At 70.9% G+C, this 115,343-nt stretch carries 87 protein-coding genes (1 of these 87 running past the window's edge); 37 read left to right on the top strand and 50 right to left on the bottom strand.

All coding sequences use genetic code 11. The features are described 5' to 3' along the window. Both pgsB and LV79_RS13935 read right to left on the bottom strand, forming a co-directional pair. On the bottom strand, positions 1-265 hold the 5' portion of the coding sequence (pgsB, locus tag LV79_RS13940) for a poly-gamma-glutamate synthase PgsB (protein ID WP_253836313.1). Its footprint begins 1,934 nt before the window's first position; the window shows 265 of its 2,199 coding nt (coding positions 1-265); the start codon lies at positions 263-265; the stop codon falls past the left edge of the window. Further along, complete coding sequence (locus LV79_RS13935; RefSeq protein ID WP_253836311.1) at positions 262-2,475, bottom strand: HAMP domain-containing protein; 2,214 nt, start codon at positions 2,473-2,475, stop codon at positions 262-264. Before LV79_RS13935 ends, pgsB begins: the two co-directional genes overlap by 4 nt. 249 nt (positions 2,476-2,724) lie before the next feature. Between LV79_RS13935 and LV79_RS13930 the strand changes: the two genes are divergently transcribed. Both LV79_RS13930 and LV79_RS13925 read left to right on the top strand, forming a co-directional pair. Continuing rightward, positions 2,725-3,666, top strand: coding sequence for a hypothetical protein (locus tag LV79_RS13930; protein WP_253836309.1), 942 nt, complete (start codon positions 2,725-2,727; stop codon positions 3,664-3,666). A 110-nt stretch (positions 3,667-3,776) separates the two neighbouring features. Further along, the gene (locus tag LV79_RS13925; protein WP_253836307.1) at positions 3,777-6,260 is read left to right on the top strand and encodes a CapA family protein; all 2,484 of its coding nucleotides are present in this window, start codon (positions 3,777-3,779) and stop codon (positions 6,258-6,260) included. Here LV79_RS13925 and LV79_RS33860 read toward each other — a convergent pair. From LV79_RS33860 to LV79_RS13910, 3 genes are all read right to left on the bottom strand, one after another. After that, on the bottom strand, positions 6,257-6,778 hold the full coding sequence (locus tag LV79_RS33860; protein ID WP_285470203.1) for a HEAT repeat domain-containing protein: 522 nt from the start codon (positions 6,776-6,778) through the stop codon (positions 6,257-6,259). The two genes, LV79_RS13925 and LV79_RS33860, sit on opposite strands and share 4 nt — an antisense overlap. Further along, positions 6,775-7,011 carry a hypothetical protein gene (locus LV79_RS13915; RefSeq protein ID WP_253838583.1) on the bottom strand — a complete coding sequence of 79 codons (237 nt, stop codon included), beginning with the start codon at positions 7,009-7,011 and terminating at the stop codon, positions 6,775-6,777. Before LV79_RS13915 ends, LV79_RS33860 begins: the two co-directional genes overlap by 4 nt. 139 nt (positions 7,012-7,150) lie before the next feature. Then, a complete protein-coding gene (locus LV79_RS13910; RefSeq protein WP_253836299.1) occupies positions 7,151-8,698 on the bottom strand; it encodes a cation:proton antiporter in 1,548 nt (515 codons plus the stop codon). A gap of 165 nt (positions 8,699-8,863) precedes the next feature. Between LV79_RS13910 and LV79_RS13905 the strand changes: the two genes are divergently transcribed. Further along, complete coding sequence (locus LV79_RS13905; protein WP_253836297.1) at positions 8,864-9,391, top strand: hypothetical protein; 528 nt, start codon at positions 8,864-8,866, stop codon at positions 9,389-9,391. A gap of 78 nt (positions 9,392-9,469) precedes the next feature. On the opposite strand, the gene LV79_RS13900 is transcribed toward LV79_RS13905, so the two are convergent. Next, on the bottom strand, positions 9,470-9,940 hold the full coding sequence (locus LV79_RS13900; RefSeq protein ID WP_253836295.1) for an ATP-binding protein: 471 nt from the start codon (positions 9,938-9,940) through the stop codon (positions 9,470-9,472). 96 nt (positions 9,941-10,036) lie between these two features. Further along, positions 10,037-10,507, bottom strand: a complete 471-nt coding sequence (locus LV79_RS13895; protein ID WP_253836293.1) for a response regulator — start codon at positions 10,505-10,507, stop codon at positions 10,037-10,039. 263 nt (positions 10,508-10,770) lie between these two features. On the opposite strand from LV79_RS13895, the gene LV79_RS13890 reads away from it, so the two are divergent. Continuing rightward, the gene (locus LV79_RS13890) at positions 10,771-12,162 is read left to right on the top strand and encodes a PepSY-associated TM helix domain-containing protein (protein WP_253836291.1); all 1,392 of its coding nucleotides are present in this window, start codon (positions 10,771-10,773) and stop codon (positions 12,160-12,162) included. 189 nt (positions 12,163-12,351) lie between these two features. Here LV79_RS13890 and LV79_RS13885 read toward each other — a convergent pair whose 3' ends face one another. Continuing rightward, positions 12,352-13,023 carry a hypothetical protein gene (locus LV79_RS13885; protein WP_253836289.1) on the bottom strand — a complete coding sequence of 224 codons (672 nt, stop codon included), beginning with the start codon at positions 13,021-13,023 and terminating at the stop codon, positions 12,352-12,354. Positions 13,024-13,330: 307 nt separating this feature from the next. Here LV79_RS13885 and LV79_RS13880 point away from each other — a divergent pair, with 307 nt between their 5' ends. After that, positions 13,331-13,915 (top strand): HD domain-containing protein, encoded by a 585-nt coding sequence (locus LV79_RS13880; RefSeq protein ID WP_253836287.1) that lies wholly within the window; start codon positions 13,331-13,333, stop codon positions 13,913-13,915. A gap of 244 nt (positions 13,916-14,159) precedes the next feature. Further along, positions 14,160-15,326 (top strand): S8 family peptidase, encoded by a 1,167-nt coding sequence (locus LV79_RS13875; protein WP_253836284.1) that lies wholly within the window; start codon positions 14,160-14,162, stop codon positions 15,324-15,326. Here LV79_RS13875 and LV79_RS13870 read toward each other — a convergent pair. Then, on the bottom strand, positions 15,311-16,735 hold the full coding sequence (locus LV79_RS13870) for an MFS transporter (protein ID WP_253836283.1): 1,425 nt from the start codon (positions 16,733-16,735) through the stop codon (positions 15,311-15,313). The two genes, LV79_RS13875 and LV79_RS13870, sit on opposite strands and share 16 nt — an antisense overlap. A gap of 81 nt (positions 16,736-16,816) precedes the next feature. Beyond that, positions 16,817-17,011 carry a hypothetical protein gene (locus LV79_RS13865; RefSeq protein WP_253836281.1) on the bottom strand — a complete coding sequence of 65 codons (195 nt, stop codon included), beginning with the start codon at positions 17,009-17,011 and terminating at the stop codon, positions 16,817-16,819. Positions 17,012-17,283: 272 nt separating this feature from the next. Between LV79_RS13865 and LV79_RS13860 the strand changes: the two genes are divergently transcribed. Further along, positions 17,284-17,775, top strand: a complete 492-nt coding sequence (locus tag LV79_RS13860; RefSeq protein WP_253836279.1) for a flavin reductase family protein — start codon at positions 17,284-17,286, stop codon at positions 17,773-17,775. 380 nt (positions 17,776-18,155) lie between these two features. Here LV79_RS13860 and LV79_RS13855 read toward each other — a convergent pair whose 3' ends face one another. Together LV79_RS13855 and LV79_RS13850 are read right to left on the bottom strand one after the other, a co-directional pair. Next, complete coding sequence (locus LV79_RS13855; RefSeq protein ID WP_253836277.1) at positions 18,156-19,079, bottom strand: NADP-dependent oxidoreductase; 924 nt, start codon at positions 19,077-19,079, stop codon at positions 18,156-18,158. A 101-nt stretch (positions 19,080-19,180) separates the two neighbouring features. Further along, positions 19,181-19,747: a TetR/AcrR family transcriptional regulator gene (locus LV79_RS13850; RefSeq protein ID WP_253836275.1), complete on the bottom strand. Its 567-nt coding sequence runs from the start codon at positions 19,745-19,747 to the stop codon at positions 19,181-19,183. Between the two features lie 73 nt (positions 19,748-19,820). Here LV79_RS13850 and LV79_RS13845 point away from each other — a divergent pair, with 73 nt between their 5' ends. Together LV79_RS13845 and LV79_RS13840 are read left to right on the top strand one after the other, a co-directional pair. Then, on the top strand, positions 19,821-20,684 hold the full coding sequence (locus LV79_RS13845) for an SDR family oxidoreductase (RefSeq protein WP_253836272.1): 864 nt from the start codon (positions 19,821-19,823) through the stop codon (positions 20,682-20,684). 77 nt (positions 20,685-20,761) lie between these two features. Beyond that, positions 20,762-20,962, top strand: a complete 201-nt coding sequence (locus LV79_RS13840; protein WP_253836270.1) for a CDGSH iron-sulfur domain-containing protein — start codon at positions 20,762-20,764, stop codon at positions 20,960-20,962. Here LV79_RS13840 and LV79_RS13835 read toward each other — a convergent pair. Beyond that, positions 20,935-21,918 (bottom strand): iron-containing redox enzyme family protein, encoded by a 984-nt coding sequence (locus tag LV79_RS13835; RefSeq protein ID WP_253836268.1) that lies wholly within the window; start codon positions 21,916-21,918, stop codon positions 20,935-20,937. The genes LV79_RS13840 and LV79_RS13835 overlap by 28 nt on opposite strands. A 280-nt stretch (positions 21,919-22,198) precedes the next feature. On the opposite strand from LV79_RS13835, the gene LV79_RS13830 reads away from it, so the two are divergent. Next, on the top strand, positions 22,199-22,936 hold the full coding sequence (locus LV79_RS13830) for an ATP-binding protein (RefSeq protein ID WP_253836266.1): 738 nt from the start codon (positions 22,199-22,201) through the stop codon (positions 22,934-22,936). On the opposite strand, the gene LV79_RS13825 is transcribed toward LV79_RS13830, so the two are convergent. Both LV79_RS13825 and LV79_RS13820 read right to left on the bottom strand, forming a co-directional pair. Continuing rightward, complete coding sequence (locus tag LV79_RS13825; protein WP_253836264.1) at positions 22,926-24,761, bottom strand: CheR family methyltransferase; 1,836 nt, start codon at positions 24,759-24,761, stop codon at positions 22,926-22,928. The two genes, LV79_RS13830 and LV79_RS13825, sit on opposite strands and share 11 nt — an antisense overlap. A gap of 48 nt (positions 24,762-24,809) precedes the next feature. Continuing rightward, on the bottom strand, positions 24,810-25,811 hold the full coding sequence (locus tag LV79_RS13820; RefSeq protein WP_253836262.1) for a chemotaxis protein CheB: 1,002 nt from the start codon (positions 25,809-25,811) through the stop codon (positions 24,810-24,812). A 108-nt stretch (positions 25,812-25,919) separates the two neighbouring features. On the opposite strand from LV79_RS13820, the gene LV79_RS13815 reads away from it, so the two are divergent. After that, on the top strand, positions 25,920-26,273 hold the full coding sequence (locus LV79_RS13815) for an STAS domain-containing protein (RefSeq protein ID WP_253836260.1): 354 nt from the start codon (positions 25,920-25,922) through the stop codon (positions 26,271-26,273). A gap of 416 nt (positions 26,274-26,689) precedes the next feature. On the opposite strand, the gene LV79_RS13810 is transcribed toward LV79_RS13815, so the two are convergent. The 12 genes from LV79_RS13810 to LV79_RS13755 all read right to left on the bottom strand — a co-directional run bounded on the left by LV79_RS13810 (position 26,690) and on the right by LV79_RS13755 (position 43,080). Continuing rightward, positions 26,690-29,476, bottom strand: a complete 2,787-nt coding sequence (locus tag LV79_RS13810; protein WP_253836258.1) for a M48 family metalloprotease — start codon at positions 29,474-29,476, stop codon at positions 26,690-26,692. Continuing rightward, positions 29,473-29,949, bottom strand: a complete 477-nt coding sequence (locus LV79_RS13805) for a hypothetical protein (RefSeq protein ID WP_253836256.1) — start codon at positions 29,947-29,949, stop codon at positions 29,473-29,475. Before LV79_RS13805 ends, LV79_RS13810 begins: the two co-directional genes overlap by 4 nt. Before the next feature lie 185 nt (positions 29,950-30,134). Then, positions 30,135-31,520: a leucyl aminopeptidase gene (locus LV79_RS13800; RefSeq protein WP_253836254.1), complete on the bottom strand. Its 1,386-nt coding sequence runs from the start codon at positions 31,518-31,520 to the stop codon at positions 30,135-30,137. Further along, on the bottom strand, positions 31,517-33,991 hold the full coding sequence (locus LV79_RS13795; protein WP_253836252.1) for a hypothetical protein: 2,475 nt from the start codon (positions 33,989-33,991) through the stop codon (positions 31,517-31,519). The genes LV79_RS13800 and LV79_RS13795 overlap by 4 nt, the downstream gene beginning before the upstream one ends. 270 nt (positions 33,992-34,261) lie before the next feature. Then, positions 34,262-35,362, bottom strand: a complete 1,101-nt coding sequence (locus tag LV79_RS13790) for an aminotransferase class V-fold PLP-dependent enzyme (RefSeq protein ID WP_253836250.1) — start codon at positions 35,360-35,362, stop codon at positions 34,262-34,264. Next, positions 35,359-36,513, bottom strand: a complete 1,155-nt coding sequence (locus tag LV79_RS13785) for an MFS transporter (RefSeq protein ID WP_253836248.1) — start codon at positions 36,511-36,513, stop codon at positions 35,359-35,361. The genes LV79_RS13790 and LV79_RS13785 overlap by 4 nt, the downstream gene beginning before the upstream one ends. Positions 36,514-36,645: 132 nt before the next feature. Further along, positions 36,646-37,353, bottom strand: coding sequence for an ABC transporter ATP-binding protein (locus LV79_RS13780; RefSeq protein WP_253836246.1), 708 nt, complete (start codon positions 37,351-37,353; stop codon positions 36,646-36,648). Continuing rightward, positions 37,350-38,192, bottom strand: a complete 843-nt coding sequence (locus tag LV79_RS13775) for an ABC transporter ATP-binding protein (RefSeq protein ID WP_253836244.1) — start codon at positions 38,190-38,192, stop codon at positions 37,350-37,352. Before LV79_RS13775 ends, LV79_RS13780 begins: the two co-directional genes overlap by 4 nt. Beyond that, entirely contained in the window at positions 38,189-40,009 is a 1,821-nt protein-coding gene (locus LV79_RS13770; RefSeq protein ID WP_253836243.1) for an ABC transporter permease, read from the bottom strand. The genes LV79_RS13775 and LV79_RS13770 overlap by 4 nt, the downstream gene beginning before the upstream one ends. After that, positions 40,010-41,170, bottom strand: coding sequence for an ABC transporter substrate-binding protein (locus LV79_RS13765; RefSeq protein WP_253836241.1), 1,161 nt, complete (start codon positions 41,168-41,170; stop codon positions 40,010-40,012). It lies immediately after the preceding gene. Next, positions 41,167-41,709 carry an OsmC family protein gene (locus LV79_RS13760; RefSeq protein WP_253836239.1) on the bottom strand — a complete coding sequence of 181 codons (543 nt, stop codon included), beginning with the start codon at positions 41,707-41,709 and terminating at the stop codon, positions 41,167-41,169. Before LV79_RS13760 ends, LV79_RS13765 begins: the two co-directional genes overlap by 4 nt. A gap of 15 nt (positions 41,710-41,724) precedes the next feature. Further along, complete coding sequence (locus LV79_RS13755; protein ID WP_253836237.1) at positions 41,725-43,080, bottom strand: aminotransferase class I/II-fold pyridoxal phosphate-dependent enzyme; 1,356 nt, start codon at positions 43,078-43,080, stop codon at positions 41,725-41,727. A 379-nt stretch (positions 43,081-43,459) separates the two neighbouring features. Between LV79_RS13755 and LV79_RS13750 the strand changes: the two genes are divergently transcribed. Both LV79_RS13750 and LV79_RS13745 read left to right on the top strand, forming a co-directional pair. Further along, positions 43,460-44,038, top strand: coding sequence for a hypothetical protein (locus tag LV79_RS13750; RefSeq protein WP_253836235.1), 579 nt, complete (start codon positions 43,460-43,462; stop codon positions 44,036-44,038). 185 nt (positions 44,039-44,223) lie between these two features. Continuing rightward, positions 44,224-44,886, top strand: coding sequence for a S1 family peptidase (locus tag LV79_RS13745; protein WP_253836233.1), 663 nt, complete (start codon positions 44,224-44,226; stop codon positions 44,884-44,886). 74 nt (positions 44,887-44,960) lie between these two features. On the opposite strand, the gene LV79_RS13740 is transcribed toward LV79_RS13745, so the two are convergent. Both LV79_RS13740 and LV79_RS13735 read right to left on the bottom strand, forming a co-directional pair. Beyond that, positions 44,961-45,734, bottom strand: a complete 774-nt coding sequence (locus LV79_RS13740) for an XRE family transcriptional regulator (RefSeq protein WP_253836231.1) — start codon at positions 45,732-45,734, stop codon at positions 44,961-44,963. A 419-nt stretch (positions 45,735-46,153) separates the two neighbouring features. After that, positions 46,154-47,800: a tetratricopeptide repeat protein gene (locus LV79_RS13735; protein WP_253836228.1), complete on the bottom strand. Its 1,647-nt coding sequence runs from the start codon at positions 47,798-47,800 to the stop codon at positions 46,154-46,156. Between the two features lie 46 nt (positions 47,801-47,846). Here LV79_RS13735 and LV79_RS13730 point away from each other — a divergent pair, with 46 nt between their 5' ends. Continuing rightward, positions 47,847-48,212: a nuclear transport factor 2 family protein gene (locus tag LV79_RS13730; protein ID WP_253836226.1), complete on the top strand. Its 366-nt coding sequence runs from the start codon at positions 47,847-47,849 to the stop codon at positions 48,210-48,212. Here the strand turns inward: LV79_RS13730 and LV79_RS13725 are convergent, their stop codons facing one another. The 4 genes from LV79_RS13725 to LV79_RS13710 form a co-directional block, all read right to left on the bottom strand. After that, on the bottom strand, positions 48,213-49,007 hold the full coding sequence (locus tag LV79_RS13725) for a helix-turn-helix domain-containing protein (protein ID WP_253836223.1): 795 nt from the start codon (positions 49,005-49,007) through the stop codon (positions 48,213-48,215). It lies immediately after the preceding gene. A 46-nt stretch (positions 49,008-49,053) separates the two neighbouring features. After that, positions 49,054-50,235 carry an actin cross-linking domain-containing toxin gene (locus LV79_RS13720; protein ID WP_253836221.1) on the bottom strand — a complete coding sequence of 394 codons (1,182 nt, stop codon included), beginning with the start codon at positions 50,233-50,235 and terminating at the stop codon, positions 49,054-49,056. Positions 50,236-50,359: 124 nt separating this feature from the next. Beyond that, positions 50,360-52,477: an ATP-binding protein gene (locus tag LV79_RS13715; protein ID WP_253836218.1), complete on the bottom strand. Its 2,118-nt coding sequence runs from the start codon at positions 52,475-52,477 to the stop codon at positions 50,360-50,362. A 281-nt stretch (positions 52,478-52,758) separates the two neighbouring features. Next, a complete protein-coding gene (locus LV79_RS13710; protein WP_253836216.1) occupies positions 52,759-54,090 on the bottom strand; it encodes a hypothetical protein in 1,332 nt (443 codons plus the stop codon). A 214-nt stretch (positions 54,091-54,304) separates the two neighbouring features. Between LV79_RS13710 and LV79_RS13705 the strand changes: the two genes are divergently transcribed. The 3 genes from LV79_RS13705 to LV79_RS13695 all read left to right on the top strand — a co-directional run bounded on the left by LV79_RS13705 (position 54,305) and on the right by LV79_RS13695 (position 56,962). After that, complete coding sequence (locus LV79_RS13705; protein WP_204454044.1) at positions 54,305-54,457, top strand: hypothetical protein; 153 nt, start codon at positions 54,305-54,307, stop codon at positions 54,455-54,457. A gap of 264 nt (positions 54,458-54,721) precedes the next feature. Continuing rightward, a complete protein-coding gene (locus LV79_RS13700) occupies positions 54,722-55,936 on the top strand; it encodes a S1 family peptidase (RefSeq protein ID WP_253836214.1) in 1,215 nt (404 codons plus the stop codon). 99 nt (positions 55,937-56,035) lie between these two features. Continuing rightward, positions 56,036-56,962 (top strand): helix-turn-helix domain-containing protein, encoded by a 927-nt coding sequence (locus LV79_RS13695; protein WP_253836212.1) that lies wholly within the window; start codon positions 56,036-56,038, stop codon positions 56,960-56,962. Here the strand turns inward: LV79_RS13695 and LV79_RS13690 are convergent, their stop codons facing one another. Then, positions 56,963-57,643 carry an SDR family oxidoreductase gene (locus LV79_RS13690; protein ID WP_253838501.1) on the bottom strand — a complete coding sequence of 227 codons (681 nt, stop codon included), beginning with the start codon at positions 57,641-57,643 and terminating at the stop codon, positions 56,963-56,965. It abuts the gene before it with no gap. Positions 57,644-58,791: 1,148 nt separating this feature from the next. Between LV79_RS13690 and fusA the strand changes: the two genes are divergently transcribed. Beyond that, the gene (gene fusA, locus LV79_RS13685; RefSeq protein WP_253836210.1) at positions 58,792-60,825 is read left to right on the top strand and encodes an elongation factor G; all 2,034 of its coding nucleotides are present in this window, start codon (positions 58,792-58,794) and stop codon (positions 60,823-60,825) included. 54 nt (positions 60,826-60,879) lie between these two features. Here fusA and LV79_RS13680 read toward each other — a convergent pair whose 3' ends face one another. The 3 genes from LV79_RS13680 to LV79_RS13670 all read right to left on the bottom strand — a co-directional run bounded on the left by LV79_RS13680 (position 60,880) and on the right by LV79_RS13670 (position 67,060). Beyond that, positions 60,880-62,292, bottom strand: coding sequence for an FG-GAP-like repeat-containing protein (locus LV79_RS13680; RefSeq protein WP_253836200.1), 1,413 nt, complete (start codon positions 62,290-62,292; stop codon positions 60,880-60,882). Between the two features lie 168 nt (positions 62,293-62,460). Next, positions 62,461-63,834, bottom strand: coding sequence for an FG-GAP-like repeat-containing protein (locus LV79_RS13675; RefSeq protein WP_253836198.1), 1,374 nt, complete (start codon positions 63,832-63,834; stop codon positions 62,461-62,463). A gap of 130 nt (positions 63,835-63,964) precedes the next feature. Further along, positions 63,965-67,060, bottom strand: a complete 3,096-nt coding sequence (locus LV79_RS13670) for an AfsR/SARP family transcriptional regulator (RefSeq protein ID WP_253836189.1) — start codon at positions 67,058-67,060, stop codon at positions 63,965-63,967. 182 nt (positions 67,061-67,242) lie between these two features. On the opposite strand from LV79_RS13670, the gene LV79_RS13665 reads away from it, so the two are divergent. Next, positions 67,243-68,187, top strand: coding sequence for an NAD-dependent epimerase/dehydratase family protein (locus LV79_RS13665; protein ID WP_253836187.1), 945 nt, complete (start codon positions 67,243-67,245; stop codon positions 68,185-68,187). 8 nt (positions 68,188-68,195) lie between these two features. After that, the gene (locus tag LV79_RS13660) at positions 68,196-68,756 is read left to right on the top strand and encodes a TetR/AcrR family transcriptional regulator (RefSeq protein WP_253836178.1); all 561 of its coding nucleotides are present in this window, start codon (positions 68,196-68,198) and stop codon (positions 68,754-68,756) included. A gap of 503 nt (positions 68,757-69,259) precedes the next feature. Here LV79_RS13660 and LV79_RS13655 read toward each other — a convergent pair. Further along, complete coding sequence (locus LV79_RS13655; protein ID WP_253836176.1) at positions 69,260-70,306, bottom strand: putative adhesin; 1,047 nt, start codon at positions 70,304-70,306, stop codon at positions 69,260-69,262. A gap of 238 nt (positions 70,307-70,544) precedes the next feature. Here LV79_RS13655 and LV79_RS13650 point away from each other — a divergent pair, with 238 nt between their 5' ends. The 6 genes from LV79_RS13650 to LV79_RS13625 all read left to right on the top strand — a co-directional run bounded on the left by LV79_RS13650 (position 70,545) and on the right by LV79_RS13625 (position 81,881). Beyond that, on the top strand, positions 70,545-73,682 hold the full coding sequence (locus LV79_RS13650; protein WP_253836174.1) for an AfsR/SARP family transcriptional regulator: 3,138 nt from the start codon (positions 70,545-70,547) through the stop codon (positions 73,680-73,682). A 619-nt stretch (positions 73,683-74,301) separates the two neighbouring features. Further along, positions 74,302-76,581: an alpha-N-acetylglucosaminidase gene (locus tag LV79_RS13645; RefSeq protein ID WP_253836172.1), complete on the top strand. Its 2,280-nt coding sequence runs from the start codon at positions 74,302-74,304 to the stop codon at positions 76,579-76,581. Positions 76,582-76,643: 62 nt separating this feature from the next. Beyond that, positions 76,644-78,158, top strand: coding sequence for a hypothetical protein (locus LV79_RS13640; RefSeq protein WP_253836170.1), 1,515 nt, complete (start codon positions 76,644-76,646; stop codon positions 78,156-78,158). A 9-nt stretch (positions 78,159-78,167) separates the two neighbouring features. Next, on the top strand, positions 78,168-78,644 hold the full coding sequence (locus LV79_RS13635; protein WP_253836167.1) for an arsenate reductase/protein-tyrosine-phosphatase family protein: 477 nt from the start codon (positions 78,168-78,170) through the stop codon (positions 78,642-78,644). A 173-nt stretch (positions 78,645-78,817) separates the two neighbouring features. Then, a complete protein-coding gene (locus LV79_RS13630; RefSeq protein ID WP_253836165.1) occupies positions 78,818-80,350 on the top strand; it encodes a glycoside hydrolase family 19 protein in 1,533 nt (510 codons plus the stop codon). A 28-nt stretch (positions 80,351-80,378) separates the two neighbouring features. Further along, positions 80,379-81,881, top strand: coding sequence for a C40 family peptidase (locus LV79_RS13625; RefSeq protein WP_253836162.1), 1,503 nt, complete (start codon positions 80,379-80,381; stop codon positions 81,879-81,881). Between the two features lie 52 nt (positions 81,882-81,933). Here the strand turns inward: LV79_RS13625 and LV79_RS13620 are convergent, their stop codons facing one another. From LV79_RS13620 to LV79_RS13605, 4 genes are all read right to left on the bottom strand, one after another. Next, positions 81,934-83,274 (bottom strand): fibronectin type III domain-containing protein, encoded by a 1,341-nt coding sequence (locus LV79_RS13620; protein ID WP_253836160.1) that lies wholly within the window; start codon positions 83,272-83,274, stop codon positions 81,934-81,936. 120 nt (positions 83,275-83,394) lie between these two features. Continuing rightward, complete coding sequence (locus LV79_RS13615; protein ID WP_253836159.1) at positions 83,395-84,153, bottom strand: carbohydrate ABC transporter permease; 759 nt, start codon at positions 84,151-84,153, stop codon at positions 83,395-83,397. Beyond that, positions 84,153-85,064, bottom strand: coding sequence for a carbohydrate ABC transporter permease (locus LV79_RS13610; RefSeq protein WP_253836157.1), 912 nt, complete (start codon positions 85,062-85,064; stop codon positions 84,153-84,155). Before LV79_RS13610 ends, LV79_RS13615 begins: the two co-directional genes overlap by 1 nt. A gap of 14 nt (positions 85,065-85,078) precedes the next feature. Beyond that, positions 85,079-86,302, bottom strand: coding sequence for an ABC transporter substrate-binding protein (locus LV79_RS13605; protein ID WP_253836155.1), 1,224 nt, complete (start codon positions 86,300-86,302; stop codon positions 85,079-85,081). Positions 86,303-87,145: 843 nt separating this feature from the next. Between LV79_RS13605 and LV79_RS13600 the strand changes: the two genes are divergently transcribed. From LV79_RS13600 to LV79_RS13590, 3 genes are all read left to right on the top strand, one after another. Beyond that, a complete protein-coding gene (locus LV79_RS13600; protein ID WP_253836153.1) occupies positions 87,146-87,868 on the top strand; it encodes a hypothetical protein in 723 nt (240 codons plus the stop codon). After that, a complete protein-coding gene (locus tag LV79_RS13595; RefSeq protein ID WP_253836151.1) occupies positions 87,831-88,403 on the top strand; it encodes a class I SAM-dependent methyltransferase in 573 nt (190 codons plus the stop codon). Before LV79_RS13600 ends, LV79_RS13595 begins: the two co-directional genes overlap by 38 nt. A gap of 122 nt (positions 88,404-88,525) precedes the next feature. Then, the gene (locus tag LV79_RS13590) at positions 88,526-89,848 is read left to right on the top strand and encodes an FAD-dependent oxidoreductase (RefSeq protein WP_253838499.1); all 1,323 of its coding nucleotides are present in this window, start codon (positions 88,526-88,528) and stop codon (positions 89,846-89,848) included. A 151-nt stretch (positions 89,849-89,999) separates the two neighbouring features. On the opposite strand, the gene LV79_RS13585 is transcribed toward LV79_RS13590, so the two are convergent. From LV79_RS13585 to LV79_RS13575, 3 genes are all read right to left on the bottom strand, one after another. Continuing rightward, positions 90,000-91,649, bottom strand: a complete 1,650-nt coding sequence (locus LV79_RS13585) for a choice-of-anchor P family protein (protein WP_253838581.1) — start codon at positions 91,647-91,649, stop codon at positions 90,000-90,002. Positions 91,650-92,450: 801 nt separating this feature from the next. Then, positions 92,451-94,538, bottom strand: a complete 2,088-nt coding sequence (locus tag LV79_RS13580; protein WP_253838579.1) for a P-loop NTPase fold protein — start codon at positions 94,536-94,538, stop codon at positions 92,451-92,453. Positions 94,539-94,627: 89 nt separating this feature from the next. Continuing rightward, positions 94,628-96,199, bottom strand: coding sequence for a S8 family peptidase (locus LV79_RS13575; RefSeq protein ID WP_253836149.1), 1,572 nt, complete (start codon positions 96,197-96,199; stop codon positions 94,628-94,630). A gap of 183 nt (positions 96,200-96,382) precedes the next feature. On the opposite strand from LV79_RS13575, the gene LV79_RS13570 reads away from it, so the two are divergent. Next, positions 96,383-99,067 (top strand): ATP-binding protein, encoded by a 2,685-nt coding sequence (locus LV79_RS13570; protein WP_253836147.1) that lies wholly within the window; start codon positions 96,383-96,385, stop codon positions 99,065-99,067. 153 nt (positions 99,068-99,220) lie between these two features. Further along, the gene (locus LV79_RS13565) at positions 99,221-99,535 is read left to right on the top strand and encodes a hypothetical protein (protein ID WP_253836145.1); all 315 of its coding nucleotides are present in this window, start codon (positions 99,221-99,223) and stop codon (positions 99,533-99,535) included. 46 nt (positions 99,536-99,581) lie between these two features. Here the strand turns inward: LV79_RS13565 and LV79_RS13560 are convergent, their stop codons facing one another. Then, positions 99,582-103,049, bottom strand: a complete 3,468-nt coding sequence (locus LV79_RS13560; protein ID WP_253836143.1) for a signal peptidase I — start codon at positions 103,047-103,049, stop codon at positions 99,582-99,584. 368 nt (positions 103,050-103,417) lie between these two features. On the opposite strand from LV79_RS13560, the gene LV79_RS13555 reads away from it, so the two are divergent. Continuing rightward, on the top strand, positions 103,418-104,797 hold the full coding sequence (locus LV79_RS13555) for a lamin tail domain-containing protein (RefSeq protein WP_253836141.1): 1,380 nt from the start codon (positions 103,418-103,420) through the stop codon (positions 104,795-104,797). Here LV79_RS13555 and LV79_RS13550 read toward each other — a convergent pair. Next, positions 104,787-105,959, bottom strand: a complete 1,173-nt coding sequence (locus tag LV79_RS13550; RefSeq protein WP_253836139.1) for an MFS transporter — start codon at positions 105,957-105,959, stop codon at positions 104,787-104,789. The genes LV79_RS13555 and LV79_RS13550 overlap by 11 nt on opposite strands. Positions 105,960-106,149: 190 nt before the next feature. Here LV79_RS13550 and LV79_RS13545 point away from each other — a divergent pair, with 190 nt between their 5' ends. The 5 genes from LV79_RS13545 (at position 106,150) to LV79_RS13525 (ending at position 111,310) form a co-directional block, all read left to right on the top strand. Further along, the gene (locus tag LV79_RS13545) at positions 106,150-107,058 is read left to right on the top strand and encodes a hypothetical protein (protein ID WP_253836137.1); all 909 of its coding nucleotides are present in this window, start codon (positions 106,150-106,152) and stop codon (positions 107,056-107,058) included. Further along, complete coding sequence (locus tag LV79_RS13540) at positions 107,058-108,110, top strand: hypothetical protein (protein WP_253836126.1); 1,053 nt, start codon at positions 107,058-107,060, stop codon at positions 108,108-108,110. The genes LV79_RS13545 and LV79_RS13540 overlap by 1 nt, the downstream gene beginning before the upstream one ends. 75 nt (positions 108,111-108,185) lie before the next feature. Further along, entirely contained in the window at positions 108,186-109,880 is a 1,695-nt protein-coding gene (gene ftsZ / locus LV79_RS13535; RefSeq protein WP_253836124.1) for a cell division protein FtsZ, read from the top strand. Between the two features lie 17 nt (positions 109,881-109,897). Further along, positions 109,898-111,043 carry a winged helix DNA-binding domain-containing protein gene (locus tag LV79_RS13530; protein ID WP_253836122.1) on the top strand — a complete coding sequence of 382 codons (1,146 nt, stop codon included), beginning with the start codon at positions 109,898-109,900 and terminating at the stop codon, positions 111,041-111,043. 48 nt (positions 111,044-111,091) lie between these two features. Further along, a complete protein-coding gene (locus LV79_RS13525) occupies positions 111,092-111,310 on the top strand; it encodes a hypothetical protein (RefSeq protein ID WP_253836120.1) in 219 nt (72 codons plus the stop codon). A 70-nt stretch (positions 111,311-111,380) separates the two neighbouring features. Here the strand turns inward: LV79_RS13525 and LV79_RS13520 are convergent, their stop codons facing one another. The 3 genes from LV79_RS13520 to LV79_RS13510 form a co-directional block, all read right to left on the bottom strand. Beyond that, complete coding sequence (locus LV79_RS13520) at positions 111,381-112,163, bottom strand: CmcJ/NvfI family oxidoreductase (RefSeq protein ID WP_253836118.1); 783 nt, start codon at positions 112,161-112,163, stop codon at positions 111,381-111,383. Between the two features lie 123 nt (positions 112,164-112,286). Continuing rightward, positions 112,287-113,024, bottom strand: coding sequence for a hypothetical protein (locus tag LV79_RS13515; protein WP_253836116.1), 738 nt, complete (start codon positions 113,022-113,024; stop codon positions 112,287-112,289). 99 nt (positions 113,025-113,123) lie between these two features. Further along, the coding region (locus tag LV79_RS13510; protein WP_253836114.1) for a toxin C-terminal domain-containing protein at positions 113,124-115,343 on the bottom strand (2,220 nt) is incomplete at its 5' end.

Raw genomic sequence — 115,343 nt, 5'->3', positions numbered from 1 at the left:
CCCACTTGCGGTAGACGGGTTCCTCGCTGCCGTCGGGGTGGATGAACCGGGCGGCGGTGCCGGTGGTCTTGGCGGTGGTGACGAGCCCGCCGCCGCGCAGCGCGCCCGCGCACAGCCGGGTGATGGAGCTCTTGCCGCGGATGCCGTTGACCAGCACGCGCTGCTCGATGCGGTGCAGGTGGGCGAGGTGCTTGCGCTGTTCGAGCACGCCAGCGGCCAGCAGGACCCCGACCGCACCCAGGAACACCAGGTACAGGTAGGTCACGCGCGGCCCTTCCCGGCTCCGGGGCGGGCCGGGGTGCGGCGCCGCGCGTCGGGGATGGGGATGGGCCCCGAGCGGTCCAGGTCGTCGTCGGGATCGTCCTTGATCGCGCGCATGACCTGGGTCAGGTCGGTGGCCGCGCCGTGCGGGCGGCGGACCTCGCCGAGGCGGCCCCGGCCGTCGACCGCGGCCTGCCTGCAGATCTCCAGGCAGGAGGCGATGGTGCCGACCTCGTCGTGGCGCTGCGGGTAGATCACCGAGCGCAGGTCGCCGCCGACGAGCTGGTCGGCGTCCCTGGCGACCCGGCGCAGCGGCCCGAGGGTGGCGAACAGCAGCCAGCCGTAGCCGAACAGGGCGATCAGCGCGGCGAGCAGGGCCACCATCTGCGCGTGCTTGCGGATCTTGTTGACCGGCAGGGCGAGTTCGGTGGCGGGCTTCTCGGTGACCACGGTCCAGCCGAGCCTGCCGACCTCGCCGCCGAGCACGGCCGCCGCGGCGACGATGCCGGTGCCGTAGGCGCCCTCGGCGATGTCGCCGACCACGCCCGAGCCGCGGGCCCGCTCGACCCCCGAGCGCAGCCCGGCGGCGGTGACCTCCTCGAACGCGAGGTAGCCGTCGGTGGCGACGATCGTGCGGTAGTCGGGGTCGACCACGCGGGCGTGCCCGGGGACGTGGCTGAGCAGGGTGCCGATGTGCTCGACGTCGAACTCGGCGACCAGCGAGCCGCCCCGGCCACCCAGCGGCGCCTCGGCGAAGAGCACCGGGACCCGGCCCGCGTGGTTCTGCTGGCGCAGGCCCGCGGACTTCGCCGGGGGCTCGGTGGTGCGCAGCGGCGGCCTGCCGACGGGCTCGCCCGCCTCGCCAGCCGCGTTGACCACGTAGAGGCTGCGGTACCGGGTGTGGGCGACCTTGAGGCCCTCCAGCCCGCTCTTGACCGCGTCGGCGCCCTTGGCGGTGCCCGCCACGGCGACCAGGTCGGCGAGCCCGTCGTTGACGCTGCGGCGCAGCGCCTCGGTGGCCATGGCGGTCTGCGCGCGGGTGCTCGCGACGATGGTGGGCGGGATTTCGACGTCGCCGGTGCGGGAGAGCACCAGCATGCCGCCCGCCCAGAGCAGGACCGGGACGACGACCACGGCGGTGGCCTTGCGCGCGGTCACGGTGCGGCGGGGGCGGGCGTGGGAGTCGGTTGCGGGTCCGCCGCTGATCTTCTCGCGGCAGGCGCGGGCGGCGGCCACGACGCGGGACACCTCGTCGGTGCGCGACCCGCGGACCCGGGTGCCGACCTTGCCCGCGGCCAGGGCCAGCAGGTCGGCGCGGACGCGCAGGATGGGGCCGGTGATGGCCCGGCGCACCCCGTACCAGCCCGCCAGCGCGATCAGCACCAGCGCGGCGGCCGGGATCAGGCCCGCGCCGCGCGACCCACCGCCGACCACGGGGCCGTCGGCGACGGCGACCACGGCGAGGTCGAGGCTCTCGGGGCTGGCCGACGGGGCGACCCTGGCGTAGGCGAGCGTGGTCTGGGTGTCGCCCGCGACCGGCCCGAGCAGGGTGCCCGGCGCCGTGGTGGCCGCCTTGCCCGCGTCGGCGATCGACCCGTCGACGCCCTGGACCTCCTTGCGGGAGACCGGGCCGGTGGACGCGACGACCGTGCCCGACAGCGTGGTCAGCACGAACGACTGCCGCAGCAGCGGGTCGCTGGACGGCTCGGGCAGCCGGACGGCCGAGGTGGCGGCCAGCAGCCTGCCGTCGGTGAGCGGGACGACGGCCACGAGCAGGACCTCGCCGCCGGGCGCGGTGCTCGCGGTGACGGTCGGGGCGGTCACGGAGGCGGGGATCGCGGTCACCGGCACCTGCTCGCCGCGGGTGGCGGTGAACGAGCGGCTGGGACCGGACAGCACGGCGACGCCGCGCCACCTGCGGTCGCGGGCCAGGGCGTCGAGCGCGGGGTCCACGGCGCCGGTGACACCGCGCGCGGCGGCACCGAGGTCGGCCAGGCCCTGGTTGGCGCCCGCGCCGATCGACCGGGCGGTGCCCTGCGCGATCTGCCGCTGGGAGTCGAGGAAGGCGTCCGGCACGCGGCCGCCGCCGTCGGCGTCGAGCAGCACCGCCGTCGCCCCGGCGAGCAGCAGGAACAGCACCAGGACGACGGTGGGCAACGAGCGCGCCGACGCCGGGAACCCGGCCTCGGGCAGCTGCGCCGCCAACCGCCTCACCTGGTCGTCACCATCCGTGACAGCCCTCTGCCGCACCACTGATTCTCCGACCATCTTCTGAGTGAGCGGCGCCCCCCGAAAGCGCCATTCCCGATCACAACTCGCTAGATTCTGCACCAGAACGTGTGACTCCCGCCCGATCGGGTGTCCGCCAATCACGCAGCGAATGCCCTGAAAGGGTGAAACACAATCTGTCCCGTGACAAGCCGTCGGCGACATCCCGGATGGCGAGTGGCCGTGGGGATCGGCGTGGCGTTGCTGGTGGGAGCTGTTGTGCTGGTCTCGCTGCCCGATTCACCGGAGGTCGGCACGGTGCCGAGGACGCCCCCCGAGCCGGGACTCGCGGCTCGCGTGCACGACTTCGCCACAGCGCTGCGGGAGAACGCGCCGTACCGGCCGCCCGGCGACGCGCAGCGCGAGGCGCTCACCGGCGCGTTGGCGCAGTTGGGCCGGGGTGCGGGCGGGGCTGACGCGGCCTCCGAGGTGGCCGAGACCCGGGAGGCGTTGACCCCCTTGGGTTTTTCCGTCGATGTGGGAGTGGACACACGAACCGGCAGGTCCTATGCGGTGGTGGCCAGCGAACCCAACGCAGAGCGCGGCTGGGGCCTGTACGTGGTGGACCTGTCGGCCCCGACGCGGTACGCCATCCAGGTCCCCCACCCCGCCAACGACCTGGGCACCGACGCGCTCGGCGTGGAGCTGTTCCGCCGCCTGCCCGGCGCCGTCCTGTCGGTGTCCGGCACGCACCGGCGAGTGGCCAACGGGGCGGGCGACGTCGCGCACCGGGAGGATTCGATGTTCAGCGCCGTCGCCGAGGCGCACTCGCGGGCGAAAGTGCCGCAGGTGCAGCTGCACGGGTTCGACGACGCGAGCTTCCCCTCGGCGGACGTCGTGCTCTCACCAGGTGCGACGGATTCGCTGTGGCCCGCGTCGGCAATCGCGGACGGAGTGGACGGAACCGGCAGTTCCGGCAATTCCCGCGAGAAGACCGGCGGGCCCGAACTGGACGTGTGCCGGGCGTGGGAGCGCGCGTGCGGTGACCTGGAAGGACGGCGCAACGTGCAGGGCATCGCGGCCGCGCGCGAGGGCGCGCCGTTCGCCCACATCGAGGTCAACCGGACCACCCGGGACGACCCGGAGCGGTGGGGCGAGCTGGTCCGGGTGATCGAGAACACCCTGCGCGAGCGGTGATCGGTGGCGACCACCCCGGTGGGCTAACGTACGCCGCGACCTGGCGACGGGTAGTGATCAACTGGGGTTGAGCCGCCGGTCGCACCTTCTATTCAGTGAAAGGACCGCGCGTGGGTCTCGTGGCGACCTTGCGACACCGGTGGCCGTTCGTGGCCATCCCGGTGGTGGTGCTGGCGACGGCGGCGGTGGTGGTGCGCGCGGTGAGCGGCACCGACTGCGCCGACGACTGCCTGCGCCCCGCGGGCAGCGGCGCCATCGCGGTGTCGCTGCGGGTCGTCGGCGAGACCGGGGAGCCGGTGTCCGGCGCGCGGGTCGCGGTGCACGCGCCGGTCGCGCGGCCGGTCGAACTGTCCACCGACGACTCCGGCGAGGCCCGCGCGCCCGTGCTGTCCGGCCCGGCGATGGCCGTGGTCAGCGCCGAGGGGCACCTCAGCGAGCCGGTGCCGCTGGGGTGGTCCGACAACGGCAAGGTCGTCACCGTGCGGCTGCTCGACCGCCGCAACCGGGTCGTGGTGCACTCCGCGGGCGACGTCATGTTCGGCAGGCGGTACTCGGCGCCGCCGGAGAAGACGGGCGAGCAGGACGAACCGCTGATCCCGGACAACGACGCCGCGGCGGGCGCCGAGGACGTCGTCGCCGCCGTCGCGCCCGCGTTCGCCGCCGCCGACCTGCGCACGGTGAACCTGGAGACGGTGGTCTCGGACCGGGCGATCGAGAGCGCGTACCCGGGCAAGCGCAACATCCTCAAGTCCGCCAAGCAGACCGTCGCCGGGTTGCGAGCGCTGTCCACCGACGTCGCGGTGATGGCCAACAACCACACCCGCGACCTGCTCGACGCCGGGATCGCCGACACGCGAGCCGCGTTGAAGGACGCCGGGATCGCCGCGGTCGGGGCGGGCGCCGACGAGACCGAGGCCGCGGCGCCGCACCAGCGGCAGATCAACGGCGCGGGCGTCGCGGTGCTGGCGTACACCAGCCTGGAGGGGTCGTTCGTCAACAAGAGCCTGCCCGCCGCGTCGGTCAAGCCGCCCGCGAACCTCCCGCCGGAGGACAAGTGGCAGTACGAGGAGCGGTCGTGGGGGTTCCCCGAGGCCGGGATCCCGGTGGCGCCCCGGCGCATCCGCGAGGCGTGGGACCGGTTCAGCGCGGCCGAGGGCAAGCTGGACGCGGGTCGGGTCGCGGCGCTGTGGGCGTCGCTGGAGAAGGCCTACCCGCAGGTGCAGGACCTGGTGGCCCGGCGCGGGCACGGCGGCGCCGCGCTGTGGGACGACACGACCTCGGCGCGCCAGATCCAGCAGGCCGCGGCGACCAACTCGGTGGTCATGGTCCAGGTCCACTCCGGGTTCGAGCTGCAGGACGCGGCGTCGGACTCGATCCGGGAGATCTCCCGGGCCGCCATCGACGCGGGCGCGGACATCGTGGTCGCCCACCACCCGCACCAGCTGCAGGGGGTGGAGTGGTACAAGGGCAAGCTGATCGCCTACAGCCTGGGCAACTTCGTGTTCGACCAGAACTTCTTCGCCTCCTTCGCCAGCGCGTTCCTGCGCACCGTGTGGGAGGGCGACCGGCTCCTCGAGGCGCGGCTGTTCCCGCTGGAGATCGTCGACTACAAGCCGACCCCGGTGACGGACTCCGCGGCGCGGTCGGTGCTGACCGGCGTGTGGGAGCGCGGGCTGCTGCCGTTGGAGAGCTACCGCACCAGTTCCGGGGACGTGCGGACGCGACCGTACACACCGGACTCGGACACGAAACCCGCGCAGATCGTCATCTCGCGGCACACCGGCGAGATCGTGTCGGAGCCGCGCCAGGAGAGCCCGCAGCGCGCGGAGTTGGCTCCACGGCAGGTGGTTGACCTGCCTGCGCCGGTGGGTCCGGGCACGTTGGTCAAACCGGGCGCGGAGAAGGGCGTCGACGTCGGGCGCGACCTGTACCGGTGGGGGCGGTTCGAGGACGAGACAGCGGACGGCGCGGTCAGCGAGGCGGTCCACTGGAGCATCGACAGCAAGCGCGAGGGTGCCCGGTCGGAGAGCGCGGCCGAAGGTCTACGCGGGTTGCGCCTGGAAGCCAAGGACGGCGACGGGGTCCGCAGCAGGCCGGTGTCCCGAATCGCGTTGCCCCGGCACCGCGCGTACCGGGAAGACCGCGGCAAGATCGTGTCCACCGACCCGGACCCGTCCTACTCCCTGACCGCCCGAGTCCGCCGCTCCCCCGGCGCGACCGCCGAACTCCGCCTCGACATCTACCACTTCGACGACGGCCGACTGTCCGAGGACCCGACGTCGGAGGTGGTCGCCACCTTGGTCAAGCCACTCGACTTGCCTGATGACGGTCAGTGGCACCAGGTCGTGGTGGACCTACCGTTGTCCGAACTGGACAGTGGCTCGGCGCAGGGCAACATGGTGCTGCCCTACCTGCGGCTCGACGCGCCCCCCGCGGGCCAGGCAACCTGGCTGGACATCGACGACTTCCGCGTCATCGAATGGCGCGACGCCACAGGCATGTCGAAGACGTACGGCCCCTACACCGTGGCCCGCAACACAGCCAACGTCTCCCTCACCCTGCCGTACACAGTCCTCGACTCAACAGCCCGCTAACCCTCACCGGTCAGGCTCTCCACCGCCGCCTCGCGTACCTCGTCGTCCGGGTCGTCGGCCAACCTGCGCAGCAGGGTGACGGCGGCGCGGCCCCGGTAGCGGGCGAGCACCCCCGCCAGTGCCGTCCGGACCTTCGGGCTCGGGTGGTCGGCGAGGTACGCCACGTCCTCGGGCGCCCCCCGCGACCGGAACCCCAGGTACCACAGCACGTCCACGATCTCGTCCACGGCGACCGCCGCCGCCAGCCGATCCATCAGCTCCGGCTTGCTCGGCATGACCCAGTCGTCCCCGAACCGCGCCCGGATCCCCACCGCCCCGTAGGCCCCCACCGGCAGGCACGCCATGCACGAACACGGCACCTTCCCGTGCGCGTCGGGCTCGTACCGCCACCCGGTCACCTGCCGCACGTGCCGAACCCGGTGGATCTCCGCCCGCCCGATCGCCCGCGGCACCACCACCTGGTACCCCCGAGCGTCCTCCCGCGCCCGCACCACCGCGATCGCCTGAGCCGCACTCATCTCCCGCTCCGGCCGTTGTAGTGCCCCACCAGCACCACCTGGTCATCCGGCACCCGGAAGTCCACCGCAACATAGGTCCACTGCCCGCTCCACCGCCGCACCTCCCGCAACCACTGGTGCGACACCACGTACGGCACCATCGCGGGCAAGCAGAACACCCGCCGCCCCCGGATCCCCGCCCGCCGCACCCCCGCCACATTCTTCTCCGCCGTCAAATGCGTGAACAGCGCCATCCCACCCTCCCACCCCGAGTCATACCGGCCCCCCCCGAGTCATTCCACCCTCCCACCCTGAGTCATCCCACCCTCCCACCCTGAGCCATACCGACCTCCCGCCCGCAGTATCACCCACCTGTCGAACCGATATCGCCGGTCAGTGGCCGTGGGGTTGGGTGGCGCCGTGGGCGGCTTCGTGGAGGTCGATCTCGGTGATGAGGTGGCGGGCGGTGTCCTCGGGGAGGCGCCGTTCGGCCACGGCTTTGCCGAGGGCGAGACGTTGGGAGTCGAAGGTGTCGGTGGGGTTGGGGTGGTGGGGGACCTGGGCGAGGATGTGGCGGCCGAGGGTGAGGTCGTTGGCGTGGGCGGCGTGCTCGGCGGTGAGGTCGAAGGTGAGCTTGCGGGCGAGCCAGCTGATGGTGGTGCCCTGGATGAGCAGGGTGCCGAGGGTGACGATGAGGGCGATGGTCTGGATCTCGTTGCGGCCGGGGAACGGGGTGCCCTCGTGGGTGAGCTCGGGGATGGCCGCGGCGGCCGCGAGGGTGAGGATGCCGCGCATGCCGGTCCAGCCGACGAGGGCGGTCTCCTTGGTCGTCGGGGGCGGGAGTGGTTCGCCGCCGCGGCGGGCCTTGCGGATGGCGCGGGCGCGCTGGAAGCGGGGGTCGCGGGCGGCGCGGCGTTCGGCTCGGCGGTAGTGCAGGGTCCACCGGCCGAAGAGCCCGAACACGGCCACGATCCGGAACACGATGGCCACCACGAGCAGCACCCCGGCGGCGACCAGGGTGCGGACGAGCCCGGTCTCCTCGGTCGCGGCGAGGTCGGTGAGCACGAACTTGAGCTGCAGCCCGATGTAGGCGAACACGAACGTCTCCAGCAGGAAGTCCATCACCCGCCAGACGCTGTCCTCCTGCAGCCGGGTGCGGTGCCCACCGGGGTACTGGTGCTTGGGGTCGAGCGCGAGGTTGATGCTCATCGAGAACGCGGCCGCGACCACGGCGAGGATGCCGGACGCGTGCGCCACCTCGGCGGTCAGGAAGGCGGTGAACGGCAGCAGCAGCGTCAGCGCGGTCTCCAGCGTCGGGTTGCCCAGCCGCTTGCGGATCACCAGCGCGACCCCGGCGAACACGGCCCCGATGCCCAGGCCGATGGTGGCGTTGCGGACGAACTCGCCGAACCCGCCCAGCCACGTCGCGTGCGCGCCGTTGACCGCCGCCACCGCGATGCTGAACAGGGTCAGCGCGGTCGCGTCGTTGACCAGGCTCTCGCCGGTGAGGATCGACGTGACCCGCTTCGGCAGGCCCATCTCGTCGCCGTGCGAGACCGTGGTGATGGTGTCCGGCGGCGCGAGCACCGACCCGAGTACGAACGCGGCGGCCAACCCGATGGACGGCAGCAGCAGCGACGAGAGCCAGCCGAGCACCCCGGCGGTGAGCACGACGGTGACGACACCCAGGTAGGTGATAGCCCGGAGGTTGGCGCCGAACGCGGCCAGTGACGCCCCTCGGGTCGCCGAGTACAGCAGCGGCGGGATCACCAGCGCGAGGATCAGCTCGCTGTCCAGCTCCAGCCGCGGCACCCCCGGGATGAACGACGCCCCGGCGGCGAGCACCACGATCATCCACCCCGGCTCCACCCGGTGCTTGCGCGCCAACGCGGTGACCACGATGCCGACCCCGACGATCAACAGCAGTTGCACGCCATTCACCCGGCCACTCTAGGACGTGCCCCGACCCGGCCGCACCGCGACGAGTAATGGCCGTCTGACCGAGTGGGTGAAGTCGACTGGCGACAGTGTTAAGGGGATTGCCGCCGCCCCCGCAGGGAACCACCGTGGTCCGAGGTACGCGATCACCACGGAGAGGACTCACCCATGCCCAGCGCTCGCCCAGCCCTCGCGGCGGTCGTCGCCCTCGTCGGGTTCCTGTTCCCCGCCGCACCAGCGCAGGTCGCGCTCGTCGAGCCGACCTGCAACGTCAACGTCCAGCTCAGCTTCAGCCCCGCCCTCACCGCCACCCAGACCACCGCCTCGGTGACCGGTGTCGCGAACGTGGTGAACTGCCTGTCCCCCAGCGGGAACTACTCGAACCTCCAGTCCGGCACCGTCAGCGACGCCACCGGATCAGTCGTCAGCCTCGGCGGCGTGCCCTGCAACCTCCTGGCCACCATCACCGGCCGAGCCACCATCGACTGGGCGCCGACAGGTGGTCACACCACGTTCGACTTCACCGTCAACACCAACCCCCTCAACGGCCTCGTCACGTTGCAGACCAAGCAAACCAGCGGCCCGCTGACCGGCACCACCTCCCTGACCGTCGGCGCCGCCAACCCGAACCTCGGCTGCGCTCTGGGCGGCCTGTCCAGCCTCACCGTCCCGATCGGACAGACAACATTCCTCTGACCGTCGGCGAAATCCCACAGCCGCAGAAGCACGCGACACAAAGGACAGACAACGCCCGGGGACTCGCCCGCCAGGTGGCTATGTGGTGAACTCGGCGGTGGTCGTGGTGCCGGGGAGGGCGGGGGTGCCCCGGTCGACGTGCACGACGTCGGCGACGGCGTGGATGATCTTCAGGCCGCGGCCGCGCAGCGGGACCGGGGAGGGCTCCGGGGTCGGGGTCCGCCACTGGCCACGGTCCGCGACCGAGATACGCACGGTCGTGGTCCCCGCGAGGGTGAGGGCGGTGAGCACCACGGGACCGGGGGTGGTGTCGCGGTAAGCGTGCTCGACGCTGTTGGCGACGGCCTCGTCGACGGCGAGCAGGATGTCCTCGCCGCGGCTGTCGAGCAGGTGGCGGGCGGTGAGCCAGGCGCGCAGCGCGGCCCGGAAGACGGGGACGTCCTCGGTCACCGCCGTGATCTCGACGCGCAGGGACGAGGCGCTCAGGGTCGAGCCGCCGGGCGCCGGTGTCCTGGCCGCGGGATCAGCCGCGGCGGAGTCGTCAAGCACGTCATCCTCCCCGCTGGCACCCTAGCGCCCCCGGCGGTACCCGGCACGGTGATCGATTCGTGCCCGGTCGGGACGGGGCCCGCGAGCAGGCCGGGGTCAGTTCGGGAGGGTGACCGTGGCGCCGAAGAACTCATCGACCTTGCCGACGGCGTCCAGGAACTCGTCGAGGTCGGCGGGCTTGGTGATGTAGGCGTTCGCGTAGAGGCTGTAGCTGCTCAGGATGTCCTCCTGGGCCGCCGAGGTGGTCAGCACGACCACCGGGATCGCGGTGAGCGCCGGGTCGGCCTTGACCTCGGCGAGCACCTCGCGGCCGTCCATCCGGGGCATGTTGAGGTCGAGCAGGATGAGGTCCGGTCTCGGCGCGTCGGCGTACCCCTCGGCGCGGCGCAGGAACGCCACCGCCTCGATGCCGTCGTTGACCACGTGCAACCGGGTGGCCGGGCCGCGCTGCTCGAACGCCTCCCGCACCATGATCACGTCGCCCTCGTCGTCCTCGACCAGCAGCACGTCGATCACCGGCGGCGCGGGCTCGGTCGACGCGCCGCGCGAGGTCATCGAGTCGTCCATGGGCACTCCTCCACACCGTGCGGTCGAGCGCACCGGGCGCGGTCGACACCCGGTGATCGTGTCATGCCCCAGCGCCACGCCGCACCGACCCACGGGCACCATTCGGGGCACGCCCCAGGGTACGCATATCGGCTTAATGGGACTTTCACCCGCCGGAGTTCCTCGATGGTCGAACAGGGCCGCCCACCTGGGATGTCCGGGAACCGCGAGGCGTCCGCGCGCGACTACTGCCTCAGGTCCCCTGTCCCGGTAAGAGGTGTTCGATGTCCGCTCCCCCGCTCGACGACGTGAGTACTCGCGAGACCCCGGCTGCCACCCGCTGGTCGGTGGTCCCCCTGCTGCGCCGGTTGCACTTCTACGCCGGGATCCTCGTGGCCCCGTTCCTGGTCGTGGCCGCCACCTCGGGCCTGTTGTACGCGTTCACACCGCAGATCGACGACCTGCTCCACGGGGACGTGCTGACCGCCGCCTCGACAGGTGCGCCGCGACCGCTGGCGGAGCAGGTGTCCGCGGCTCAGGCGGCGGTGCCGGATGGGACGGTCACAGGGGTCCTGGTCGGCGAGGCGGACGCGACGACGCAGGTTGTGTTCTCCGCACCAGGGCTGGCCGAGGAGCACTCGACGACGGTGTACGTCGACCCATCCAGCGCGCGGGTGCAGGGCCGGTTGACGACCTGGTTCGGGTCCACTCCGGTCACCACGTGGCTCGACGGACTGCACCGGAACCTGAACCTGGGCGAGACCGGCAGGCTGTACTCGGAACTCGCCGCGAGCTGGCTGTGGGTGATCTCCCTGGCGGGCGTCGTGCTGTGGCTGGCCCGGCAGCGCAAGGCGCGTCGGCGGACGCTCGTGGTGCCGGAGAAGGGCGCCAAGGGCGTGCGGCGGACGCGGTCGTGGCACGCGACCTTGGGCATGTGGACACTCATCGGCGCGCTTTTCCTGTCCGCGACCGGGTTGACGTGGTCGACGTACGCCGGGGAGAACTTCGCGGCGGCGCTCACGGCGTTGAACGCCAAGGCACCGACGCTGGACACCGAGCTGTCCGGGCACGGGGACCACGGTGGAGGCGGCACGGCACCCTCGGATCCGGCGACGTTCGACCGGGTCCTCGGCTCGGCCCGGGCCGCGGGCTTGGACGGACCGGTGCAGATCACGGCGTCCAGCGATGCCGCGTGGACGGTCGCCCAGGTGGACAACACGTGGCCGGTTCGGCTGGACAAGGTCGCCGTGGACCCGAGTACCGCTGCTGTCACGGCTCGCGCCGACTTCGCGGATCGGCCGTTGTTGGCCAAGCTGTCGTCTTACGGTATCCAGGCCCACATGGGACGGCTGTTCGGCATCGCCAACCAGATCGCGCTGTTCCTCCTGGCAGGCGCGATCCTGGCGCTCATCGTCCTCGGCTACCGCATGTGGTGGCAACGCCGCCCCACCCGCTCCGACCGCCGAGCCCCCGCAGGCACCGCCCCGCAACGCGGCGCCTGGCAACAACTCCCCCTTTGGTTCCTCGTCCCCGCACCTCTAGTCCTTATTGCCATCGGCTGGGCCATCCCCCTACTCGGCCTCAGCCTCATCGCCTTCCTCATCCTCGACGCCACCATCGGCGCGTGGCGACGACGGACGACCAAGCGGCCGGAGGCCCTGACTACGACTGACTAGACCACAATGGACTCCAGGGCGGTCGTTGGCGACCGCCCCGGAGTCGTTTCGCTGAATGGTCCGGACGCCGTCTACCCGAGGAGACGGGATGCTCGAGGTGGACACATCCGTCCACAACTACGCTGTTGCAGCGTTCCTGGCCCGCTCAAGTGCGAGGACGCCACAGCCACGGGGCCCGAACGTCTGCGATCAAGCGATGATGACGACGCCGCGGTCGCGGATGCGGTCCCAGGTGGTGACGGGGAGGTCGGCGAGGACGATGGCGTCGTCGATGGTGGTGAAGGTGCCTCGGAGGGCGATGAGGCGGTTGGCTTCCTCGGTGGTGAGGCCGCAGGTGTCGGCGATCAGGGGGGCGGGGGCGGTTGCCAGGTCGACCAGGCCGCCGTCGTCGTAGGCGCGGGGGAGGTCGGGGCGGCCGATGTGGAGTTCGCGGGCCATCAAGGGGTCCGCGGAGATCAGTTTCCGGGCTTCCTCACGGCGGGCCCGCGCGGCCAGCACCTGGGCGACAGCGGGATCCGGTGCCGGACCGGGGCGGACCTTCGACGGGAGGCCGTAGGCCTCGCGCCGCAGCGGGGCGATCTGGGCGCAAGCCGCGATGGCGGTCGCGATCGCCACCAAGGCAAGGATTCCTTGGATCGGCGCGGCGGCGACTGTCTTGCCCTGGGGCATGAAGTAGAGGATCACGGCGTCCACCACCGCGTAGACGGCCACCCACGCCCACACCGAGCGGCGGCGCAGTCGGGTCGCGACGTGCACGAAGGGCACCACGGCGAACAGCCCCAGCGAGGCGATGATCACGACGAAGTACCACAGCCCGCCGAGTCGCCGCAGGACAGTGGGGGACGCGCTGGAACTGGTCATGGGGTCTCTTCCGGCCGACGATGATCTCCCCCTGCATCGCCGAGGTCCGGGAAGCGTTACCGGCGGGGACCCGGGAGCCTGGTCCGGGCCCCCGCCGGTACCGTGCTCGACCTACTTCGCGGACTGCTCGAGCGCCACGAGGGCGGCGGCGAGCGCGAAGTACTTGTTGGCGCCCAGGTCGCGGACGGTCTTGCTGCCGAAGGCGGCGTCCAGCTTCTCCGTCGAGAGTCGATCGATACGGCGTCACCCTATCGGGGATCGACCGCGCCTCCGCACCTGCGGATCGCTTTTCCCGTAACCTCTCCAGGTGACTGGGCACATCGAACGAATCGCCACCGAGACCTGCGAACCCGCGCTCCGGCCGTTGCCCGAGCAGGTGGTCGACCTGCTGATCGGCGCCCACGCCTCGCCGCGGCTGGTGGCGCACCTGCGGGCCGTGCACGACGTGGCCTGGCTCCTGATCGACTGGGTCGCCGCGAGCTACCCGACCGCCGGTGTCGACCGGGACGCCGTGGCGTTCGGGGCCGCCACGCACGACATCGGCAAGGCGGAGCACCCCGAGGAGCTCTCCGGGCCGGGCTCCGCGCACGAACCGGCCGGGTACGCGTTGCTGCTGCGCGCCGGTGTCGCCGAGGACCTGGCCCGGTTCGCCCGGGACCACGCGTCGTGGCACGCCGAGTCCACTCTCGACGACCTGCTGGTGACCCTCGCCGACAAGGTGTGGAAGGGCAAGCGGGTCGACGACCTGGAGCGGCTCGTCATCGAGCGGCTCGCGGGCGCCAGCGGGCAACAGCCGTGGGAGGCGTTCATGGCGCTCGACGACGAACTCCGGCGGATCGCCGACGACGCGGACCGCCGATTGGCCTACCAGGCGGCTCACCCCGTCGCGTGAGGCGCGAATACCAATGGCGACCGGCGCGGTCTCCACTCCGAATGGGTGATCTCAGCGCGTGGAACGAGAATCGGCGCCGAAGTGACGATCTTCCGGCAATGCGGGCGTCATAACCGCTGGGCAGCGCGGCGGGAAGTGTTAAACAGTGGGAAGTGGGAACGGTGTTTAGGGAATTCGCGCCGTATTCCTGTCAGGCTTTTCCCGAGGCCCCACTCGGAGGGCCGATGACGGGAAGGCACACCCCATGTCTGCTCGATTCCGCGCGAAACTCGCCGTCGCCGCGGTGGCCGCGGCGGCCACCGCCACCGCGCTCGCCAGCCCTGCCGCTGCCGCTGAGGGCCAGGTCAGGGCCGCGTCCGGCACCGCGGTGTCCGGTTCGTACGTCGTGGTGTTCAAGGACGGCACCGTGCACGCGGCGGCCGCCGACCACGCGGCCCGCTACGGCGGAACTGTCCACCACACCTATTCCTCGGTGTTGTCCGGCTACTCCGCCTCGTTGTCCGAGCGGGCCGCGCGGCGAATCGCGGCCGACCCGGCGGTGGCCTATGTGGCGCAGGACGAGGTGGTGACCGTGCAGGCCACCCAGGCGAACCCGACCTGGGGTCTGGACCGGATCGACCAGCGGAACCTGCCGTTGAGCAAGAGCTACACCTACCCGGACAACGGCGGCAGCGGCGTCACCGCGTACGTCGTGGACACCGGTGTGCGGATCAGCCACTCCGAGTTCGGCGGCCGCGCCCGCAACGGGTTCGACGCGGTCGACAACGACAACGTCGCCCAGGACGGCCACGGGCACGGCACGCACGTCGCGGGCATCGTCGGCGGCCGCACCTACGGCGTCGCGAAGCAGGTCAGCATCGTCGCGGTGCGCGTGCTCGGTGACAACGGCAGCGGCAGCATCTCCGGTGTCGTCGCGGGCATCGACTGGGTCGCCAAGGACGCGGCGGGCAAGAAGGCCGTGGCGAACCTGAGCCTCGGCGGCGGCACCAACTCGACCGTCGACACCGCGGTGCAGAAGGCGGTCCGCGCCGGTGTCACCTTCGTGGTGGCGGCGGGCAACTCCAACGCCGACGCCTCCGGCTTCTCCCCGGCCCGCGTCCCCGAGGCGATCACCGTCGCCGCCTCCGACAGCTCCGACCGCCGGGCGAGCTTCTCCAACTTCGGCAACGGCGTCGACATCTTCGGCCCCGGCGTCGACATCAAGTCCGCGTGGCGCACCTCCGACACCGCCACCCAGACCGTCAGCGGCACCTCCCAGGCCACCCCGCACGTCGCCGGTGCCGCGGCCCTCTACCTGACCACCCGCACCGCCACCCCCGCCCAGGTCCGCGACGCCCTGGTCGCCAACGCCACCAAGAACAAGATCACCGACCCGAAGAGCCCCAACAACCTCGTCTACACCGGAGCCTGATCCCCACACCCGCACCCGTCCCGGCTCACCGGGGCGGGTACGGTCCGGTGTGGCCGGGCGAGGATCACGCAGGCGACCAGCGCGAAGGCCAGCAGGGCGGCGCACACCATGGTGGCCTGGATGAACGCGTCCCGTGGAGCGCCCGCCCGTAGGTACACGCCGGACACGGCGGTGAGGCAGACGGCGGCCGCGACTCGTTGGGACATCTGCAGAATCCCGCCCGCCACACCGGCGGCCTCCGCAGGTGCCTCGTGCAGTACGCGGGCCTGGTTCGGCGACAACGCGAGTCCGTTGGCGACGCCCCAGAACAGCTGTACCAGCGCCAAGACCACTGGCAGCGCCGCTACCGGCACCGACGCGGCAGCAAGAGCCCCGGCCAGCAAGGCGATGATTCCCAACCCAGTACCGAGGGTCACCGCGTGCGCCCCGATCCGACGAGCCACCCGCCAAGCGATAGCGGAGGCAGCGATCATGGCGACCGCCGACGGGACCGTGACGGCAGCGGCGGTCAGCGCCGACATACCGAGTCCACTTTGGAGGAACAGCACGAGCACCAGGCTGGCCGCCATCGCCGAGCCGAACTGGGCCATCGCGATCGCCGTTCCCAGGACGTACAGCGCGGACCGGGTCAGCGCGGGGTGGACCAGCGGCACCTCACCCGACCGCACCCGCCGACGGTGCAGGACCACCAGCGTCCCAGCCGACCCGAGCGCGACCGTCACCCACACCGCGACGTGCGTGCCGGTGATGAACGGCATCATCAGCGCCACCGTCAGCGCGCCCACGCACACCAGTCCCCAGCCGTCCAACCGCCCCGGCCGCACCGCCCGGGCCCGGGGAAGCCGCCGCGCCGCCAACCACAGCGTCACCAGCCCGCACGGCACGCTCAGCAGCAGGCACCACCGCCACCCAGCGCCTGGCCCGGCGATCGACACCAACACCCCGCCCAACGCAGGCCCCAACGCACCGGACACCCCGGCGACGACCGCGTACATCCCCAGCGCACGGGTCCGGCCCACCCCCTGGAAGACGTCCTGGATCGTCCCGATGACCTGCGAGTTCACCAACCCCGCGCCCGCCCCCTGCACCAACCGGGCGACGATCACCGTGGCCGCGTTCGCCCCGGTAGCGGCAACCACCGCACACAGCACAAACGTGGCCAACCCGATCAGGAACAGCCCCTTACGCCCACGCGCGTCCCCCAGGCTGCCCCCGGGAACCAGCGCTAGCCCAAACGTCAGCGAGTACCCGGACACGATCCACTGCACGTCAGTGCTACCGGCGCCCAACGACTCCCGCAGCGACGGCAACGCGATCGTCAGCACCGACTGGTCCACCAGGGTCGTCACCCCCGCCGCCAAGCACACGACCAGCACCCGCCACGACACCCGATCATCCGCTGTGCGCACGCCCCCCATGCTCACAGAGCCCCGACGACGGGCCCGCATGCTGGACAGGACCGGGAAAGCGCCCCGCGAGGTGGTACGCGATCAGCCCGCAGGCGACCAGCCCAGAGCAGGGGCGACGGTGTTGGCCAGGTCGGCGAGCAGACGGGCGTTCTCGGGGAGGGTGAAGGCGGGCGGCAGGAACAGGACGAGGTCGTCGGCCTGGGTGAGCCCGGGATCGGCGAGGACCGCCTCGGTGACCTGGTCGGGGGTGCCGTGGAAGACCGGGCTGATGCGCATGCCCGCAGGCAGGTCCGCGGTGATGACCGGAGTCAGGGCGCCGGTCGGCGAGAGGCGGCCATGCCCTTGGTGTGACGGCCGCGTACACGTCACGCAGTTCGGGGCTGGTGCCGGGAAGGATCGAGGCGGCTCGGTGCCGTGCCTCGCGCGCCACGCGGACCGGCGGTCTTGCCAACCCGCGCGGCCGCCGGACGACCCATCACCGCTCGTCATGGGAAGCGATCGGGAACTGTTGTTGGACGCGGGCGCGGGTCGCGGGTGATGGTGGTCCGGTGAGCAACCTCAAGCCTGGCCTGGACCCCGTGCTGCTGCGCGCGGCGTTCGGCACCTTCCCCAGCGGGGTCGTCGCCGTCGCCGCCCGGGTCGACGACCGCGTCATGGGCCTGGCCGCCAGCTCGTTCACCTCGGTGTCGCTCGACCCGCCGCTGGTGTCGTTCTCCATCGGCACCACGTCCAAGACCTGGCCCGACCTGCGCCGCGCCACCCGCGTCGGGGTGACCGTGCTCGCCGAACACCACGACCGCGTCGCCCGCCAACTCGCCGGTCCCGCCGCCGACCGCTTCCAAGGCCTGGACACCACCTCAACCCCCGAAGGCGCGGTAACCCTCACCGACGGCGTCGCCTGGTTCGACACCACCATCGACCGCCACATCGAAGCGGGCGACCACACCATCGTCCTGCTCCGCCTCCACGCCGCATCCCACGCCAACCACGCCCCCCTGATCTTCCACCGCAGCCGCTTCGGCCTAACCCACTTCGCCTAGCCCCCTCGCAGCAGCAACCAAAGGCAGCGACACCGAGTAGGACTGGTCCCCCCGGACCGAGCGACCCGCCACCCCAGCGGACTAAACCCGAGCCTCGCGCGCGCGAAAAGCGAGTGCCCGGCCCCCACCCTCTCCGGGGGGCGTCCCTGGGCCAGTCTACCGGGACCCACCGACAGTCGATCTTGAACGAGCCCCCGCAGAGATCCATATGCGGATAACTTCTGTCGCCCAGAAGGGGGAATTTCGGGCAGCCGCTAGGGAAGGATCACCAGGTCAGGGCACAGGCGGGCGATCAGAGACCGGCCGCCTGTGCCAAGTCGTGCGCGGGAAGATCGACTTACGGGTTGCCAAGCGCCCAAAAGTCCACAGTGGACAGAGAGCTAGGGCACGATGATCAGCTTGCCGCGGACGTGGCCGTCTTGGCTGAGGTGGTGGGTGGCGGGGGCTTCGGCGAGGGGGAAGGTGCCTGCGATGGGGATGGTCAGTTTGCCCGCGGCGGCGAGGGTCGCGGCGGCGGTGAGCCTGCTGGCGATCTTCTCGGTCTCCACGCCCTGGACGAAGGGGACGCCGATGTCCGAGGCGGTGTAGTCGGCGATGGTGGCGACGCGGGATGGGCCGCCGAGCAGTTCCACCAGGATCGCTGAGCCGCCGTGGCCGGAGACGTCGTAGCCGAGGTCGACGCCGTCGGGGGCCAGGGTGCGGAGGCGGTCCACCAGGCCGGTGCCGTAGACGGTGGGTTCGGCGCCGAGGTCGCGGAGGTAGTCCTGGTTGGCCTCGCTCGCGGTGGCGATCACGCGCAGGCCCAGGTCGACCGCGATCTGGACGGCCACCGTGCCGACACCGCCCGCGGCGCCGTGGATGACGATCGTCTCGCCCGCGACCGGCCGCAGCAGGTCGAACACCGCATAGGTCGTGTTCGCCGCGATCGGCAGCGCGGCGGCCTGCTCCCAGGCGACCTCGGCGGGCTTCAGCGCCAGGGTCGCGACATCGGTGACGACAACTTCCGCGTAGCCGCCGTTGCCGACCGCGCCCAGCACCTCGGACCCGACCTCGTACCCCGTCACGTCCGGTCCGACGGCCTCGACCACGCCCGCCACGTCGCCGCCCGGGACGCTCGGGAACTCCGTGGGGCGGTGGGCCGCGAGCAGCCCCGAGCGGATCTTCCAGTCGACCGGGTTGACGCCCGCCGCGCGCACCCTGACGCGCACCTGGCCCGAACCCGGCTCGACGATGTCGCGGTCGACGACCCGCAGCACCTCCGGTTCGCCGTACTCCCCGAACTCGACCGCGCGGTAGGTCCCCATGGTGTTCCTCCCTCTCAGTGGATGTTCGCGAGGGTAGGGATCACCAGCGGGCCGACCGGGCGCGTCCCACGAACCGGAAAGGTGCCGGTTGTCTTGGCCTGTCAGGAATGCGGGGGCACGAACACACCGTTGAGGACCTGGTCGATCAGCCTGCCCGCCCGCTCCGGGGAGGCGTGCTCGCGCGCCCACGCGCAGGCGGTGATCAGCATGCTCAGGTCCGCCGCCGTGGTGGACGGCCGGATCACGCCCGCGTCGGCGGCCCGCCGCACGAGGGTGTGGGTGATCGCCGCCATCCGCACGCAGGAGGCGTGCAGCTCGGACGAGGCGTCGTCGGTCCCGTCCGCCAGGTGCGCCGCGAGGCCGCGGTAGGTGGCGGCGTGGACGACGGTCAGGTCGATCCAGGTGCGCAGCGCGACTGCGGGCGGCTCGTCGGCGAGGGCGTCGCCTGCGGTGAACAGGGCTTCGTTGCGGTCACCCATGAGCGCGCTCAGCAGGGCCCTGCGCGTGCGGAAGTGGCCGTAGAGGGTACCGGTCGCCAGGCCCGCGCGTTTGGCGATGGCCTCCAGAGACGCGTCCGTGCCGTGCTCGCGGAACACGGCGTCGGCCTCGGCCAGCAGCCGTTCCCGGTTGGCTCGGGCATCCGCGCGGGGCCGTCCGGACGGGGGCACTCGCACCTCCTGGTCAATTCGAGGTAGCCTCGACTTAGTAGGTCGAGGCTACCTCAGGTTAACGGAGGCGACGATGATCCTGGTGACCGGCGCGACAGGCACGATCGGGCGCCTCCTCGTGCGGCGCTTACCGGCGGAGCGGACCACCGCGTTCGTCCGCGACCAGGCGAAGGCCGAGGGGCTGCGCCACGTGGTCGGCGACTTCGACTACCCCGCCTCTCTCCGCGAGGCCATGACCGGCGTGGAGCGGCTCTTCCTCAACGCCGGTGGCGCTGTCCCCACCACGGGCGAGCAGCCGATGGTCCGGCAGCAGATCGCGGCGATCGACGCGGCGGTCGAGGCCGGGGTGCGGCATGTGGTGAAGCTGTCGGTGTGGCACGCCCGGGTCGGCGGCAAGTTGGCCGAGGGCGCGCACGGCGTGATCGAGGACTACCTCAAGGAGTCCGGGCTGGCGTGGACCATCCTGCAGCCCAACGGTTTCATGCAGAACTTCAGCACCGGCACAGCGGTCGCGACCGAGAACGGAAACTTCCTCGGCGCGTACGGCGACGCCCGTGTGTCCTATATCGACTGTGACGACATAGCCGCATCCGCCGCAGCTGTACTGACCGGCGACATCGACCCAGGCCAGACCTTCGTCCTCACCGGCCCAGAAGCCCTGACCCACAACGAGATCGCCGCCAAGCTGTCCACGGTCGTCGGACGTGACATCCGCTACGTCGACCTACCCCCAGCGGAATTCGCCGCCCGCCTCACCGCCGCGGGCGCCCCCGAACCCTTCGCCGCCGACGTGGCCGCCCTGTTCGCCGACGTGGCCTCCGGCCGCCTCTCCCCCGTCACCCAGGACGTGGAGACACTCACCTCCCGCCCACCCACCACCTTCGACACCTTCCTCCACCGGCACTCCCCCGCCATCCGAGCCGCCTGGGCGAACTAGGCGTTTCGCGGACCCACAGCACGGCTATACCGGGGCCATGACGACCTTTGTGGACTGTCCCAGCCCGGCGGTGAGACGTGCCCGGTGAGCGCGAGCCGAGACGGGTCGTGGTCGACCCGGCAGGACCGGTGTTGGTCGACGGACCGGTGGAGATCGCGTTGCCGGACGGCACTGTGGCGCGGTCCGACCGGTTCGTGGTGGCCATCTGCACGTGTAGGCGCAGCAAGCGGTTCCCGTTCTGCGACACCAGTCACCGCGAGAGGGTCCGGGACTCCTGAGGCTCGCGCAGCGAGGACCGCCCCGCGCCCCAGGCGTCGAGCAGGTGGTCGGCCAGGCGCTGCTCCAGCAGTTCCGTGGCACGGACCCCGAACACGACATCGGCGGCCAGTTCCGGCTCGTGCTCCAGCAGGTCGCCCACGATGTCGCGGCGCAGGACCTGCTCGTGCACGGCGTCGGCCTCGATGTGCTCGGTGTAGAAGTGCACGCACGCCTCCGGGGCGTCGAGCCGCCGCAAGGCCCGTTCCATCCGCTGCGCACTGGGACCCGTGGTGATCTCCGCCGCCGCGAGGTGACCGACGAGCGCGCCGCGCAGCCGCCGGTGCAGGCCGAACAGCGACATCATGTTGACCGTGGCCAAGGTGCACGCGGGCACGTCGTCGAGGTAGCCCAGGTAGTCGGCGGAAAGCCCGGCCGCCTCGAGGAGATCGGCGAACAGCCGCGCGTGCGCCCGCTCCGGTCGCCCGCCGCCGTACTCGTCGAACTCCACCGCGACCAGTGCCGCCTTGGCCCGACCGCGCAACCGCGGGATGGCCCACGCGTGCGGGTCGGCTTCCTTCAGGTGGTAGATCGAGCGGTGCGTGAACAGTTCGCGCAAGTGCCACCACTCACCTTGGTCACGCAGGAAATGGCTCGGACCGCTGCCCGGGACGTGTTCCACGAGCAGCCCGTCGAACGCGGCAGCCACGTCCTCCCCGCCCGGTGTCTCGGCCCGCAGCGCGTCCTCGAACACCCGCTCCATGGCGCCGCGCATCCGCAGCAGGTCGGGATCCCACTCCCACCTCGCGTCGACACCGGGCAGGCCTTGGTAGTGCAGTTCGTAGCACAGGTGCAGGGCCAACTGGAGGTCGTCGCCGAACGGGTCGGCGGCCACGACGCGGCCGAGCGGTCGCACCGATCCCGGTGGCTGGGACAGCACATTGACGACCTCTTCGGACAACGGTCCCCTGCTGATCATCGTCTCTCCTGTTCCAGCGCCTGCACACCGCCGTGATACCCACCCGCTCGCGGCCCCAACCTCGCCGGACTGGCCGCCGGGGAACCGGGGAGTGCGGCCGGGGCGCCGGGAGTAGCCTTGACGCGCGGCGCACCGGCGGCGAGGGTGGCCTGGCGCGGGCGGGACGAGGACAGGTCCCTGAGGTGTTCGACACGTGATCGCGGTGGCACCGGCGCACTGAGGCCCGCCCCGCACGCAGCCACGAGGACGTGCGCTGCCATCAGAGAGGGTGGGGCACCGCATGGGGCCTGGCCAGGTGGGGCTGACGCTCGTCGAGTACGCCGCGGCAGGGGCCACCGTGGTGGTCGCGGGCGGCGTGCTGGACCACTCGACCTACGGCAGGTTCCGCAACCACTTGCTCAAGTGCGCGGCGGAGGCGCCGTCGGCGATCGTGGTCGACGTCTCGGGCCTGTCGGTGCCCAATCCCACGGTGCTGTCGGTGTTCGTCGCGGTGGACACCCGGGTGTCGCCGTGGGCCGGGGTGCCGGTGAGCGTGGTGTCGCCCGCGCACGAGGACAGCCCGGTGCCGCCGGACAGCCCCATCCGCCGGTTCGTTCCGGTGTTCCCGTCGATCGCCGTGGCGCTCGCGGCCACGATGCGACCGATCCGGCGCGCGGTGGTGTCCGAGTTGCCCAACGACCACGCGGCGATGGCCGTCGGTCGGGCGATGGTCCGCGAGTTCTGCGACGCGTGGGACCTCGGGTGGGCGGCCGACACCGCGTTGATGATCGCCAACGAGCTGGTGCAGAACACCATCCAGCACACCCTGTCCGCGCCCCGGCTGCGGCTGGAGCTGCGCAGGCGGCTGCTGACCATCGCCGTGCACGACGAGCACCCGTTCTGCCCACCGACGCCGACCGGGCACGGTTTCCACGGCCTCGACATCGTGGTGCGGCTGTGCGACGCCTGGGGCGCCACGCCGACCCCCGACGGCGGCAAGGTGGTCTGGGCGACGCTGCGCGAGCCGGTCAGCCCCTGATCTCCATCACCAGGATGGCGCCGCGGACCCGGTCGTCGTGGTTGCGCAGCGACCCGCACATGACCCGCAGCGCGATCGAGCGGCCCCGGCGGTTGATCGCCTCGAGGTGCAGGACCTCGGTGAACGCCGGGTCGGCCAGCGCGGCGCGCAGCGCCTGGCGCAGCTCGGCCACGGGCAGCCCGATGTCGAGGTTGAGCAGGTGCGCCCCGGTGGCCTCCTCGGCCCGCAGCCCCCACAGCTCCTCGGCGGCGCGGTTCCACGCGCGCACCCGCAGCTCCAGGTCGACCACGACGATGCCCGAGCGCAGCGACGTCAGCACCGTCTCGAGGAAGTCGTTGGCGTCGTCGAGCTCGGTGCTGCGGTCGCGCAGCATGTCGTTCATCGACTGCAGCTCGTCGTTGGTGGACTGGAGCTCCTCGTTGATGGTCTCCAGCTCCTCGTTGGTCGACTGCAGCTCCTCGTTCGTGGTCTCCAGCTCCTCGACGGTGGACTGGAGCTCCTCGTTGGTCGTCTCCAGTTCCTCGTTGGTGGACTGCAGCTCCTCGTAGGCCAGCTCCAGCTGCCGGTTGGCGTGCGCGAGCTCGTCGAGCAGCAGCCGGGTGGCGGTCACGTCGTTGAAGGCGACCGACACCCCGATCAGGCCGCTGTCGGTGCCCGCGAGCGGCACGATGTGGATCTCGAACCAGGTGGTGCCCTCCGGCCTGCGCTGCCAGGTCACGTCCTTGACCTGCACCGGCCGACCGTCGAGCTTGGCCTGCTCGACGAACGCGCGCAGCTCCACCGGCCGGTAGGACACCTCGAGGTCGCGCAGCGGCCTGCCGATGTCGTCGTCGGAGAGCCCGAACAGCACCCTCGCCTGGTGGTTGGCCAGGGCGAGGACGTCGTCCTCGGCGAGCACCAGCTGCGCGACCGGGCCCGCGTCGAAGGCGTACTGGCGCAGCTCGTCGAGCCGGGCGACCGCGCCGCGCCGCTCCTGCGGGTCGTAGGGCCTGCTCGGCGGCCCGATGGCGGCGGGGGTGGCCGGGGCCTTGCGGAACACCCGGCGCTTGAGGTCGACGGGTTCGAAGAGCCTGCCGTGCGAGAGCAGCATCTCCGCCTTGCCCAGCACCAGCAGCCCGTGCGGCGCGATGGCGAAGTGCAGCCTGCCCAGGATCTTGGCCTGGGTCTCGGCGTTGAAGTACATCAGCGTGTTGCGGCAGGCGAGCAGGTCGATCCGGGAGATCGGCGCGTCCTGGACCAGGTCGTTGCGGCCGAAGATCACCGAGCGGCGCAGGTCCTTGCGGAAGGCGAAGTGGCCGTTGTGCCGCTCGAAGTAGCGCTCGAGCAGCGGGCCGGGCACCGACTCGACCTCGCCGGGGGTGTAGACCGCCTGCCTGGCCTGGGTGAGCGCCTGCTCGTCGACGTCGGTGGCGTAGATCTTCACCCGCTGCCGGAACTGCTCGGCGCCCAGTTCCTCGGCGAAGGCCATGGCCAGCGTGTAGGCCTCCTGCCCGGCGGCGCAGCCCGCGCACCAGATCCGCACCGGGGCCTGGGACTTGCGCCTGCCGACGAGCGCGGGGATGGTCACCGAGCGCAGGTAGTCCCACGTCTCCGGGTCGCGGAAGAAGCTCGTGACGTTGATCAGGATGGTGTTGAACAGCTCGCTGAACTCGTCGGCGTCGGCCTGCAGGTGGTCGATGTAGTCGGCGTAGTCGTCGATGGCGACTTGCCCCATCCGCTGCCGGACCCGGCGGACCAGGCTGGTGCGCTTGTAGCCGGTGAAGTCGAACCCGCGGGCGTCCTTCAGGTGCTCGAGCAGGGTCTCGAACGCGGTGTCGGCTTCCACCCGGGCAGCCTAGCGATCGGCCGGGGGCGGCCCGGCCGTCCGCAGTGGTCACGGCGCGTCGTCGGTGCCGATCCCGGAGGTGAGGTGCTCGCGCAGGGTCGCTGCCGCGGTGATCGACTCCTCGGCGCGGCGCTGGTGGCGGTCGGCCACGGCGTCGCTGCCCCTGGCGCGAGCGGTGTCGGCCATTCGGCTCGCCAGGCAGGCGGTCTCCTCCAGCAGCCGCAACGCCGTCCAGAGCGCCCGTTCCCACTCCGAGCCCTGCGCGGCGAGCAGGGCCTCCGCCGTCCACGAGTGCCCGGTGCGGCAGCGGTACCTGGCGAGGTCCTGCACCTCGGCGAGGCTGCCCTGGCAGTCCGGGCAGCTGTAGCCGGAGGCGGGCCCCAGGACGTACCGGTCGGGGTCGAGGCCGGACTCGCCCAAGGCGGCGATCTCGTTCTCCATCCGCATCAGCCGGGACGCGGCGGGGACGACCGACGCGTCGACCCGCTCGCGCACCAACTGCCCGAGCAGCCCGGGTAGCTCGGCCACCGGCGCGACGTGGTCAGCGGCGACCACCCGCAGGGCACTGCGCGGCATCGCCGGGAACAACGCGTCGTCGGGGTGCTGCACCACCACTCGGCCACCCCGGTCGGCGATCGCGACCAGGCCCGCGACGCCGTCGTCGAGCACGCCCGACAGTTGGACGCCGGTGACGGCGGGCCCCCGGGAGACGGCTGCCGACCGGAACAACGCGTCCACCGCGGGGCGGTGACCGCTCTCGGTCGGTCCATGAGACAGGGCTAACGCGTCGGCCATCACCAGTGTGTGGTGATCTGGTGGAGCGACGTGGATGGTGCCGTGGGTGAGGAGTTGACCGTGTCTAACCGGCATGGCCCTAAGCGGTCCTGCCCGGTCCAAGATGGCGGCGAGCGCACTCGACCCGCGCGGGGGCAAGTGCAGCACTACGACGATCGCGGCGGGGAAGTCCGAGGGGAGTCCGGCGGCAAGACGCGTCAACGCCTCAACACCACCCGCGGAGGCGCCCACGACGACTAGGTCCCGTGTCGGCAAAAACCGCCACCTCCTGCCAGCAGACTACTCAGGTTGCGGGCGGCCAGGGGGCGAGGAGGATGAGGATAGGGCTAACTGTTCGGGTGCGCCCCTGACCCGGGAGTTCCTGTGATCGCTGGTCCCCTGGCCGTCTCGGCCACGGAAACCCCCATGGGCACCACAGTCGCGGTCGCGGGCGCGGTCGCGGGCGAGGTCGACCTGGGCAACCACCTGCCGCTGCGCGACGCGCTACTCCTCGCGTGCGCCCGCTGCCCCGCGGGCGGGCGGGTCGTGGTCGACCTGACGGGGGTCACCTTCCTCGGCGCCACCGGGTTGCAGTTGCTGATCCAGGCGTACGAGGCGTGCGTCCACCACGAGGTTGCCTTGCGGCTCGTGGCCACGCCCGGTCCGATACCGCGCGCCCCGCGCCTCACCGGTCTGCTCGACGGCGCGGTATCACTGGTCGTCGCTGTCCACGAGTGAGCGGCGAGGCGCGCTCGCGGGCCACTCGCGGTCTCGACGGACGTCGGGGAATCTGAAGTGTCGCATATGGAATCACCTATTCTGAGTTGTTGTTGTTGCCGTACTTGAACTTGGGCAGCGTCGACCGACCGCGGACGGCGGCCGACATCGAGGATCGAGCGTCAGCGGTCCACACCGGACTCACAAGACGCGGCAGTCAGCGAACCTTTTCGGGTCCACCAGAGGCAAGGATGGCCGCCAGCGCGATACGCGCACCCGGACGAACACCGTCCGGCCCCAGGAATGGCGGCGAGCTCCGCGCGGCGTGCACCACGCGCGGGGGCTCATCGAGCGAGGGCTGCACAGCCCTTTCGCATTGACATGCGAGCATCGTGTCAGCTGAGCCCGAGCCCGCACAAGGGAAATACCGGCAACGCCTAGATGGACGCCACCACGGCCCGCAGGGTGTCCGCCAGCAACTGGTCCAGCCGTTCCGCCACGGCGTCCGACGGCGGGGTCTTGCCGTGCGACTCGACGAGCGCCACCTCGACCACGTTGTGCCCGACCAGCGCCGTGTAGGTGGTGATGACGTCTTCGACCCGGTTGCCGCTGATCGTGCCGACCCGGGTGATGTGACCACGGCTCACGGAGTAGGGCGTGTCAGCCAGCCGCTCGACGTGCCACGTGCAGTCCATGAACCCGCCGTCGTAGACCTCGTCGGGCAGGCGGTAGTTCGAGCACGTCCGGGCGACTTCTTCCAAGTCGGACAGGTAGTCCCAGGAGGTGCGGAACGAGGTGACGGACACGGTGACCTGCGCCGGGAAGACCTTCTCCATGACGGGGAAGGCGTAGTCACGTCCGACGACGGCGACCTTGCCCTCGGAGTCCTCCCGCGCCGCGGAACGGTCGAGAGCCTGTTCGCACGAGTCCGGGGACACCGTCACGTCCGATGACGGCCCGCGGTCGGATCCCACGGCTGTGCGGGGCAGGAGGGAGAGAACCGGGCTCAACGCGTCGGTCGCGCCTGGGGAGTCAAGGAGTCGACTGTGGTCGCGACCGGAGTCGGGCACGGCAGGCGGGCTGGGGATCTCGTTCGCCGCCAACTCGGCGATGGCGCGGTCGTAGTCGTGATCGGCGACCGTCCCCCAGGACAGGGTGCCGGTCAGCAGGCTCACCGTCAGCGCGATGGTCACCCCACCGGCGCCGATCGCCCACCGCGCGACTGGGCGCCGTACCTGGTCACGCCGGGCGGGCACTCTCGACACCAGCAGGGCGAGCGGCATCGTGTAGGTCAACGCGAGAACGAGCAACCAGCCCGGGGTCCACAGGGACTGCTCGAAGACGTTCAGGCGACCACCGTCGATGGCGATCACGAGGCACTGCACGGCACCAGCGAGCGCAGCCGCCGACAGTCCACTCAGGACAGCAACCGGCAATGTGGGCAGAGCGGCCTGGTCACGCCGCCGCGCCGCGAGGGCCACCGCGAAGGCCGCGGCCAGACCGGCGAGAGCGCAGATCCACCACCGCTCGTAGACCATGACCGCGCTGACCTCGCGGGGCAGGTCGCGGTGGGGACGCAGCAGCCAGGACAGCGAAGCCCCGACGCCACCCACGATCCCCGCGACGGCGACGACCACCACGCCCAGCCTGCCGATGCCCTGCCGCCGGGTCCCCAGGGCGACGAGCACGAGTCCGCCGAGGATGAGCACCACCAGGACGCCCCACCCGGACACGGTGCCCCCGGCCATCAGGTTGCCCCTGATCAGCGCGGAATCCACCTGCCGGTACACGAAGATCCCCGCCAGGCTGGTCGCCGCACCGACCATCGCGGTCAACGCCGCGGCCGTGGCGACGACCGCTCCCAAGCCGCCGAGCCGCCTCCGTTCCGACCGGGCGAGCCGTGCCACGACCCCGGCGGCCAGGACGACGGCGGCGAGGATCCCGACCGCGAGAACGCCGACCAGCAAAGGGATGTGGTGCCGGTAGGCCGCCACCACGACCTGTGCGGTCCCCGGCGGCTTGACGCAGTACCCCGCGACCAGGCCGAGCACGGCACCGGCCCACGGTCCGGCCCACCGCGTCGGCGCCGCGGCTCGTCTCGTCCACGCCGGGACCATGACGGCGGCCCAGAGCAAGGACGCCACGATGAGGGCGATCGACTCGGGGAGCCGCACGAAGTCCTGGACGGTGGGGACGAGGTTCGACAACACCTCGTCGAGGCTGTGGTAGAGCCGCATCGCGACCATGCCGACCGCGGCGGAGAAGAAGAACCCGCCGTGGCCCGGATTCGGGACCGACCCATCCCGGTCAGCGGCTCTTGGGTGGGTGGCGAACCACCCCCGCACGATGGAAGTCAACCGGTGCGTAGCCGCTGGCGTCTTGGTACCGAGGTAGGCCGCTGGCGCCGCTGGGTCGGCCAGGACCTGTGCCACGTGGGCGTCGGCGACCGATTCGCGGTGCCGGAGCAAGGAGGCCCGCAAGATGATCGTCGCTATGGCGCTCACCACCGCGGCGACCAGCGACAGGCCGTGCAGGGTCCACAGGGCCCCCGGCGAGCTCAACAGCGGGAAGAGGGCGATGACCAGCGCGGGAACGGCCAGCCAGCCCGACCACCAGACCGCCGACGCCCACATGACGTCTCGGGCGCGGACGTGCCCGAGTTCATGGACCGCGACGGCGTCGAACGTGGCCGGGGGCTTGTAGGCGAGCGCCAGCGGGACGACGACCCACGCGGGGCGCCCGGGGACGGCGGTGGTGAACGCCTCCCTGACCCCGGTGAGCGGCGGCGCGACCACCAATCGAGGGCGCCTCTTGTCCCCTTCGCACAGTGCCGCGAAGCGCTTCTCGAGGGCCGCCTTGGCCTCCTCCGGGACGTCCGCCAGCCGCGCGGACCTCAGGCGCCAACGGATGGCCAGCCCGCCGGTGACCATGAGTAGCCAGGCCGAGATCACCAGGCCGAAGACACCGGCCAGCGAGGTCAGCGCGGATAGCCTGCTGGAGGTCTCCATGCAGGCGTCGAACAGGTTCTTCGCGAAGTAGAGGCTGGCAGGGGAATCATTCGGCGAGATCCCCTCACTCGCCATGCACCGCGCCGTCGCTTCGACGTTGCCGAGGTCGTTGGCGGCGAAGAGGGCCTCCCCCACGCCCGCGCCGGTAGCGGCCAGGGACGCCGCGACGAGGGCGTAGACCCACCACAGACCTGCGGGGCGCGGGGCGGTCGTCATGCGGGGCCGTCAGCCTGGCGGCGGAGCGTGGCCTCGAAGGCGTCGGCCAGGAGGGTGGCCTCGGCGGTGGAGAGACCGAGGGTGGTGCCGTGGTGGACGCAGGCCGCGTGGGCGAGGGCCAGGTGGCGCAGGTCCAGGGTGATGGTGGCGGGCGCGGCCTTGCGGCGCGACCAGCGGCGGCGCTGCAGGTTGGCGAAGGTGGCGGCACCCCAGACCTGCGCGATGGTGCTGGTCAGGAGGGGGAAGACCACGTCGGTGAGGACGTCGAGCTCGTTGCCGACACCGACCGCGCCACCGGTCCACTTCCACGACCGGCGCGTACGACCGAGCTCCCACGCCTCGGTCACCAACCGGAGGTAGTCCAACTGCTCCGGGGCCACGCGCGCGATGACGTCCCGGGCGAGGTCGGGTAGATCGACCGTCACCGTCCCGGCACTCGCCGCCCCGCCCTCCGGGCGAACCACCTCGGTCATCCGACCATCCGATCCCTCAGCGCCAACCCACGTCAGCGATCACCCCCACGTCGGCGCCCAGGCCTTGATCATTACCAGCACTACACCGATCGGGGGTAGCCGATCACCTGGACAGCGCAGCGCGGTGTGCTGGCTCGGACACGGGCAGCACTGGATTCGGATCCGGCCTGCCCCGGGACCGGCGATCACCCGGACAGCGGGGTGGACACCAGGTCGATGAGGGTGCGGACAGCGGTGCCGGTGGGGCCTTGGGGGTGTTCGCCGTGGGTGGTGGGGGTGAGGGCGGTGCCTTGGATGTCGAGGTGGGCCCAGGGGGTGGTGGCGGGGATGAAGTGCTGGAGGAACAGGCCTGCCAGGAGGGCGGTGCCGTGGCGGACACCGGTGGTGTAGTTGACCAGGTCCGCGATGGACGAGTCCAGTTGGGACTGGTAGCGCGACGGGAGGGGCAGGGGCCACATGGGTTCGCCCGCGCGGACGGCGGCCGAGAGCACGGCGTCGATCAGGGGTTGGTTGTTGCCCATGACGGCGGTGATGTCGCGGCCCAGGGCGATGGCGGCGGCGTCGGTGAGGGTCGCGACGTCCACGATGGCAGCGGGGGTGGACTCGCCCGCGAGGACGAGGGCGTCGGCCAGGATCAGTCTGCCCTCGGCGTCGGCGTTGCGGATCTCGACGGTGGTGCCGTTGCGGACGCGGAGGATGTCGCCGATGCGCATCGGGTCGTCGGTGGGCATGTTCTCGGTGAGCGGCAGCCAGGCCTCCACCGGGCGCGGGCACGACAACGGGACCAGCGCGGACATGGCGGCGAGGACAGTCGCCGCTCCGGCCATGTCTGCCTTCATGTCGATCATCTGCGGGGTCGGCTTCAGCGAAAGGCCACCGGCGTCGAAGGTGACTCCCTTGCCCACCAACGCGATCGGCGCCGCCGGGTTGTCCGGCAGGTGCCGCAGCCGGACCAGGCGCGGCGGGTTCCGAGAGCCGCCGGCGACCCCGAGCAGGCCACCTAGCCGTTCCTCGGCGATCCGGCGCTCGTCCCAGACCTCGCAGTCCAGCCCAGTCGCGCGGGCCACCTCCACCGCACGGTCCGCAAAGGCGACCGGGGTCAGGACCGAACCAGGCTCGGACACCAGATCCCGAGCCAACACCACAGCCTCAGCACGGACAAGTGCGACCCGCAGTTCCTCGGCGTCCCCCGCCGAGCCAACAAGATCAACGCGACGAGGACCCTCCGGTCGCACAGCGCTCTGGTAGCGAGTGAACCGGTACGCCCCGAGCACAAACCCCTCGACGAACGCCCCGAGTAACCCCGACGACACCGACACAGCGAGGTGCTCATACCCGCGCACCTCCCGCGCAAGACACCCCGCGGCATGGCGAACGGTGTCCGCACTCACCTCGCCAGAAGCCCCAAGTCCGAACAGGACAAGCCCAGGGACGTGGAAGACCTGACCAACCCGCCCCTGAAACCCTGTCGCGGCCAGAAACTCAGCCGAAGCCAAGTCCGACAGTCGATCCGAGTACGCCGGAGTCACCGCAACGTCCGCAGTGGACGGGCCCAGCCGCCAGTCGATCATCGTGCCCGCCGTGCCGCGCCCCAAGCCTCCAGGTCACGCGCGTACGACGCCGCGACCTCAGCCAACGCCCCCGAGGCCACCCTCGCCCACCCGCGAGCGGCCGACACCGCGTGCGGATCGACCCGCAGCGCCTGCACGAAGCAATCCTCGGCCGGCACCGGCAACCCGGCGCGGTCGAAGCACTCCCCCGCCAAGGCATAACCGCGTGCCGTGCCGATCGGCCCGAGCCGGGCGGTGCGCAGGTACGACTCCCCCGCCTCCCGCTCCCGCCCCTCCGCCAGCAGGACCTCGGCCAGTTCCATGTGCGTCTTCGGCTCGTACGGGTCGATCTCCAGGACTTCCGCCACCAATTGCCTGCCCCGGTCGTGCTCGCCGAACCCGAATGCCTCCTTGGACCGACTCTCCAGACAGGCCCGCAGGTTCTCCCTGGCCAGGAACCGCTCGTACGGCGTGGACGCAGGCACCGACCGAGCCAGTTCCTCAGCCCGGTCCATCTCGCGGGCCAACTGGTCGCGGTCGCGGCGCAAGAACGGCACGTAGGTGACGCTGCGGTAGAACCGACTCTCCATCATGGACTTCTCGAACGGCGTGTGCGCGTCCCCCGCGAGGAGTTCGTCCAGGCTCTCCTGCGCTTTGTCCCGCCAGAGGCTCGCGGCCTCCAGCGACTTGGTCTCCCTGGCGTGGAACACCACCGCGAACACGGAGATCACAAACCGCAGGTGCGTCGGGCAGGCCGGGTGATCAGCGATCTCGAACGACGCGGTCGGCTCGAAAACAGACGCGGACCCGACGGACCCCACATAGCGGACGACATCGCGCCAGTGCCACAGCTTCAGCTCGGCGACAGTGGTCAGTTCGGCGATCGGGCGCGGCGGCAGCAAGTCCAGCACGACCTTGCCGAAGCCCAACCGGAACAACACCACGGCGGTGAGGTACTGGCGTTCGGCGTCATCGGCCGGGAACCGCTCGACCCACGCGCACAACTCGTCCCAGGCGGGCGTCCGCAGGTGCGCGGGCAGGTCAGCGGGGTGAGCGACGGCGAACTCGGTGAGGCCGGACTCGCGGACCAGGTTGGCGCGGAACGCGGGCGGCATCAGGCGCTGCCAGTTGACCTCCGGCGGCGAGCCCGCGGCGGCGAACTCGTGCGCGTAGGTCGGCAACGACGCGTAGAGGCAGGGCGATCCGGACTCACCGAGGTTGAAGTACGCGGCATACATCCGGTAGTGCCAGTTGTGCTCGTACGAATGCTCGACGGGCCGGTTCAGCATCTCAGCCAACGGTGGGTCGGACAGCTCGACCAAGACCTCACGGGTCCGCGCCGATCGAGGGGCGGCCTGGTAAGCCCGTTCGGCGAGAACACGAGCGAACTCGTCGTGCCCCAACGCCTTGGCGCAACGCACAGCCGCCAAGAGGGCGAACGCCGTGCCGTACGGGCCAAGACGAGCCGTCTCCAGGTAGCCCGCAAGCGCTTTCTCGTTGTCCCCACAGCGTTCCGCGGCCTGGGCGGCCTGCATGTGGACCTTGACGTCGTAAGGATCCAGCGCCAGCGCCTCGGCGATGTACCGGGCCTCGCCCTCGGTGTCACCTCGGCGGACCGCGATGTCGACGGCGCGGTCGGCGATCCTGCGCCGCATCTCGACGGTCAGCGACTCCTCATCGACATCCCCTGGCGCGACCAAGAGATCCGAGGCCTCGCCCAGCAACCGCCAGGCGTGGTCGAACTCGCGCTGCCGCTCGGCGTGCATCACCTGGCGCAGCAAGAGCCTGGCGCGCAAGAGGGCGTCGTCGAAGTCCGGCAGATCAAGTCCTTTGAGGACTTCCTCGGCGCGCGCGAAGTGGGCAGGCGCGGGCGAGTCGTCGGCGGCGTGCCGCGTGACCAGGTAGCCCCAGGCGGCACACGCTTGCACGTGGATCGCCGTCGGGGCGGGATTGTCGACCAACGGCGAATAAGCGGCCCGAGTCCGCTCCGAAAGGCCTTCCACAGCGAATAACGCGCTGGCCCGGGCCCATTGTCCCGCGGCGAGCACAGGGTCGGCGCACGCGCTTTCCGAAAGGTCCGCGGGGATGACTTCCAGAACCGAGTCCGACAGGCAGGTGGCCAGCAACCACTGGGCCAGTCCGGCACGGTCCACATCGTCCAGGTCGGACCGGTTGGCGTAAGCCTCCGCCATCCGCCGCCAGGTCGGCGAAGCGAGTTCGGGGGCGAGGCCCGTGGGGTCGCTGACCCGGTACGGGGTCAGTCGGGTCTCCTCGTCGAGCAGCGCGCGGTAGCTGCCCGGCATGGTCATCCCGAAGCGCGGCGCGAACGGCGCGCGTTGCTCGAACCGGCGGGCGGCGAACACCGATCCCCTGGCGTGCACCGTGGTCAGCGGCGAGTCGGCGCCGTCCAGGTAGGGCCGGTGGACCTCGAAGGTGAGCCAGCTCGGCGCGTTGACGCCGACGCGGCCGTGCGCCAGTTCCCAGCGGTCCATCGACTCGCGGCTCCCGTCGAACAGGGTCGAGCCCCGCGGCAGCGGTCCGCCGCGGGGCCGTCCAGGTGGATCAGGCGTCGACCAGGCACACCCAGCAGTCAGCGGCGCCGGTGCTGATCTCGACCTCGTCCGCGAGGGATTCCCAGGTCTCGTAGGCCATTTCGCACTCCTTGGTTCGGGGGACCAGTGAATCGGAACATAGCAGCGGATTCCCAGGCCTAACAAGAGGATGGTTAACCCTGCCGCAACACGCACGCAAAGGGAATCCTGTCAACGAACACGTTGGGTGAGGGCGGCGAGGAACGCGTCCACCTCGGCCTCCTCGGTCCAATGGTGCGGGGCCACCCGGACCAGCCCGTCCGGGTGCGACACGTGGCAGTCGGCGGCCACCAGACCACGCGCCAGCGCGACGGATTCCACGGCCGGGTGGGTGAAACCGATGATCCCAGACCACGCGTCGTCGTCGGTGCTCGCGGAAATGGCGCAGCCAGCGCTGCGCAGTCCGTCGCAGAGCCGCTGTGTCAAATGGCGGACCCGGTCGGCGATCGCCGAGACGCCCACTTCGGACAGTTCGGCCAACACCTCCGCGAGACCGACCATGCCGAGCACGTCGTACATCCCACCTTCGGCGCGCGCGGCCGTCGGCAGTGGTGACAGGTCGTAGCGGAAGTGCCCGGCGCCCTTGGTCAGCATGTCGTTGGCGCCCTCGAACCCGAACCAGCCGCCCGGCAGGCGTAATCGGGGCAGGTGCTCGCGGCGGCTGAAGAAGATCCCGGTGCCGACCGGGCCGCAGAGCCACTTGTGCGCGCCCGCGGCGAGGAAGTCGATCGGGGTGTCGGCCAGTGACAGCGGGAGCACCCCGAGGCTCTGCACGGCGTCCACGCTGACCAGTGCGCCGACCCGGTGCGCGAGCGCGCACACGGCGTCGAGGTCGATCCGGAAGCCGGTGGCGAAGTTGACGTGGCTGACCGCCACGAGCCGCGTCGCTGGGCCGATCGCCGCCTCAACGTCCGCCAGGTGGTAGCCGCCGTCGCGCATCGGGACCCAGACCAACCGGACACCGCGCATCCGCCACGGGTGGACGTTGGCGGGGAAGTCCCGGTCGAACACCACCACCTCGTCGCCCTCGCGCCAGTCGAGCCCGTCGGCGACCAGGTGCAGGCCGGTGGAGGTGTTGGTGACGAGGGCGATCTCGTCGGTGGAGCAGTCGAGCAGCTCAGCGGCCAGGGCGCGGGCCCGGCGGCGGGCGGGGAAGATCCGGCCGATCTCGGCGCTGCCGTGCGGGAGGACGTCGACCACCGCGTCCCGCATGGCCTCGACCGCCCGCGGACGGAGTTTGCCCAGGCCCGCGTAGTCGAGGTAGGCGCTCATCTGACGCGCAACCGGACGGCGGCGACGGCGGCGACCAGCAGCGGGACGCCGTGCAGCAGGAGGACCCACTGCGGGACGAGGTCGGGGGTGAGCAGGAGGCTGGTTGCGACCAGGCCCGCCATGAACCCGCTGTTGACGACGATCTGGGACAGTCCGAACACCGGTCCGCGCCGCTCGTCGGGCAGGCGCTGGACGGCCTGCTTGAACGCGACCTCGCTGAACGCGTCCCCGATCCCGGCGACCGCGGCGGCGGCCAGGCGCAGGGGCCAGTCGTCGAACCAGAAGATGCCGATGAACCCGAGCGACATGACGATGGTCGCCAGGCAGAACACGACCCCGGGCGCGCGGGCGATGATCCGGGTGGCCAGTGGGCGCAGGACGAACCCGGCCAGCAGCAGCCCGGCGGCCCAGACACCCCAGAGGACACCGGCGGCCTCGGTGGGCGCGCCGGGGCTCAGCTCGCTGCCCAGGATCGGGATGCCGACGTGCTGCGACGAACTGCCGAACGCGTCCAGGCAGCGGACCACGAACAGCGGCACCAGCCCGGCGGCGACCACCGCGGGCCACAGCACCTTCTGGTCGCCGGACTCGGCGGTGGACCCGCTCTCCCGGAAGGGGACCCGGATCGCGACCAGCACGAGCGCGGACAGGGCGTAGCTGGCGGCGTCGAGCGCGAACACGCCCTGGAACCCGATCAGCGGCACGGCCACGGCGGACAGGCCCATGCCGAGCATGAACGCCACGCCCTTGAGGCCCGCTAGGACGCTGTTGACGAACTGGGTCCGCTCCCCCGCCAGCACCGGGGTCGCCGCGCTCAACGTCCCCTCGAACACCGACCGGCCGACACCGACGAGGAACACGGCGACGTAGAGCTGCGGTTGCCCGGGCAGCACCGCGAGGGTGAGCAGCACGACCATCCGCACCAGGTCGGCGGCGACCATCACCGCCCGCCGGTCCCACCGCGCCCCGTACGCGTGGCCGAGCCTGCCCCCCAGGATCGCCCCCGCGTACAGCGCCACGCTCACCAACCCGGTGGCCAACGCCGACCTGGTGGACTCCCACACGAAGATCGACAGGCACACGAAGTCCAACGCGTACCCGATGTCGGACACCGCCTTGGACCCCAGCAGCAGCCCCAGCTGCCCCCGCACCGCAACCCCACCACTCGCCGCCACCGCTCCATCTAAACGACCACGTCAACCACCCACCCCACAGGACGCCCGAGCGGGTGCGGAGTCGGTGCCGCGGACCGGCGAGTCAGGACACGAGTGGTGGGGTCGGGGTCAGGCGCCGAGGTAGGCGGTGCGGATGGCGGGGGTGTCGAGGAGGGCGTCGGCTTGCCCGGACAGGGCTATGTGGCCGGTGTTGAGGACGTAGCCGCGGTGGGCGATGGAGAGGGCCAGTTCGGCGTTCTGCTCCACCATCAGGACGGCGAGGCCCCGCTCCCGGTTGAGGTCGGCGATGAGGTCCAGGACGCGGTCGACGTAGATGGGCGCCAGGCCCATGGTCGGCTCGTCCATGCAGATGAGGCTGGGGGAACTCATCAGGGCACGGCCGAGGGCGAGCATCTGCTGCTCACCGCCGGAGAGGGTGCCCGCGTGCTGGCGGCGGCGTTCGGCCAATCGGGGGAAGGTGTCGTAGACCGAGGCGAGTTCGGCGCGGACGCCCTTGCGGCGGGTGAAGGCGCCGGTCAGCAGGTTGTCCTCGACCGACATCTCCGGGAACACCCGCCTGGCCTCCGGCACCGACGCGAGCCCGAGGCGGATGCGACCCGCGGGCGCGAGCCGGGTGACCCGCTCCCCCGCCAGCCGGACCTCACCCGTGCGCGGCGTGATCAGGCCGAGGATGGTCTTCATGGTGGTCGACTTGCCGGAGGCGTTGCCGCCGAGCAGGCACACGATCTCCCCCGGCTCGACCGTCAGGCTCACCTCGTGCAGCGCCTGCGTCTGGCCGTAGAACACCGACACCGAGTCCAGTTCCAGCAGGCTCATGGCCGCACCGCCGGACGGCGCTTGCCCAGGTAAGCCTCAATGACCCGGGGGTCGTTGCGCACCTCGTCGGGCGGCCCGGACGCGATCACCGTGCCCGCGTCGAGCACCAGCACCCGGTCGGACAGCCGCATCACCAGGTCGATCTTGTGCTCGACCAGCAGGATGGTCTGCCCGGCGGCCTTCAGCGCGAGCAACTGCTCCAGCACCTCCGCGGTCTCCACCGGGTTCATCCCGGCGGTCGGTTCGTCGAGCACCAGCAGCGCCGGACCCGACGCGAGCGCGCGGGCGATCTCGGTCCGCCGCCGGTTCGCGTACGACAGGGTGTGCGCCGCGGCCTCCGCCCTGGGCCGCAGCCGGTCACCGAATCTGTCCAACTGGGACTCGACCTCCGCCTCGCGCTCCGCGAGTTCCCGGCGCACGGACGGCGGGTCCACCAGCGCGACCGCGGTTTCTGCGAGCAAGGACAACCACCGCAGAACCGGGATGTCCCGCCACCGGGCAAGAGGCCTGGCCGCCCGCAACGTCGGGGTGAGTCCGATGAGGACGTTCTCCGCGACCGACAGGTTGCCGAACACCCGGCCGTTCTGGAAGGTGCGCGAGAGCCCGGCCTCAGCCAGCCGCTCCGGTCGCAGACCCGTGACGTCGCGACCCTGGAACAGCACCCGACCCTCGTCAGGCCGCAGCACGCCGCTGACCAGGTTGAGCGCGGTGGTCTTCCCGGACCCGTTCGGGCCGATGACGCTGACCACCTCACCCTGGTCGATGCCGAAGGACACCCCGTCGACCGCGCGCAGGCCCGCGAACGAGCGCCGGAGCCCCTGGACCTCCAGGACCGTCATCGCGCCACCTTCCCCATCAGTCCCTGTGGCCGGAACAGCACGACGGCGAGCAGCAGCAGGCCGTAGGTCAGCATCCGGGTCTCCTCCAACATCCGCAGCGCCTCGGGCAGTCCCACCAGGACGATCGCGCCGACGACCGCGCCAAGCGGGGAGTTGAGGCCGCCCAGCACGACGATCGTCAACGCCAGCAACGAGACGGAGATGCCGAACACGCTGGGGTCGATGTAGCCGTACTGCTGCGCGAACAGCGCGCCGCCGATCCCCGCGACGAACCCGCCGATGCCGAAGGCCAGCGACTTGTACTCCGCCGCCGCGATCCCGCTGGAGCGGGCCGCGACCTCGTCCTCCCGGATCGCCGACCAGATCCGCCCGAGGGTCGACCGCCGCAGCCGCACCACCAGCAGCAACACGACCAGCAGGATGGTGAGGTCCAGGAAGTACACCGCCAGCGGCGCGGACACCGGGGCGCCGAACAACGTCGGCGGCGGGATCGCGGAGACCCCGGACGGCCCGTTGGTCAGCCAGTCGAAGTTCACCGCCGCCGCGGCCACGAGCAGACCCGTGGCCAGCGTCGCGATGGAGACGTAGTGCCCGCGCAGCCGCCACGACGGCGACACCAGCGCCACGCTCAGCACCGCCGCGACCAGCCCCGAGATCGGCAGGCTCAGCCAGAAGTCGAGCCCGGTGCCGGTGGTCAGCAACGCCGAGGTGTACGCGCCGATGGCCAGTGGGGCTGCCTGCCCCAGGGAGATCTGTCCCGCCTGGCCCGACACCAGTGTCAGTGACAGTGCGAGGATGGCGTAGACGACGACTTGGACGCCGATCTGCACGGTGTAGTCGTCCAAGGCCACGGCAGGCACCACGTACGCGGCCACCGCCGCCACCGCGACCTGCCACGGCCGCAGCCGCACAGTCCGTGCGGCCCCGAAGAACGTCCCGGTCATCGGCTCAGCCGCCAGCGGCGAACGCTTGCCGAACAGGCCGGATGGCCGCACCCACAACACGAGCAGCAGCACGGCGAACGTGATCAGCGTGCGGGCGTTGCCACCCCACCACGAGACCCCGAACGCCTCGACCACGCCCAGCAGCAACCCGCCCGCGACCGCGCCGGGCAGGCTGCCCAGCCCACCGAGCGTGGCGGCCGCGAACGCCGACATGCCCACAGTGGACCCGACGGTCGGCGAGATGTTGTTCAGGTACATGCCACCCAGCACACCCGCGACACCGCCGAGCACGGAGGCGACCACGAACGCCAGGTTCTGCACCCGGGCCAACGGGATGCCCATCTGCGCCGCCGCGTCGCGGTCCTGCGCCACCGCCCTGATCGCCCTGCCGTAGCGGGTGGCCCGCAGGAACCAGCCGAGCACCAGCATCAACCCGATGGCCACGGCCAGGATCGTGACGTCGAGCGTGCCGAAGCGCAGCCCGCCGAGGCCGAGGTTGTCGGTGGCCAGCAGTGCGGGGAAGCGCCGGGTCTCCGGTCCGAACACCAACTGCGCGCCGTTGTCCACCACGACCGACACCGCGAACGTCGAGAGCAGCGCCGCGATCGGCGGCGCCTTGGCCAGCGGGGTCACCGCGACCAGGTTGATCACCAACCCCAGCAGGCCGGTGACCGCCATCACGCCGAGCAGCACCGTCCACAACGGCCAGCCCAGGTCGACGGAGAACCACCAGCCGGACATGGCGCCGACCGCGAACACCGAGGCGTGCGCGAAGTTGATGACGTTCGCCACGCCGAAGATCAACGACAGCCCGAGCGCCAGCAGCGCGTAGGAACTGCCGTTGACCAGGCCTGCCAGAGCGGTGTCGAGCACTTACGCCCCCACGAGCGTGAAGGCGCCACCCTTGACGACGAGCCGGGTCGACTTCGGCGTCGTCACCCGGCGGTCCTCGCGGAAGGAGAACGGCCCGTAGAGCAGGCTCGGGATCTCCTTGCCCTCCAGCAGCGCCTTGCGCACGCCCTCGCGGGTGCCGTCGCTGTGCTCGACGGCCCAGGCCAGGATCTTGAGCGCGTCGTAGGCGCCCGCGCCGAAGTCGTCGGGCTGCTTGCCGTAGCGCTTCTGGTACTTGTCGACGAACTCGCGCACCTGCGGCCGCGGGTCACCGGGGTGGAAGCGGACGATGAGCTGGGCGCCCTCGGTCGCCTCGCCGCCGAGCGCGACGTACTGCGGGGAGTACGCGGAGCTGGGCAGGGCGATCTTGGCCTGGGCCAGGCCGACGTTCTTCGCCTGCTGGGTCAGCAGGGCGGCGGCCTGGTAGTAGGCGATGAACACGAGCACGTCGGCGCCCTTGTCCCGGCCGTTGATCAGGCTCGGGCGGAAGTCGGAGCCGTCGGCCTGCACGGCCTCGCTGTGCACGATCTCGTAGCCGGACTTCTTGGCGTGCTCCTCGTAGAGCTTCCAGGTCGTCTTGCCCCAGTCGGTGTTGATGTAGTACACCGCCTGCTTGGTGCCCAGCGACTTGGCCAGGTCGGCCAGCTCCGGCGCGTGGTCCTGCTGCGTGGTGGAGGTGCTCCACATGTACTCGCCGCCCTTGGTGAAATCGGGGTGGGAGTTGGTGAAGCCGAACTGCACCAGGTGCGCCTTCTCGTACACCGGGGACGCGGCCATCGACGCCGGGCTGGCGAAGTCGCCCAACTCGGCCAAGATCCGGCTGTCGCCCGCGAACTTCTGCGCCACGGGAACGGACTGCTTCTGGTCGGACTGGGTGTCCTCCCAGAGCAGCTCGATCTTGCGGCCCTTGACCCCGCCCGCGCCGTTGATCTCGTCGAGGGCGAGGTCGAAGCCGGTGCGCCAGATCTTGCCGTACTCGGCCGAGGCGCCCGAGAGCGGCGCGGACACGCCGAAGAAGATCGGCCCCGCCGCGGGCGCGGGGGCGGCGGCGGTCTGCTCGCCGGAGAGCCTGCCGCAGCTCGCGAGCACGGCCGTGGCGCCGACCCCGGCGGCGGCGGTGAACAAACCACGTCTGCTGATCATAGTGCGCTTTCCTCACGTTGGGCTGGTACCCGCACGACAGAACCGGTGATGGTCTGCGGGTTGGTCAACAGGGACAGGATCGGGCAGGCCCGCTCGACGGCCTCGAACAGCGCGTCGATCTCGCCGTCGGTGGCGGGCGATCCGATGTGGACGGTGTAGGAGATGTTCTGCGGCGACGGCGGGACGTCCTCGAAGCCCGGGGTGCCCGCCTTCGGGTCGATCGTGGCGGTCACCTCGACCTCGACGGAGTCCAGGACGACGTCGGCCGCCGCGGCCTGGATCAGGAAGATGTGCGTCACGCAGCTGCCCAGGACGCCCAGTTGCAGCTCGGGCGAGCTGGGGCCGAGGTCGTAGCCCGCGTAGTCCGCGCCGCTGTCGCTGAGCACCTGGTGGTCGCGGATGCGGATGCGGCGGACGCCGCTGCGCCCCTCGGCGGTGACCTTCGCGGTCGGCGTGATGGGTTCGGCCGAACTGATGGTTTCCTGCTTGGCCAGCCAGATGCGGCGTTTTTGGGCAAGGTAGTCCCGCAGTGTGCTCATGGGTTCCCCTCCGGGTCAGTCGAATTCGTCGCGCGGGGCGGTGGCCGCCGCGCGGGCCACGAGGTCGGCGAGGTCGGCGACGCGCCTCGGGTCGTCGGGCAGGTGGCTGGTGGCGATGCGGATGTGGTGCTCGGCGGGCGGGTCGATGTAGCAGCGGCTGCCCGCCGCGACGGTCACCCCGGCGCCCGCCAAGGCGACCATCGCGCGTGTCTCGTCCGGGACCGGCACCCACAACACCAGTCCGTCGCGGGAGTGGACGTCGAACCCGCGGTCGCGCAGGGCGGCCGCCAGGGTGGCGCGGCGGTGCGCGTAGCGTTCCCTGGCCTGCCTGAGGAGTACGCCGGTCGCCGCGTCGTTGATGAGGTAGGCCTGGGCGTCCTGCAGGATCCGACTCGCCCACACCAGGCCGAAGCCGCGCTTGTGCCGGACCTGCTCCACCAGGTGCTCGGCACCCGCGACCACGCAGCTGCGCAGCTCCAGACCGTAGGCCTTGCAATAGGAACGGACCAGGAGCAGGCGCTCGGGCAGGTGAGCACCAATGCTGGCGACGGGGGCGGACGCGAGTGGTCCGAGGTTGTCGTCCTCCACTATGGACACATCGGGGTGACCTTCGAGCACGTCGGCGAGCTGGGCGGCGCGATCGGCGGAGACGGTGTGTCCAAAGGGGATGTGGGCGCGGGGTTGGTAGATGAACGCGACCGGGTTGCGCTTCAGCGCCTCGGTCAGCGCTGCTGGGATTGGACCTTCGTGGTCGCACCGCACGCCGATCACGCGGATACCGGAGCGGCGCAACGTGTCCAGCACACGCGGTGCGGTCGGTTCCTCCACCGCGACGAGTTCACCGGGTGCGGCGACCGCTTGGCAGGCCAGCAGGGTGCCCTCGTAGCCGCCCGCCACGACCGTCCACGCCTCGGGGGTGAACGGCCAGGTGGTGGTGACGGCGGCTTGCAGGCGCGGGGTGATGTAGTCGTGCTCGAACCCGTTGAGCCGTTCGGTGCGCACCCCGGCCGCCACCGCGTCCTCCAGCGGCGGCAGCAGCGCGGGATCCGGCAGCCCCTGCTCCAGGTCGATCGCCGACCACCCGGGGAAGCAGTCGTGCGGCGTCGAGTCCGGCGGCGCCAACGTGGTCGTCCCCCGCCGCCGCCCGGTGTTGATCAGCTGCTCGGCCCGCAACTGCCCCCACGAGTCCGCCACCGTCGCCGGGCTCACGGCCAACTCCGCCGCCAACGCCCGCACCGTCGGCAACCGCGTCCCCGGCGGCAGCTCACCGTCCCTGATCAACTCACCCACGGCCACCGCGATCCCCCGCGCCGTCCGATCCCGGATGCGCGTGACGAGCCAGTGCACCGGCGCCTGCGCGGCGTGGCTCATCGGACCTCCCTCGGCGTTTGTTCCCCGTTGTGCGACAAGCAGGAACGGTAGCCGGCGGAAAACCCCGGTCAAGACCGTTTCACCTGGTGGCCGAACTGAACAAAAACCGCACAAAGCCGCCCCACCCGCGATACCGACGCACTCACCGCAGCCCACCCGGCGTCCGCCTGGGTTTGTTCAGGCGTTCACCTGAACGACCGAATCGACCAGTCCCGCCGCGAGTGGGTGGTCCTGCCACTGACCGGCTGCCACAGCGGCGGACACCGCACGTGGCCGAGCCCTGAGCGGGACCCGCTGGTACCCGGCTGGGGGATGGCCGGTGGACACGCCAGTGGAAGTCACGGGTGGGGCGGGTGGGCTGTCGTAGCATCCGGGCACCATGAATGAGACGTCGGTGCGCAGCCGGTTGTGGATGATGCCGCTCGGGGTGGCGGCCGTGCTGGTGGCGGCGGTCGTGCTCGGGCGGCGGCAGCCCGGTGGGTTCGTGGTGCTCGGGTGGCTCGACCAGCCGGTGCTGTTCGGGACGATCGCCATCGCGATGGTGGCGTTCACGTGTTGGCTGCTCGTCGACCACGACATGTGGCGGCCGTTCCTGGTCGGGGCGTTCACCGCGCTGACGCTCGCGTGGGCGGCGCTCGGCGCGCTGGTCGGGTCGACGACCGCCAAGCCGGTGGAGCAGGCCCGGCACGCCTCGCCCGACGGTGAGCGGGAAGTGGTCGTGTACCGCGGCTACGCGGGCAGGGACGACGCCTGGGAACTGCGGGTGACGTCCGGGACGTGGCCGACCAGCCGCGAGTGGGACCTCGGGTGCGTCAACGCGGAGCGGGCCACCCTCAACGGCGTGGAGTGGACCGGCGCGAACACGCTGCGGGTCCTGGTGTCGCTCCCGAAGGACATCGACCTCACCCTGGACGCCGACACCGCCAAGCCCACCTCGCGGGTCGCGCTCGGCTGCTAGCCGCCCGTTTACTTTATACGGATTCACCCGCGTACCCGCTGGTCATCGCCCGGGCGCCGGTAATTCTGTTCTTTTCACACGCTTGAGCCCTTCTTCGCACCGCACTTACAGTCCTCGACGCGCCCAGTCCCGGGCGGCGAAATCACGAGTCAACCCTGCGTGTTCCTGACTCCGAGGAGAAATTCGTGCGTCTCAAGAATGTGCTCATCAGCCTGGTGGGCGCCGCTCTCGCGCTGACCGGCGCGGCGCTCCCGGCCACCGCGTCCCCGACCCAGCCCGCGATCATCGGCGGCGGCTACGCCCAGACCGGCCCGTGGGCGGTCGCGATCATGGTGAACGGCCAGCAGAACTGCTCCGGGTCGATCATCGCCGCGCGCTGGGTGATCACCGCGAAGCACTGCGCCAACAGCGCCAACCGCTTCTACATCGGCAACGTCGACCGCGACGCCGGTCAGTCGCGCACCGCGGTGCGGTCGGTGTCGCACCCGTCGGCCGACATCATCCTGTACCAGCTCAACAGCTCGGTGAGCACGACCTACGTGCCCCTGACCACCAGCGCGCCGACGGTCGGCAGCTCCGAGCAGGTCTACGGCTACGGCCGCACCGAGTCCGCCCGCGACTCGCGCTACCTCAAGGTCGCGACCATGCGCGTCACCAGGGTCACCAGCGGCTTCATCGACGCCACGAAGGGCACCGGCTACACCGGCCCCGGCGACTCCGGCGGCCCGGTCCTGCAGAACGGCAAACTCATCGGCGTCCACTCCTACGGCGACACCGCCGCGGGCACGTCCGGGCACGTGAACGTGTACACCTACCGCCAGTGGATCCTGGCCAACGCCACCGGCTGACCGACACCCGGAGGGCGTCCTGACCGGGCGCCCTCCGGGCGGTGACCGATTCCGGACCGCGGCAGGGAGGGCGGTCACCAGTCCCAGTGGACGGCGTAGGTGCCGGGGGCGGCGTTGGAGAGGGCGAATTGGGCCGTGCCCGCGTCGTCGAGTCTTAGTGGGCCGCCGCGGGCAGTGGTCGCTTCGGTGACCGCGCGCCAGCGGCAGGTGGCGGGGAGCGTCGCCGGGTCGAAGTCGACCTCGATGAAGTACTCGCGGACCGGGAAGCGGAGCTTGCGCTCGGCGCGCACCGATCGCACCGTGCCGGGCGGGTTGAGCAGCTCGTACTCCACCATGATCACGTCGCCGCGGTCGAGCACCCGGTCCAGGACCAGGACGGCGACCATGCTGCCGAACTCGGGCAGGTACCGGACCTCGCCCACCGCGCAGTGGCGGATCGGCCGCAGCCGTTGCCCGGTCGGGTGCGGCCCGTCGAGCACCGACACGACCGGCAGCCGCGACACCCCGGACCGGGCGGCCCGCAAGACCAGGCGCACCAACCACGACCGCTCCGCGCCGTCCGGCCCCAGCCGCACCAGGTCCTGGTGGCTCAACCGCACCAAGAACTCGTCCTCCGCGTCGACCTCCCCGAGCAGCGGCGGCACCTGCGGCTCCCCCGGCCACACCACCGCGGCGGCCACCCTGCGCTGCCCCTGCCGCCCCGGCCCCCTCGGCCTCGGCGGACCGGCGACCAACGTGCCGCTGGGAACCGCCAACACCTCCTCCAGCACCGCCAACACCCGCAACGACTCCCGCCGCTCCGGCCGCCGCCGCCCCGACTGCCAGTGGCTCAACGTCGCCACACTCACCCGACACCCCCGCTGCACCAGGCGATACCGAATCCGCTCCAACCCCAACCCACTGCGCTCGATCGCCGCCCGCAACACATCGTGAAAGGCGTCCCCGGTCATCCCCCCACCCTGCCACCGCCGTCCACAACCAACAATCCCCCACCCACCACCAATCCCTCTTAAGTCCTCTGTAGACCCCACCACCAACCACACCCCACCCCGAACGGCGCCCCCCGCCATCACTCGCACCCCCGCCCAACCACCCCGCTTCGCGCCCGCGCGCGGTCCCACCCCTGCCCAGCCCCCACCCTCTCCGGGGGGCGTCCCTGGTCCAGTCTACCGGGACCCACCGACAGTCGATCTTGAAACGACCCCCGCAGAGATCCACATGTGGATAACTTCTGTCACCCAGAAGACGGAAATGCGCGGCGGGTGGATCACGCGCGGGCGCGGAGGTCGGTGGCTCGGGGGTGGTTGAGGGAGGCGAAGAGGTCGGCGGCTTGGTGCCAGTGGGTTTGGGCTTGGGCGCGGTCTCCGGCGGTGGCGTGGATGTCGCCCAGGAGTTCGTGGGTGGTGGCGCGGCCGTGGGGGTAGTCGATCTCCGTGTTGAGGTGGAGGGCCTGGGTGGCGAAGTCGGTGGCGGCGGTCGGTGCGCCCGCGGCGAGGGAGGCGGAGCCGAGGTCGTTGAGGGCGCTGGCGATGGTGCGGCGGTCGCCTCGTGAGGTGCGGATGGCGAGGGCGCGGCGGAGGTGGGCCATGGCCAGGTCGTGCGCGCCGAGGCGGACCGAGGCCTTGCCCAGGTACTTCAGCGCCGTTGCCTCGCCCCACGTATCGGCGTCGGCGACGTGCATGGCGAGTGCGCCCTCCAGTGCGGCGACGGCCTCCCGGTCTTGGCCGAGTTCGTAGTGCGCGGTCCCGATGTCACGCAGCACCCACGCCTCACCCCACCGAACACCCGCGCGGCGCCAGAGGACCAGAGCCTCGTCGAGTTCCTCAAGGGCACGAACGTGATCACGCACCCCGCGCCTGCCCACCGCGAGCGCGGTGAGCAGCCAAGCCGTGGCTGGGACAGCACCGCGACGCCGGGCAGCGGCCAGACCTATCTCGTGCGTCGGGACCCAGCTGGTCAGCCCGCCCCGGATCAGGAGGAACCCGAACAGCGCCACCGGCAGCTGCCACGCCAACTCGTCCTCCCCCAGGTCAGCGGCCTGCCGTACAATCGCGTCGAAGTTCGCCCGCTCGGCGTCCCACCACCGCGACACAGCCTGGGAATCGGCGAACTCCAGCGGTGGCAACGGATTCTCGTCCAACCGGAGCTTGATGCTCGACGAGTCCGGCAGCGCCACCCGGTTGGCCGCGACCGCGGTGTTGGCGTACCACGACAACAGGCGCCGCAACGCCGCTCGGCGGTCCACATCAGACTCGTCGGCTTCCGCGCACTCGAAGGCGTGCAGGCGGATCAGGTCGTGCTGTTGGTAACGCCGACCGGGCTTGGACTGGACCAAGTGCGCCGAGACCAACTCCGTCAACGCCTTCGCGACCTCACCGGGTCCGGCGAGCGCGGCAACGGCGCGCGCACCGATGTCCGGACCGGTGATCAGCCCCAGCAACCGGTAGAGCCGCGCCGCCGCCGGTGATAGCGACTGGTACGACCAGGAGAACACCGCCCGGACCGCGGTGGTCTCGTCATCGTCGATCACGACCACGTCGAGCCGTTCGCGCACCGACGCCAGTTCGTCCACCAGATCGGCGACGGAGGTCCCGGCTGTCAGCCGCTCGGCGACGATCCGCAGCGCCAACGGCAAGTAGCCGCAGTGGCGCGCGAGCACCAACGCCCCCTCCGGATCCGCGCCGACACACTTGCCCGCGACCCGTTCCAGCAGTTCCACCGCGTGCGACGGCGAGAGCACGTCCACCGACATCCTGCGCGCCCCTTCCCTGACCCCCAGACTCGCCAACGCGTTCCGGCTGGTCACCACCGCCCGGTAGGTCGACGTGCCGGGCAGCAGTGGCCGCACCTGCGCCACCGACCCGGCGTTGTCCAGCCCGGTATTACCTGCGAGGTAATCGACTTCCCCACTCACACGCGACCAGACTGGACGGCGCAGGGAATCGAGTGAGAGGAATGGGATGAGCGACCTGAACGCCGTTGTCGACGCGTACCTGGCGGTGTGGAACCGGACGGACGCCACCTCGCGGCGGGAGATGATCGAGCAGTTGTGGGCAGAGGACGGCACCTATGTCGACCCGCTGGCCTCCGTCCAGGGCTGGTCGGGGATCGATCACGTCGTCGCGGGGGCGCAGGCGCAGTTCACCGGGATGCGGTTCACGCGCGGAGCCACCTACGACGAGCACCACAACATCGTGCGGTTCACCTGGGAGCTCATCCCGACCGCGGGCGCCGAGGCACTGGTGGTCGGTTTCGACGTGGCCGTGGTGAACGACGACGGGCGGATCGCGGCGGTGTACGGGTTCCTGGACAAGGTCCCCGGCTGATCACCTGGACCGCAGGAACCGCTCGGTGGTGTCGTCGGCCGGGTAGAAGTTCTCGACGTGCAACTCCTCGACGGTGATGTCGCACGGCGAGCCGAACGTCGTCACCGTGCAGATCAGCGACAGGTCGTGGCCGTCGTACCGCAGCCGCAACGGGACGCACACGTCGAAGGCGTCGTCCGAGGCGGCGCCCCACTCGTTGCCCGCCGGGTAGGTCAGGAACTCCCGGTACACCTCGGCGAGCCGGGCGGCCCCCGGGTTGACCCGCAGTTGCCGCTCGACCCGGCCCAGCACGTACCGCCGCCACTGCCCCAGGTTCAGCATCCGCGCCGCGAGCCCCCGCGGGTGCATGCTGAAGCGCAGCACGTTGAACGGTGTGGTCAGCAGGTCCGGCGGCGCGCCCTCGGTCAGCAGGGCGACGGCCGCGTTCGCGTCGACCATGTCCCAGTTGCCGTCGACGGCGAACGCGGGGAACGGGTCGTGGCTGGCGAGCACGGTGCGGACGGCGGCGCGCACGACGCCCATCCGGGGTGTGTCCAGCGCGCTCTCCGAGAAGGCCGGTGCGTACCCCGCCGCCAGCAGCATCCGGTTGCGGTCGCGCAGCGGGACGTCCAACTGCTCGGCCAGGCGCAGCACCATGTCCCGGCTCGGCGCCGACCGACCGGTTTCCACAAAGCTCAGGTGCCGGGCCGAGACATCGGTTCGCGAGGCGAGGTCGAGTTGGCTGATGTCGCGCGTGCGGCGCCACTCCCGCAGCAACGCGCCGATCGACGAGGGGTGCGGCGCGGTCGGTGTCATCACCGGCGATGCTACCGGGTGCGCCCGCGTCGCACGGCCCCGTGGGTCACTCCTCGGAGTCGAAGTCGGAGTCGTCGCCGGGCGAGCGCCGGGCCAGGACGCGGGAGCGCAGCAGGTCGGTGGTGTCGTCCTGACTGTTCTGGTGAATCTGGTTGTGCTCGTTGTCCTGGTGGACCTGGTCGTTCTGGTGGATCTGGTGGATCTCCGGTTGCTCGCCCGCGAAGCCGCCGGACTCGTTGGCCACCAGGACGAAGGCGTGCTTGAACTCCACCGGGATGGCCTTGCGGAACTCGAACAGGGTGCCCGGCAGGTCCTGGTTGGTGTAGGTCGGCGCCGTGGGCGTGTGGCCCGCCAGCGCCAAGTCCCGGGTGACGTGCGCGACGACGGCGGCCCAGATCTCCTTGTCGAGCACGCTCTCAGGCTGGGCAAGGAGGGTGGACCGCAACCGCTCCCGATCCCCTTGCGCTAAGAGCTTCACAGCGGTCCACGGCGAGGTCCTGGGTAGGACGCCCCACGTGTTCTTGACCGCGCTGTCATAGAGGTTGCCGCTGAACTTCTTGAGCTCGAACAGGTCATGCACAGCGAGGGAGAACCGGTTCGTCAGTTCGGCGAGGTTCACCAGGACGGAGCGCACGTAGTTGTAGGCGGCGAGAGAGCGGTCGCGGTCGATCCACACGTCACCGGGGATCTCGTCGAACTCCTTGGCCCAGTCGAGGTACCAGTGGGCTTCCCGGACCAGGCGCGCGCCCACTTCGTCGGTCCCGAGGTCGGCGAACGGCATGCCGACGGTGGCGTGCCTGCTGCTGCCGCTCACCCCGACGGAGAACTCGTCCGACCGGTACACGAGGTGGTCCGGGTTGTGCACCGCCAGGTCGAACGCGCCGAGCGCGCCGGTGGCGAACGTCCCCCGCCCGTTCTCCCCCGACACCAGGGTGGCGATCCGGTCGATGAGCGCCCGGATCGCGTCGGTGCGCTTGCCCCAGCCCACGACGTCGGTGACCTCGGTCGGGCTGGTCTTGATCTCCATCGTGTACTCGCGGTAGCCGACGACCTCGTCCTCCCGGCCGCCGATGTCGGTCGTGACCTGGAGCAGCAACTCGTTCTGGTCCACGACCTCGGCGATCAGCGACCGGTCGTCGTCCTTCTTCTTGCCGAACCGCACACCGCGGAACTCCTGTTCCGTCCCCACCGACGGTCCCGCGAACGACACCCGGTACGCCAACACCATGACCTTGCTCCACACTGCGGAAGGGGTAAGCCACCCTCCCGATCGCCCGCACCCGCCGGAGCATGTCGGCCGGGAGAAGTTGATCACCCGAATGGACGCCGCGACCGTCCACCCCGGAGTCGGGTCAACCGGTCGGTCCGGCCATCTTGGACCTGATCCGCTCCGCCTGGTCGGGGCGGCGCTGGGCGACGGAGAGGCCAAGGGCGCGCTGCCACGCGCGGTTGGCCTCGTCCTGGTCGCCGAGCGCGGTGTGGCTGTCGGCGAGGCTGTCGAGCACCACGAGCTCCTCGGCCTTGTTGCCGAACTGGGCCAGCAGGTCGAGGGACCGCTGGTAGAGCGTGATCGCGGCGCCGTGATCTCCCTGGGCCGCGGCGACCGTGCCGAGCCGGTGCAGGCAGTAGGCGATGCCCTCGACGTCACCGTGGTCGCCATGGATGGTCAGCGCGGCCTCGAAGCGCGTCGCGGCGGCGGCGTGGTCGCCCGCCTTCGCGTGGTACTCGCCGGTCTGGCCGAGTAGTTCCGCCTCCCACACCGGCAGGTCCACGGTCCGGCACAGCTCCAGCGCGCGCTGGGTGGTGCTCATCGCGGCCGCTACGTCGCCCGCCTGGTCGTGGGCGCCCGCCATGGCCCGCAGGGTGGCGACCTGGTTGGGCACCGAGCCCGCCCGCTCGGCCAGCGCGGCCGACAGGGTCAGGTGCTCAACCGCCGCCGCGTGGTCCCGGTCGTGCAGGTGCAGGTACCCGAGGTGGCGGTGGGTGAGGGACAGGACCACGTCGCTGCCGATCAGGGTGGCCGCCTCCAGGGCGACCTGCCAACTGGCGTGGCCGTCGGGGTGGCCCTGCCGGTGGTGGAACCCGACCAGCGACCAGGCGAGCTGCCAGGTGACCTCCGGCCACCCGCGCCGCAGGGCGAAGGGCTGCGTGTCGAGCAGGCACTGGTGTTCGGCGGTGAGCCAGTCGATGGCGGCGCGGGCGGTCGGCATCGTGACCAGGTCCTGACCGGGTGCTACGCCAGTTAGCGGTATCTCCATCTCTGGCCGGTATGGCGCCAAGAGGCGCGCGGCCCGGTGTGCGTTGTAGAGGAGAAAGTCGACCAGGCCACGGACGGCTGCGGTGGTGTCAGCGTCGTCGACGGGGGTAAGGCCGCCTGCATAGAGCCGGACGAGGTCGTGCATCCGGTAGCGGCCGGGGGCGTGTTGGCGGACTAGGTGCGCGGCTTCGAGCGTGCGCAGCAGCGACCGGGCACGGGACTTGGGATGGCCGGTGAGCACCAGCACCGAGTCGAGCCCGATGTCGGCGCACGGCGCGGCGCCGAGCAGCCGGAACACCCTGGCCGCCGCCGGGTCCAGCGACTGCGTGGAACAGGCGAGCACCGCGCGCAGGCTCAACGACAGGTCACCGGTGTCGAACCCGTCGAGGCGGTCGGCGTCCTCCCGCAGTTCGTCGGCCAACTCCGCCAACGACTGGGCGGGCTGGGTCACGATCCGCGCGGCCAGGATGCTGACGGCGAGCGGGAGGCCCGCGCAGTAGCGCACCAGCTCGGCGACCGCCGCGGGTTCGGCGTCCAGGCGCGGGCGCCCGACCCGCTCGGTGAGCAGGGCGACCACCTGGTCGTCGGTCAGCACGTCCAGATCCACGATCCGCGCACCCTTCGCGATCAACTCGGCGAGGTGGAACCGGCTGGTCACCACCACCGTGCAGGTCGGGCTCCCGGGCAGCAGCCGCACGACGTCGCCGCAGTGCCGCACGTTGTCCACCAGGACCAGCAACCGCTTCCCGGCGACCAGGCTGCGGAAGGTCGACGCCTGGGACTCGACGTCAGAGGGCTGGCTGTCCTCACTCACCCCGAGCGCGCCGAGGAACCCGCGCAGCGCACGAGCGGCGGACACAGGTTGCTCGTAAGGCGCGAAGCCACGCATGTCGACGTAGAGCTGACCGTCGGGGAAACGGTTGAGTTGCTGGTAGGCCCACCGCAACGCCAGCGAGGTCTTGCCCATACCGCCAGAACCCGTCACTACCGCCAAACCAAGCGCGGCAGGGTCAGTCAGCTCCGCTAGCTCTACCCGCCGATTGATGAACCGGACAGGCGCGGCAGGCAGTTGCCGCGGAACCGCCGCGGTAACCCCACCAGTCGTGTGGACGTGCAGCGACCCGGTGATCGAGCCCAACTGGATCACCGGACCGGAAGACCCACCCGCGTCGTTGTGGTAGACGGGCTGGACCGTGGAACCGTCGTCGTGCATGTTCCCCCCGCTCGCCGTGGGGTGCCACGAACAGCAGACCACAAATCAACCGACAGCGCCGGGGATCGCCACGGATCGTCCGATACACGCCGCACCTGTGTGCCATTTGGCGCGGCGAGTCAATGCCCTTTGGCGCGATATTCGATTCCGCCGGGCAACGGAAAATCGGCTCAACCGCGCGAGCCCTAGTACATGTCCACCGAACCCACGATCACCACGACCAACGGGTACGCAGTGAACCGTGGTTCCCCCGTGCACCACGTCCACCCGGACAGCGCTGATCACTGGCAGGGGGCGCCGGGCCTGCACCACAGCATCTCCGCGCCGAGTTGGGTGAGGCCGCGCACGCTTGCCTTGTCGTAGGCGAGGTTCAGCCGGAGCCGGTCGCCCACGTCGATGTCCGGGGTCGTGCTGGCGACCACGTCGGCGGTGGCCCGGTCGTGCCCGTCGACCGACAGCAGGCGGATCCGGGCCTCTCCCCCGCCGGTCGCCCAGACAGCCGTGCCGTCGTCGGTGAAGGTCAACGTCCCCGAACCTGTCCACGCCCCGGTGAAGCCGGCCTGCGTGGGCGTCTTCAGCGGAGGGCAGTACTCCCCCGGCGGGGTCCACGCGGGAATCCGGAGGTCGGCGCAGTAGTTGGCGCTCACGGCCGTCGTGCCGGTGGTGCGGAACGGGCGGCCGTTGTCGTCGACCACGGTCTCGCCGCGGCGGGTGCCGGAGGTCCAGGTGATCCGCAGCCGCCACTCGACCTCGTCGGTGGACACGTTCGGCTTGATCACGAACTGCTCCACTTCGGACTCGTTGACCTGGAAGGGGAACCTCGGCGCCGGGACCTTCTCACCGCCGTCGGCGCCGGGGATGCCGAACGCGACCGAGTTGTCCCTGGTGAGGTCCACGCCGAAGCTGCGGGGGATGACGTCGGCCTCGCACGGCGTCTCCAGCCGCACACCGGTCGCGGCGGGCTTGCGGGACACCACCTCCGCGCGCATGGACTGCAGCACCACGGCGGCGGGCAGGGAACCCTGCAGGGTCACCAAGACCTCGCCCTGATCGGCCTGCACCGCACCCTCCGGGCGGTCCTCGATCGGCAACTGGCCCGGCGGCGTGGGGACCACCCACCCGCCCGCGCAGTGGCCGAAGCTCACGGTGGTGACAGCCCGCAAGTCGGGGTCCTCCTCCGAGGCGGTCAGCACGACCACCGACAGGACGCCGACGGCCAGCACCGCGACGACCACGAAGGCCACCGCCAGCCGGATCCACAGCGGCAGCGGCGTCGACATGGTCACCGGGCCGTTGATGGTGTTCGCCTGGAGCACGGACCCGCCCACCTGGCCGGACACCGCGTTGCCCGGTCCGACGGCACCCGGCTCGCCGACGGCACCCGACTCCTCGGTGGCACCCGGCGGGCGGCGCGACTTGGCGACCACGACCAGGGCGGCGGCGCACACGACCAGGCCCAGGATCGCCACGCCGGTGCTCAGCGCTTTGAGCACCGGGACCAACGGGTGGTCCACGCCCGCGAACACGTCGAACTTGACCAGCGCCCACGCGCCTGCCCCGGCCGCCAACGCCACCCACCCGGCCCGCCGCGCCCGCGTTGCCCTGTCCGCCACGAATCCCCCTCCACCGTCCCCGGACGACCATGGTCCCACCCACCGCGAACGCGCGGACCAGGACGTCCGGGAATGTGCCCGCGCATTGTCGGCGGCATTCGGCCGTGCCCGGCACGAGCGGTATGTGTGATCCACCGCGAGCGGTGGTACATGAGGGGTGATCGTGTTCGACAGGAGTCTCGAAGCACGGGACGCAACGGGTTGGGAGTAGCAGATGCCTCGGGTACAGCAGCACCGTCGTCGGTTGCCGGGTAGTTGGTTCCGCACGACCTCCGTGCAGAGCCACTACCGCCGCTCGCCCGCGCTGATCCCCACCATCGTCGCGGTCGCGCTGGCCCTGATCCTGCTGGCGGTGCTGGTGTTCTGAGCCGGGTGCGCGCATCCGAGCGCCGGGAGGGGTCGCCGAGCAGGCGGCCCTTTCTGTGTATTCAGAGACGGGTCCGCTGTCTGTGAAAAACCGTTCCAGCGCGGGTCTTGTCGGCGGCGTGGAACTAGTAGGAGAGTGCATTTCCAGCGATCGGGCGTCCCCCCGATCGCCCGGGGATCGACATACTGGGAATGTGTGAAAGCCAGTCATTCGCCACATTCCCCCCCCTGCGCGTGTCGAACCCGGTCAGGAAAGGCACGGTTTATGGCAATCAACCTCCGCAAGAGCCTGATCGCGGGCATCGCGGTGAGCGCCGTCGTCCCCGCGGTGCTGTGGGCAACCGGGTCCTCGGCGGGCGCGGCCCAGCCGCAGCAGCCGAAGTACCAGCCGGAGATGGTCTCGGTGCTGGCCAAGACGCTGGGCATCGACGAGCGCGCGGCGGTCGCGCGGCTGGACCGGGAGGCCGACCAGCAGCAGAAGCTGACCGACCTGACCCGCGGCGGCCTGCGCGTTGACGGTGCCTTCGTCGACGCGAGCGGCAACCTCACGGTCAACACCACCGACGCCTCGTCGGCGGCCCGGGCCCGTTCGGCCGGTCTCGCCGTGCGCACCCCCGCCCGCGGCGAGGCCGAGCTCAACCGGGTCCAGGCGCGGCTCGACGCCGCCGCCAGCAGGCAGGTGCCAGCCGGTGTGGCCTCGTGGAGCGTCGACCTGGCCGCTGACGTGGTCACGGTCGAGGTGTCGGACGCGGCGAAGCCGCAGGCCAAGGCGTTCCTCGCCGAGGCGGCCAAGCTCGGCGGCGCCGTCAAGGTCGTCAGCACCGGGCAGCGGCTCGAGACCCAGGCCACGGTGTACCCGGGCAGCAAGATGAACATCAACGGCGGCAGCGGCTACTGCTCGGTCGGCTTCGGTGCCCGCAACTCCTCCGGCACGCAGTACCTGGTCAGCGCGGGCCACTGCGTCGCGGGCCTGCCGTCGCTGTACTTCAACGGCTCGGCCTTCGCCAAGGGCACCGCCACCCGCTTCGCGCTGGGCAGCAGCAGCGTGGACATGGGCGTCGCCAAGATCAACTCGGGTAACTCGATCGCCACCACGGTCGGCACCTGGGGCGCCACCACCAACCCGGCGGTGCGCGGCGGCACCAAGGCCTCGGTCGGCTCGTCGATCTGCAAGTCCGGCGCCACCACCGGCTGGACCTGCGGCACCATCAAGGCCTACAACGTGACGGTCACCTACACCGACCAGAACGGCGGCCCGGACACCGTGGTCCGCGGCCTGGCCAGCTCCTCGGTCTGCACCATGGGCGGCGACAGCGGCGGTGCCTACATCTCCGGCAACCAGGCCCAGGGCATGACCTCCGGTGGCCCGACCGGCCAGCAGTGCACCTTCAACGGCGGCAACCAGAGCGGCAAGTCCTCGTACTTCCAGCCGCTCAGTGACGCGCTCTCGTACTACGGCCTGACGCTCAACGTGGGCTGATCTCCCTGCTCACCGACCGTCGCCGTCATCCCCGATGGGGGTGGCGGCGGCGGTGTCATCGGGGTGATACTCCCTCCTCGCCCTACGAGAGTGAGCGCCATGACCGGGTTCCAGCAGGAGAGCGAGACCAGCCGGGTACCGCGCGCGGAGACCTTCGGAGACGCGCTGCGGACCGCGATCCACCGGCGTGACCTCACCCTGGACCGGATCCGCAGCAGGCTCGCCGCGCGTGGCGTGGACATCAGCCTGGCCACGCTGAGCTACTGGCAGCAGGGCCGCAGCCGCCCCGAACGGGAGAAGTCGCTGCGCGCGCTGCGGGAGCTGGAGTCGATCCTCAACCTGCCCTCGAACGCCCTGTTCGACCTGCTCGAACCGCCCAAACCACGCGGGCGGCTGGTCACCGCGAGCGCGGTCACCGGCAGCAGGCTCTACGGCGACGACGCCCCGATCCGCGGCGTGCTCGGCGGGTCGTTCGAGCGGCTGAACCACGGCATCGCGCCGATGACCATGACCGAGTCGTGCACCATCGACGCGAGCCGGTCGCTGCGCCGGATCAGCACCACCCAGGTCCTGCGGGCGGTGCGCGAGGGCGCGGACCACTTCATGATCGTGCACGGCGTCGACGAGGGCGACGTGATGCCGTCGGACATCCGCGTGCACACCGGCCGCCTCGGCGACGTGCGCATCGACCACGAGAACGGGTTCCTGGCCGCGGAGATCCGGTTCGGCCGCGCGCTCGCGCGCAACGAGACGACGATCGTGGAGTACGACACCGTCCTCGGCGAGAGCGCGATCCCCTCGCGCAGGCACGAGCACCGGCTGCGCATGCCGATCTCCAGCATGCTGATGCGGGTGCGCTTCGACCCGCGCGCGCTGCCCACCCGCTGCCACGGCTTCTACCGCGACTCGGTGCCCGCCGCCCTCAAGCAGCGCCGCCGCCTCATCGTCGACGCCTCGAACACCATCCACACCTTCGTCCCGAAGTGCGTCCCCGGGGTGTACGGGATGTCCTGGCAGTGGACGTGATCACACGAACATGCCGGTCGGCCGGATGACGATCGTGTTGACGTCCACGCCCTCGGGCTGGGTCAGCGCCCACACGATGGTCTCGCCGAGTTTGTCGGCCGAGAGGTAGTCGCGGTCGGGCACGCCGCCGGGCATCGCGTCGAAGAAGTCGGTGCGGGTCGCGCCCGGGGACACCAGCGTGACCCCGATGCCGTCGTCGATGAGCGCGCCCCGCACGTTCTCGGCGAGGCCGGTGACCGCCCACTTCGTCGCGCCGTAGATGTTGCCCGGCGAGTACACGTGCCCAGCGACGCTGCCGACGAGCACGATGCGCCCCTTGGTCTCCCGCAGCGCGGGCAACGCGGCGTCGATCAGCACCATGGGCCCGAGGACGTTGGTGAGCACCATGTCCCGCCACCCGGCCGGATCCCCGTCCCCGAGCTCGTCGAACGTCGCGAACCCCGCGTTGGCCACCACGCAGTCCAACCGCCCGAACCGCTCCAGCGCCTCGCCGACCGCCGCCCGCACCGCGACGTGATCAGCCGCGTCCCCCGGAACCACCACCAAACCCTCAGGATCCCCGAGCCCCGCCGCGAACGCCCGCAGCTTCTCCCCACTCCGCCCAGTGACCACCACCCGATACCCACCCCCCAACAACCGCCGCGCGGTCGCCGCCCCAATCCCACTACCCCCACCGGTCACCAAACCCACACGCCCGTCCACCGCATCCCCCTTCCGCCGTTTTCTCGAACACCCCCTTTCTATACGCCGCGCCCATTTCGCCGCAAATTCCTGGACCTGAATCCAACTCCAACCAATTCCCATTCCCGCCCCCCGAACTCGCCATTCCCCACCCCCACCAACCGCTCCACTCACCCGACTACGGCGCCCCCGCCCAGACTCCCCGCCAGACATCCACCCGACCCCTCCCACGCCCACTGACCCCGCCTGGCATCCAACTGGAGCCGCCAGATGCAGGGTTCGACCTAGACCCCGCGGGACGTTCGACCGCACCCACCAGCGGACCCAGGCCTTCAGTTGGACCTACCAAGATCCAGAGGTTCGACTGAACGCACCGGACGTTCGACCACACCCGCCAAACGCCCGCTGGACCCGCCAGGCCTCCAACTGAACCAGCCAAGCGCCCACTCGATCCGCCAGGCACTCAACCAGACCCGCTAGGCGCAGGGGTTCGACCGCACCCCAAGCCTGCCAGGCCTTCAGCTGGACCAGCCAAGATGCAGAGGTTCGGCTGGGCCCACCGTAGGTTCGACCGCACCCGCCAGGCACCCTCTTACCCCACCAGCCCCGCTTCGCGCCCGCGCGCGGTCCCACCCCAGCCCGGCCCCCACCCTCTCCGGGGGGCGGCCCAGGTCCAGTCTACCGGGACCCCCCGACGGATGATCTTGAAAGCGCCGCCGTGGAGATCCACATGTGGATAACTTCTGTCACCCAGAAGACGGAAAAACGGGGCGGCGCGGCAAGGGAACAGCAGGTCAGCGGCTTGGGTGGCGTGCGGGGAGTGTCGTCGCGGGGAAGTCGGGTCGGCGGTGATCATCGAGGGGGTTGACTGGCAGAGTTTGTCCACAATGGACAAAACGGGAAAAGGAGGTTCGCGGGGAGGGCGGGGGTGGATAGGGTGTGGGGGCCGAGGTGCGAGCGACGAGTGAGGGGGCGGCCGTGAGGGTGTGCGGTGTGGTGGCCTCGTCGCGGTATGAGGTGAGTTTGGTGTCTTCCGGCGGCCGACGCCTGCTGCGCGGCTGGTGTTGGGAGAGGCGGCTCGGCTAGGGGCTGGGCGCCGGAGGAATCGCGCTGTCCTGGTGAACTCTGCCCCGAAGGGGTTCTTTGTCATGCGCGCCAACGAGATCAGTGCTGTCCGCAACCTCGGCATCCTCGCCCATGTGGACGCGGGTAAGACCACCGTCACCGAACGGATCCTCTTCGCCACCGGGGCGACGCACAAACGCGGTGAGGTCCACGACGGCACGACGATCACCGACTTCGACGAGCAGGAGCGCGCCCGCGGCATCACCATCTTCGCCGCCGCCGTGAGTTGCGCCTGGGGCGAGCACCGGCTCACCCTCATCGACACGCCCGGCCACGTGGACTTCGCCGACGAGGTGGCGCGGTCGTTGCGGGTGCTCGACGGCGCCGTCGCGGTGTTCGACGCCGTCGCCGGGGTCGAGCCGCAGAGCGAGTCGGTGTGGCGGCAGGCCGATCGGCACGGTGTGCCGCGGATCGCGTTCGTCAACAAGCTCGACCGGGTCGGCGCCGACCTGGACGCGGCGGTCGAGTCGATCCGGCGGCGGCTGCACCCGGTGCCGCTCGTCGTCCAGGTGCCGATCGGGCGGGAGGCCGAGTTCACCGGCGTGGTGGACCTCCTGCGCATGCGGTCCGTGCTGTGGCACAACGATGCGATCACCGAGGGTCCAGTGCCACACGACATGGTCGACGAGGCAAACTTGCGCCGCAAGGCGCTTGAGGAAGCAGTCGCTGAACTGCACCCGCAAGCGTTGGACGAGTTCGTCGCCGAGGGAGCACTCTCCGCCCAGACGTTCAACGTTGCGTTGCGAGATCTGACCCACACCGGCGAGGGGCTCGTTGTGCTGTGTGGATCGGCGTATCGCAACCGTGGCATCGAGCCGCTCCTGGATGCGATCGCCGCCTACCTGCCGTCACCGTTGGACGTGCCGCCGGTGCGTGGCACCTACGACGGTGTGGAGCAGCAACGACCCACGGATCCAGCCGCGCCCACAACGGCACTGGTGTTCAAGGTGGTGACAACGCCAACGGGCAGGCTCACCTACCTCAGGGTCTACGCGGGAACTGTCCGAAAGGGAATGGAGGTGCGGGACGTGGGTGCGAGAAGAAACGAACGCGTCTCCCGGATCCTGCGGGTCCAGGCCGATCAGCACACCGAAGTGGACAGTGCGGTGGCCGGTGACATCGTCGCGGTAGTCGGGCCGAAGGCGGCTCGCGTGGGCGCGACCCTCTGCGGCCCAGGCGATCCGGTGCTGCTCGAACCACCTGTGTCGGCGGACCCTGTGGTCTCGGTGGCGGTGGAAGCCGCCCGGGCGGGCGACAACGCCAAGCTGACATCCGCGCTGGCACACCTGGCGGACGAGGACCCGTCCCTGGTCGTCCGGACCGACACCGAGACCGGCCAGATCGTGCTGTCCGGCCTGGGCGAACTGCACCTGGAGGTGGCGGTGCAGAAGCTGCGCCGGACCACCGGTCTCGTCGTCTCCGTCGGCCGACCCCAGGTGGCGTACCGGGAAACCGTCGTGCGCGGCGTCCAGGGGCTGGTGTACCGGCACGTCAAGCAAGACGGCGGCTCGGGTCAGTTCGCGCACGTCGTCCTGGACGTCGCACCGCTGGCGGACGGGCACTTCGAGTTCTCGTCCACGGTCGTAGGCGGTCGGGTGCCGAGCGAGTACGTCCGCGCCGTGGCCGCGGGCTGCCGCGACGCCCTGGCCGACGGTCCGCTCGGCGGTCACCCCGTGACCGGCCTGCGCGTCACCCTGACCGACGGCTCGACCCACGTGAAGGACTCGTCCGAGATGGCGTTCCGCACAGCGGGCCGGTTCGGCCTCCGGGAAGCGTTGCGCGCCAGCGTGATGCAGCTCCTGGAGCCCGTGGTCGAGGTCGTCGTCACCGTCCCGGACGACGCGGTCGGTACCGTGCTCGCTGACTTGGCGGCCCGCCGAGGCCGGGTCACCGAGTCCATGGTCCGCTCGAGCACAGCGGCGGTCACCGCCGTGCTCCCGCTGGCCGAGCTGTTCGGCTACGCGAACCGGCTCCGCGGCCGCACCCAGGGCCGGGGCACCTTCACCACCCGACCCGCCGGTTACGCCCCAGCGCACCGAACCCAGGTGGCCGGGTAACGAACGACCGTGGCCCGGGACCAGTCCAGGTCCCGGGCCACGGTCAGTGCAGGATCAGGCGATGATCACGCGAGCGGGGTCGGTGAAGTCGGAGCCGATGGAGATCTCGTTGCCGGTCCACGGCATCGTGGTGAACCCGTTGCCGTTGTACCAGGTGCGGAGGTTGCCCTCCGGGGAGACGTAGACGACCTCGGCGCGGCCGTCACCGGAGAAGTCACCGAACTTGGTGCGGGCCGGGTCGGTGAAACCGGTGCCGACGACGATGTCGCTGGTCCACGGGGCGGTGGTGAACCCGTTGCCGTTGTACCAGCCTCGGAGGTCGCCGTTGGTCTCGTTGTGGACCAACTCCGCGCGGCCGTCGCCCGACAGGTCGGCGAAGTGGACGCGGGCCGGGTCAGCGAACCCGGTGCCGATCACGATGTTGCTCGTCCACGGGGCGGTGGTGAACCCGTTGCCGTTGTACCAGCCGCGCAGGTTCCCGTTGGTCTCCACGTGGATCAGCTCGGCCCGCCCGTCGCCCGACAGGTCGGCGAAGAACACGCGGCTCGGGTCGGAGAACCCGCTGCCGATCTCCAGCTCACTGGTCCACGGGTACGTGGTGAAACCGTTGCCGTTGTACCAAGCCCGCAGTTTCCCGTCCGGCGCGACGTAGATCAGCTCCTTGCGACCGTCACCGGACAGGTCAGCGAACTTCACCCGCGCCGGATCGGCGAACCCGATACCCACGGGGATGTTGCTGGTCCACGGCGTGCTCATGAAGCCGTTGCCGTTGTACCACCCCTGCAGCGTCCCATCGGTGCGGGCGTGCACCAGCTCCGCGCGGGAGTCACCGGAGAGCGAGGCGCCCGGCGCGCGGATGGCCCACAGCTTGTTGGCGATGACGACCGAGTCGGCCGCCTCGACCGCGTAGCGGCCCCGGTACTGCGCCGCCGGGCGCTGCACGTCCGCTGCGACCACACCGATCGACGCGGAGTTCCAGCTGCCGCTGGGGAACAGGCGGTTCATCTCATCCAGGAACTTGCGGGTAGCGATCACCGGGTCGGTGCGCTGGGCGAAGGTGCCCCAGGAGTCCCGCTGCTGGAACAGACCCACCGAGTCCAGGTCGCCGCCGTCGAGGTTGCTGATCGACGTCTCGACGATGACGGTGGAGATCGCGATGGCCGCGGCCTTCTCGTTGTAGCCGTAGGCCTTCACGGCGTCCACGACGGCTCTGGCGCAGGACGCGTTGTAGGAGTTCATGTTGCCGCTCATCTTGTTGTTCAGCAACGGGTTCAGCGCGGCGGCGGTGGCGGTGTCCGCGGCGGTCGGACCGCCGCTGACGCACGGCAGGGCGGTGAAGGTCTGGGCGGCCGACACCTGAGCCGGGCTGAGGTCCGACACCGGGGCCGCGCTCGCGGTGTTCCCAGCGCCGAGCGCCAGCGTGGCGGCGATTCCGACGAGGGCGGCACCTCGGGTGTACACGCTCATTGTCTTCTCCCTGTGGCTGTTGTTCTTGCGATGGAACAAGATTGGCAGTGGCGCCTATAAAGCCCCTACAAGATTCCTCTTCCTCTTCCTCTTCCGCGGACGGCCACGGCCGAAAATGGGGAAAGCCCGCACCGGCGAACCGGAGCGGGCTTTCCCCAGGAGGGGATGTCAGGCGAACAGGACGCGAGCGGGGTCGGTGAAGCCGGTGCCGATGGCGACCTCGTTCCCGGTCCACGGCGTGGTCGTGAAACCGTTCCCGTTGTACCAGGCGCGGAGGTTGCCCTCAGGCGAGACGTAGACGACCTCGGCGCGGCCGTCACCGGAGACATCACCGAACTTGGTGCGGGCCGGGTCGGTGAAACCGGTGCCCACGACGATGTTGCTCGTCCACGGCGCACTCGTGAAACCGTTGCCGTTGTACCAGCCGCGCAGGTCGCCGTTGGTCTCGTTGTAGACCAGCTCGGCTCGCCCGTCACCGGAGAGGTCGGCGAAGTGCAGGCGGGCGGGGTCTGCGAACCCGGTGCCGATCACGATGTTGCTCGTCCACGGGGCGGTGGTGAACCCGTTGCCGTTGTACCACCCGCGGATGTTGCCGTTGGTCTCCAGGTGGATCAGCTCCGCACGACCGTCACCCGAGATGTCGGCGAAGAACACGCGGCTCGGGTCGGAGAACCCGCTGCCGATCTCCAGCTCACTGGTCCACGGGTAGGTCGTGAAACCGTTGCCGTTGTACCAAGCCCGCAGCTTGCCGTCGGGAGCCACGTAGATCAGCTCCTTGCGACCGTCACCGGACAGGTCAGCGAACTTCACCCGCGCCGGGTCCGCGAACCCGACACCCACCGGGATGTTGCTCGTCCACGGCGCGCTGGTGAAGCCGTTGCCGTTGTACCAGCCCTGCAGCGTCCCATCGGTGCGGATGTCCACCAGTTCGGCCTTGGTGTCCCCGGACAGCGACGCACCCGGCGCCTGGACGTTGTCGTCGATGACGTTGTTGCCCCGGTAGGGCACGTACGACGCGACGGTGTCGGCCCAGTTGTACTCGTGGTAGATCGCCTTGGGCGGGGTCTGTTCGTAGACCCAGTACCGGCTCTGCGTCCCGTCCTTCCAGCCGCCGAAGATCCGCACGTGGCCCATGCCGCCGCTCGGGTTCACCCAGAGCAGCATGTCGCCCGCCTTGAGCTGGGCCTTGGTGACCTGTGTGCCCTTGCTCCCCAACGTCGCCGTCCACTCGTACTTGCTCTCGAGCGCCCACGCCATGGACACCATGCCGGAGCAGTCCTGCCGGTAGCCGTCGGTGCGGTCATCGTTGTCGTACGGGAGCGCCCGGTCGACCCAGACCTTCGCCCTGGCCATCACCTCCGAGCGGGTGATGGGGCGGTCGGCGAGAACAGCGGTCGCTCTGGGGGCCGTCTCGATGGCCTCGTGCTGGTACCTGCCGGGGTCCGCGCCGGGCGCGGCGCTCGCGGTGCCGGTGGCGGAGAAGGCCAGTGCCGCGGTGAGCGCGGTCAGGACCGCGGTTCGGAGGGTGTGCTTGACGTTCATGTCGGCGTCCTCGCGTCCTTCGTCTGGGGGGAGGGACCTCGGGGTGTTTCCCGCTGTCCTCGTGCCAGACAAGAATCGAACGCGTGCCTCTAGGCGGCCTTCAGCTCCAACCGAACCCGCTATAAGACGTCTATAGGTTCGAGCGGACCTGCTCCCGCCATCCCGCTGGGTCGAGTTCGGCCAGTTCGGTGGCTTCGCGCGCGTTCAGGGTCGTGAACAGGTCGCGTGCGGCGGTCCAGTGTTCGTGTGCCGAGTCGGGTTCGGCGGCGGCGAGGTCGCGCAGGGTGCGGGCCTCCCACAGCGGTAGCGCGAGTTCCTGCCACCCGGCCAGGGCAACGGCGAGCAACTCCCCCGCCGCTTCGTCGTCGCCTGCGGCCAATGCGGCCTCGCCCATGGTGCGGACCGCCAGTGCGACGCCGAAGCGGTCCTTGTTGCGCAGGAAGACCTCGTGGCACGCACTCAGCACGTCGGCGGCCTCCGTCGCGGATCCCTGGCGGAGCAAGGCTTTGGCCAAGGACTGTTGCGCGTACGCGGCGCCGAGCGGGTCGCCAGCCGCGTGCAGGACGGACTCGGCCTGCCTGCTCAGGTCGACGGCTTGGTCCAGTTCGCCGACCGCTCGGTGGCAGAGACCGAGGCCGCGCAGCGCCAATCCCTCGCCCCGCTGGTCCTCGAGGTCGCGGTAGAGCGCGAGGCAGGTCCGCATGGACTCGAAGGCCGCCGGGAGGTCACCGAGGTCGCGGTGGATCGCGCCGAGACCGTACTGCGCGGCGGCGACGACACTCTGGTCCCCGCCGCGTTCAGCCAGCTCGCTGCCCGCGACCAGGTGCGCGACGGCCAGGTCGAACTCGCCGAGTTCGCGGTGCACGGTGCCGAGGCCGACCCGTGCGACGCCGTGGATCAGGTCGTCGCCGACGGCCTCCGCGTGCTGCCAGGCCTGGGTGAAATGTGTTGTCGCGGCTGGGAAGTCGTCCTGCTCGTAGCGCAGGTGGCCGAGTCCGGCGTGCACCTTGGCCTCGGCCGCGCGGTCACCGGAGGTCCGCGCGGACGCCATGGCGACGTCGAGGATGCGCTGCCAGCCGTCGAACTCGTTGCGGGCCGCGAACGGGGAGCCGAGCAGGGCGACCATGAGCATGGTGGTGGAGCTGTCGGCGCCGAGTTCGTGGCCGCGCTCGACGACGCGGATCACGGTCGCGGTCTCGGCGGTCAACCAGCCGGTGGGGTCGCGGCGGACCTCGTCGGCCTGCCGGGTGTCCAGGTCCAGGTCGGTGCGCGAGGGCCGCAGCCCGAGGGTGACCCGGGGCATGCTGGCGGTGCCGATCTCCACCAGCGACAGCCAGGTGGCGAGCATGCGGTCGATGGCGGGGCCGACCGGGTCGCCGGTGGTCTGCTCGATGGCGAAGAGCCGGACCAGGTCGTGGAAGCGGTAGCGGACCCGGCCGACGGTGTCGACGCCGACGACCTCCAGCAGCCGCAGGTCGACCAGGTGCTCGACGATGTCCTCGGCCTCGTCGACGCCGATGTCGAGCAGCGGCGCGGCCAGCCAGGCGCCGAAGTCGGGCAGGTCGAGCAGCGCGAGCAGGTGGAACGCGGCGCGCTGGGCGTGGTCGAGGTCGGCGTGGTTGAGCTGCAGGCTCGAGCGCACCGCGAGGTCGCCGACGGCCAGCTCGTCGAGCCTGCGCCGCACGTCGGAGAGCCGGTCGGCGAGCGCCCGCAGCGGCCAGTGCGGCCTGGCCAGCAGCTTGGCCGCCGCCGCCCGGATCGCCAGCGGGACGCCGCCGCAGAGCCGGGCGATGGTCGCGGCCGCCGCCGGGTCCGCCGCCGCGCGCGCCTGGCCGATGATCGCCGCGAGCATCCTGGTGGAGGCGTCGGTGTCGAAGAAGTCGAGCTCGACGACCTCGGCGCCCTCCAGCCCGGTCAACCGCGAGCGGCTGGTCACGATCACCAGGCAGTGCGGCGACCCGGGCAGCAGCGGGCGGACCTGGTGCTCACCGACGACGTTGTCCAGCACCACGACCAGCGCGCGGCCCGCCACCATCCGCCGGTACAGCTCGACCCGGTCAGCCACGGTGTCGGGCAGGTCAGCGGCGGGCACACCGAGCGCGCCGAGGAACCGGCGGAGGGCGTCGCGGACACCGAGTTCGGGATCGACCCCGCGCAGGTCGGCAAAAAGTTGGCCGTCGGGGTAGTCCTCGCGCAGCAGGTGGGCGCTGTGCACGGCCAACGCGGACTTACCTGCGCCGCCGAAACCGGTAACCACGACCGTCGGCGTCGCGGTGTGCCCGTCTGCTCCGGAACGACCTGCGACCCGGCGTACGGCAGTCAGCTGGTCGGCGCGACCGACGAAGTCCGCGAGGTCGGGCGGCAGGTGCCTGGGGGCGGTGTAGGTCACGCGGGGGTACGGCGGCGCGGCGCCAACCGTTTCTCCTGGGTCGACCTCGGCGCCGACTTCCAGGACGGTGACAGCGGACTCGCGTGCCACGAGCGGCTGGAGGTTGCCGCTGAGGACGCCGGTGTGCACTTGCCGCAGCTTCTCCCCCGGTTCGACGCCGAGTTCGTCGCGCAGGTGCTTGCGGGCGTCCCGGTAGACGGCGAGCGCGTCGGCTTGGCGGCCACCCTCGTAGAGCGCGCGCATGAGCAGGCCGTGCGCCTCCTCCCGCAGCGGGTGGTCGGCGACCAGGCGCGCCATCCGGGAGCCCGCCTCGTCCGGGCGCTGGGTCGCCAGTTCGCAGCGGGCCAAGCCCTCCTCGATGGACAGGCGGTCCTCTTCCAGTCCGCTCGCCCTGGTCCGCGCGAAGGCCGCGTCGACACCGCCGAAGGCTTGGCCACGCCAGAGTTCGCGTGCCTGCCCGTACGCGGCGGCGGCCGAGACGTGATCACCGGCGCGTTCGAGGCTCCTGCCCTGGCGGAGCAGCTGCTCGAAGGTCTCCAGGTCGCTGTCCTGCGGCCGCAGGTCGAGCCGGTACCCGGGTGGTTGGGTGGCCAGGACCGACGGTGATCCGGCCGCGGCGAGTGCGCGGCGCAGGGCGGACACGTAGGTGTGCACCAGCGGCGTCGCGGAGCGGGGAGGGTCCTCGTCCCACAGCGCGGAGATCAGCTGCTCTATGGACACGACCGTCCTGGGTTGGGTCACCAGCGCGGCGAGCAGCGTCCTGGGCTTGGCGCCGCCGACCGGGACCACTCCCCCGTCGCCCCGCACCACGATCGGACCAAGGACCAGGACTCGCACACGCACCCCCAGGACATGCGGTTGACCAACCACAACAGGTACCAGACGAACGGGGTCGCGGCGGGCGGCGGCCACCAAGACGCCGCCATCCGGACCAAGATCACATCTGGCTCGACAGGTTGACAGGCTCAAGTGTGAGTGGTTAATTACTCCTATCGCTGGCCGACCTAGAGGAGACCCCGATGAGCACCACCCAGCAACTACACGTCGTGTTCGGCACCGGCCCGGCGGGGCTCACGTTGGTGGACGAACTGGTGTCCCGTGGGCACCGCGTGCGGGCGGTCAACCGCAGTGGTCAGGCGCCGGTCTCGGCCGAGGTCGTGGCCGCTGACATCACCGACCTGGACGCCATGCGCGCGGTCTGCGCTCACGCGACGGTCATCTACAACTGCGCGCACGCCCCCTACGAGCTGTGGGACGACCTGCTGCCCCAGCTCCAGGCCGGATTCCTGGCTGGCGCTAAGAGCAGCGGCGCGCGACTAGTGGTCACCGACACCCTCTACATGTACGGCCCGACCGGCGGTGCGCCGATGACCGAAGAGACGCCGCATAGGGCCACCTCGCACAAGGGGCGATTGAGGTCAGAGATCGCCGACGGGTACTTGAGCAGCGACGTTCCGGTGACCTTGGCTCGGGCGGCGGACTTCTATGGTCCGCGGGTCATCAACTCCGCACTCGGTGGCGCGGTGTTCTTCCCGGCCTTGCAGGGGGCACCGGTGTACGCGCTCGGTGACATCGATCAGCCACACGCGTACAGCTACATCGGTGACGTGGCGCGGGCGCTCGCGACCCTGGGCGAGCGGGATGAGGCGCTCGGACGGGTGTGGCACGTCCCGACCACGTCCGACCGCACCACCAGGCAGGTGCATGACCTGATCGGGCAGCGGCTGGGCGCGCAGATCAGGCACGACGTCCTGCCCGCGGCGACCGACCAGGCGTGGGGGCCGTTCGACGCGGTCTTCATGCGCGAGTACGCCGAACTGTTCTACCAGTACCTGGAGCCGCAGATCGTCGACTGCCAGGCCATCGCGGACACCTTCGGGCTGCGCGCGACGCCGATCACCGACGCGCTCGACGTCACCCTGGAGTGGTACCGGAGCTTGACAGCGGCGCCAGTGAGTGAATGATTAGTCACATGACCTCATCGACCAGGCGGCTGTCGACCGCAGGTGAGCGCCGCGAGGTGGTGCTGCGGACCGCGATCGGGACCTTCGCCGCGCGCGGGTACTACGGGACCACGACGTCCGAGGTCGCCAAGGCGGCGGGGATCTCGCAGGCGTACGTGTACCGGCTGTTCCCGGACAAGGAGTCGCTGTTCGTCGCGGTGATCGAACACTGCTCCACCCGGATGCGCGCCGCCTTCGCCGACGCCGCCGCCACCGCGACGAGCACCGACCCGGCCGCCGTCCTCGACGCCCTCGGCGAGGCCTACGCCCGGCTGATCGCCGACCGGGACCTGCTCCTGGTCCTCATGCAAGCCACCTGCGCCGCCAGCGAACCGGCCATCCGCGACGCCATCCGCACCTGCTACGCCCGCGAAGTCGAATACATCCGAGCCGTCTCCGGCGCCTCCGACACCGAAATCCAACACTTCTTCGCCCGCGGGTTCCTGTGCAACTCCCTGACAGCCATGGGAGTCGACGACCTGGACACCCCTTGGGCACGCACGCTGATGACCGGGATCCGGCACTTCTGACCTTTGTGGACTTCCCGGTTCGATCATCGTTCGACCAACTTGGCTGGCGGGTGTTGGTCGCGCTTGTCGTACCTGCTCACGACCAGCGGATCCCTTGCGGCACATGGCCCGAAGTTCATGCCGCTGGGTGACAGAAGTTATCCACATGTGGATCTTCGCTGGGGTGCTTTCAAGATCGACTGTCGGTGGGTCCCGGTAGACTGGCCCAGGGACGCCCCCCGGAGAGGGTGGGGGCTGGGCGGGGATGGGACCGCGCGCGGGCGCGAAGCGGGGCGGTGGGGGTAGGCCCGCATGGGCGCGAAGCGGGCTCGTGGGGGCAAGAGGGCGATTCGGGTCGGGTTTCTGCGCCGCCCGGAAGCCTTGACTCAGGCTGCTACCTGGCAGGTCTGACGACCGCCGGGCGCGAAGCGGCCTAGTGGGGCCGGAAAGCGATCCGGGGGCCAGGTTCCTACGGTTGGGAGACCGACGCCCCGGGGAGTTGGAGCTCCCCGGGGGTAAGCGGGTCAGAGGGTGATGCCGTGGGTGGACAGGTAGTCGACCAGGCGGGGTTCTTGGAGGGTGGTGGCTCGGGCGGCGGGGGTGAGGCGGCGGAGGATGGTGGCCAGGTGGGGGGCGTCGAGGTTGTGGTCGAAGAGGATGAGGGCGTTGAGGGCGGTGGTCCAGGCGGTGACGTCGGGGTCGGCCATGGCGCGGACCTGGTCCTCGAGCGAGAGGCTGCCCCACTCCTCGAACTGGTCGGCGAGGGGGCGCAGGAGGAACTCGGCGTTCGCGTGGCGTTCCTCCGGGGTCAGGGTGATCCCGGCGATGGCGGCGGCGCGGTGTTCGGGGTAGTCGCGGACGAGGCGGATGCGGAGTTCGCGGTCGGCTGACTCGATCAAGGCGGTGGGGTTGGTGGACGTGGCGATGGCGGTGCGCAGTTCCAGGCACTCCAGCCACTCGCGGACCTCCTCCTCCACGGCGGTGTACCGGATCCGGTCGCGCTCGGGCAGCGCGCGCCAGGCGGCGTCCTGCTCGGCCGGGGACATCGCGACGAAGCGGGTGACCCACGTGTGCAGCGCGTCGTACGCCGAGGTGTCGCGGCCGCCCGACGGGGTCGCCAGTGCGACGGTCGGGGCCTGCGGCTTGTGGTCGTCGATGCGGCAGGCCACCACGAGCAGCTTCGTCCACCCCTTGCGCGCCGCCTGCCCGAACACGCCCGTGCAGGTGTGGGGGCCGTCCTTCGGGCACTTGGCCGGGTCCGCGCACAGCCGCAGCGCGGTCGGCTGGGACCCGGACCCGACGAGGATCCGCGGTAGGTCGAGCTCGTTGAACGCGTCCACCGCGCGCAGCTGAACGGGGTTGAACGGCTTGTACCAGTAGTTCAGCACGGTGCTGCCCGGCGCGGCGACGTGCATCGGGGTGCGGTGGTGGTTCCGCTTGAGCAGCTCCAGGAGGTTCACCAGCAGCAGCGCCGACCCCTCGTCGGTGAAGAACTCCACCGGCAGCCCCTGGGGGACGGTCACCACCTCCGGCCCGTCGAACGACCCGTGCCCCATGACGATGCCCACCATTGACGACTCCTGACTCGACCAGTGCTGACGAAGATCAATCGTCGGGAGTGGAGCGGGTGTGACAGCCGGGCGGTCCACAGCGGACCCGAGCGCACCTGGAGCTGGTCCAGCTCGGGGGTGGGCAAGGCCACGCCCGCGGCGGAGTGGTTGACCGGGGGCGTCCGGGGTGGGGATGATCCCTGGTGATCGCGAGGGGGGCCGCGGGATGGTCGCGTGGGAATTCGGTGTACTGGGGCCGTTGACAGCCCGGCGGGACGGGACGCTGGTAGGGCTGTCGGCGGCGAAGCAGCGGATAGTGCTGGCGACGCTGGCGTTGCGGGTCGGCGAGGTCGTGCCGGTAGACCACTTGGTGGCGGCGCTATGGGACGAACGGGCGCCGTCCGGGGCTCGGCAGACCTGCCAGGCGTACGCGATGCGGCTGCGGCAGGCGCTGGGTGACCAGGACGCGGTGGTGACCAGGCACGGCGGTTACCTGCTCGACGTGGATCCCGAGCGGGTCGACCACGTGCGCTTCACCTCGCTCGTCGCCGAAGCGCGCGGGCTGGGAGCACGGGAACGCGCGGCGCTGCTGCGGCGTGCGCTGGAACTGTGGCGCGGCCCGGCGTTGGCCGACGTGCCGTCCGAGGCGCTGCACCGCGACGAGGTCCCCGCGCTCGCCGAGCAGCGGTTGTCCGCGCTGGAACTGCGCATCCAGGCCGACATCGAGCTCGGCGGCCACGCGGAGGTGATCGGCGAACTGCGCGCGCTGACCGCCGAACACCCGTTCCGCGAGGGTTTCTGGGGCGACCTGATGCTGGCGCTGTACCGGTCCAGCAGGCAGGCCGACGCGCTGCAGGTGTACCGGGAACTCGACGACACCCTGGCCGAGGAGCTGGGGTTGCGCCCCGGTGAGCGGCTCCGGCAGTTGCACGACGCGGTGCTGCGCAACGACCCGTCGCTCGACGCCGCGCCCGCGCCGGTGGTCGCCGCGCCGACCCGGGTCAGCACGGTCGCGCGGACCACGTTGCCGCCGGACATCGGCGACTTCGTCGGTCGGGCCGAGGAGGTCCGCTTGGCGGGTGAGCTGCTGACCACGCGCGGGGCGGCGGCGCCGATCGTGGTGCTGTCCGGGCCGCCGGGGGTGGGCAAGTCGGCGCTGGCGGTGCACGTCGCGCACCGGTTGCGACCGGAGTTCCCCGGCGGCATCTTGCACGTCAACCTGCTCGGCTACTCAACCGCGCAGACCATGGGGATCTCGCAGGCGTTGCGGTACTTCTTGCGCGCGTGCGACGTGCCCGCCGAGCAAATCCCGTTGGACCAGGACGACCAAGAGGTCGTGTTCCAGACCCTGTTGACGGGCAAGCGGGTCCTGCTGGTGCTCGACAACGCCGCGCACGCGGACCAGGTGCGGCGGCTCTTGCCCGCCGAGCCGTCGTGCGCAGTGCTGGTGACCAGTCGCAGCGATCTCCGCGGGCTCACGGCGTTGCAGGGTGCGCGCCGGATCCCGGTTGACGTGCTGGCCGAGCGCGAGGCACGGGCGTTGGTCGCGGGCATCGTCGGTGCGGCGGTCGACGCCGACCCCGTGGCCAGTGCCGAGCTGACGACGTTGTGCGGGCGGCTCCCCTTGGCGCTGCGGATCGCGGCGGCGAACCTGTCGAGCAGGCCGGTGCCGGATGTGGCGGACTACGTCAGCGAGCTGCGCCGCGACGACCGGATCGCCGCGCTGGCCGTGGAGGGTGACGAGTCGGCGGCCGTGGAGGCGACGTTCGTGCCGTCGTACCGGGCGTTGAAACCCGAGGCGCGCAGGCTGTTCCGGCTGTTAGGGCTAACGCCTGGGGCAGACTTCACGGTGCCCGCGGCCGCCGCGTTGCTGCGGGTGCCCTTCGACGAGGCGACCCGGTTGGTCGAACAGTTGGCGGCGGCCAGCCTGGTGCAGCAGAACGAACCGCGCCGCTACCAGTTCCACGACCTGCTGCGCCTCTACGCGGGCACCATCGCGCGCGACGAGGAGGACGCCCCGACCCGGGAACGCGTGCTGCGCAGGCTCTACGAGCACTACCTGCACACCGCCGACGCCGCCGCCGAACTGCTGAACCCGACCCTGGCGCGGCTCCCCCGCCCCGAGCCGACCACCGAGCCGGCCGTACCGCACCTGGCCGACGAGGAGGCGGCGGCGGCGTGGTTCGACGCGGAACGGGCCAACCTGGTCGCGGTGATCGAGCAGGCGGTCGCGGTCGCGCCGGAGTTCTCCTGGCACCTGACCGACGCGGTGCGCGGCTACCTGCACTCGCGGCGCCTGGACGCCGACCTGCTCACCGCGACCAACACCGCGATCGCCGCCACCGAGGCCAGTGACGCCCGGGTGGTGCGGGCCTGGCTGCACAACAGCCGGGGCACGCTGCACTGGAGCCGCGGCGACTACCCGGCGGCCATCGCCGACCTGACCGAGGCGCTCGCCGGGCACCGCGCCGAGGGTGAGCGGCGCGGGGAGAGCTCCGCGGTCGGCAACCTGGGCATCGTGCACCTGGAACTGGGCGAGCTGCGCACCGCCGTTGGCCACGCCAGGGCGGCGCTGGCGATCTGCCGGGAGATCGGCGACCCGCGCATCGAGGCCGCCACCCTGGTCAACCTGGGCGCCATGCACCTGGAGACGGCGAACCTGGCCGACGCGCGCAAGCACCTGACCGAGGCGCTGGCACTGGCCGACCGCTGGGACCTCACCCACACCGAGGCGACCGCGCGCAACAACCTGGGCGGCGTGTGCCTGCGCCAAGGCGACATCGACGAGGCGCTGGCCCACCACCAGGCGGCGCTGGCCATCTACCACCGGCTGCGCTCGCGTCACGACGAGGCCGAGGTGCTGCAGAACCTCGCCGCGACGTACCGGGAGGCCGGTCGCCTCGACGAGGCCGTCGAACACTGCCGACGGGCGCTCACCCTGGCCGAGCAGACCAGGAACCTGCACTACGAGGCCGACGCGCTCAACACCCTCGCCTCCATCGAGCTCCGGGTCGGCCACCGAGCAAGTGCCCTGGCCAAACACACCACCGCCCTCCGCCTCAGCCGCGACGCGGGCTACCGCCAAGGCGAGATCACCGCCCTGATCGGCCTCGGCGCCCACCACCGCGCCCTTGGTGCCCCGGAACTGGCTCGGGCGCCGGTCCAGGAGGCGTTGGCATTGGCCGAGCGCACCGGTTTCCGGCTCCGCGAGGGCCAGGCACTCGTCGCACTCGCCGGCGTGGAACTCGACCTGGGCCAGCACGCGACAGCAGCGGAACTCGCGGGCAGAGCCCTGGACATGGCCACCACCAACGGCGACACCCTCGGCCAAACCCGAGCCCGACGAGTACTCGACGCCCTAGCCAACGACGTGGCGGCGGCAACCCCGAGCCAATGACCGATCTGCTCCACGCCGGGAGCGCGACGAGCGGGTGGCCATCGCGTAGGCGGGCACGGGCACCGGTCCCGCTTGACTCTCATCCGCGCGAGGGCCAAGCAACCTGACACACCGCTTTGCCGATGGCCTGCCCTGCTGATCCGCTCCGCCTCCGGTCCCGGTTCCGAACCGCCTCCGGGTCCGCCAAGCCGCTTCCGCTCCGGGACAGCCGAGCCGCACCCACCGAGCCGCTCCGCGCAGCCCCCCACCCCACCGGCCCCGCTTCGCGCCCGCGCGCGCAGGCAACCCCTGCCCAGCCCCCACCCTCTCCGGGGGGCGCCCCTGGGCCAGTCTACCGGCACCCACCGACAGTCGATCTTGAAACCACCCCTGCGGAGATCCACATGTGGATAACTTCTGTCACCCGCAAGCATGAAAATCAGAGCAGATCGACAACAAGAGCCCTGGTCGCAGGCGGACAAGGCCCCGGCCGAAGTGTTCGGACAAAGATCGGCGCGGAAGGTGCTCGGCGGGCCGGTCGGGGGCGGTGACGCGGGGGCGTCAACCGCGAGTCAATGAGACGTCAACGGGGGTGAGCAGAGTCGTCACCAGTGCCTCTCGATGACGACGGGATCCTGACATGCGCAGCGTTTCGCGACGGAACTTCATGCTTGGTACGGCGGCCGCGGCCCTGCTCACGGCGGGTACCCGGGTCGGTACGGCGTCGGCGGCTCCCCGGGGGGCGGCCGCGCTGGGGGCGCCGGTGGACACCCCGGCGGTGCGGGCGGCGATCGCTCGGCTGCTGGGGCGGTCCGCGGACCAGTTCACCCTCCAGCAGTTGACCCCGGGTGCCGGTGAGGTGGATGCCTTCGAGATCGGCGGTACCCCGGGTGCGGTGCGGCTCTCGGCGAGCAGCCCGGTGGCGGCGCTCTCGGCGTTCCAGTGGTGGCTGAAGTACGTGGCGGGCGGACACCTGTCGACCAACGGTGACCGGATCTCGCTGCCCGCCACGTTGCCCGCGCCGCCGAGCACGATCCGGCAGTCGACCGAGCTGACCGAGCGCTACGCCTACAACTTCACCGTCTTCGGCTACACCAGCCCGTTCTGGAGCTGGTCGGAGTGGGAGCGGGAGCTGGACCTGCTGGCGGCCAACGGGATCAACCGGGCGCTGGCGCTGATCGGGCAGGAGATCGTCTGGTACGACACCTTCCGCGACTTCGGGCTCGACGAGCTCACCGTGCGGCAGTGGATCGCCCAGCCCGCGCACCAGCCGTGGCAGTGGTACGGGGAGATCACCGGCTACGACGAGGACGCGTCGGCGTTCAGCGGGCCGGTCAGCGTGGGGTTGTTGCAGCGCCGAGCCGCCCTGGGGGTGCGGATCGTCGACCGGATGCGGGAGCTGGGCATCACCCCGGTGTTCCCGGCGTTCGTCGGGCACGTGCCGGACCAGATGTTCGCCGACGAGCACCCGGGAACCAACATCCCCGCCCAGGGCGACTACGCCGGTCACGCCAGGCCGTACTGGCTCGACACCACCGAGGCTCTCTACCCGCCGGTGGCCGAGCGGTTCTACGAGGCGCAGGCCGCGCACTTCGGGACCACCACGCACTACTCCAACGACCTGTTCCACGAGGTCGGCGAGTCGGAGCTGCCCGCGCTGCTCAACGGCGCCGACCTGGGTGACGCCGCGGTGGCCGTGCAGGACGCGTTGGAGGCCGCGGTGCCCGGGGCGATCTGGCTGATGCAGGGCTGGCAGGACAACCCCCAGCTCGACGTGCTCAACGCCGTGGACGAGAACAGGATCGTCGTGCTCGACCTCGACTCCGACGACACCGGCAAGTGGGCGCAGACCGGGGCGTACTGGGGTGTGCCGTGGTGCTGGGGGTCGATCCAGAACTTCGGCGGCAGGCCGGGGATGTTCGGCAACCTGACCGACGCGGGCCGCACCCTGCCCGGGATCCGCCAGTCCAGCACCCGCAAGCGGCTGGTCGGCACCGCGTGGGTGCAGGAGGGCACGCACAACAACCCGGTCGTCGGCGACCTGCTCGGCGAGGTGGCGTGGCGGCGGGACCCGGTGGCGCTGGAGCCGTGGGTGCTGGCCTACGCCCGCCGCCGCTACGGGGTCGACGACCCGCACGCCGCGCAGGCGTGGCGGATCCTGCTCGACACCGCGTACTCGTTCAGCAAGAGCGGGCACACCACCGGCGAGGGGCCGCACGAGTCGTTCTTCGCGATGGAGCCGACGCTGGACCTGGTCAACCGGTCGGTGTCGATGTTCGGTCCGGACGACCCGCGCTACGACCTCGACGACTTCGCCGCGTGCCTGCCCGAGCTGCTGCAGGTGCCGTCGTCGGTGCGCGGCCTGGCGACCTACCGCTACGACCTGGTCGACGTCACCCGGCAGGTGCTGGCCAACCGCGGCCGGGTGCTGCTGGCGCGGATCAGCGCCGCGTTCGACGACGGCGACACCGACGCGGTCACCGACGACGCGGACCGGTTCCTGCACGCGCTCGACCTGTCGAACGAGATCCTCGGCACCGACAAGCACTGGCTGCTGGGCACGTGGCTGGAGCAGGCGAAGGCCTGGGGTGCCACCGCGGGCGAGCGGAACTCGTTGGAGTGGAACGCGCGGTCCATGCTCACGATCTGGACCATCGACGCCGCCGACACCCTGCGCGAGTACGCGCACCGCGAGTGGCACGGCCTGCTCAGCGGCTACTACCGGCCCCGCTGGGAGCGCTTCTTCGACGCGCTGCCCGACGCCATCGACGCCGGTGACGGCGAGCCGTCCTTCGACGACTGGAACGCGCGCGGCAACGCGTGGAGCCAGCAGCGCGAGGTCCACCGCACGCAGCCGGTCGGCGACACCTTCACCATCGCCTCCCGCATCGCGGGCGAACTGGCCGCCGACCCGCTCTAAACCTGATCAGTCCCGTTTCCACTGTCTACAAGCGACAAACAACCAACTCCCTGGGGACAGCCATGCCTGAGATCACCCGTCGATCCCTCTTCCGAGGCGGAGCCCTCGCCGCCACCGCCATCTACACCAGCAAGGTCTTCGGTTCCGCACCGACCGCCTCCGCAACCCCACTCACCGGGTTCGCGGTCGCCTACAACGCGGTGAACATCAGCCCGATCACCCGGGGCTGGGGGGTGACCTGGATGGGCGGCTACGGCTGGGGAAATCGCTACGGCGTCGCCGACGAGGCAGCGCGCCCGATCACCGCGCACTGCCTGGCGATCACCGACAACGGCTCGATCAACGTCCTGCTCCGCGCCGACGTGGTCAGCGTCCCGCACAACATCCACGACCAGATCCGGAACCGGGTGGTCGATGAACTGGGCATCGCCAGTTCCGACTTCCTGATGGCGTCGAGCCACACCCACTCGGGTCCGTTCATCGGGACCTCCCACCCCAGCCCCAAGGTCCTGCTCAACGCCACCAACGCCGATGTCACCGCCATCGACTACCTGACCGGCCTGTTCGTCGACGAGATGGTGGACCTCGTGCGCCGGACGGTGCAGGAGACGCCGATCCCGGCCACCCTGCACTACGCCGAGACCGCCGCGCAGATCGGCCAGAACCGGACCAACCAGGGCTACGTCATCCACGACGTCCCCGTCCTCACCGTCCGGTCGCAGGCCGACGAGAGCCTGCTCGCCGTGCTGTTCGGCGCGTCGACGCACCCGGTCTGCCGGGGCAACGGCGGCAAGGAAGACGTCTTCGACAGCGACTACTGCGGTGCGGCGGCGGAGTTGATCGAACAGCAACTCGGCGCCATGGCGTTCTTCTTCCTCGGTCTGGCAGGCGATATCAACCCCATCGGGGAAATCACCGACCGGGTTCCGACCTACCCGGACGAGATCGGTTCGGTCCTCGGCGACGCTGTGATCGACCTGGTGAACAACGGGAGCTTCACCCAGCTCTCCGGCGGCATCACGACCGAGCTGCGGACCATCGATCTCCCGTTCTCCGTCGACACGGGCAACGCGGCGGTCCGTGCGGCGCTGAAGTCGAAGTTCAACACCCGCGTGGGGCCGAACCCGCCCACCGGGACGGGCACGGCGGAGCGGGCACACGCGCAGATGATGATCGACCAGATCAACGCGGGCAAGCTGCCCACCAGTGTGCCGATGACCATCCAGCGCTGGCGGCTCGGCGGGCTGACGATCCTGGCCCTGGCCAACGAGGTGGTCAGCGGCTACCACTACGCGATCAAGGCCATCGCCGACGAGCTGGAGGTCGGCAACCTGTGGATCATGGGGTACGCCAACGAGGTCAATTGCTACGTCCCTTCCGATAGCCTGCTCTGGGCGGGCGGCACCTACGAGGCAGCCTGGGACGGCGTCGACAACTCGATCGCGAGCCTCGCCTCCAGCCAGATCGTCTACGGGTGGCCGTCACCGCTGAAGGCCTCGCCCAACGGGACCAGTCCGGCGACCGCGGCCAGCGCTGAAGGCCTGATCCTGCAGACCTGCCAGTCCCTGCTCGCCTAGGCCCCCACCGTGCACCTGTGTTTCGTCTCCGGCACCGACACCTGCCGCTCCCCCATGGCGGCACTGGTGGCGGGCGAGTACCTCAGCAGAGCGGGCCTGCGCGACCGGGTGCGCGTCACCAGCGCCGGGATCGGCCCCACCACTCCCGGTGCGCCAGCGGACCGGCGGGCGACCGAGGCACTGGCGCACCGGGGTTACCCGGTCGGGCACGTGGCCACCCTGCTGGCCCCGGACCACCACGCGGCCACCGCGCTGCTGGCGATGGACCAGGCGCAGGCGAGCGCGCTGCGCCGGATCGTGGTGTGCGCGCCCAAGGTGCGCCTGCTGCGCGAGTTCGACCCGGCGGCCCCCGAGCCGCCGGAGATCCCCGACCCCTTCTACGGGGGTCCAGCACAGTTCAGGGAGGTGTTGACCATGATCGAGGCGACCATGCCCACCCTGGTGACCTGGGTCGAGTCCCGGCTCGGGACCGAGCTCACCATCTGAGGAAGCCCCCCCCCCCCGAGAGGTCGCAAGTGGACACTGTCCACTTGCGACCTCTTTGCGTTGCGGCACAAGCGGACCGCCATGACGGGTGACGTCAACGCCGAGTCAAGGGAACGTCACCGCGGGCCACCAGGATTGTCCTAACAGTCCACCGAGAACCTGGGGAACACGACATGCGAAAAGCACTCCCCGCCGCCATCGCGGCGGCCACCACGGCCACCCTGCTGGCCTTCCCCCAACCGGCGCTGGCCGACACCCCCGCCGCCGACCGGATCGCGGTCCTGGAAGGGGGCAACCTGTTCGTCAAGGAGGGCGCGCTCGACGCGAGCTGGGAGTTCCAGGAGTCCGGCGTCACCGCCTACCAGCTCGACAGCGACCGCGTCGGCGTCCTGAAGTCGGACGGGTCGCTGCTGGTCAAGGAGGGCGACCTCGCACCGGGGTGGTACACGGTCAACGCCGACTCCGTCACCGACTTCCAGCTGCGCGACGGCCGGATCGCCTTCACCGAGGGCGAGGACCTCTACGTCGTCGACGCCGACGGCATCGACAGCACCCCGGTGCACCAGGCCGACAACGTCGCCGGGTTCGCCATCGAGGGCGACCGGGTCGCGGTGCTGACCACCGACGGCGACCTGCTGGTCAAGGAGGGCGACCTCGGGCCGGGCTGGGTGACCGTCAGCGCGGCGAACGTGACCGCGTTCGACCTCGAGGACGACCGCATCGCCTACACCGAGGGCACGGACCTCTACGCCCAGGAGGGCGACCTGGACGCGCCGTCGGTGCTCCAGGACTCCGATGTCGTGAAGTTCCAGCTCTCCGGTGACCGGGTCGGCGCGCTCACCAGTGCGGGCGACCTGCTGGTCAAGGGTGGTGACCTGGAGCCGGGTTGGGAGCAGATCAGCGCGAACGGCGTCACCGACTTCAAGCTCGACGGCGACCGCATCGCCTACACCGAGGGCGACGACCTCTGGGCGCAGGAGGGCGACCTCGACGCCGCCTCACTGCTGCAGGAGGAGGGCGTGAGCGCCTTCGACATCGACGGTGACCGGGTCGCCGTGGTCAAGGGCGGCGAACTGCTGGCCAAGGAGGGCGACCTGGAGCCGGGTTGGCTGACCATCGACGAGGACAGCGCCACCGGCGTCAGCCTCCTCGCCGCCACCCACGCGCCGCCGTCCGGGCAGCTGGTGACCTTCGAGGACCTCAAGGCGATCTACGGCAACATCGGTGCCGAGGCCGTCGTCCGGGAGGGCCTGCCGAGCCTCAACCAGGCCATGGTGGCCGGTCAGATCGACAACCCGCGCCGGATGGCCGCGTTCCTGGCGACGCTGCGCAACGAGAGCGGTTTCCGCTACAACGCCGGTGAAGCGGGCCAGACCGGCACCTACCGCGGGCGCGGTTTCATCCAGTTGACCAGCAACGCCAACTACACCAGCGCGGGCAACTACCTCGGCGTCAACCTCGTCGGCAACCCGGACCTCGCCGCGTCCCTGACCTACAGCGCGCCCATCGCCCAGTGGTACTGGACGGTCGCCCGCTCCTACACCAACGCCGCCGCCGACGCCCTCGACATGGGCCGGGTCGACGCCGCCATCGGCTACGCGCCCAACGCCCGCGAGGACGTGGAGCGCTGCAACGACTTCAAGGCCGCGCTGCGCTACTTCAACGGCGGCGAACTGCCCGTCGGCGCCATCGACTGCGTCCGCTAGTCAACCCCGATACCGAGAAGAGGCCACAATGGACATCCCAGTGACCACCAAGACGAGATCGCGGCGGACCAGGTACGCCGTCGCCCTCACCGCGGGCCTGACCGCCCTCGCCCTCAACTCCGCCGTCGCGCCGACCGCCAGCGCCGCGCCCGCCCCCTGCGAGGTGCTGACCACCGGCGCGGGACCGCTGGCCGAGCTGGCCGTGGTCAAGGCCTGCGAGCAGGTGGGCGTCAACTACGTGTACGGCGGCGGCCACGGCACCAACCCCGGACCGACCGGCGGCGGGCTCGACTGCTCCGGTCTGGTCAGGTACGCCTACGCGCTGGCCACCGGCGAGGACATCATCAACGGCTCCACCAAGGTGCAGTGGCAGTCCTCCCGGGCCGTCGCCCGGTTCACCAAGGCCGAGGGCTTCGCCCCGCTGCTTCCCGGCGACCTGCTGTTCTACGGGGCCAGCGCGGGCAGCATCCACCACGTGGCGCTGTACCTGGGCGCCGGGCAGGTCGTGCACGCGCCGTACACGGGCACCAAGGTCCGGGTCGCCAACGCGGCGATGGACGGCGACTACTTCGGCTCGATCCGCCTGTTCGCCGGTGGGACAACGGCACTGCCCGCACCGGGCGTCGACCGGATCGCCTACACCGAGGGCGACACGCTGTGGGCCAAGGACGGCGACCTCGACCTCCCGCCGGAGCTGCAAGAGGACGACGTCGCGAAGTACCAGTTCGAGGGCGACCGGGTCGGGGTGCTGACCCACGGCGGCGCGCTGCTGGTGAAGGAGGGTGACCTCGGGCCCGGCTGGCACACGGTCAACGCCGACTCGGTGACCGACTTCGAGCTCAGCGGTGCGCGCATCGGCTTCACCGAGGGCGAGGACCTCTACGTGGTCGACGGTGACATCGACGGTGCCGCCGTGCTCCAGGACGCCGAGGTGGCCGCGTTCCAGGTCGAGGGCGACCGGGTCGGCGTGCTGAGCACCGACGGCGACCTGCTGGTCAAGGAGGGCGACCTCGAGCCGGGTTGGGTGGAGGTCGCGGGCGGTGTCCGGGACTTCCAGCTGCACGGCGCCCGCATCGCCTACCGGGTCGGCGGCGACCTGTGGGCGCAGGACGAGACGCTCGACGCCGCGTCGACCCTGCAGGAGTCCAACGTCGCGGCCTACCAGCTCTCCGGTGACCGGATCGCGGTGCAGACCACGGCGGGTGCGCTGCTGGTCAAGGAGGGTGACCTCGGCCCGGGTTGGGAGATCGTCAACGCCGACTCGGTCACCGCGTTCCACCTCGACAGCGACCGGATCGCGTTCGCCGAGGGCGACGAGCTGTGGGCCAAGGAGGGCGACCTGGACGCCGGGTTGACGCACCTCGCCAGCGACGTCGACAGCTTCCAGCTCGACGGCGACCGGATCGCGGTCCTGCGGGACGGGGCGCTCGACGTCAAGGAGGGTGACCTGGACGCGGACTGGTACCCGGTGAACCCGGACTCGGTCACGACCTTCCAGATCGGCGCGGACATCACGCGGCCGGTGCGCTAGCCGAGCGGGAAGAACCGGGTGGGGCGGCCAGGGCTGCCCCACCCGGTTCCGGCTATCCGGCGTAGGTGATGAAGTTGATCGCCGCGGTGTTGCCCGGACCCGCGACGAGGCGGTTGATCAGGGTGGTCGCGGGGCCGCAGTCGCGCAACGGCGGGATGGTGAAGGTGCCGCTCATGAGGTTCGGGGTGCCGTTGAACCTGAAGTCGGGGCCCGAGGTCAGCGGCAGTTCGACCGTCGTCGAGCAGTTCGGGGTGGCCACGGTGCGGCCGCCGAGGGTGACGCGGGCGATGGTGACCTTCTGCCGGATGGTCTCGGTGAAGACGCCGCCCTGGAAGGTGCCGGTGGCGGGGTCGAGCGGGGTGAACTCGAGGTGGGCGGTGCCGAGGCCGCCCAGGCGGACCTGGGTGGGGGCGAAGGTCGGGTTCGAGGTGTGGTTGCCCGTGGCGAGTTCGCGCTTGGTCACCTGCTCACCGAGGAGTTGGACGTGGGTGCCCTTGATGGTGACCGAACCGCCGGTGTCGAAGTAGTTGTGGGTGAAGAAGGACCTGGTGCGGATGGGGAACACCTCGCTGCGGCGTTCGTAGCCGCGCTCGACGGCCCTGATCCGGATGTAGTGGTCGGTGTCGGGCTTGAGGCCGGTGAGGGTGCCCGTGGTGTTGCCCGCGCCGATGAGGCGCAGTGCGGGCACCTCGTCGACCAGGATGTCGTAGCCCAGCGGCGGGCCGAGCAGACCACTGGTGGGATCCCAGGAGACGGTGATGCTGTCGGTGGTGATGTTGCTGAACTTCAGGTTCTTCGGCGCCGGGTGGTACTCGGCGATGACGCTCTCGGTGCGGATCGACAGCCAGCGCTTCGGCTCCGGCAGCGTGCACTTCGGGTGGATGCCGCCGCGGACGACCGGGGAGGTGTCGGCGCGCCGCGGGTACAGGTTGGCCCACAGGCCGGTGAGGTCCACGTTGTTGGTGCCGACGAGCTTGCTGGTGTACGCCGGTGAGGTGTAGCCGACGGCCGGGAAGACCAGGTCGCGGCCCGCGGTGAGCGGGAGGCTCGCGAGGGCCAGGGTGTTGACCGCCTCGGCGGTGTTGGCCCCGCTGATCGCCAACGACAGGTTCAGGTAACCCGAGACGCTGGTCGCGCCCTTGGCGATCAACCCGTCGACGGTGGCGGCGGGCAGGGTGACGGTGCCGGTGATCCGCCGGGCCTCGGCGACGGGACTGAGGTAGGCCGGGGTCTCCACATCGGTGGTGACCGCGACCCGCACCGGACCCGCGAGGGGGTCGGCGCACTGGGCGGTCACGTCGAGGGTCACGACCTGGGCCGCCGCCGGGACGGCGCTCAGACCGACGGCGGCGATCGCGGCTGTCGCGGCCGCGATGATTCTCCTTGTGCGCACAGGACTTCCATTCGCTCAGGGAAGCAGGGTGATCACATGCTATGGCCGGGTTCGTTGACTGCCAACGAGATTGCGCCGAAAGCAGGCCGAAGGTTCTCTGTTCGAACAACTCGACGGTGACTACTGGCCACCCAGTCCGGTTTCAGAGATACCCCGCACGAGGTATCGCTGCAGGACGGTGAAAACGAGGATAATCGGCAGGATGGACACTGTGGCGGCGGCGAACAGCAGGGTGGTCTTGGGGTTCTGCGCGGTGAGCAGACCGGACAGGGCTACCTGGACGGTCCACGTCGACGAGTCCTGGGCGATGACCAGTGGCCACAGGAACTGGTTCCAGCTGCCGATGAAGTCGATGACCGCGATGGCGGCGAGGAACGCCGTCGAGTTGGGCACGACCACGCGCCAGTAGACGCCCCAGCGGGACAGGCCGTCCAGTCGCCCGGCTTCCTCGAGCGGTACGGGGAAGTCCAGGAAGTACTGGCGGAAGAGGAAGACGTTCACCGCGCTGAACAGGCCGGGGACCACCAGCCCGCGCAGGTCGGACAGCCAGCCGAGGCTCGACACCACGACGAAGCTCGGCACGAAGGTCACCGCTGTCGGCACCATGAGCGTGGCGACGACGGCGTAGAGGACCTTGGCCGCGTGCCGGTACGGGATCCGCGCCAGGCCGTAGCCCGCGAGTGAGCACAGCACCACCTGGCCCACGGTCTGAGCTATCGCGACTACTGCCGAGTTCAGCAGGCTGCGGGCGAACGGGATCTCCTTGTAGGTGAACACATCCGCGAGTGCGGGCCATCCTTTGGCCACGAGGACGGCGAAGGGCAGCAGGAACAGCGCGGCTGTCAGGACCAACGCCGTCCATCGGGCGAGTGATCGCATCAGGTCGGCCTCCGGAACACCCGGCCGGACAACAGGGTCGCGAGGGCGATCACCAGGGCCAGTACGACGGCGCCCGCACTCCCCCGCCCGAGGTCTTGCCCACCGGAGCCGAGCGAGGTGTAGTACAGGTACACCAGGGGTGGACGTGCGAACGGTGGGTATCCGCGTGCGTCGCCGAGGATGTTGTAGAACTCGTCGAAGGCCTGGTAGGCGTTGATCAGGTTGAGGGTGAGGACGGCGACCAGGGCTCCGCGCAGGCCCGGCAGGGTGATGTGGCGGAAGGACTGCCAACCCGTTGAGGCGCCGTCGATCCAGGCGGCTTCGTAGAGGTGCGTGGGGATCCGTTGCAGCGCGGCGATGAACAGGAGCATGTAGAAGCCCAGTTGCAGCCACAGGCGGGCGGTGACCAGGACGACCCAGTACAGCGGCGGTTCTACCGTGCCGATCCAGGCTTCCGGGTCGGCTCCGAACCAGCCCAGGACGGTGTTCGCGATGCCACTGTCCACTCCGGGGAACAGCGACATCTTCCACACCAGCGACGCCACGACGTAGGAGCAGGCGAACGGGAGGAAGTACACCGACCGGAAGAAAGCCCGCGCCCAGGTAACCTGGTTGACCAGCAACGCGAGGGCGAGTGAGAGGACCACTGTGGTCGGGACGATGAACGCGGCGAACACGGTGAAGGTGCCGATGCTGTCCAGGAAGGCTCGGTCGGTGAGGATGTCGATGTAGTTCGCGAGGCCGACGAACTCCGTTGGGGTGACGGTGTTCCGCGCATCGAACATGCTGAGGTAGGCGCTCCAGGTGATGGGGACGTAGGTGAACAGGAGCAGGCCGATCGCGAAGGGGCCGACGAACAGCCAGAACACCAGCGTGTTCCGGCTGTTCGCCCTCTTGACGATCGCTCGCATTGGGTGCGCCGGGTTCACCGGTCCAGCCGGGCGATCTCGTCGCGGGCCACGTCCAGGGCCGCGCGCAACTCCCCCGCCGGGTCGGCGCCTTGCCTGGCGATCCGGGATACCGCGTCGGACAGGGCGGTGTTGGCGCGGGCCGACCACCGGGCAGGGCTGGCGATACGTCCACCGCTGGTGACGAACCCGACGACCTCCTTGCCCGGACCGTCTCGCAGCGCTGTGGCGGCGAGGCTCTTCCGGGCGGGCAGGTGCGCGCCGAACGCGGTGGCGAATTCCGTTTGGTAGTCGGACTTGTCGACCCACAACCACTTGACGTACGCCTTCGCCGCCTCGACGTCGGCGCTACGGGCGTTGACCATCGCACTGTAGGCGCCGACCGGCACGGACTCGGCACCATCGGCGTCCAGACGCGGGAACGGCAGCACGCCGACGTCGTCACCGTGCGCGGCGGTGATCTTCGGCAGGTTCCACAGTCCGGTCCACTGCATCGCGGCAAGCCCGTCGACGAACGCGCCCGGGTCGGACCAGTCGGTCGGGGCGCCGAGGAGCAGGGTCTCGTTGAGCTCGCGCAGCTTGCCGAAGACGGTCGCTGCGCGGGGGTCGTCGAAACCCGGCGCTTTGCCGTCGTCCGACAGGAAATCCAGGCCCGCCGACCACAGCAACGGCGCGGTGAGCACACCCACGCCACCGTCGTTGCCCGCGAAGAGGCCGCGCACACCGCCCGCAGTCAGGCGCTTCGCCGCATCGATCAGCTCGTCCACGGCCTTGGGCGGGGTGACGCCTGCCTTCTCGAGCAGGCTGGGGCGGTAGTAGAGGACCTGCGTGTCGATGGCCTGGGGGACGCCGTAGAGCTTGCCGTCCACGGTCTGGGAGTCCAGCAGCGCGCGCACGAAGTCGTCGCGGGTGTCGCCCAGCAGGTCATCGAGCGGCACGACCTGCTTCTGCCGCACCCAGTCGACCTTGACCTGCGCCTCGAACACGTCCGGCACGGCGCTGGTCTGCAACGCGGTCAGGACCTTGGAGTCGTAGTCACCGGGGTTCCACTGCACCTCGACCCTCGCCCCAGGATAAGCCGCCGCGTACCGCCGCACCGCGTCCTGCACCCCATCCTCCCCATAGGCGTGGTACCAGTGCCGCACCGTCCCCCCACCAGCCCCCTCCCGCCCGGTGTTCACCCCACACGCGGCCAACCCCAACAACCCCGCCACCACCCCAAACGACCGACGGCTCAGCATCCCAGGCCTCCCCACACTCGACATGCCAACGATTCTCGAACCACCGTGATCACCTGTCGAATCCTCCCACCAGGCGGCCACCTCGCTTGTTTGTCCACAGTGGATCCACACGGCCATCGACCGGCAGTTTCCTCATCCCGACCCCATAACACCCAGATGGCCCTTGCCTTCCGCGCCGAGTCACCCCTCCGGCGCGCCTGGTTGACGGGCACTCGACAAGCTCCACAACGGCCCGCCATCGGCCCCCCGACCAGGTGAAACTCGCGCCCTCCCGACGCCCCGCTCCCCCGTTCGCCGAGGTCGAGTTGTCCCCAAGCCCCCGAGTTATCCACAGCTTTTCCCCGTCACCCCTTCGGGCGATGGGGTCCCGGTACACTGGGCCTGGGGACGCCCCCCGGGACAGGGTGGGGGCCGGGGTTCGCGGGGGCGCCCTCCGGAACAGCGGCCGATCGAAGACGGGGGCAGCCTCCGGGACGGCGGAGCTTGATTCCGCAGCGGCGAGGAGTGGTTGGGTTCGGGCGGTCTCCGCATTAGAGGCGGTGTCGGGGTGGATCCCGTGGCGGGGCGTGAGGTTGGGCGCGGGCTCTGCGGCGAGAGGGCGGCGGGGGGCAAAAGTGGTGGTAGGGGTGGGGGGACGGGGCTAGGGTGCGGCGCATTATGGGTGTGGGGATTGGGGCGCGGGGGTTGGCGGCGGTGCCGGGTGGGTGGGTGGCGCTGGTGGGTGGGGAGTTGGTGGAGTTCGGCGACGGGTGGCAGCGGGCGCGAGGGCGGGTGGAGGTTTCGGCGGGCCATCCGCGGGAGTCGGTGGGGGTGCATGCCAGTGCCAGTGGGCGGTTCGTGGCGGTGGTTGTCGATCACGGGGAGACCGGGGTCGTGGTGGAGTTGGCCACCGGGGCGGTGACCCTTGAGTTGGATCGGGGCGACTACTGCCCGGGGCCGACGTTGTTCCCGGTGGCGTTCGTGGGGGCGGACCTGGTGGTCGCGGCGACGGCGTGGAATCGGCTGGATCTGTTCGACGTGGCGAGCGGGGAGCTGCTCAGTGCGCGGGAGGTCGACGAGGAGCTCGACTTCTTCCACGGCTCGATCCACCCGAGTCCGTCCGGCCGGTGGCTGCTGGTAGACGGGTGGATGTGGCAGCCGGTAGGGGTCCAGGTGGCGATCGACCTGGCGGCGTGGCAGGCGGGCGAACCGGCGGCGGAGGCGGCCAGGGAGGTCGGCCCCTTCCCCCTCGACTGGAACCGACCCACGACGTGGCTCGACGACGACACCATCGCGGTGCAGGCCGAGGGCACAGTCGCCCTCGTCGACATCCCCAGCGGTGAGACCACGGCGCGGATCGCGGCGCCGGACGGTCGGCTGTGGTCGCACGAGGGCCTGCTGTACATCGCCGCGGCCGACGGGCTGGAGGTCTGGTCCCCCACCGAGCACCTCCACCGCGTCGACGGTTTTCACCCCATCGCCCAGAACCCCGCGACCGGCGCCCTGGCCGACGCCCGGCTCCGCACCTGGCTGCCCGAGAATCGGCACCATGACAGCGTTCTGGGACAAGCAGGCGGCGACCTTTGACGAGGAACCGGATCACGGCCTGAAAGACCCGGCGGTCCGGGCAGCATGGGCGGAAATCTTGCTGCCGGAACTACCGCCAGCCCCCGCCGAAGTGGTCGATCTCGGTTGCGGAACCGGCAGCCTCTCCGTCCTCCTTGCGGACAACGGCTACCGCGTGCGCGGGCTCGACCTGTCCCCGCGCATGCTCGCCATAGCCGCCGCAAAAGCAGCCGGACGCGTCGAGTTCACCCTCGGCGACGCGAGCGACCCGCCGTACCCGGAAGCATCGTGCGACGTTGTCCTCGTGCGCCACGTGTTGTGGGCGCTACCCGACCCGGACGCCGCAATTGCCCGATGGGTACGGTTGTTGCGACCCGGCGGGCGGCTCGCGCTCGTTGAAGGGCACTGGTTCACCGGTGCCGGGCTCACCGCCGCCGAGTGCTCGGATCTGGTGCTGGCCCACCGACACCAGGCCGAGGTGCACGTGCTGGACGACCCCGCGCTGTGGGGGAAGCCGATCACCGACGAGCGGTACCTGCTGGTCAGTCGCACGTGACGGGCGCCACTGGGTGGCCGGGGTCACATTCTCCTTAGGTAAGGCTTACCTTAGTCTAGGCGGTGATGCCGTCGATGGGAAGTCAGGAGCGTGTGGTGGGTCGTCCCTTGCGAGTCGCCGTGGTGGGTGCCGGTCCGGCGGGGATCTACACCGTGGACGCGCTGATCAAGTCCGGCGCCGAGGTCAGCGTGGACCTGTTCGAGCGGATGCCCGCGCCGTTCGGGCTGATCCGCTACGGGGTCGCGCCCGACCACCCGCGGATCAAGGGCATCGTCGACGCGCTGCACCGGGTGCTGGACAAGCCGGGCGTGCGGCTGTTCGGCAACATCGACTACGGCGGCGACGTCAAGCTCGACGAGCTGCGCCAGTTCTACGACGCGGTCGTGTTCGCCACCGGCGCGGTCGACGACCGCCCGCTCGACATCCCCGGCGTCGACCTCGACGGCGCGTACGGCGCGGCCGATTTCGTCTCGTGGTACGACGGCCACCCCGACGTCGCGCGCACGTGGCCCCTGACGGCCACCTCCGTCGCCGTGCTCGGCGCTGGCAACGTCGCGCTGGACGTGGCCCGGGTGCTGGCGAAGTCCGCCGAGGAGATGCTGGTCACCGAGATCCCGGACAACGTCCACTCCGGACTGGTCGCCAACGCGGTCACCGACGTGCACGTGTTCGGCAGGCGCGGCCCGGCTCAGGCGAAGTTCACCCCGCTGGAGCTGCGCGAGCTGGACCACTCGCCGACCGTCGAGGTCATCGTGGACCCGGAGGACATCGAGTTCGACGAGGGCTCGATCGCCGCGATCCGGGCGTCCAAGCAGGTCGACATGGTGGTCAAGACGTTGCAGGAGTGGGCGATCCGCGACGTCGGCACCCGGCCGCGCAGGCTGCACCTGCACTTCTTCCACTCCCCCGCCGCGATCCTCGGTGACGGCGGCAAGGTCACCGGCCTGCGCACCGAGCGCACCGAGTTGACCGGCGACGGGTCCGTGCGCGGCACCGGCGTGTTCCACGAGTGGGACGTCCAGGCGGTGTACCGGGCGGTCGGCTACCTGTCGTCGCACCTGGCCGACCTGCCGTTCGACCACGTCTCCGGCACCGTCCCGCACAGCAAGGGCCGGGTGCTGGACATGGACGACGACCTGGTCCCCGGCGCGTACGTCGCGGGTTGGATCAAGCGCGGCCCGATCGGCCTGATCGGGCACACCAAGGGCTGCTCGTCGGAGACGGTGGCGTCGCTGCTGGCCGACGCGCCGACGCTGCGCCCGGCCACGCACCCGGACCCGGGCGCCGTGGTGCGGTTCCTCAACGAGCGCGGCATCGAGTTCACGACCTGGCAGGGCTGGAAGAACCTCGACGCGTACGAGCGCGCGCTGGGTGCCCCGCACGGCCGGGAGCGCATCAAGGTCGTCGACCGCACGGAGATGATCCGGGCGTCGCACCAGGGCTGACCCGGGGGTGTGGACCACCTTGGCGTAGGGGTCGGTCCACCAGGTCGGCGGCGCGGGGAGGGAGAACCCGCGCCGCCGATCCATTGTGGACAAATGGTCTTGGTGACCGGGGCGGTGGCAGCGCGGTGAGAACCGCGCTGCTAATCCTTTGCTAGCAGGGGATTCCCGGTGTGCTCAGCGATGCCCGGGTGTGGCCGACGATGATGTCGGTACCCAGTAGGAGTCTGATGTGGAGCGCGTTCACCGTGATCCCGTTGGGGCGATGAATGTGCTCGTCGGTGATGACCGTGCCGACCAGCGGGATGGTGATCCTCAGGTTGGGAGCGGGGATGATCCGCCTGCCCGCGACCCGCAGGTTGGACAGCGTAGACGATCCCGTAGCGGTGACGGCGCCGGTCGCGGTGCTGGTGGCGATGGACTCCGCGCGGAGTTCGTCGGCGGTGATCAGGCCGTTGAGCAGGTTGAGGCCCGCGGTGTTCGCCGTGGCCCGCGCGGTGCGCAGACCGTCTGGGCCGACCGTGCCGGACGCCTCGTCCGCGATCACGGACGTGGTGCCGACCAGCGGGATCGGGAAGTCCGCGAGGGTGTCGGAGTCGATGCCCGGCGCCGTGGTGCAGGTCAGGTCGGCGGGGGCGAGCGGCGGGATCAGGGCGAGCGGGGTGGACAGCAGGGCGCCGTGCGCGTGGGCGTCGAAGGCGAGGGTCGGGCCGACGACGACCAGGGTGGTGCAGCCCGGCGGGTCGAGACCGACGAGCGGGGTGACGTCGGCGGCGCAGGTGGTGTGCGTGCCGACGGTCGACGCGCGGACCGGGACGGTGATGGTGCACGACGCCGCGCCCGCGGGCAGGGTGCCGGTGGCGGCGAAGTCGGCGGCGCCGGTGGTGCCGAAGACCATGTCGGCGCAGGTCGTCGCGCTGGGCGGGTTGACGGCGGTGAGGCCGGGCGGCACGGCGAACCGGAACGACCAGCCGGACTTGGCGCTGAGCTCGCTGGTGTTGGTCACGGTGAAGGTCAGATCAGCGGTCTGGCCGACCTCGATGGTGCCGGGCGCGTAGGCCAGGTCCAGGCGCGGGGTGACGTCCAGGACCCGGATGTTGTCGAACGCGCTGTCGTTGCCGTTGCCGCTGGGCTGCTGGTTCACCAGGCGCAGGCCGACGGACGTGCCGCTGAACAGGACGGGCGCGTCGCTGTGGAAGGTGCCGACGGCGGTGGCGTTGACGACGGTCGTGGCGTCGACGCACGGGGTGATCGGCCGCTGGAACGCCGGGACCGCGGTGGGACCGTCGAGCAGGTAGAACGCGTAGCGGGCGTTGGCGGCGTAGCAGTTCTGCTCGGCGACGTCGACGGCGAACGACACGAACCGGTTCGTCGCGCTCAACGGGATCGGGGTGACCGTCTCCAGTTGTGTGCGGCCCGCGCCGGGGTCGGAGTGGGTGTAGGCCGTGACGGCGTGGTTGGTGGGGCCGGTGCCGTTGGACCAGTCCCCCAAGACGCGCGCGAGATCCTTGACGCGGGGCCACCAACCGAAGCACCCCGCGCCGGGCGGGTCACTGGCCTGGTTGAGGGGCGAGGCGATGATGCCGTTGCAGTAAGTCAACCAGGCTGGGTCGGCGCGGTAGGTCTGGGCGAGCGGGGCGGGACCGGTGTAGTCGTCGACCCAGGTGACGGCTGAGGTCTGCCCGTTCTCGAAGTCCTCGGTGAAGACCACGACCGGGGGTTGGGGGTCCCCCGGGGCGGCTGTCGGTGTCGCTGGGGCTGCCGGGGCGGTGGCGGCGAGGAGGGAGCCCGTCAGCAGGGCCACCAAGACCGCCCCGCTCCATCGGCGGCGCGGGTGAGCAGAGACGTCCACGACAAACCTCCACATGCGTCAGTGACAGCCGGACCACTGAACTTCATCGCGCCCCGCCACCCCACGGTTGCGCCACCCCGCCCCCAGCCACCCACCAGTGCGGCAGGTTCACCCCAGCCCCCTGCCCGCGTCCACTGCCGATGGGCGCCTGCCCCGCCCGGTTGCTCTCTTTGGGCCCCCTGTCGAGTGGCCCCAGCCGCCCCCCAAACAGAGCGTTAGCCACCTTGCTGCTCCCTGATCGGCTGATCTTCGGGCGCCCGGTTTTCCCGACCTGCAGGTTCACCGATCCACAACGGTCTGAGTTATCCACAGGCCAACCGCACCCCTTCGCCCGACCCCCCACCCCCGGTAAACTGGACCAGGGACGCCCCCCGGAGAGGGTGGGGGCCGGGCAGGCGGTCTTCGCGCGCGCGAGGCCGTGATTGTGGGCGGGCTGCGGAGACGCTGCTCGGGCCGGGGCTGGCCGCGGGTGGGCGAGGCGACGATCGGGTGGCGGATGGCGCACAGGGGCCACCGGTAGGCGCGAGGTAGGCGACCACCAACGGACTCGGGCCGCGAGAACTGCCACCACGCGGGACGATGATCGTAGTGTCCTAAATGGACGCTAACGGGGCCTCGAAAGGGCCGTCGATCCAGCGCCGAGAACGAGCCCGGAGGTCCACTTCGGGGCGCCCAGACCCTCGTCTCGGGGCATCTCAGCCCTAGTTCACCGAAAAGCGCGGTGAGAAACCGTCGGTGGGAGAGGAGATGGGTTCAGGCAGTCGCGGTGCGGGTGGCGGTGGCGATGAGTTCGCGGGCGGCGTAGGGGTTGGCGCCTAGGTAGCGGCGGGCTTGGGCGAGGGTGTTGAAGGGGTGGGCCTGGGTGCGGGGGCGGTCCAGGGTGTGGGTGAACAGGTCGGTGAGGGTGGCGAGGAACTCGACCATGGCGACGACGTCGGCCTTGGTGGGTTCGGCTTGGGCGTTGACGGGGGTGGCGTCGAGGGTGGCGGCGTAGGTGCGCAGGTCGGTGGGGGTGGTGTCGAGCAGGGGGATGAGCTTGGCGCCCGCGCGGCGGTCGGGGAGGCGGGTGAGGCGGTCGGTGGCGGCCCGGGCGGTGCGGGCGAGTTGGCGGTCGACCAGGAGGCGGGCGGTGGTGGGGAGGTCGCCGCCGTGGGTGGCGATGACCTCGACGACGCGGACGAGTTCGCGGGCCAGGCCGCCGGAGAGGACGTAGGCGAGGGCGGCGAACTGCTCGGGCAGGTTGACCACGCGCCGGTTGAGCAGCGTCCGGGCCTCGTCGTGGGTGAGGTAGTCGACCCGGACCACGGCGTCGAAGGCGCTGTCGAACGCGGTCCGCATGCCCATGCCCGCCAGTTCGAAGTCCGCGAGCGCGTCGTCGGACACCGACACCAGGAACAGGCAGTGCGGCACGTCGAACACGGCCTTGAGCTCGTTGAGGAACCGGGCCGCGCGGTCGCCGTCGTCGATCCGGTCCAGTTCGTCGACGCCGATCAGCACCTTCCCGCCGTCCTTGCCGACCGCCGCGGCCGTGGTGCGCAGGAACGACCGGAACTCGTCGACCAGGTCGGGGTGCGTCAACGGCAGGTCGTCGCGCTTCACCGACGTCTTCCGCTTGCCCGACACCTTCGCCGCGAGCCACGAGACGTCGGCGCCCACCTCGCGTTCCACCGTGCGGCTCTCCAGGTGCCGGATCTTCTCCCGCGCCGCCCGCGCCAACCGGCCCAGGTCGTCCGCGCGCTCGGGCGCCGAACGGTGCCACCACTTCCGCTCGGGCTCAGCCGGGGCGTACCGCTCCACCGCGTCGCACAGCCTGCCGAACAGGTGCACCAGGAAGTCCCGCGGCTCGTACCCGACCGGGGCGTCCACCTTGACCGACAGCGTCGGCACCCGCGAGGGCAGGAAACGGCCGGAGCACCACAGGTCCATCAGCGTCGACTTGCCCGACCCGCGCGGACCGGCCAACGCGAAGCTCCCCTTGGCGCGACTGGACAACCAGCGCACCTCGGCGGTCGCCGCGGTGTCGAAGTCGACGGCCGTACGGGGATCCACATAGCTGCGGGTCGGCGCGGTCAGATAGGTGTCGTACACCGGCCCCGGGTCGTTGGTCGCCTCGGCCGTCGCCGGGAGGATCCCCCGGCCGTACAACGCCTCCACCCACAGGTCGAACGCCCGCTGCGCGGTGACCCGGGTAGGACCGTCGTGGAACTCCTGCGAAAGGAACAAGCCCGCCACCAGCAGCCCACCGGACGCGAGGACGTAGCCCATGGTCGCCAACACCGACACGCCGCTGAAGTTCCCGTTCGGCAGCACGTACCACGTGGCGAACTGCGCGCCGATACCGCCGAAGGTCGTGACGGTCCCGAGCACCGAGAACGCCCAGCCCGCCCACTCCGAGTCGGACCGGAACAGGGGGAGCAGGACGAGCGCGAGTGGGAGCAGCGGGACGCGCCACCACGGCCCGATGCCGAGCGCCCCGGCCGCGTGCCACACGAACAGGAACGGCCCGAGCCACAGCGCGGCCAGCCCGGTGAAGTACGCCATCCGCCCGCCCACCCACCACGCGGCGCCACGAGCAGCCCGACGGGCGTAGGGCAGGTGCTTCGCCAGCCGCTCCTCGTACGCGGCCTGCTCGTCGGCCGCCGTGCGCAGCAGCGCCTCGCGGTCCTCGACCACCCGGTGCTGCAGCCGCGCCGACACGTCCGACGACAGCCCCAGCCGCTCGACCGCCTCCTCCGCGAGCAGCGCCACCACCGCCTCCGGGGTGTCCCGGCCGTCGTCCCACGGCCGTTCGACGCGGGTCGTCACGTCCTCCGGCTCGGGCATCCGCCAGGGTTCACTCACGCGGACATGATCGGGAAACCGCCCGCACCGTTTCGCGCCGAAGCCCGGTGGTGCGACCGCGGGGGCCGCACCACCGGGCAGGCGACGGGTCAGACCTGGAGCGACCAGGTGTTGATGTAGCCCACGTCGTTGGCCGCCTTGTCCTGGACGCGCAGCTTCCAGGTGCCGTTGGCGGTCTCGGAGGACGCGTTCACCGTGTAGGTGGCGGTGATGTTGTCCGCGCTGTCGGATGAGCTGAACGGCTTGAGGTTGTAGACCGAGCCGTCCGGGGCCACCAGGTCGACGACGAGGTCGCCGCGGAAGGTGTGCCGGATGTCGACGGTGACCTTGGCCGCGGTCGACGCGGTGCCGGTGCAGTTCGCGACGGTGACGGAGCTGGTCACGGCGGCGGCGTTGTCGGGGATGTTGACGTCGGTGCCGTTGGTGACCGATGGGCACGAGGTCGGCGGGGTGGTGCCGCCGGAGCGGGCGTAGAGGACCTTGTTCGGCGAGCCGGGCTTGGCGTCGCCGACGGTGATGGTGCTGGCCTGGGCGACGAGGCCGTCGCGGACCTGCTTCGGGGTCGCCGAGGGGTTCGCGGCCAGGTAGAGCGCGGCGGCGCCGACCACGTGCGGGGCGGCCATCGAGGTGCCGCTCATGGTCCGGGTGCCGGTGTCGTTCTGGTAGTTGACCGAGACGATGTTGGTGCCCGGCGCCCAGATGTCGAGGCAGGAGCCGTAGTTCGAGTCGGACCGGCGGCTGTCGTTCTCCTGGATGTTGCCGACGGTGATCGCCTCGGAGATCTTGGCGGGTGAGCTGTTGCAGGCGTCCGCGCCGAAGTTGTTGGCCGAGAGCACCCAGGTCACGCCCGCCGCGATGGACTTGCGCAGCGCGTCCTCCAGCGCGGGCGACGAGTCGCCGAACTGCATGCTGAGGTTGGCCACCGCGGGCTTGGCCGCGTTCTGGGTGATCCAGTTGACCCCGGCGAGGGCGTCCTCGTCGGTCGCGCTGTCGTTGCAGTCGAGCACCCGCACCGAGACCAGCTTGACGCCCTTGGCGACCCCGTACTTGGTGCCGCCGATGGTGCCCGCGACGTGGCTGCCGTGGCCGAGGCAGTCGCTGGCGTTGCTGTCGTTGTCGACGAAGTCGTAGCCGCTCTTGGCGCGGCCGCCGAAGTCCTGGTGGGTCATCCGGATGCCGCTGTCGAGCACGTACGCGGTCACGTTGGCCGCGGTCGTGTCGTAGGTGTAGCTCTTGTCCAGCGGCAGGTTGCGCTGGTCGATGCGGTCCAGGCCCCACGGCGGGTTGGTCTGGGTGTCCGACCCGTGCCCGACCCGCACCGGCTGCACGTACTTCACCGCGGGGTCGGCGGCGAGCGCGGTGGCCTGCTCGGCGCTCATCTGCGTGGAGAACCCGCGCAACGCGCTGTCGTAGACCCGCCGGACCTGACCGCGGTAGCGGCCCGCGAGGTCCTGCGCCTGGCTGCTGACCTGGGCCTGGGCGAGGCCTGCCTGGTCCTTGAGGACGACGATGTAGCGGTCCTTGACCTGGTCCTGGACATGGGCCTGGACATGGGCCATGGGTGCGGGGGACGGCGCCGCGGTGGCCAGTGGGACCCACGCGATGGCGGCGGTGGCCGCCAGCACGCTCACGCCGAGCAGCGTTCGGTAACGCTTGGTCATGGGGAATCCTCCACGGGTCGTTGGGACACGACCCGGTCGCAGGGAAGGGGTGGGGGTGCCCGGCCGGAGCGCCTAGAACAGTCGCCCGGTGGGCGGGTGCTCGACAACGCCCCGCGCAATAGCTGCGTATACGCAAAGAACGCGGGCTTTCGCCGAGGTCGCGGCGGGGTTAGGGTGCCCGCCATGGTGCGTACGGTGACCCCGCGCCCACCGCGACCGGCCGATCTCGCGGACGTGGTGCGGCAGCCAGGCGCGGTGCTGGTCGTCGAGGGCGCCGCGGGGATCGGCAAGTCGCGGCTGGTGCGGGAGGTGCTGCGGCACCTGGGGCCGGACGTGCTGACCGGGCGCTGCCTGCCGACCCGGGCGAGCTTCCCGTACGGGCCGGTGGTCGACGTGCTGCGCGGGCTGCGGGTGGACGGGTCCGCGCTGTCGCCGGTGGCCGGGGTGTTGGCGGAGCTGGTGCCGGAGCTGACTGGGTCGCTGCCGCCTTTCCCGGCAGGGGGTTCCAACGCGCACAAGGTGGCCCGAGCTGTGCGGGAGGTGCTCGCGGGCCGTGGGGTGCTGGTGGTGGAAGACCTCCAGTGGGCCGACGAGGCGACGACGGACCTGCTGCGGTACCTGGTCGACGAGCCGCCGCCGGGGTGGTCGCTGCTGGTGACGTCGCGGCGGCCGGTGACGTGGTTGCGGACCCCGCCGGGTCGTCCCCGGGCGCTGGTGCGGCTCAGGCCGCTCGACCGCGACGGGTTGCGGGTGCTGGCCGGGGATGTCCTGGGCAGCAACGACATCCCGGCGGAGTTCCTCGACGAGCTGCACCGGCGCACCGGCGGGGTTCCGGTGGTGGCCGAGCACGTCCTGCGCGCGTCGGCCGATCCGGGCGTGGTGCCGCTGTCGTTGCGCGACGCGGTGGTCGAGCAGTTGGCCGACCTGGGTGCCGACGTGACGGCGATGGTGCGGGCGGCGGCGGTGATCGACGAACCCGCCACGGAGGCCGACCTCGCGGCCGTATCGGCTCTCGCTCCCCGGCGCGCAGCCAAGGCGATCACGACCGCGGTGGCCGAGCAGCTGCTCACCGAGGTCCGAAATGGACAATACCTGGTACGAGTTCCCCTTGTGAGACAAGCTGTCTATGCGTCTACACCTGGCCCGCAGCGTCGGGTGATCCACGAGCGGGCGGCCCGGACCGCGCGAAACCCTCGGCGACGGGCAGCGCACCACCGTCGGGCGGGCGAACACGACGCGTGGGTCCGCTGGACGCAAGCCGCCTTGGCCGAGGCCGACTCCGAGACCGCGATCCGGTTGCTCGACGACGCGCTCGCCGATCCGCTGCTGCCGAGGACCGCGCGCAACGCCTTCGCCGTGCGGCTGAGCCGGGAGGCGCTGACCGGGATCGCGCACCAGGACACGGTGGGGCGGCTGCGGGCGGCGGTGGCCGACGGGTCGCTCGGCCGGTCGGCGCGCGGGGAGGTCCGGCTGAACCTGGGCCGGTTGTTGATCAACCAGGCCGGGCAGCTGGCGGCGGGCCAGGCCCAGGTCGAGTTGGCGCTCACCGAGCTGCGGGACCGGCCCGCGCTGCTGGCCAGGGGGATGGCGGCGCTGGCGTTGCCGTCGTTCGGGTCGACGCCGGTGCACGTGCAGCTGGACTGGTTGCGCGCGGCCGAGGAGGCGGCCACCGCGATCGCCGACCCCGAGGTGCTGACGGCGGTGCTGGCCAACCGGATGTCGGCGTTGATGGCGACCGGTGACACCAGGGTGTGGGCGGAGGTGGCCGCGCTGCCGCGGCCGGCCGGGTCGGTGAAGGTCCGGCGCCAACTGGCCCGCGCGTACCTGAACCTGGCGGACTCGGCGACCTGGATCGGGCACTACGACACCGCGCGCGACTACCTGGAGCAGGGCCGGTTGCTCGCCGGTGACGGCTCGTTCCTGCCGGTCCTCGGCGACGGGACCGCGCTGCGGCTGGGGGTGGCGGTCGGCGAGTGGGCCACGCTGGAACCCGACGGTGAGCGGCTCATCGACCAGGCGGGCGAGATGACGTTCCTGGCCGCCGACGCGTGGCTGGCGCTGGGGTGGCTGGCGCTGTGGCGGGGCGACCGCGCGGCGGCCCTGGCCCGGTTCGACGGCGCGATCGCCGCCGCCCACGACAACGTGCCGGTGTTGATCTCGGCGCGGACCGGGCGCGCGGCCGCGTTCCTGGCCGCCGGTGACTTCGCCGCGGCGGGGGCGGCGGCGGACCGGGCGGCGGCGCAGGTGCGGCGCAAGGGGAACTGGGTGTGGGCGGCGGAACTGGTGCCGGTCGCGACCCGCGCGCTGCTGCGCGGTGACCGGCTCGACGACGCGCGAACCCTGGTCACCGAGTACGCGGCGGGCATCACCGCCCGGGACGCGCCGCTGGCGGTGGCCGCGCTCGACGACGGCCTCGGCGCGCTGGCCCAGGCCGAGGGCGGACACCGCGCGGCGTTGGACCACTTCACCCGGGCGGCCCACCGCTACGCCGCACTCCCCCATCCGCGCTGGTCAGCCCAGGCGGCCGAATCCGCCGCCCAGTCCGCCGCCGCCGTGGGCGCGGTCGACGTCGCCGCCACCCACTGGATCACCGCCGCGGACACCTACGCCACCCTGGGCGCCACCCGCGACGCCACCCGCTGCCGAGCCGCCGCCCGCCCCCACACGGAGTCCCGCCGCGGGCGCCGCGGCTACGGCACGACCCTCTCCCCCCGTGAACGCGAAGTCGCCGCCCTAGCCGTAACCGGCCTAACCAACCGCGAAATAGCCGACCGCCTGGTCCTCTCCCAACGCACCGTCGAACAACACGTCGCAGGCGCCATGCGCAAACTAGGCGTCCACTCCCGCACAGCCCTCTCCGAGGGGTGACCGTCGCCCCCTGGACACTTCTCGTTCGCCGCCCACCTGGGCCACGAAAGGCTCACTCGCACAGCGTTCTAGGCCGCCCGCCATCCACAACCACGCACACCACCGGGATGCGCCCCTCCTCGCCCAGGCGTGATCGTGGCTACCCTGGGGCTGATGGGGACTCGACGGACATTGTGGGTGTTTGCCGCTCTCCTGGCCACCACAGCGGTAACCGCCTACGCGGTTGGGCTGTTCGTGTGGTTGCTTTGGGAGACCGACGAGGTTTGTGGCCACCAGTTCGCCTACGACGGCGCGCCGCTGCGGGAGATGCGGACCAGCCTGCTCCCCTTGACCAACACCTGCGTGTTCGAGGACGGCGCGACCTACTCGGACATCCCGGTGTGGGTGAACCCGGTGTTCTTCGCCTCTCTGGTGGCCGCCGCTGCCTGCGCGGCGAGGGCGGCGTGGTTCGGCCGCACACCCCGCTGACCGGTCGGCGGCTGGATCCTGCGGGCAATCCAGCGGCGGTGCGGCGTCAGTGGTTGGCGTGGTAGTGGCGGCGGACCTGGGCGTCGGTGAGTTGGGTGCCGAAGACGGCGAACTCGTCGAGGGTGCCGACGAGGTAGTCGCTGCTGGGGCGGTTGGGGTAGTTGGGCAGGCCGCCGCCGCCCCAGCGCCAGTAGCCGGTGAAGTTCTGGGCGGTGGTGGTGGTCGCGTCCTGGGCGACGAGGTTGCCGTCGACGTAGAGCTTCATGCCCGCGGCGCCGAGGCTGGCCGCGACGTGGTGCCAGGTGCCGTCGTTGTAGGACGCGGTGGAGCTGATCGACTTGATGGTGGACGGGTTGACGGCGAAGACGAGCTTGCCGGTGCTGTTGAGGTAGACGACCCGGTCGCGGCTGGTGCTGCCGGCGCCGGTCGTGTTGTAGAAGCCCATGATCAGGCCGCCCCAGGGGCTGGCGGACTTGAACCAGGTCTCGGAGGTGAACGTGGACGGGTTCGCGAAGCTGGTCAGGTTGCTGGCGTTCGAGGTGCCGTTGAACGCCACCGCGGTGCTGGAGCCCTGCCCCTGCTGGGCGCCCTGCAGCGCACCGACCTGACCGGCGGTGATCGGCGACAGCGCGCCGGCGACCGGGATCGTGGGCGGGGCGGGTGACAGCTCGTTGTACATGTCCTGCACCTGCGCGGTCGACAGCGCTGCCTGGATTGATCGAACCTTGTCCAGGTAGCCATAGAAGTAGTCCATCTGCGAACCACTTCGTAGCGCGCGTCCAACCTGGACAGTGCCAGTGGCGTTCCACGGCGACCCACCGCGGGTAGTGCTGCCTTGGAGGACACCGTTGACGTACAACCGGATCACCTCGGAGCCCGCCTGGTACACGCCGACGATGTGGTACCAGCCGTTCTGCTGGGCGATGGCGCTGCTGTACACCGCGTCGTACGTCGGCGAGTTGCTGTCGGTGCGCGGGATGCGGAAACACCACCGGGTAGAGGCGATATCGGCCCCCAGCAGGTAACCGCTACCGACAGACCCCTGCTGCGCGATGATGCTGCGGTCACCGTTGGGCGTCGTCAGGTAAGCCCACCCGGCGACGGTGAAGCTCTCGTCCGTGCGCAGCGACGCGGCCTGGCTGACGGTCCAGCTGGAGGAGCCGTCGAAGTAGCCGGAGGTGCCCGCGACCGACGTGTCCGACCACTGGACGTTGTTCAGCGTGCCGTAGTTGCCGTTGCCGGAGGAGTCGGCGACGGTGGTGGCCAGGTTGTCGTCGTACTGCCAGTCCATGCTGGGGCGGGTGAAGATGTCGTCGATCTCGTCCGCGCTCAGCACCCGGTTGTAGAGCTGCACCTCGTCGACGCGACCGGGCCAGTACTGCACCCCCGCGCCGCCGCTGAACCCGCGGCCGATCGACAGCAGGCCGGTGCCGTTCCACCCGCCGCCGCGGCTGACCGTGCCCTCCAGCGCGCCGTTGAGGTAGATCTTCATCTGCCCGTTGACCGAGTCCCACACGCCGACCACATAGGCCCACGCGTTCGCGATGGCGCTGGAACTGGACGAGACCCGCACCGTCGACGCCGCTGTGGCGTCGGAGGCGGGCATCGTGAACGCGTACTTCGTCGTGCCGGGGATGTAGGACAGCGCGAACGCGTTGACGTTCGTGCCGTCCTTGGACAGGAATGTCCTGTCGACGCCGCCCGCGCTGCTGATGTAGACCCACGCGGCCGCCGTGAAGCTCGTGTCCGTGCGCACGGTGAACGTGGACGCGCTGATGTAGTCGTCGACCCCGTCGAGGGTCACCGAACGGCCAGTGCGGCCAGTCGTGTTCCACACGACGCCGTTCTGGAGCGTGCCGTTGTAGCCATAAGGGCCGCTGTCGGTGGCGCTAGTGCCGCTCTGCTCCAGGTTGTACTGAGCGTTCGGGGCCGCGGCCGCGTCGTAGATGCCGCTGATCTCGCTAGCACCGAGAGCGCGCTGGTAGACCCGCGCATCGTCGAGGACACCGGACCACGGGTATAGCCAGCTACCGCCTCGGTAGATGCCACCAGCGACCAGCGAACCGTTCGCCTTCCACTCGTAGGCGTCCGCGCGGGACGTGGTGGCCTCTAGCGAGCCGTTGACATAGAGCCTGATGACGTTGTTGGGGTCGTCGTACACACCGACAAGGTGGACCCAGGTGCTCGCGGCAGTCGCGGTCGTGGACTGGGCGTAGTCCTCGGTGCCGCTGGAGGCGTCGCTCCGGGGCATGCCGAAGCGCCAGCGTCCACCCTGCTGGTAGAGGTACCAGGCACCGGTGTTGGTGCCCTGGTGGGTGAACGCCACCGCGGTGCCGCTCGCCGACGTCGTCTTGACCCAGATGGACGCCGAGAAGCTGGTGTCGGTGGCGATGGGGTTGTTCGCGCTGATGACCCGGTCGTTGAGGCCGTCGAAGTTCACCCCGGAGCCCATGATCCCGGTGACCCAGGTCGGGCCGTTGGTGAGCACGCCGGTGTCCACGGAGCCGGAGGAGTCGCCCGCGTTGGTGCCCGTGCCGTCGTCGAACCGCCAGTGCGTGTACGGGCCGTTGGTGGGCGAGTTGTACTGTCCCGGCCTGCTGTTGCCCGACGAGTCGGCCGCCGTGCTGGTCGCCGACGACGACCCGGCCTCGTCCTCGCGGTGGTAGAACAGCGGCGTGTCGCCGGTGACCGACGCCGAGTACGTGGGGAACGACGCCGACGAGCCCAGCGCGTTGCCCGCCGTGGCTGTCGTGGCGACGTACCCGGCGAACCCGCCGTTGACGGACACGAACACCAGCATGCCGACCGCCACCACGACCGCGACGCGACGTGCCCTGGTCAGACCAGGGCGCGCCGCGTGCCGGGGGCCGCGTGGGAGTTGGCCGCGTTGGAGTTGTCGGTACGAGAGCCGCTTGGGCGGGGGCGTCCGGTCAAACGGCGGGTGCCAGTTCGGCGGGTCCCACGGAGGCCGCGCGGGCGGTTCGGGGTGGCTGGGTCGCCACCAGGCGAGCACGGCCAAGGCGATCAGCGCGGCGAGGGCGGCGGCGAGCGACGCCCAGTCACCGGTCTGCGCCCAGTGGGCCGGTAGGCCTACCCACGGCACACGCAGACGGCCTTGTCCGCGCACCGCGTCCGCGGCGACCGGGGTGCTGTCGGCCTCGGCGTTGGCATCGCCCTTGGTGACCAGGGTGCCGTCGTCGTTGGCCTTCACGACGCGGTGCATCAGGACGTGGTTGTCGTGGTTGGGGTCGTCGAAGGCGATGACCGCGCCCGGCGCCGGGCGGTCGGTGAGCAGGTCGCCGACCACGACGACGTCGCCGGTGCGGATGGCCGGGCTCATCGACCCGGACAGCACGACGTAGGAGTGCCAGGAGATGACGACGGGCAGCACGCACCAGGCGACCAGCCAGAACAACCCGGACAGCACGGAGCCCGCGAGGTACCCCAGGATCGACCTGGTGGTGTCCCACGACCGCCGGGTGCGCCCGGTCCGTCGCGTGTTCCTGTTCAGCACGGTGCCTCCGCCGCCGCGTGCGCCTCGAGACGAGCGCCCGCTCGTCAGGAGCCCGACGCTTCCCGGCCGGGCCCGGTGGGGGGCGACACAGGGCCGCTGGGCGCGCCGACGAGGCGGGCCACGTCGCACGTGATATCCGCTCGCACCGGGGCCACCTCGTTCCCGTCCAGTCAGACCACTACCTGCCTTAGCCATCGGGAGTGAGCCGAGGGACACAAGCCGGTCGCCGGGTGCGACACAGGTGCGACCCGGTGGCGGGCGGGTTTTCGTGGACCGTTCACGTGGCGATCACGTGCGGGCCGGTGCCCGTTGGGCGGGGGTGAGCAGGGTCGGGAAGGTTGCCGGAGCCGATCCCGAGGACGGACATCGTGACTGCTTCCCGTGTTTCCCGACCTGGCCCCCTGGCCGTCGCCTGCGCGTCGGCGGTGGTGGCGGGCGTGCTGCTGGCGCCGCGGGCCCAGGCGGCCCCCGCCGACGACATCCGGATCAACGAGGTGGTGACCACCGGGTCGGTCGACGACTCGATCGAGCTCTACAACAAGGGCACCACGACCGTCGACCTGTCGGGCTGGGTGCTCAAGGACGACAACAACAGCTCGTCGTACAAGATCGCGGCGGGCACCACCCTCGCCCCGAGCGCGGCGCTGGCCTTCGACGTGCACGACAAGTTCGGCCTCGGGTCCGATGACGACGCGCGCCTCTACCTGGCCAACGGCACGACGCTGGTCGACAGCGTCAGCTGGAGCCAGCACTCCGACCCTTCGTGGTCGCGGTGCGCCGACGGCACCGGCGCCCTGCGCGCGGCCGAGGTGACCCTCGGCAGCCCCAACGACTGCCTGGCGGCGGTCTCGTGGCCGGGCAGCGGCTCGGTGGCCAACGCGGACGCGTCGAACGTGTTCGGCGAGGACCTCAGCGGCCTCTACCAGGAGGGCGGCGTGCTGTGGGCCGCGCAGAACTCCGGGGAGCTGTGGCGGCTGGTCCCCAACGGCACCGGCGGGTGGCAGCCGGACACCGGGTGGTCCTCGGGCAAGACGCTGCGGTTCCCGGGCGGGACGGGAGCGCCCGACAGCGAGGGCGTGACCGTCACCAGCGCGGGCTCGGCGGGCGGGGTGTTCGTGGCCAGTGAGCGCAACGGCTCGGGCAGCAGCCGCTTGTCCGTGCTCAAGTACGACGTCACCGGGTCCGGCAGCACGCTGACCGCCACGAAGGAGTGGAACCTGACCGCCGGTCTGCCCCCGGTCGGCGGGAACCTCGGGTTCGAGGCGATCACCTGGGTGCCGGACTCCGCGCTGACCGCCGCCGGGTTCCGCGACGAGTCGACCGGCACCGCCTACGTCCCGTCCCAGTACGGCGCGCACACCGGCGGCGTGTTCTTCGTCGGCGTCGAGGGCACCGCGATGATCTACGGCTACGTCCTGCTCGACTCCGGTTCGTTCACCCGCGTGGCGTCCACCAGCAGCGGGCTGGCCGGGGTCATGGAGCTGCAGTGGGAGCCGCAGGCGTCCCGGCTGTGGGTGGTCTGCGACGACACCTGCGCCGGGCAGCACCGGACGCTGAAGGTCAACGCCTCCGGCGTGTTCGCGGCCACCGCCGTCCACAACCGGCCGTCGGGGATGTCCAACCTCAACAACGAGGGCTTCGCGGTGTCCGGGGCGGCCGAGTGCGTGGGCGGCTCGAAGCCCGTGTACTGGTCCGACGACAGCAACACCAGCGGTCACGCGCTGCGCAGGGGCAGCATCACCTGCTGATCTCCTTTGTCATCAACAGGGTGACAGCGAGGGTGAACACGATGGCGGCACCCGCGATCAGGGTTGGGGTGTTCCCGACCCTGATCGCGGCCGCTGGCGCTAAGAGGTAGCCGAGCGGGCCGAAGCCGTAGTAGCCGAGCCAGTCGTAGGACGACACTCGCGCCAACATGTCGGACGGAACCCGGTGCTGCAACGTGGTTTGCCACAAGGTCCAGTGAGCCGACTGCTCGACACCTAGGACGAACGCACCGACGACTAGAGCGGGCAAGGGCGCGTGGAGGGCTAGTAGCACTGGGAGCGGCAGTAGCAGCAACGCGCCCGATACGACCCACCGCAGATACCGGCGTGGGCGTACTCGGGTAAGCGCTACTCCTCCGACGAGCGCTCCTATGCCTAGAGCGGTCAACACGGTCACCCAGGCGGCAGGGTTACCGAGGATGACCGGTCCGAGGACCATAACCGGCGCGAAGACCGCCATACCGCAGAACGCGGCTAGCACTGTCACGCTCCACAGCCACCGTCGCGCCGTGAACTCCCGCCACCCATCGCGCGCTTGGGCGAGGACTCGACGGCCGGTGGGCGCGGGTGCGTGGCCGATCCGCAGAGCCAGCACCAGCGACGCACTGACCAGGAACGACAGGGCGTCCACCGCGAGCGCCGGACCGGGACCGACCCACACGGTCAACAGGCCGCCGATGGCAGGTCCGGCGATGGTCGACACGGCGATGACGAGGCTGCGCACGGCATTGGCGTCCTTGCGGTTCTCCGGCGTGGACGCCTCGGCACCGATGGCTGTGACCGCCGGGAGGTAGACCCCTGCCGCGATCCCGCTGATGACCTGCAGGACGACCAGGTGCCACACCTGCGCCTGTCCCGTGATCAGCAGCGCCGCGCACCCGCCCTGCGACCCGCACCGCACCAGGTCCGCCCCGACCATCACCAGCCGCCGCGACACCCGGTCCCCCACCACCCCACCCACGACGAGCGCCAGCGCCAACGCGAACGACTCCGCCCCCAGCACCAACCCGATGTCCGCCGCGTCCCCACCGATCCCCAACACCGCGAAGGCCATCACCGCCACGGCCGCCTGGTTCCCCAGCTGCGACACCAGCCGCGCCACGATCAACAGCCGGAACTCCTGCTCCGCCAGCACTTCCCGCATCCGACCCACCCTGCCGACGCGGTGGTGCCCTGTCACCCGGATTACCGCCACCCGACCCGACACCCGACAGAACAAGGACAACTCGAGCGTCCGGTCAGGGAAACCCTTGTGGTGACGACACTCTCGGGTGATGACACCCCGGGACGCCGGGGGGAGACTGGGGTTGGCGGGTGGTCCGGGGAGGTGGATCGTGCCCGAGGAGCAGCAGGAGCGCGTGCGCAACGCCGTCACCGGGTCCGTGGGTGGCGCCTTGGTGCAGGCGGGCACCGTCATCACCGGTGGGGTGCACGTGCACCACCCGCGGGGTAGGCGGCTGCGGGCGCGGCTCGTGACGGTCGTGGTGGTGCCGGTGGTGGTGGCGACCGGGTTGGTGGCGTGGCCGGTGCTCTCCGGCGGCGGCGACGGGCCGCCGTTGGTGGCGCGGGTGCGGCCGGTGCCGGAAGGGGCGTGGGCGTGGGTGCTGCCCGGTCCGGTCGACGAGGCCGCACTCGCCCGGGTGGCCCTGACCCGCGTCAGCGCCGATCGGGACGCGGGTTTCCGCGCGCTGGGCGGGGTGCCCAGCGCGGACACGCGGGTGCTGGTCGGTGGGGTGGCGAAGGCCGCCAACTCGCACCGGATCTCGCTGGTCGGCAACCGGGACGGGCCGGTGCGGGTCATCGGGGTGCGCACCAGGGTGCTGCGCCGGGCCGAGCCGTGGACCGGGGCCCTGGTCGCGTTGACGCCGCAGGGCGAGCACGACGTCCGGCAGGTGGTGACCGACCTGGACGACCCGGACGGCACCGTGCTCCTGCGCGCCGGGCCGGACGACCCCGGCCGTCCGTACCTCGAGGTCAAGGCGGTGACCGTGGGAAGGGGCGAGGACGTGGTGATCCAGTTGACCGCCGCGGTCGGGCGGTCGCACTGCGAGTGGGAGTTGGAGCTGACCGTCGGCCAGGGCTCCGGGCCCGACGAGGTGCTGCGGGTCCGCGCGGACGGCACGGACTCCGGGCCCGCGTTCACCACCACCGCCTGGGACAGCGCGTGGCGCTACCGCGGCGGTCGCTTCCGGGTGATCCCGGTCGATCCCCCGGCCAATTTCGCGTTCGAGAGGGTGGGTTGATGCGCGCCGCGATCCTGGTTCTCCTCCTGGCACTCGGCGGTTGCACGGCAACGGACGACGAACCCGCCCCCGCACCCCGGTCAGGGCTGGTGTGGTCGAACGACGACGGCGTGTTCGTGCTCGACGGCGACCAGCCGCGCCGCCTCGGCAGGTACCACAACGAGCAGGTGGCGGTGGCCGCTGACAGCAGGTCCGGGGCGGTCGTGGTCAGCGACGACTTCCCCAGCTCCGGCGACGATGAGCTGGTCATCTGGGCCACCGGCGGCGGCGAGGCGCGGGTCCCGTGCGGGAGGTGCCAGGGCGTGGCCATCGCGGGCGACGAGGTGCGGACCGCGGAAGCCAACCTGATCCGCCGGTTCGCCCGCTCCGACGGCCGGTTCCTCGGTTCGATCCTCGCTCACCCACCCCGGGCCGTGTCCGAGCCGATCGTGTCCCCGCAGGAGGTGATCGCCGCGACGCCGGAGGTGACCGTGCTGGAGTACGTCATCGACGAACCGGGCCGGTACAACGCCTTCTACGCGATGGACGCCAACGGTTCCGTGCGCTGGGAACACGTTGTCGGCGGCACTCTCCCGGTCCACCAGTACGCGGTCGACCCGACCGGCACCACCCTGGCCTTCTCCACGGGCACGAGCTCGGTGGACGCGGACATGGAGTCCTGGCCGGTGCTCCTCGACCTCGCGACGGGTCAGGTCAAGCCGCTGCCCCCGCTACCGGTCGGGCCCGACGCGCTCAGCATGGTGTCCGACCTCGCGTGGAACGGCCCCAACCTCGTCGTGGTGTCGACAGTCGGCCCGCGCGGCGACACGACCCGCGCAGGCGACGGCACCAGTGCCTTGTTCGAACGCCGGGGTGATCAGTGGGATCGGCACGCGGCCGCGGACACCGCGCAGCTGCGCCCGCTGCCGGGCGGCGGGCTGGCGCGGGTGAACAACCCGTTCAAAGAGCTGGAGATCACCGAGCACGGCACAATCCGCACCCTCTCCGGTTCCGGCTTCATCCTCGGCTCCCCCACGCCCGGCGACGCCGTGCCGCTCGACTGGCCCGAGTAGGCGCTGCAACGAAGTCGGCGTGGGGATCGATGTAGTCGCGGGTGGCCGCGGGGGTCGCCGGTGGAGGGTGTCGACGTGCGGCTGCCGGATCCGAGTCGATCGCATGCGGTGCTGGTCGGTACCAGCGAGTACAGGTCGGACGGGTTGCACGACCTGCCCGCGGTGGAGCGCAACCTCGAGGCGCTGCGCGCGGTGTTGACCGACCCGGCGCTCGGCGGGTTCCCCGAGGACCACATCTCGGTCGTGCACAACCCGGTCGACGACGCGGCGGTGGTCAGCGAGATCTGGCGGCGCGCGGAGCTGGCCGAGGACACACTGCTGGTCTACCTCGCCGGGCACGGGTTGGCCGGGTCGCGCAGCGGCGAGCTGTTCCTGGCGTTGGGCGACACCAATCCCGACCAGCTGCCGTTCCGGACCCTGCGCTACGACGAGCTGCGCACCGTGGTGACCGACCGGGGCCGGTTCCCGGCCGACAACCGGGTCGTCATCCTGGACTGCTGCTTCGCCGGGCGGGCGATCCCGGCCATGTCCGGCAGCGCGGTCACCGGGTTGACCGACATCGAGGGCGTGTACGTGCTGACCGCGACGGCGCCCAACCACACGGCGCTCGCGCTGCCCGACGCCGAGCACACCGCGTTCACCGGCGCCGTGCTCGACCTGCTGCGCACCGGAATCCCCGGCGGACCGGAGCTGCTCACGCTCACCACCGTGTACGAACGGGTGCTGCAGACGATGCGCTCGCGCGGGTACCCGCGTCCGGAGCAGATCAACAAGGACACCATCGGCAAGCTCGCGCTCGCGCGCAACGCCGCGTACGTGCCCGCCGCCACCGCGCCCGAGGTCGACATCCGGGTGGTCGGCATCGGCGGTGGTGGCGTGAACGCGCTCAACCGCCTCTACGACGAGCAGCCCGCCGGGTACCGGTCGATCGCGATCAACACCGATCCGACGTCCCTGCTGATGAGCGACGCCGACGTGAAGGTCGACGTGCGCGGCGACCTGGCCCTCGGCGTCGGCGCGGGTGCGAACCCCGAGCTCGGGCGGCTGGCGGTGACGGCGAGCGCGGAGGACATCGCGGAGGTCCTGGAGGGCGCGGACCTGGTGTTCATCACCTGCGGCGAGGGCGGCGGGACCGGCACCGGCGGGGCACCGGTCGTCGCGGAGCTCGCGCGGCGGGCAGGCGCGCTCACCGTGGGCGTGGTGACCAGGCCGTTCAGCTTCGAGGGCAGGCGGCGCGCGGCCCAGGCGGAGGCGGGCATCGCCGAGCTGCGGGCGGTGTGCGACACGGTGATCGTGATCGCCAACGACCGGCTGCTCGCCCTCGGCGACCTCGGGGTGTCCCTGATGGACGCGTTCCGGCAGGCCGACCAGGTGCTGATGAGCGCGATCCGCAGCATCGTGCACCTGCTGACCGTCCCCGGTGCCATCCGGGTCGGGTTCGACGCCGTGCGCGCCGCGCTGACCGGGGCGGGCGCCGCCGTCATCGGCCTCGGGCGGGCGAGCGGGCCGGACCGGATCGAGGCCGCGGTGCGCGACGCGATCGCCGAGTACGAACGGCTGACCGACCAGGGCATCCACGGCGCCGGGGTCATCCTGCTGTCCATCTCCGGTGACTCGCGGATCAGCTACGCCGACGTCAGCGCGGCCGCCGCCCTCGTCTCCGACACCGCCCACCCCGACGCCGACCTGGTCTTCGGCGCCGCCTTCGACGACAGCGCGGGTGACCAGGTCGAGGTCGCCATCGTCGCCACCCGGTTCAGCACACCCTGACCTGCGATGATGGCCAGATGCGGCACGTAACCGACGACGAGCGGCGAGCACGGCTGGGCGTGCGGCACGGGTTGGCGCCCGGGTCCCGACTGGGGTCACCGGAGGAGGTGACCCAGGCGCTGGGCGTCCTGCACGCGACCGAACCCGCGACGGTCTACCTGTCCTGCTGGGCGCGGACCGACTCGGTGGACGTCGACCGCGCGGGCCATGTTCACGTAGACCGCGCGCTCTATGTGGACCGAACCCTGGTGAAGCAACTGGCGATGCGGCGGACGCTGTTCGTGTTCCCGCGCACCCTGCTGCCCGCGGTGTGGCCCAGCGCGTCAGCTCGGGTGGCGGACGCGGAGCGGGCCCGGATGACGAAGGACGTCATCAACGCCTCCCTGCCTGCCGACTGGCTGGACAGCGCGCGGACCGAGATCCTGGCCGCCCTCGCCGACGGTGGCCTTACCGCCCTTGAGGTGCGCGCGGCGGTACCGATGGTCAACGTCAAGATCGAGAGCCCGGCGACGGCGTGGTCCGCGCCCCGGGTCCTCACCCATCTCGGCGCCACCGGCGACATCTTGCGCGGCGCGAACACCGGACGTTGGAACAGTTCCCGCCCCCGGTGGACCCTCACGTCCCAGTGGCTCGGCGAAGCCCCGCCGTGGATGACCGCCGCCGAGGGGTACCGCGAGCTGGTCCGGGTGTGGCTGCGCGCGTTCGGGCCAGGCACGGAGGCCGACATCGTGTGGTGGCTGGGATCCACGAAGTCGGTGGTCCGGACAGCCTTGGCGGAACTGGAGGCCGTCGCCGTGTCACTGGACGACGGTCAGGTGGGATGGCTGCTTCCGGATGACGCCGGGGTGGTGGATCCGGGACCGTGGGTCGCGCTGCTGCCGGTGCTAGACCCAACAGTCATGGGCTGGCAAGGCCGAGACTTCTACCTGGGGCGACACCGGGATCAACTGTTCGACACCCGGGGCAACGCGGGAACCACGGCATGGGTGGACGGCCGCATCGTCGGATGCTGGGTACAGGACACGGCAGGGGTGGTGGAGATCCGGCTCCTGGAGAAGGTCTCAACGGCTGCCCGGCGCGCCCTGGAGGACCAAGCAGCCCGCCTGACCACCTGGCTAGGCGGTCGACTCGAGACCGGCTACATATCACCAGCCGCACGGTGAGGTGACGCGGTCAAAAAAGCCTCAAGATCGTGGAATAGCGTGGCGGGCGTGACCTCGGATGGTTGGTTGGCTGACACACGGATCTCGTACGACGCGGTGGCTGGGAGCTATGCCGACCAGTTGCGTGATGCCCTCGCTGGTGGTCCGTACTTGCGCGCCGCGTTGGCGGTGTTCGCCGAGCAGGTGCGGGATGGGGCCGGTGGTGGTCTACGTCCACCGCCGTCGGCCGGAGCGGGTGGCTTCCTGGTTGCGGGACGCCGGGTTTGAGATCGAGGCGCAGTGGTTGTGCGACCCGGACGAGCAAGTGCCGCAAGCGTTTCTCTTCGCGCGCAACGCCTCATGAGGTGAAGGCGCAGAGCCAGCGGGTCTCTATGCTGCGGCGCAGGGGTGTGGCGGGTGGGGCCGGGGTTTCGAAGGCGGAGTGCAGGCAGGTCGGGGTGTGGTCCGGCCTGGTGTCGAGTTGCTTGAAGAGGATCAGGTCCTCCGGTGGCAACGACGGGAAGTAGTGGAAGCGGTGGGCGGAACTGTGGAGCGGCACGGTTTCCAGGTTCTGTTCGCCCGCGCCGTCGTAGCGGTACGGGTGCAGGTCGCCGGGCGAGACGGTGCGGGCGTCGATGAGCGCCAAGGGGTTGCGGGTGGCGGGGTGGTCGATGGGTTGCCAGGTGTTGTACCAGGCGAAGTCGTGAGAACGGCCGGGACCGAGCTGAAGGTGGCGGGCGCGGGCCAAGGAGTAGGCCATCGGGTCGGCGAGGGGTTTGTCGCCGTGCAGGAAGCCCGCGTAGCCCGCTTCGAAGTCGCCGGGGTTGCCCCAGCGGATGTAGTGGTGAGTGGCCACGACATGGTCAGCCGAGGTGAGTTTCTGGACCAGGGAAGCCACTTCAGGCAGGTATACGTGCTCGACCGACCGCGGGTCGGTGAAGTCGGCGAGCGTGGTGTGGGAAACCCGTTGGAAGCCGGTCGTTTCCACGTCGCAGTCGGCATCCCAGGCGTCGTGCACCCGGACCGTGTGCTCGACCGTGTTGGCCGCCATCGTCGACCAGTCCGCGATGGTGGGTATCTCGTCGGTGTCACGCCACACGGGCGCCAGGTAGCGGACCCGCGCCTCAACGTACTCGGTCATCCCGATCCCCCAATCGGCCCCGTCGCGGCGACTGTCATGGGAACGCGGCCACGGGGCCCCGACCGACATCCCCGGCTGTCGTCACCACCCACTATACGAATCCAGCGCCCCGAGGCAACCCGCTCAGTCCGGATCCGCGATGTGGTAAGCGAGTCCACTTCGGACTGTTCCGTCCGGCTCGGGGCGGACGTAGCACTCGACGGCCGGTAGCTCCCAGTCGTCGAACGGCGGCGCCACCAGCAGCAGCGCGCCGGGGGCCAGCAACGGCGGCAGCTCGCGCGGCAAGTGGAAGCCTCGCACCAGCCAGGGCTGGTCGTCGGCCGGGTAGACCACGCTCGGCGACGACCGGTAAAGGCTGTCCAGCGGATCGTCGAGCGCGGCACCCAACGAGGCCACATCGACGAGCAACTCTGCCGAGAGCACCGCCAGACCCGCGCGTGGACACACCACTTCGGACAGTCGAGCGACATCAGCGGCGCCGCGCAGCAGGTGACCGCGCTCGCCGAACGGGCCCAGCGCCCACCGTTCCAGCGCGAACAACGGTCCACTGGCGACACGAGCGGCGATCGACCGCCAAGCGCCGTCGTCGAGCGGTGGGTCCAACGGCACTTCCGGGTACTCGACGGCACGCGGTGGCCACGCCGCGACCTCAACCCCAGGCACTGCCAGCTCAGCGGTCACCCCCAGGAAGACCTCGCCGTCGAGCCCAGCCATCAGGTACTGCCCATCGGCGGCCTGGAGCCTCGCGTGCGGGAACGACTTGTCGTCCGCCGCCGCCGCGAGCACCATCCGCACAGCCAGGTCTTGAGCAACGAACTGGCCTTCAAAGGGACCCGCCGCCGCCTGGTCCGGAGTCTCCATATAGGGTTGCCGTACCTCGAAACGGTGAACCTCGGCGGCACGCAGGGCCACCGGCAGGACCCGCGGTGCGTCCGCGGCGGGAACGATGTAGTGCCACATCTACTTCCCCAACCTGTGCAGCCCGAGGTAGGCCAAGGTGTCGCCGTCGACCCTCACCTTGACCGCGTACGTGCCGGTGCGCTGGTCACCACCGAAACCGTCCACCGCCTCGGCACCCTTGAACATACCGCCGAGGTGGGCGCCCGCGGTCGTGCCGCCAGACCCCTCATCGGGTGACAAATACGGTGGGCTGCCACCGGGATTGTGGAACACGATCGCACCGCCCTTACCCCGTTCGCGGATCTTCTGGTAGCCGAGGTGGCCCGCGATGGTCGTCGCGGTCGTGTTGGTGATGCGCTGGCCCGACGCCGCCTTGAGGACCGTGCGGTCGGCCGAGAGCTCGGTCTGCGGCGGCAACTCCGGCAGCTTCTCCGCGCTCGCCTCGATGTCCGTGCGGTCGTAGGTCGCCCCGTACGTCTCGCACAGCCCGGCCAACTCGGCCAGCTCCGCCTGGAGGTCGGCGTTGGTGAACCCGTCGCCCTTGAGCTCGACGAGGACGGCGGACTTCGCGATGATCTGCTCCAGCAACGTCTTCTGGAACTGCGGCGCGGCTGGGTTGTACTTGACCGCAGCGAGCGTCGCGGTGGCCTTGGCGTGGATGCTCGCGGGCTCCGAGGCCATCAGCAGCGTCGACGGCGGGCGGAAGATGAGCCGGTGCGGGTGCCCGTTCATCCGGAAGCCCACGGTGACCGGCCGGAGCTTGGCGTCCTTGCCGTCGGCGCCCTTGCCCGGCTTGCCGGTGCCCCGGATCCGTGCCCAGAGCTTCTTCGCGGCGCCGACGATCTTGTCGACCACCCAGTCGACGGCCTTCATCACCGGTTTCGCCAGCGACTGCACGATCTTCTTGACCTTGTCGGCGACGTCGGAGATGTTGAGGATCGCGGCGAGCGCTCCAATGAGGACCGGGATCGACGCGACGAGCGCTGCCTCGATCAGCCCCGGCACGCCACCGGCCCCGCCGCTCGCGATGGCGACGACGGCGTCGAGCACGGCGTTGACGAACTGGATGATCTGCGCGCCCTGGGTGACGATGAACGTCACGATGTCGATGATCATCTTGACCGCGCGGATGAACGCCGAGGCCGGGTTGAGCAGGCTGACGATCCAGGTGATACCCGCGATCAGCACGGTCGGGATCAGGTATTGCGTGATCTTGCCGAACAGCCCCGCCTTGAGGTCGCCTGTTCTGTCCTTGATGGACTCCCAGATCCCGCCGACACCCTCGGACTTGAGCTTCTGCGCTTCCGGCACGGCCTGTTCGGCCGCCGCCACGGCGGGTTCCGGGACGCCGCGCGCGGTGACCCGGCCCCGGATCGCCGCCCAGGTCAGCCCTAGCAACGAGCCGATCATCATGATGATGCCGCGCAGGTCGAACTTGGCGGGCAACTGGAGTCCGGCGCCAGACATCGCGCCGAGCAACCAGCCGACGAGTCCCTTCTTCAGGTGCTCACCGATGTTGGCCATTAACGCGCGCAGCCCGGAACCCACAGCTGACACCAGGTTGCCGAGGAACCCGATGGGGTCGCGCAGGATGCCCATGACCGCGGCGGCGGCCTTGGCCAGGATGCCCAGCAGCAGGTCCTTCAACTGCATGATGGTGTCGATGACGCCCTTGATCGCGCCGATCGCCTTGGCCACCAGGCCCTTGTTCTTCTCCTTCTCCGCGTCGATCTCCGCGTCGACGGCCTTGAGCGCCTGGTTGTACTTGGTCGCCAGCGTCTGGACGAGCTCGGATCCCTTGGCGTCGACCGACTCGGTCAACTCGTCGAACCTGCCCGCGAACTCCCCCGCCGCCTGCTTGCCCATCGCTTGGAGATCAGCGGGAAGCTTGCGGACCTCGGCCTGCAACTGATCGCGACCGGTCGCGATGCGGGTCTTGGCCCGGGTCAGCTCCGCGCCGATGACGTCGGCGACCGTGGAGATCACGCCGCGCATCCGGGTCACATAGCCCTGGCGCGCGGCGACGAAGATCTGGTTCGCTTCCTCGGGCAGACCGGCGAACTTGTCCTTGACCCACTTGAGCTTCCCGGTGACGCCGGAGTACCGCTTGTCCTTGTAGGCGTCCATCCGCTGTTTGTGCTCGGCGGTGAACGCGTCCCTGGCCGCCTTCTCCCCCGCCGTGAATGCGTCGTCGACCTTCTTGTCCAGACCGGACAGGATCGCCTCGACGTCGGTCTTGGTCGCGTCGAACACCTTCTGCAAGGTCGCGGTCACCTGCGC

Origin of the sequence: Actinokineospora globicatena, assembly GCF_024171945.1 — a bacterium.
Classification (GTDB): domain Bacteria; phylum Actinomycetota; class Actinomycetes; order Mycobacteriales; family Pseudonocardiaceae; genus Actinokineospora; species Actinokineospora globicatena.
Note: the sequence above shows the minus strand (reverse complement) of the source record. Positions and strands in the feature narration are given on the sequence as shown.

What these genes read in the sequence shown, in the direction of transcription:
- LV79_RS33860 (WP_285470203.1), bottom strand. Translation starts at nt 6,778, where the DNA reads ATGAGTGCGGCTCAGGCGATCGCGGTGGTGCGGGCGCGGGAGGACGCT.
- LV79_RS13915 (WP_253838583.1), bottom strand. Translation starts at nt 7,011, where the DNA reads ATGGCGCTGTTCACGCATTTGACGGCGGAGAAGAATGTGGCGGGGGTG.
- LV79_RS13905 (WP_253836297.1), top strand. Translation starts at nt 8,864, where the DNA reads ATGCCCAGCGCTCGCCCAGCCCTCGCGGCGGTCGTCGCCCTCGTCGGG.
- LV79_RS13895 (WP_253836293.1), bottom strand. Translation starts at nt 10,507, where the DNA reads ATGGACGACTCGATGACCTCGCGCGGCGCGTCGACCGAGCCCGCGCCG.
- LV79_RS13890 (WP_253836291.1), top strand. Translation starts at nt 10,771, where the DNA reads ATGTCCGCTCCCCCGCTCGACGACGTGAGTACTCGCGAGACCCCGGCT.
- LV79_RS13885 (WP_253836289.1), bottom strand. Translation starts at nt 13,023, where the DNA reads ATGACCAGTTCCAGCGCGTCCCCCACTGTCCTGCGGCGACTCGGCGGG.
- LV79_RS13875 (WP_253836284.1), top strand. Translation starts at nt 14,160, where the DNA reads ATGTCTGCTCGATTCCGCGCGAAACTCGCCGTCGCCGCGGTGGCCGCG.
- LV79_RS13865 (WP_253836281.1), bottom strand. Translation starts at nt 17,011, where the DNA reads ATGCGCATCAGCCCGGTCTTCCACGGCACCCCCGACCAGGTCACCGAG.
- LV79_RS13855 (WP_253836277.1), bottom strand. Translation starts at nt 19,079, where the DNA reads ATGGGGACCTACCGCGCGGTCGAGTTCGGGGAGTACGGCGAACCGGAG.
- LV79_RS13845 (WP_253836272.1), top strand. Translation starts at nt 19,821, where the DNA reads ATGATCCTGGTGACCGGCGCGACAGGCACGATCGGGCGCCTCCTCGTG.
- LV79_RS13835 (WP_253836268.1), bottom strand. Translation starts at nt 21,918, where the DNA reads ATGATCAGCAGGGGACCGTTGTCCGAAGAGGTCGTCAATGTGCTGTCC.
- LV79_RS13830 (WP_253836266.1), top strand. Translation starts at nt 22,199, where the DNA reads ATGGGGCCTGGCCAGGTGGGGCTGACGCTCGTCGAGTACGCCGCGGCA.
- LV79_RS13810 (WP_253836258.1), bottom strand. Translation starts at nt 29,476, where the DNA reads ATGACGACCGCCCCGCGCCCCGCAGGTCTGTGGTGGGTCTACGCCCTC.
- LV79_RS13805 (WP_253836256.1), bottom strand. Translation starts at nt 29,949, where the DNA reads ATGACCGAGGTGGTTCGCCCGGAGGGCGGGGCGGCGAGTGCCGGGACG.
- LV79_RS13800 (WP_253836254.1), bottom strand. Translation starts at nt 31,520, where the DNA reads ATGATCGACTGGCGGCTGGGCCCGTCCACTGCGGACGTTGCGGTGACT.
- LV79_RS13795 (WP_253836252.1), bottom strand. Translation starts at nt 33,991, where the DNA reads ATGGACCGCTGGGAACTGGCGCACGGCCGCGTCGGCGTCAACGCGCCG.
- LV79_RS13790 (WP_253836250.1), bottom strand. Translation starts at nt 35,362, where the DNA reads ATGAGCGCCTACCTCGACTACGCGGGCCTGGGCAAACTCCGTCCGCGG.
- LV79_RS13780 (WP_253836246.1), bottom strand. Translation starts at nt 37,353, where the DNA reads ATGAGCCTGCTGGAACTGGACTCGGTGTCGGTGTTCTACGGCCAGACG.
- LV79_RS13775 (WP_253836244.1), bottom strand. Translation starts at nt 38,192, where the DNA reads ATGACGGTCCTGGAGGTCCAGGGGCTCCGGCGCTCGTTCGCGGGCCTG.
- LV79_RS13765 (WP_253836241.1), bottom strand. Translation starts at nt 41,170, where the DNA reads ATGATCAGCAGACGTGGTTTGTTCACCGCCGCCGCCGGGGTCGGCGCC.
- LV79_RS13760 (WP_253836239.1), bottom strand. Translation starts at nt 41,709, where the DNA reads ATGAGCACACTGCGGGACTACCTTGCCCAAAAACGCCGCATCTGGCTG.
- LV79_RS13755 (WP_253836237.1), bottom strand. Translation starts at nt 43,080, where the DNA reads ATGAGCCACGCCGCGCAGGCGCCGGTGCACTGGCTCGTCACGCGCATC.
- LV79_RS13750 (WP_253836235.1), top strand. Translation starts at nt 43,460, where the DNA reads ATGAATGAGACGTCGGTGCGCAGCCGGTTGTGGATGATGCCGCTCGGG.
- LV79_RS13730 (WP_253836226.1), top strand. Translation starts at nt 47,847, where the DNA reads ATGAGCGACCTGAACGCCGTTGTCGACGCGTACCTGGCGGTGTGGAAC.
- LV79_RS13725 (WP_253836223.1), bottom strand. Translation starts at nt 49,007, where the DNA reads ATGACACCGACCGCGCCGCACCCCTCGTCGATCGGCGCGTTGCTGCGG.
- LV79_RS13720 (WP_253836221.1), bottom strand. Translation starts at nt 50,235, where the DNA reads ATGGTGTTGGCGTACCGGGTGTCGTTCGCGGGACCGTCGGTGGGGACG.
- LV79_RS13715 (WP_253836218.1), bottom strand. Translation starts at nt 52,477, where the DNA reads ATGCACGACGACGGTTCCACGGTCCAGCCCGTCTACCACAACGACGCG.
- LV79_RS13705 (WP_204454044.1), top strand. Translation starts at nt 54,305, where the DNA reads ATGCCTCGGGTACAGCAGCACCGTCGTCGGTTGCCGGGTAGTTGGTTC.
- LV79_RS13700 (WP_253836214.1), top strand. Translation starts at nt 54,722, where the DNA reads ATGGCAATCAACCTCCGCAAGAGCCTGATCGCGGGCATCGCGGTGAGC.
- LV79_RS13695 (WP_253836212.1), top strand. Translation starts at nt 56,036, where the DNA reads ATGACCGGGTTCCAGCAGGAGAGCGAGACCAGCCGGGTACCGCGCGCG.
- fusA (WP_253836210.1), top strand. Translation starts at nt 58,792, where the DNA reads ATGCGCGCCAACGAGATCAGTGCTGTCCGCAACCTCGGCATCCTCGCC.
- LV79_RS13680 (WP_253836200.1), bottom strand. Translation starts at nt 62,292, where the DNA reads ATGAGCGTGTACACCCGAGGTGCCGCCCTCGTCGGAATCGCCGCCACG.
- LV79_RS13675 (WP_253836198.1), bottom strand. Translation starts at nt 63,834, where the DNA reads ATGAACGTCAAGCACACCCTCCGAACCGCGGTCCTGACCGCGCTCACC.
- LV79_RS13665 (WP_253836187.1), top strand. Translation starts at nt 67,243, where the DNA reads ATGAGCACCACCCAGCAACTACACGTCGTGTTCGGCACCGGCCCGGCG.
- LV79_RS13660 (WP_253836178.1), top strand. Translation starts at nt 68,196, where the DNA reads ATGACCTCATCGACCAGGCGGCTGTCGACCGCAGGTGAGCGCCGCGAG.
- LV79_RS13655 (WP_253836176.1), bottom strand. Translation starts at nt 70,306, where the DNA reads ATGGTGGGCATCGTCATGGGGCACGGGTCGTTCGACGGGCCGGAGGTG.
- LV79_RS13645 (WP_253836172.1), top strand. Translation starts at nt 74,302, where the DNA reads ATGCGCAGCGTTTCGCGACGGAACTTCATGCTTGGTACGGCGGCCGCG.
- LV79_RS13640 (WP_253836170.1), top strand. Translation starts at nt 76,644, where the DNA reads ATGCCTGAGATCACCCGTCGATCCCTCTTCCGAGGCGGAGCCCTCGCC.
- LV79_RS13630 (WP_253836165.1), top strand. Translation starts at nt 78,818, where the DNA reads ATGCGAAAAGCACTCCCCGCCGCCATCGCGGCGGCCACCACGGCCACC.
- LV79_RS13625 (WP_253836162.1), top strand. Translation starts at nt 80,379, where the DNA reads ATGGACATCCCAGTGACCACCAAGACGAGATCGCGGCGGACCAGGTAC.
- LV79_RS13615 (WP_253836159.1), bottom strand. Translation starts at nt 84,153, where the DNA reads ATGCGATCACTCGCCCGATGGACGGCGTTGGTCCTGACAGCCGCGCTG.
- LV79_RS13610 (WP_253836157.1), bottom strand. Translation starts at nt 85,064, where the DNA reads ATGCGAGCGATCGTCAAGAGGGCGAACAGCCGGAACACGCTGGTGTTC.
- LV79_RS13605 (WP_253836155.1), bottom strand. Translation starts at nt 86,302, where the DNA reads ATGCTGAGCCGTCGGTCGTTTGGGGTGGTGGCGGGGTTGTTGGGGTTG.
- LV79_RS13595 (WP_253836151.1), top strand. Translation starts at nt 87,831, where the DNA reads ATGACAGCGTTCTGGGACAAGCAGGCGGCGACCTTTGACGAGGAACCG.
- LV79_RS13575 (WP_253836149.1), bottom strand. Translation starts at nt 96,199, where the DNA reads ATGACCAAGCGTTACCGAACGCTGCTCGGCGTGAGCGTGCTGGCGGCC.
- LV79_RS13570 (WP_253836147.1), top strand. Translation starts at nt 96,383, where the DNA reads ATGGTGCGTACGGTGACCCCGCGCCCACCGCGACCGGCCGATCTCGCG.
- LV79_RS13565 (WP_253836145.1), top strand. Translation starts at nt 99,221, where the DNA reads ATGGGGACTCGACGGACATTGTGGGTGTTTGCCGCTCTCCTGGCCACC.
- LV79_RS13550 (WP_253836139.1), bottom strand. Translation starts at nt 105,959, where the DNA reads ATGCGGGAAGTGCTGGCGGAGCAGGAGTTCCGGCTGTTGATCGTGGCG.
- LV79_RS13540 (WP_253836126.1), top strand. Translation starts at nt 107,058, where the DNA reads ATGCGCGCCGCGATCCTGGTTCTCCTCCTGGCACTCGGCGGTTGCACG.
- LV79_RS13530 (WP_253836122.1), top strand. Translation starts at nt 109,898, where the DNA reads ATGCGGCACGTAACCGACGACGAGCGGCGAGCACGGCTGGGCGTGCGG.
- LV79_RS13520 (WP_253836118.1), bottom strand. Translation starts at nt 112,163, where the DNA reads ATGACCGAGTACGTTGAGGCGCGGGTCCGCTACCTGGCGCCCGTGTGG.
- LV79_RS13515 (WP_253836116.1), bottom strand. Translation starts at nt 113,024, where the DNA reads ATGGAGACTCCGGACCAGGCGGCGGCGGGTCCCTTTGAAGGCCAGTTC.